The organism is Pseudomonas syringae pv. coryli str. NCPPB 4273 (assembly GCF_000972175.1).
In the GTDB taxonomy this organism is placed as follows: Bacteria; Pseudomonadota; Gammaproteobacteria; order Pseudomonadales; family Pseudomonadaceae; genus Aquipseudomonas; species Aquipseudomonas syringae.
On the sequence record NZ_AWQP01000008.1, the window covers coordinates 1 to 114,799 of the forward strand.

The following is a 114,799-nucleotide window of genomic DNA, read 5'->3' on the forward strand; positions in this document are numbered from 1 at the left end:
TGGACGCTCTGCGTCCTCCCTTGAAGAAGCGGTGCGGCCTGGAGATGTAACGCGCAGCGGCACGAAATGCATCCCCACGCTGGAGCGTGCGCAACGACAGGTGTCCGGCTGCTCCGCGTGGGCGCGACCGTCACACCCGGAAGTGGCTGACCATCATCTGCAGCTGGCCACCGAGGCGTGCCAGTTCGACGCTGGAGGCTGCGGTTTCTTCGCTGGCTTCGGCGGTCTGTTCGGAGACGTCGCGAACGTTGACGATGCTGCGGCTGATTTCGTCGGCCACCGAGCTTTGCTGTTCGGCGGCGGCGGCGATCTGCTGGTTCATCGCCTGGATGCTCGAGACGGTCCGGGTGATGCTCTCAAGCGACGTACCGGCCCTGCGCGTCAGTTCGACACTGCTGTCTGTCAGCGTGCGGCTGCCGAGCATGATGCCCGACACCTGACGCGTGCCATTCTGCAATGCCGACACCAGCCCTTCGATTTCTTCGGTGGACTGCTGGGTACGTTGCGCCAGACCGCGAACTTCGTCGGCCACCACGGCAAAACCCCGGCCGGCTTCCCCGGCGCGCGCGGCTTCGATGGCAGCATTCAGGGCCAGCAGGTTGGTCTGCTCGGCGACCGCCTTGATCACATCCATGACCTTGCCGATCTTGTCACTTTCCTGCTCAAGCACGTTCATTGCGTCAGATGAGCGAACCACCTCGGCGGCCAGTCGTTCGATCTGCTGGATCGCCTCGCCCACGACCTTGTCGCCTTCACGCGCCTGCTTGTCGGCATCGGAAGCCGCCACGGACGCCTGCTCGGCATTGCGCGCCACTTCGTGCACGGTCGCCGACATTTCATGCATGGCGGTGGCCACCTGGTCGGTCTCGACCTTCTGGCTGTTGACCCCTGCACTGGTCTGCTCGGTGACCGCCGACAGCTCTTCGGCCGCGCTGGCAATCTGTGTGACGCCATCGCGTATACCGGAGATCAGTTCGCGCAGGGTTGTCCCCATGCGCTGGATGCCTTGCTGCAAGACGCCCAGTTCATCGCGCCGGGTGACCGCTTCGGTATGGGTCAGGTCGCCGGAGGCAATACGTTCAACGATGGCCAGCGTATCGCGCAATGGGCGAGTGATCTGACGCGTGATGACCACAGCGGCGAGAATGCCCAGCAGCATGACCAACACCACACACCCCATCTGCAGGCTGCGCGCGTGAGCGGTGTCTTCCTTGCCCATCTGCATCTGCAGGCCGTACAACTCTTCGCCCAGCTTGACGATGGTGGCGCCTTGGGTGGTCAGATCCTTGCGCACGCTCGCCGCTGTCTGAGTGGTTGCCTTGAAGGCATCGACCGAGCTGCGGTAATTGCGCAGAGCGCTTTCAAACTGTGCGATCTGTTCGCGATTGGCTGAACCAAAAGCAGCCTTGAGCCTGTCCAGATGACTGATCGCGCTATCGAGCTGCTGGAAGGCTGCTGTCTCGGTCTTGTCGTTCGGATTGCCGGTATAACCGCGCACTTCATAACGCACCAGAACCAGGTCTTGCCGAGCGCTGTTTGCCAGCTGGGCCAGATCGAAGCGTGCCGGGTCAGAAGGATCGATCTGCATGACCGCATTATTCAAAGACTCGACGGCCTGCATCGCTGCTGTGCCATTGGCGGTCATCTCGTTGCGCACTTTGGCCCCGGCCTGGTACGCCGCGCGCATGCTGTTTAGGGATGCTTCATAGTCGCGAGTGACATCGGCCAGTTCGCGCAGCGGCTTGAGGTTGACCGGGTTGTTGAAGCTGACGAGCAGTGATTGCTGCTGCGCCTTGAACACATCCAGCTTGCTTTGCATGTTCTGTGCTGCGGTTTCATCGCCGTCCGTCAGCATGTATTGCAGACGCGCGACTCGCAGAGTGGTCAGGTTGTCACTCAGCCTGGTGATATCGCCGATTCGGTCGGTGCGATAGATGAGCTTGTCGAGGCTGGTCCAGCCAACAAGGGCGAGGACAGCCGTGAAAAAAAGAACGGTCCCAAAGCCCAATGCCAACTTCATGTTGACGCTGATATTCGCAAATCTGCTGCTCATAAAATCTCCTGAAAATGCTTTTTTGTGCGCAACGAAAGAGCTGAGATTTGTTTTTATGGACAGCAAACCCGCGCGCCAGAGCTATCGGCCGCAGAAGAGCAAAACTTGATCGGAAAAAGGCAATCCGCGCGAGCGCGCCGATTAGGGAGGGAAATCGGGGGCTGAGCAGCCCCCGATTCAATCAGGCAGTCAGTTTGAAACGCGCCACGACATTGCGCATGTCGCTGGCGACCCGCGCCAGCTCATCGGCGGTGACCGCATTGTTATCGATACCCAGCATCAACGTCCCGGAGCTGTTACGAATCTCCATGACATTGCGGTTGATGTCTTCGGAGACCGCATGCTGCTGTACGGCAGCACTGGCGATCTGCGTGTTCATCTCGACGATGCGCTCCACGCCCTGACTGATGCTCGACAGGCTGCCCGAAGCATCACTGGCGGCACTGATGCACGCATGAGCCTTCTGCTGGCCGGCCTGCATCTGTTGCACGGCAGCATCGGTCGCACCTTGCAGTTGCTGGATGATGCCGCGAATTTCTTCGGTCGACGCCTGAGTGCGCGAAGCCAGCGTGCGGACTTCATCAGCCACCACGGCAAACCCGCGACCCTGCTCGCCCGCCCGTGCAGCTTCGATGGCGGCATTGAGGGCCAACAGGTTGGTCTGATCGGCAATGGTGCTGATGACCTGGATAACGCCACCAATCGACTGACTGTGCAGGGCCAGCGCCTGGACTTTCTGGGCACTGACTTCCACTTCTTCGGCCAGCGCCTGAATGGTCGAGTGTGCCTGGTGCATGATGCGCAGACCGTTACGTGACGCAGTGTTCGCTTCATCGGCGGCCAGTGCGGCACCTTCGGTGTTCTGCGCCACGTCGGCGACGCTCGCGGTCATCTCGTTGATCGCGGTCGCCACTTGCTCCGTTTCAGCCTGCTGCGCGTTCATCGACTGCTTGGCCAGGCCGATGGATGCGCCCAGCCGGGACGCGACATCAGTCAGTTCGTAAGAGGTGCGGTCCATGTGCGAGATGGAACTGGCGAAGGCGTCGGCCATCAGGTTCAGGCCGTTGGCGATATCCGCCACTTCGTCCTTGCTGACGACCGCTACGCGTGCACTCAGATCGCCCTCGCCCAGACGGCGGGTTACGCCCAGCAGGCTGTCGATGGTCAGGCGCAAGGCGCGGTAGATGCTGCAGAACGCATAGAGCAGCAACAAACCCATAACCACGCACATGGCGATGACGATTTCGCGTTGCAGCACCAGGGCGTCGTAGCGCGTATTCAACTCATCCTGAAGCGCAGTCTGAATTTCGTCCTGAGCCTTGTAGAGGCCCGAGACAACGACGTTGCCGCGCGCACTCAGCGCCTGCCCCTGCTGCACCGAAAACTCTGTGCCTTTTACGTACGCGTGCAGGTCGCCGCGAAAGCTGTCCATCGCTGCAGTAGAGGCAGTGATCGGATCACTGATGCGCGCGGCCAGTTCTGGCGAACGGCGCTTGAGCAGTCGAATGCTTTGCTCCAGCTCCGCACGAAATTGCAGTTCGATCTTCAGCAGGCTCTCCAGCGAGCCAAGCATCGATACACTCAGCCCCTGACCGGTTATCAAACCTGCCGTAATACCGCGGATCTGACCGGCAACGTTGATTTCCCGGGGCATACGGATGGTGCTCAGGTCGATCAGAAACAGCGAGGCGTAATCTTCGTCCAGCACCATGCCCGAGGTAGCCGAGACGTAGTAGATAAAGTTGAGTGTCTGGGCCAGTTGCTCATTCCACTGGGCGAACACTTCATTCTGCGACAGGCCTGGCTTGATACTGTCCATCAGGGAGCGGGTGCTTTCACGCAGGCGCTGTACGCGGTTCTCGGTTTCCAGCTGCTGCCCTTGTCGCGCATCCATGTCGGCAAGGTTAGCAAGAGCAGTCTCGAGCTGAGCGCGGTTGCTGGTTATATCCTGAGCGGCAGAGGCATCGCCGGCCAGCAGACGGTTACTGGCAGCACGCTGGAGCATGGAAAGTCGCAGAACGGGCGTGGTCATTTGAAGGTACTCATGGCCAACGCGCTCTTGCGCGACCGTGTCGATGCTTGCATTCAGGCTGTTGAAAACCCGAAGACCGAGAACGATCAGCGGGATGACGATAATGATGGCTAAAACGGCAAACTTGGCAGGAAAACGCAGGCGGTTGGTCAGGTAGATACCAGGCGAAAGGATGTTCATAGTGTTCTCTTTTTAATTAGGGTGTCCGATCCGGGCGGAAAAGCTCCTTTCTTTGCATCACGGGTAGTACGGGGCAGCTGTGCCGTGCTGAACGAGGTCATCCATTCAGATAGAGGCACATTGACATCACTTGAGAGCAGTGGCCTATCAGGAAGTTCAATGGGTGCTATCGCCTGATACTGGAGCTATCGACCAAGCCACGGTTAACGTGAGGTCAGAATCATCGGGCGAATCGCGGGCGAGAGCGCTTTGCCGGTATGACGCTTGCGGCAGGCATGATTCGAATGAGGGTGTTAAGGTCGATCAGGCTGGAAACAGCCGTTCATCTGACAGTCGGGCGACCGTAGACTTTGCAAAAGGGTAATACCGTCGTGCGGCATCGTGACGCACGACGGTAAGCGTCGTATCGAGGTGATCGAGGGCTATTCAAGCCCTCGCCCACTCCACGTTCGACAGACCGAGCTTTTCAGCCTGAGGCTTGCTCAGCTTCGGCACCGGATCGGAACGGTACTTGGGGATCGCACCGAACCCGGCATCCACTGAAGCCCAGTGCCAGGCCTCTTTATTATCCATGGCGCCTGCCCTTATGTAGAACGTCTTGTAACTGCCATGCAGCAGGTAATCGATACGGTAGTGTTTTTCATCAGCCATTGTGGTGCTCCTGCTTTGTCGACTCGCAAAACAGATCGCAGCAGTTTCAAAAAATTCAAAATATTAATGCCATAATCTAAATGATGTCATGTGGCCACATGTTGATGTATCCTTATAACTGAACTCTAGGGTTTAGTGATTGATAGAGTTTGTTTATAACTGCACTTTTCAGTCTGTTTCCTGTGTAAAACAGTGCCGGCCGCCAGGCCGGTTCAAGCAGGCTTCTCCGCGACGATGAACGAATATTCAACCACGCAAGGGGAATAATAAAATTCTATTGAACTGCCGTTTAAGCACCGTCGGTCCTCTTTAAAAAAGTTAGCAGTAATGATCACGCTCCACAGTGCCTCATAACCTGTGAATGCGTTGAATCGAGCCCATGCACATGGGTTGACGCTTCCCGAGAGATCAAAGCCTGAGGATACGACATGTTCATGTATAACAAGCGACTTCAATATACCGTACGTGTAGCAAGACCCAATCCTGGACTGGCCAACCTTCTGCTTGAGCAGTTCGGCGGGGCTCAGGGTGAACTGGCTGCAGCCGGACGCTATTTCACTCAAGGGTTGAGCGAAGAAGATCCAGGCCGTAAAGACCTGCTGATGGATATCGCCACCGAAGAACTGAGCCACCTTGAAATTGTGGGTTCCATCATTGTCATGCTCAATAAGGGCGCCAAAGGTCAATTGGCTGAAGGCATCGAAGAAGAAGGCGAGTTGTATCGCTCTATCAACGGTAACGGCAATGACTCACATATCACCAGCCTGCTCTATGGCTCCGGTGCGCCATTGACCAACTCTGCCGGCGTGCCCTTTACAGCGGCTTATATCGATACGATCGGCGAGCCGACAGCGGACTTCCGTTCCAACATCGCCGCAGAATCCAGAGCCAAGATTGTTTACGAGCGATTGATGAACGTGACGGATGACCCGGGCGTTAAAGAAGCGCTGGGCTTTCTCATGACTCGCGAAATTGCACACCAGTTGTCTTTTGAAAAAGCCCTGCACGCCATCCAGCCCAACTTCCCGCAGGGCAAACTGCCGGGCATGCCGGAATTCACCAACAAGTACTTCAACATGTCCGGCGAACCCAATGTACGCGGCGCCTGGAATCAGGGCGGTGACTGGGAGTATGTGGAATCGCCACAAGCGGCTGTCGATGGCGGCGATGGTACGGCCTCGGTCACGCTGGATGAAAAAGATACAGAAGTGCTGGAAATGATGAAGGAACGGACCCAGTCCGACCCGGCCGCCAACCCGATTACCGGTGCCGACCTGGGCTCTGGTTTTGTCCAGGGCAAAGACGCCTGAAACGGCAACCCTTGTTTTGATCAGGAGAATGGAATCATGAAAAAACTCAGCTCCAGTCAACCTCTCACGCCCCGCGACCAGCTGGATAGCGCGTTGACCAACAGGGTGTTTGTAAAAGGACTTCGTGCCTTCGAGGCGCAGGCGCTGCTTGCACGCCGAGGCTTTCAAGTGGTGATGGCGACCAAGGGTTTCGGCGTTGGAACTCTGCTTGAAAACGACCTGCCACGTCGATGATCCAACGGATCATCAACGGCACGCGCCTCAACCAATCACTTTGAAAACGTAATGATGGTTTCTCAGCGTTACCCGCATGACGCTCAACAGCGTGTAGATCCCGTCATGCGGTGCAGAGGATTTACTTCTTGGCAGCATCACCGCCATGCGCAGCAGCGAGTTTTTTCGCATGCTCCAGATGCTTCTCCAGCGTAGGCAGCGTTGCCTTTGCAAACGCCTTCAGCTCTGGATCCTTGCCATTCTCGGCCTCTTCCTTGTACAGCTTGATCGCCTGTTCATGCGCGGAGACCTGATTGTTGGCATAAGCCTGGTCGAACGACTTCTCGCGCATCTCCAGAATCATTGCCTTGGCTTTGTCCATCAGCATAGGGTCTTCGGACACTTCAAGGTTCTTGCTTTTTGCGATCGCAGCCAGCTTCTCATTGGAAGCGGTGTGATCCGTGACCATCTGCTTTGCAAATTCCTTCACATCTGCAGAGACACCTTTCTCATCCTGTGCGAGCTTGCCAACCTGAACTTCGGCGATGCCTTTGGCAGAAGCATCTTCTACAAAATCATCAGCGTCCTGAGCAGCAACAGCCATTTGCGAACCTAGCGAAAGCACAACGGCAATGGCGCTCATGCGAAAATAATTGTTCATTTTCGGTCATCCTTTTATGGGCTGAATACGTCATCGTTATCGATGACATGAACGTTACGACCGGCTTCAAATACCTGCGTTCAGCCTTTTTGATCGGACACGGCATACGCCGATGCCGCAGTCACCTGTTGCGGATGTAAACCCGGACCGGCAATGAAATTTTTCCGCACGGCCATCGCCCCCCCTGGAATAGGCACGATCGCCACCTATCGGTACCCGGAAAATTACGCTGAATTTCCCTGTACTGAGGCACTCACTTATCTACGTTGCATAGAAAAACAGAAGCCCCGAATGACCGCGTCAACGTGATGTTCAACTGCCGAGGTACGATTTTCATGACGTCTCTTCAAGTGATGACCGGCGATGCCGTCGTCAAAACCGTCGTTGAAGAAGCCTGTTCAAAAACCGTCTATCAATCATGGATGAATGAACGTGCTCCTGAACATCAACACGATGCGGTCCTGTTTCTGAATCACTGCCTGGCCCTGGCCGAGCGCGAACACTGCGACCTTCCGGCACAGCCTGAAGCGCTTGAACAGTGGATGGAACAGAACGTAGGGGTTGTGGCTGATCAATACGCGCTCTATCTCGAGCAACGCCGCGCCGGAAAACCACGACGGTTTTTCAAGAGCAAAGCGCACGCCATGTATTTCATTCAGCAGGTCGCACCGACCAAAATAGTCGACGGCGCCTGGCTATACGGATTGCTGCCACGCTGGGCAGACTACCGCTTTCATGGCCTGATTCGTACGTACCTTGAGGAACTCGGTGACGGCGAACAGGCGCAGAATCACGTCTCTCTGTACCGGAAACTGCTGGCGGATCTGGACTGCGATACCAGCGCGCCACTGGCAGACGACGCCTACCTGCAAGGCGCCATTCAGCTCTCACTGGGGCAGCTGAGCGAGCAATACCTTCCCGAGGTCATCGGTTACAACCTAGGCTATGAACAGCTGCCGCTGCACTTGCTCATCACATCATTCGAGCTGAATGAACTGGGCATTGACCCTTACTACTTCACCCTGCATGTGACGATCGATAACGCCAGCACCGGTCATGCGCGCAAGGCTGCGCAGAGCGTCCTTGAACTGATGCCTGTCGGCCAGGAGCGCGACGAGTTTTATCGTCGTGTCGCCAGTGGTTATCGCCTCAATGAGCTGGGGATGGGTTCAACTCAGGTGATCCAATCGTTCGACCTGGAGCAGGAAGTGATCGCCATGCTTGAGCGCAAGCGCACGTTCGGTCAGCACATGCATTCCGACTACTGCCGTCTCGACGGCAAGACCGTCAACGAGTGGCTCGCCGAGCCCGATCAGGTCCCGGAATTTCTTGCCGTACTGGAGAATAGGGGCTGGATCAAACGTCACGAAGACCCTCTGCACAGCCGTTTCTGGAAGCTGTTCGAGGGTGCCGGTGCACCGATGTTCGGCGTCTTCAACGGTTATGAAAAGCAACTCGTGCACGATTGGATCGCCGGCGAGTGGCTGTCGGATGGCAGTGCACAACCCACGGTCGGCAAACGGCTTCCTGAAGCCTTTCGCGCGCGCTTTCGCAACCTGCAGGACGGCGCTCAGCCCTCCCCCGCGCTTGCGGTGCCTGCCTCGGCGGATGCTGATCCGGACGTGCGCGAACTGCACATGAAACTGGAATCTGCGCCCGCCTCGGAGAAGATGTCCACGTTGATCGAAAGCATGTCGCCAGCAAGACACGCGACCGCCGCCGGCCTGCACGCGACGCGTCTGTTTGTGAGCAGCATGGCCGAGCGTATGACAGGAGCCCACGCATGAGTCTTCCCCTCCCCGACAGCGCCGCGCTGATTGCCCTGGCGCAGCGCCTTGAGACCAGTGGCTATCGCTTTGTCACGCCCACACCCCTGACTCATCGACACGTCAATCAACGCCCGGAAAATCGTACTGCCGCTTCACTGCGCGATGTGTTCGGCTGGAGCCGGCTGATACCGGAGTCCATGCTGCCGGTCGAAGAGGCTCAAGGGCTGCTGGCGGCCGGTATTCTGGAACGCAAGGAAGACGGCCTGAAAAGCCGGGTGAGATTTTCCAGCCTGGATGATCTGCTGCTGGTGCATTCGGCGTTTCCTACCGCAGATGAAGACTCGGTATTTTTCGGTCCGGATACCTATCGCTTCGCGCAGTCCATCAATCGTTATCTGCAAGGCACGTCGCACCCGATCAACCGCGCCGTCGACATCGGCTGCGGTACGGGCGCCGGTGCCATGTTGATCGCGGTCGCCCGTCCGCAGGCTCAGGTGCATGCCGTCGACATCAACCCCAAGGCGCTGCATTTCGCGCAGACCAATGCCGCGGTCGCCGGGCTGAAGAATATGGAGTGCTGCCACAGCGATATTCTCTCGGGCCTGAGCGGGAATTTCGACCTGGTCGTCGCCAACCCGCCCTACATGAAAGACACCAAGCGCCGCGCCTATCGCCACGGTGGTGATGCATTGGGCGCGGACCTGTCCGTGCGCATCCTGCGCGAATCACTGGACCGCCTCACGCCGGGCGGCTCGCTGGTGCTTTACACCGGCGTGGCCATGGTGGGCGAGCACGATCCGTTTTTCGAGGCGGTGCGCGGCGATATCGATCATGCGGCCCTGGCATGGACCTACCGTGAACTGGACCCGGATGTCTTCGGCGAAGAGCTGCTTGAAGAGGGCTATGAGGACGTGGACCGTATTGCAGCGGTGGAGCTGGTGGTCACCCGACGTCCTGCATGATCGACTGAAATATCATCTTCAATAGTTCATGCTTATAGCGCGCATAAGAACCGAGCATTGGTCAGCCAGTCAGCATCCCGGTGACACTTGCTACGAGCCATCGATCAACACCTTGCTGTTGATCGATGCAGGCTCGTAGCGCACCGAAAAGGATGACGACACATGCCACGCCTGAACAGGATTATCGAAACAGCCCTCTACGTAGAAGATCTGGCGCACGCCAGGGAATTCTATTCCGGCACCCTTGAACTGGAAGTGATGTTCGAAAGCGCGACGCTGGTGGCCTTAAACGTCGGCGGTGTGAGCACCCTGCTGTTGTTCAAGCGCGGCGCGTCACTGCAGACGCAGTACCTGAGCGGCGGAGAGATACCACCCCACGATGCACAGGGCAGGATTCATGTGTGCTTCGCCATCAATGCCGACGAGATGCAACCCTGGGCTGATCGCCTTGCCAGGGCCAGCGTCGCCATCGAAGGCCGTACCGAATGGCCCAAAGGTGGATCGAGCATCTATTTCCGCGACCCTGACGAAAATCTCGTCGAACTCCTCACGCCAGGCTGCTGGGCGATTTACTGAATCGCCAAGGTCACACGTTATTCTGCAAAGGTGGGTCAATAAAGCGGGCAATCGAATGTTGATACGCGAGTGTGCCGTGCCTGAATTGTTATGTTATAACAATTGAGTGTTTTTAACTCAGCCTTCCCTAGCGATCTTCCCACGCCATGATCAAGCCTGTTTCCCAATCCTTTCCAGTCACCACAAAGCACGCCTTGCAGGTCGGTCAGCACGCTTGGCAATGGCTACCGGGTGAGCCGCCCTCGCGGCACGTCACTGTAGGCCCGCGTGTTTGATGCTGGCGCTGGAACGCCTCGCGTGGGCACCGGAACAGACGTCAGTCTGCACGCACGAACACTTTGCCTTGAAGGATATCGACCTGCAGATCGCCGCAGGCGAGTTCGTCGGCCTGATCGGGCCAAACGGCAGCGGCAAGACCAGTCTGCTGCGTTGCGCGTTCCGCTACAGCCGTCCGCACAGCGGCAAGGTCGCCATCAATGCCCGCGATATCTGGTCGTGCAGCCCGCGCTGGTGCGCCCGGCACGTGGCAGTGGTTGCCCAGGAGTTTCCCGATGCATTCGGCCTGACGCTGCTGGATGTGGCAAACATGGGTCGCGCGCCCCATCAAGGGTTCTTTGCCGCAGACAGTGACCACGACCGCGCAATTGTGCAAAACGCGCTGAACGCCGTCGGGCTGGCGGGCTATGAGCAGCATCGGTTCGACACGCTTTCCGGCGGCGAAAAGCAGCGTTGTCTGCTAGCGCGGGCGCTGGTGCAAGAACCCCGATTGATGGTGCTGGACGAGCCCACCAACCACCTCGACCCGCGCCATCAACTGGAATTGCTCGGGCTGGTCAAACAGCTCGGCATGGCCACGCTGGCCAGTATTCATGACCTGAACCTGGCGGCGGCATTCTGTGATCGCCTGTGTGTCATTCATCACGGCCGGCTCATTGCGCAAGGCACGCCCCGGGAGGTGCTGACCCCGGAAATGCTGCTCAACGTGTTCGGCGCCAAGGCGCTGGTCGACAGCCACCCTCTGCGTGACTACCCACGCATCACCTGGATACCCTGACATGAACTGCCTGTCCGCCCGCCTGGCTTTGGCCGCGTTGCTATGCAGCCCGATGGCGCATGCCGCCTACCCCGTCACCGTGCAAAGCTGCGACCGCTCGGTGACGTTCACGGCTGCGCCGCAGCGTGCCGTCAGCAACGATGTGAACCTCACCAAAATGATGGTTGCCCTGGGTTTGCAATCGCACATGGTCGGCTACAGCGGCATCACCGGCTGGAACAAGCCCGACCAGGCGCTGTTGCGCGACCTGGGCAAACTGCCCGAGCTGTCCAGTAAGTATCCGTCTCTGGAAACGCTGCTCAATGCCAACGCCGACTTCTATTTTGCCGGCTGGAACTATGGCATGCGCGTGGGTGGCGATGTCACGCCGCAAAGTCTGGCACCGCTGGGTATCCAGGCCTATGAACTGACCGAATCCTGCGCCCAGATAATGCCCCGCGCCGAGGCGACGCTGGAGGATGTCTACAACGACCTGCTCAATCTGGGTCGGATATTCGATGTGCAGACCCGGGCCGAAACGCTGGTTGCACAGATGCGCCGCAGCGTGAGCGACGTCGAGAAAAGCGTGGCAGGCAAATCGCCGCCGAGGGTGTTTCTGTATGACAGCGGTGAAGACCGGCCGATGACCGCCGGGCGCCTGGCCATTCCCCAGGCGCTGATCAGCGCTGCAGGCGGCCGCAATGTCATGGGCGACGTCGCGGCCAGCTGGACCCACGTCAATTGGGAGTCGGTCGTGCAAAGCAATCCCGAAGTGATCGTCATCGTTGACTACGGCGAAGTCAGCGCTGCGCAGAAACAGCACTTTCTTGAAAGCAATCCGGCACTGCAAGCCGTCGACGCGATCCGCAACCGGCGTTATGTCGTGCTGCCCTATGTGGCGGTGACGCCCGGCATCGACAATGTCACGGCCATCGAGACGCTTGCAGCGGCATTTCATGACGTGAAGCGATGACGCTGGCGCAGTGGCTGACCGAACGGCCGCGTCGTTACCTGGGCCTGTTGATCGCTCTGACGCTTTTGCTGCTGACGTCGTGCCTGGTGTGCATCACCTTCGGCGCGGCCCCCGTGCCCTTGAGCCGGGTGATGGGTATCCTGATGTTCAAGCTCTCCGGTACTGCCGAACACTCACCGCTCTGGACAGCGGGTCAGGAAACCATCGTCTGGCTGATACGCACGCCCCGCGTACTGCTGGGCGCGCTTGCAGGCGCAGGGCTGGCGCTGATTGGCTGTGTTCTGCAAGCCGCGACCCGCAATCCGCTGGCCGATCCGCATTTGCTGGGAGCGACCTCGGGCGCCACGCTTGGCGCAGTGATCGTGGTCATGCATGTGGGCGAAGTGTTCGGCATGCTGACATTGCCACTGGCCGCCTTTGTCGGCTCGCTGGTCAGCCTGTGCCTGGTGCTGTGGCTGGCCAGTCACCAAGGCCGCCTGGACAGCCAGCGCCTGCTGCTCGGCGGCGTGGCCGTGTCCTTCGTGATGATGGCAATCGCCAACCTGTCGTTGTTTCTGGGCGACCACCGCGCCAGTTCCTCGGTGCTGTTCTGGATGCTCGGCGGGCTGGGTCTGGCCCGTTGGGAATTGCTTGCGGTGCCGTTTATCACAGTGCTGTGCGGTTGGGTCCTGCTGCAAGGGCTGGGTCGTTCACTGAACGCGCTGATGGGCGGCGACCAGACCGCCGTGAGCCTTGGCCTGCAAGTGCGCAACGTGCGCCTGCTGGTTTTCCTGATCGCCTCACTGATGACCGGCGTACTGGTCGCCCTGTGCGGCTCCATCGGTTTTGTCGGCCTGATGGTGCCGCACATGGCCAGACGTCTGGTGGGCTCGGAGCATCGACGATTGTTGCCTGTCGCCACCCTTCTGGGCGCATTGTTGATGGTCTGGGTCGACGTCATCTCCCGCACGCTGATCGCCCCCGAAGACCTGCCGATAGGCATTACGACCGCCTTGTTAGGAGGGCTGTTTTTCATTTTCATGATGAAGCGCGGTCAGTAATTGGCAACGTGTTTGCTCCAGGCAAACAGGACTGACCGCGACCCTTCTGGCTACATGACAAACTCGTGTCATCGTTTCTTAACACCTTTATGACATTTATTTTGCGCTGGTTATTTCAGGCTGCCGAGGCACTTGAATACAAACTGGCTCATCCATTCATGTCATGAAGCGGAAGGAGCGGCACTTGAAAGTGACAGTGTTCGGAACCGGTTATGTGGGACTTACCCTTGCCGCCTGCCTGGCGGAAGTAGGCCATACCGTTTGTTGCATGGATGTCGACAGCAAGCGCATTGATGCGCTGCGCGAAGGCATATGTCCGATATTCGAGCCCGGTCTTGGCGAACTTCTGCGCAATGGTCTGGACTGCAAGAGACTAAGTTTCACGACCGATGAAGTACACGCCAGTCGCTTTGCAGAGTTGCTATTCATCGCCGTCGGTACGCCAGCGCAAGCCGACGGCAAGGCGGACCTGAGCCAGGTGCTTGCCGTACTGCATTCGGTGATCAGACACGCCGAGAGCGCCCGGATCATTGTCAACAAATCGACCTCGCCAGTGGGCACCGTCGACCGCCTGCTCGCTGAGATCGCTGCCAGTGCGCGACGCGATGACGGCTTTGAAGTCATCAGCAACCCCGAATTTTTCAAGGAAGGCTGTGCGGTCGGCGATTGCCTGCGCCCGGATCGCATTATCGTCGGCGGGGCCAGCCCGCGGGCGCTGGAGCAGATGCGCGAGTTGTATCAGCCCTTCAGTCGCAACCGCGAGAAGTTCGTGGTCATGGATGCGCGCAGCGCAGAGCTGTCCAAATACGCTGCCAACTGCCTGCTGGCGACCAAGATTTCGTTCATCAACGAGATCGCCAACCTCGCTGAACAAGTAGGTGCCGACATAGAACAGGTGCGGCTAGGCATCGGCTCCGACCCGCGTATTGGCTATGACTTCATTTACCCGGGCTGCGGCTTCGGCGGCTCATGCTTTCCCAAGGACTTGCAGGCGCTGATCGGCACAGCCAGCGAGCACGGCGTGGAAACGGCGTTGCTCAATGCTGTGGAACAAGTCAATCGCCGCCAGAAGCACCGCCTGTTTGAAAATATCCACACGCATTATCGTGGTGATCTCAGGGGCAAGGTCTTTGCCGTCTGGGGACTGGCCTTCAAGCCCAATACCGATGACATTCGCGAAGCCTCCAGCCATACCCTGCTCAAAGCACTCTGGGCAGCCGGTGCCAGGGTTCAAGCGCACGACCCTCAAGCAATAGAAGCGGTCAGGCATCATTACGGCGAGCGAAACGACCTGCAGCTGGTGCAGTGCAAGCAGGATGCTCTGGAAGGCGCAGACGCTCTGGTGGTGGTGACCGAATGGCAGGACTACCGCGTGCTGGATCTGGACGCGCTCGGCGAAAAGCTCGGTGATCGCGTGGTGTTCGATGGCCGCAACCTGTTCGACCCGTCGCAACTGCGTGAAGCGGGCTTTACCTACTACGGCATTGGTCGTGGCCGGGCGACTCCGCCATGACGGTACTGGTAACAGGTGCTGCGGGGTTCATCGGCTTTCATGTCGCCAGGCGTCTGTGCGAACTCGGTGTGGAGGTCGTCGGTATCGACAACCTCAACGATTACTACAGCGTCGAGCTCAAGCAATCGCGCCTTGCCATACTGCAGCGCCTGCCAGGTTTCACGTTCCACAGGCTGGACATCACCGATGCCGAAGGTCTGTCCGCGCTCTTCGCGCAAAATGGCTTCGAACAGGTCATTCATCTGGCGGCGCAGGCCGGTGTGCGTTATTCGCTTGAACAGCCGAATGTTTACGCCCAATCCAATCTGGTCGGCTTTATCAACGTGCTTGAGGCCTGTCGGCAGTATCGACCCGCGCACCTGATCTACGCGTCGAGCAGCTCGGTGTACGGCGCCAATACGCGCATGCCGTTTCAGGTAGAGGATGCCGTCGACCGGCCGCTGTCGCTGTATGCCGCCACCAAGCGCGCCAACGAACTCACCGCCTACAGCTATTGCCACTTGTACGGCCTGCGCGCCACAGGGCTGCGCTTTTTCACCGTCTACGGCCCCTGGGGCCGGCCGGACATGGCGCTGTTCAAGTTCACAAAAGCCATGCTCGCTGGGCAGCCTGTGGATATCTACAACCACGGCGAAATGGCGCGGGACTTCACCTACATCGACGACATTGTCGAAAGCATCCTGCGCCTGCGTCTGCTGCCGCCCGTTGCAGTTGGCAGCGAGCCGCCCCATCGACTCTTCAACATCGGCCGGGGTCAGCCCGTCAAGCTGCTGGAGTTCGTCGATTGCCTGGAGGCCGCGCTAGGCCTGCGCGCCGAGCGGCGCTACCTGCCCTTGCAAGCGGGCGACGTGCTGCAAACCTGGGCTGACGTCAGTGCGCTGAGCCAATGGATCGACTTTCAACCGCAGGTCTCGGTCGACACCGGCGTCAGGGCCTTCGTCGACTGGTATCGGGAGCACTATCAGGCCCGGATCTGTGCGCCACTTCAATAACAAGGACTTCCATGACCACGCCCACTTTTCTCTCCGTCGTGATCCCGGCCAAAAACGAAGCCGATAACCTGCCCAGCCTGATAAAAGAAATTTGCACAGCGCTGGACGGGGAACGCTACGAGATACTGGTCGTTGATGACGGCAGCACAGACGACACCTTGAAAGTGCTGACGCACCTCAAGGACAGCGGGCTGACCGTGTTGCGGATCCTGCGCCACGAGCGATCACTCGGGCAGAGCACCTCGGTCTATCACGCAGCACTGGCGGCCAACGGCACCTGGCTGGCGACCCTGGACGGTGACGGTCAGAACGACCCGGCGGACATTCCAGGTATGTTGGCGCTGGTACGCGCTCACGCAACAGGCTCCGGGGCGATTCAGCTGGTGGCCGGTCACCGGGTGAATCGGCGCGATACCGCCAGCAAACGCTGGGCCTCGCGCTTTGCCAACGGCTTGCGCAGCCGGCTTCTCAAAGACTCGACTCCAGACACCGGGTGCGGCCTGAAACTGATCGAGCGAGCCGCGTTTCTGCGCCTGCCGTACTTCGACCATATGCACCGGTTCATTCCAGCGCTGATTCAGCGACATAACGGCCGTATGGTCACGCACCCCGTCAACCACCGTCATCGCCAGGCCGGCGTGTCCAAGTACGGCAACCTGGACCGCGCGCTGGTCGGCATTCTTGATCTGGTCGGCGTCTGGTGGCTGATCCGCCGCACTCGGCTGGATGTTCAGGCACAGGAACTGCGGTCATGAAGCCGGACAACGAGACCTTCTGGCTGATCCTCGGCTTTGTCGGGCAGGCCGTATTTACCGGCCGCTTTGTCCTGCAATGGCTGTACAGCGAATTCAAGAAGCGCAGCATCATCCCGGTGGGCTTCTGGTACCTGAGCATGTTGGGCAGCACGATCCTGCTGGCCTACGCCATTTATCGACAGGACCCGGTCTTCATCGCCGGCCAGGCCTTTGGTCTGCTGGTGTACATGCGCAACCTGCAGCTGATCAGCCGACAGGCCAAGACACCTGAGGAGCAATGACGGTGCGAACTCACCTTTCGCCTCGCCTCGAGGGATGGCTACTGGTCGCGCTGGCCGTTTTACTGGTCGGGGGCGGCCTGGGCTTGCGTCTGCCGCAGAACGTGGATGAAGAGCGTTTTCTCGGCGTTGCCCTGGAAATGCTGCAGAACGGCTCATGGTTCGTCCCCCACCGGGCCGCGGAGATCTATGCCGACAAACCGCCGCTGTTCATGTGGGCGACGGCATTCTTCATTTGGCTAACGGGCAGCCCGAACATCGCGCTGTACCTGCCCGGGCTGCTCTCTGCAGGCGCAACCACAGCAGTCCTCTACGATCTGGGCACCCGCCTGTGGAACCGACGCATCGGTCGGTACGCCGCCTTGTTGTTCCTGGCGACCTATCAAACCTACAGCATCCTGCGCACCGGGCAGATCGACAGTTTTCTGTGCCTGTGGATTGCGCTGGGCTTCTACGGCCTGGTTCGCCACGTGTTGCTCGGGCCGGCCTGGGGCTGGTTCTATTTCAGCTGTGCGGCCATGGGCCTGGGCATTATCACCAAGGGCGTCGGTTTTGTTCCCGCGTTGATGTTGATCCCTTACGCCTATGCCGCGCGTAAAGATTGGCACGGTGTGGTGGCCATGCCTGGACAGGCCGCGCGCTGGGCGCTGGGTCTGCTGGTGTTATTGCTGGCCTGCTGTCTGTGGCTGGTGCCGATGATTATCTCGGTCGTGCGTGACGGCGGGCCGGAAGGGTTTGCCTATGTGCAGGAAATACTCTTGCGCCAGACGGCCAATCGCTACGCCAGCGCCTGGGACCACCGCGAGCCCTTCTGGTATTTCTTCGTCAAAGTCATCCCGCAGTACTGGCTGCCGCTGATGTTGGTGCTGCCCTGGCTGATCCCGGCCTGGCGCCGACAGTTGAGCAAGCACGACGGCCGGGTTCTGGTACTGCTCGGCTGGGTGTTGCTGGTACTGCTGTTCTTCAGCCTCTCCAGTGGCAAACGCAAGATCTACATCTTTCCGGCGCTGCCCGGCCTGGTGCTGGTAGCGGCCCCCTTGCTGCCCTGGCTGTTGAAACGCTGGTTCCATGACCGCGTCAGGGCTCGGCGAATCGTCCCGGTGGTGGTGGTTGTCTGGCTTGGTCTGTGGTTCGCCAGAGGGTTCGTCGAACCCGTAATAGAGGGCCAAAACCCACACAAGGAACTGATGGAACAGGCCGCCTACGTCACGCAAGGTGCCGATCTGGTGCTGGTCAACTGGCGCGAGGGGCACTGGCTCTATGCACGCCAACCCATTGTGCATTTCGGTTTTGCCAAACCGTCGGCAACCGAACAGGCCGCCCGCTGGCTAAGAGAACATCCCGGCACCTTTGCGCTGGTGCCAGGCGAGCAACTGGCCAATTGCTTCTTGCCGGAAAAAGCCCGGCCGCTGGGTCAGACCTCAAGAGCTGACTGGTTCATCGTCGATGCCGATGCCGACAACGGCCTGTGTAAACCGGAAAGTCCGATGCAGGCCTATCGCTTCGCCTGGCAGCAAAATGTTGATTAATCCCCCGCCCAGCCGCCCAACACGCGGGAGTGCCTGACGCCATGCAGCTGGAAACGATCAAGGCAAAGCGCCTGACGTGGTCGAACGTCGCACGAAGGCAGGTATCACTCGCACAACTCGTGCTGAGTGTAGGTGCTCTCGGGCTGCTGATCCTGGCCTATGCCGTGTCGACACATTTTCAGGTCCAACAACAGCTGTATCAGTACGGTCGCACCTGGTTAAAGGGCAATACGGCAGCCGACAAGAATATCTGGCTGCCGGATTTCCATGTGGTTATCGACGCCAAACCACTTGCCCCGGACGTCGCCAATATCTCCGGGATCACCTACGACTACGACAATGACCGACTGCTGGCAGTGACCAACAAAGGCCCCATGCAACTGCTGGCGCTGAACGCGAACGGCGACATAATCGACCGCTACCCATTGATCGGTTTCGACGACACAGAGGGTGTGGCTTATCTGGGCAACGGTCGCATCGTGCTGTGCGATGAAGATCTCCAGCAACTGGACATCATCACGTTGCCGACGCAAGCACGCCCCATCCACGTCGAAGAAGCTCAGTTCATTGCGCTACTGATCAACCCCAGTATTCATAACAAGGGATTCGAAGGCGTAACCTACGATCCCGCCAACGACCGCCTGTTCGCGATCAAGGAGCGCGATCCACGGCAGATGTTCGAGGTTTCCGGCGTCCTGCGCTCCATCGATCAGGGCCGCTTGCAGATCAAAATTGCCGACCGGCTGGACTGGATCACGAAAAGTGTCGCTGCACGCGACCTTTCAGACGGCTACTACGACCCGCGAACCGGCCATTTGCTGCTGCTCAGCGATCAGTCGCGCTCGATCACGGAACTGGACAGCAAGGGACGATTCGTCAGCATTCGATCACTGCTGGGTACCTTCTCCGACCTCAAGCACAGCGCCCCCCAACCCGAAGGCCTGACCATGGATCGTGCAGGCAACCTGTACGTCGTCAGTGAGCCGAATCTGTTTTACAAGTTTTCGAAAGTGCCGGAATAGGTAGTTAAGAAACCCGGTCTTGAGGGTGACTTTCGGGGAGTGGGGGCAGGGTCTGTTTTGGGAGTATCGCTGGTCGAGTTGATCAGCGAGTTGCGAGGGTTTATCCACAGGGTGTGGTTTTGAGTTTTGAAAAGCCAAAACCTCACCCCTGTGGATAACTCACTCCACCGTCACAGACTTCGCCAGATTCCGCGGTTGATCCACATCCGTCCCCTTCAACACAGCCACGTAATACGAAAGCAACTGCAGCGGGATGGTGTACAGAATCGGTGCCAGGGCATCGATGATGTGTGGCATGGCGATGACGTGGGTGCCTTCGCCGTTCTTCATGCCGGCCTGCTCGTCTGCGAATACGATCAACTCGCCACCGCGTGCGCGCACTTCCTGCAGGTTGGATTTGAGTTTCTCCAGCAGTTCGTTGTTTGGTGCGACGGTGACGACTGGCATGTCGGCATCGACTAGCGCCAGCGGGCCATGCTTGAGTTCGCCGGCCGGGTAGGCTTCGGCGTGGATGTAGGAGATCTCTTTGAGCTTGAGCGCGCCTTCCATTGCCACCGGAAACTGTGCGCCGCGCCCGAGGAACAGGGTGTGGTGCTTCTCGGCGAACAGTTCGGCGATTTTCTCGACCGTGCCATCCATTGCCAGCGCTTCGCCGAGGCGGGTTGGCAGGCGACGCAGTTCTTCGACGAGTTGCGCTTCGACGCCCTCCTCCAGAGATCCCTTGACCTGACCCAGCGACAGGGTCAGCAGCAACAAGGCGACCAGCTGGGTGGTGAAGGCTTTGGTCGATGCCACGCCGATTTCCGGACCGGCCTGGGTCAGCAGGGTCAGGTCGGACTCGCGCACCAGTGAGCTGATGCCCACGTTACAGATCGCCAGGCTGGCCAGAAAGCCCAGTTCCTTGGCGTTGCGCAGCGCTGCCAGGGTGTCGGCGGTTTCACCGGACTGCGAGATCGAGACGAACAGGGTGTCCGGCTGAACCACCACCTTGCGATAGCGGAACTCGCTGGCCACTTCGACCTGGCAAGGGATGCCGGCCAGGCCTTCAAGCCAGTAACGCGCGACCATGCCCGCGTGGTAACTGGTGCCACAGGCCACGATCTGAACGTTGCGTACTTTGGCGAACAGCTCGGCAGCCTGTGGACCGAATGCGTGGACCAGCACTTGCTGCTGCCCCAGACGGCCTTCGAGGGTGCGCTGTACGACCTTGGGCTGCTCATGAATTTCCTTGAGCATGAAGTGGCGGTACTCGCCCTTGTCGGCGGCTTCGGCGCCTTCGTGGTATTGCACCACTTCGCGCTCGACCGACACACCGTCGACGTTCCAGATCTGCACGCTGTCGCGACGGATCTCGGCGATGTCGCCCTCTTCCAGGTACATGAAACGGTCGGTGACCTGACGCAGCGCCAGTTGGTCGGAGGCCAGGAAGTTTTCACCCAGGCCTATGCCGACAACCAGCGGGCTGCCACTGCGGGCTGCCAGCAGGCGATCCGGCTGCGCGGCATTGATGACCGCAAGCCCATAAGCACCGTGAAGTTCTTTCACCGCAGCCTTCAGGGCAACCGCCAGATCGGCGGTGTCCTTGAGCTTGTGGTGCAGCAGATGGACGATGACTTCAGTGTCAGTATCGGATGCGAAGACGTAACCCAGGCCTTTCAGCTGTTCACGCAACGCTTCGTGATTCTCGATGATGCCGTTGTGGACAACTGCCAGCGTGTCGGCCGAGAAATGTGGGTGGGCGTTACGCTCACACGGGGCGCCGTGGGTTGCCCAACGCGTGTGGGCGATGCCCAGACGGCCGATCAGCGGCTCGCCGGCAAGTGCCTGTTCCAGCTCACTGACCTTGCCGGAGCGACGACGGCGCTCAAGGAAGCCCTCGTTGCTGAAGACTGCCACGCCCGCGCTGTCATAACCGCGGTATTCAAGGCGCTTGAGGCCTTCGAGCAAAATGGCCGTGATATTACGTTCAGCAACGGCGCCGACGATTCCACACATGGTTATCTCCTAGCTGACAGCAGCACAAATCAGATTGATGCCGCGGGCCTGTATCTGATCGCGTGCCTCACTGGACAGGCGATCATCAGTAATAAGGGTGTGGATACTGCTCCAGGGCAGTTCCAGATTGGGGATCTTGCGACCGACCTTGTCGGCTTCGACCATGACCACCACTTCCCGGGCGACTTCCGCCATGACCCGGCTCAAGCCCAGCAGCTCGTTGAAGGTGGTGGTGCCGCGCACCAGATCGATGCCGTCGGCACCGATGAACAGCTGATCAAAGTCGTAAGAGCGCAGTACCTGCTCCGCGACCTGCCCCTGAAAGGACTCCGAGTGCGGGTCCCACGTTCCGCCCGTCATCAACAGGACCGGTTCGTGTTCCAACTCGGTCAGGGCGCGCGCAACATGCAGGGAATTGGTCATGACCACCAGGCCGGGTTGCTGGCCAAGCTCAGGAATCAATGCCGCCGTGGTGCTACCGCTGTCGACGATGATTCTGGCGTGCTCGCGAATTCTGCAAACCGCAGCGCGGGCGATGGCCTGTTTGTAACGGGAAACCGGCTGACTGCCATCGCTTATAAGCTCATGGGGAAGCGACACTGCACCCCCGTAGCGGCGCAACAGCAGACCGTTGGTTTCAAGCGCAGCCAGGTCCTTTCGAATCGTAACTTCGGAAGTTTCAAAGCGTCTGGCCAAGTCGTCCACACTGACTTCACCTTGCTCGTTGAGCAGGGCGAGAATGTTGTGGCGACGTTGTGGTGTATTACGCTTCGACATGACTGCCTTAAGTTTCGTTTCGAAAGATAACGAAGGCAATCAAAACCTATTTTTGGGGTTTGGTCAAGGTTTCGGGATGAGGCGGCGCAATTTCTATCGGATACTCGTGACACCGGCTTTTGAGCCTGGGGTTTGACGCGGAGCGTCAAGAACGGCATTACAACGCTGGAGCGTGAGGAACGAGAGGTGTCTGACGGAACGCTCGTACCCATGCTCCGCGTGGGTATGCGGTTCTGGACGCTTTGCGTCCTGGCTTGATTGTCACGTGTGGATAGTTATGGACGCGTGCCAATGTTGAACATTGGCACGCGGGTGATCAGGGGCTGTAGATAACTCAGTCTTTCCTGATTTTCACCGGCCGCTTCCAGCCTTCGATGTTGCGTTGGCGGGCGCGGGCCACGCCGAGTTGTTCTGCAGGCACATTCTGGGTGATGGTCGAACCGGCTGCAGTCGTCGCTCCGTCCAGGATATCCACAGGCGCAACCAGAGAGTTGTTGGAACCAATGAACACGTCTGCACCCAACGTCGTCTTGTGCTTGTTGGCACCATCGTAGTTACAGGTGATGGTGCCGGCGCCGATATTAGTACGTGCGCCGACCTCGGCGTCACCCAGATACGTCAGGTGGCCGACCTTGGCACCCTCGCCCAGGTTCGCGTTCTTGAGCTCGACAAAATTACCCACATGCGCCTTGGCACCCAGCACGCTGCCTGGTCGCAGACGTGCAAACGGACCTGCATCACTGCCCTCACCCAGAATCGCGCCTTCGATGTGGCTGTTGGCTTTAACGACGACGCCCTTGCGCAGGGTGCTGTCCTTGATGACGCAGTTCGGGCCGATGACCACGTCATCCTCGATCACGACCTTGCCTTCGAGAATCACATTGATATCGATCAGCACGTCGCGCCCGACAATGACTTCACCGCGCACATCGAAGCGCGCAGGGTCGCGCAGGGTCACGCCAGCCGCCATCAGACGACGGGCTTCACGCATCTGGTAATGACGCTCCAGCTCGGAAAGCTGCTTGCGATCATTGGCGCCCTGCACTTCCATCGCGTCGTGGGGCTGCTCTGTGGCAACCACCAGGCCGTCATTAGCCGCCATGGCGATCACGTCGGTGAGGTAATACTCGCCCTGGGCATTGTTGTTGGACAGCCGCCCCAGCCAGTCAGCGAGATGAGCGGCAGGCACCGCGAGAATTCCGGTATTGCCTTCGGTGATAGCCTTCTGCGCGTCGCTCGCGTCCTTATGCTCGACGATGGCACAGACACGATTCTGATCGTCGCGAACGATACGGCCGTAACCGGTCGGGTCATCCAGCGTAACGGTCAGCAGACCCAGTTGCTGCGGATTGACCAGTTCGAGCAGGCGCGAAAGCGTTTCCACTTCGATCAACGGTACATCGCCATAAAGAATCAACACGGTGTCAGCCGTGAGCGCGGGCAGCGCCTGAGCAACCGCATGGCCGGTACCGAGTTGCTTGTCCTGCATCACGAAATTCAAGTCATCGGCTGCCAGCTGTTCACGCACGGCATCAGCGCCGTGCCCGATCACGACGTGTATTCCACTTGGGGATAACTGACGTGCGCTGTGGATAACATGACCCAGCATGGAATTGCCGGCCACGGGGTGCAGAACCTTCGGCAGCGCGGAACGCATCCGGGTACCTTGGCCAGCAGCGAGAATAACGATATCGAGAGACATGATAGGACTACCAACTGAGCGGCAACCGGACCGAAGACGGGCTGACTTGAAAGAGGAAATCTGAAAAAAGAAAAAGGGTAGCCGAGGCTACCCTTTTTCTCAATCGCGCATCGAGTGCAGCAGGGTTAGCCGCCGAACTTCTTGCGAATTTGCTGAACGGTGCGCAGCTGAGCTGCAGCCTCGGCCAGACGAGCAGTTGCAGATCCGTAATCGAAATCTGCGCCCTTCTCGTTCAGGGCCTTCTCTGCAGCCAGTACGGCCGCCTGAGCAGAAGCTTCATCCAGGTCGGCAGCACGTTGCACAGTATCGGCAAGCACCTTGACCATGTTCGGCTGAACTTCAAGGAAACCACCGGAGATGTAGAACACCTCGGCTTCCCCACCCTGCTTGATCAAGCGGATCGGGCCCGGCTTCAGATCAGTGATCAGCGGCGCGTGGCCTGGAGCGATACCGATATCACCCAGGTTGCCGTGCGCAATCACCATCTCGACCAGACCGGAGAAGATTTCCCCTTCCGCGCTGACGATGTCGCAATGGACTGTCATAGCCATTTGCTTGCCTCAACCTAATAGCGCCCGTTGCCGGGCGCCGGGATTACAGTTTCTTGGCTTTCTCGATCGCTTCTTCGATGCCGCCGACCATGTAGAACGCTTGTTCTGGCAGGTGGTCGTAGTCACCGTTGAGGATGCCTTTGAAGCCAGCAATGGTGTCTTTCAGGGAAACGTATTTACCCGAAGCACCGGTGAAGACTTCTGCCACGAAGAAAGGCTGGGACAGGAAGCGCTGGATCTTACGAGCACGGTTAACCAACTGCTTGTCGGTCTCCGACAGCTCGTCCATCCCCAGGATCGCGATGATGTCTTTCAGCTCTTTGTAGCGCTGCAACACGTACTGAACGCCGCGAGCGGTGTCGTAGTGTTCCTGGCCAATGACGTTCGGGTCCAGCTGGCGCGAAGTCGAGTCCAGTGGATCTACCGCCGGGTAGATACCCAGGGAGGCGATGTCACGGGACAGTACGACGGTGGCGTCCAAGTGGGCAAACGTGGTCGCTGGCGATGGGTCAGTCAAGTCATCCGCTGGTACGTATACGGCCTGGATCGAGGTGATCGAACCATTCTTGGTGGAAGTGATGCGCTCTTGCAGAGTGCCCATCTCTTCAGCCAGGGTCGGCTGGTAACCTACTGCGGAAGGCATACGGCCCAGCAGTGCGGATACTTCGGTACCGGCCAGGGTGTAACGATAGATGTTGTCGACGAACAGCAGAACGTCGTTACCTTCGTCACGGAACTTCTCGGCCATGGTCAGGCCGGTCAGTGCTACGCGCAGACGGTTACCCGGCGGCTCGTTCATCTGACCGTAGACCAGTGCCACTTTGTCCAGAACGTTAGAGTCCTTCATCTCGTGGTAGAAGTCGTTACCCTCACGAGTACGCTCACCCACACCGGCGAACACGGAATAACCGCTGTGCTCGATGGCGATGTTACGGATCAGTTCCATCATGTTTACGGTCTTGCCGACACCGGCACCACCGAACAGACCGACTTTACCGCCTTTGGCGAACGGGCAGACCAGGTCGATAACCTTGATGCCGGTTTCCAGAAGGTCGTTGCCGCCTGCCTGCTCAGCGAAGGACGGTGCAGGACGGTGAATGCCCCAGCGCTCTTCGGTGGCGATCGGGCCAGCTTCGTCGATCGGGTTGCCCAGCACGTCCATGATCCGGCCCAGCGTCGCTTTACCGACCGGTACGGAGATGGCTGCGCCAGAGTCTGTTACTTCCAGACCACGCTTCAAGCCCTCGGTGGAGCCCATCGCAATGGTACGAACCACGCCGTCGCCCAGCTGCTGCTGAACTTCCAGGGTGGTTCCTGCCGCGCTCTGAACTTCCAGCGCGTTGTAGATACTCGGTACGCTATCGCGTGGGAATTCCACGTCGATCACGGCGCCGATGATTTGAACGATACGTCCGCTACTCATTAGCTGGTTCCTCTAATATTTGAACCGTTAAACCGCGGCAGCGCCGCCGACGATTTCCGAGATCTCTTGGGTGATCGCTGCCTGACGCGCCTTGTTGTAGATCAGCTGCAAATCGCTGATCAAATCACCGGCGTTGTCTGTGGCGTTCTTCATCGCGATCATCCGCGCTGCTTGTTCAGCTGCGTTGTTCTCGACCACCGCCTGGTACACCTGCGATTCCACGTAGCGAACCATAAGGCCGTCTAGCAGCTCTTTGGCATCGGGTTCGTAGAGATAGTCCCAGTGGTGCTTGAGCCCTTGATCCGGGGTTGCCACCAGCGGAATCAATTGCTCCACTGTTGGTTGCTGGGTCATGGTGTTGATGAACTTGTTGGATACCACGGACAGGCGATCAATACGGCCATCCAGGTAGGCATCCAGCATCACCTTGACGCTGCCGATCAAGTCGTTGATCGACGGCTCTTCGCCCAGGTGGCTGATCGCAGCGACGACGTTACCGCCGAAGTTGCGGAAAAATGCCGCACCTTTGCTGCCGACCACGCACAGATCGATCTCTACACCGTTTTCACGGTTCACCGCCATGTCCTTGACCAGAGTCTTGAACAGGTTGGTATTCAAGCCACCACACAGACCACGGTCACTGCTCACTACGACATAACCGACGCGCTTAACAGGGCGCTCGATCATGAACGGGTGGCGGTACTCCGGGTTGGCGTTTGCCAGATGACCAATCACCTGACGAATGCGCTCCGCGTAAGGACGGCTAGCAGCCATGCGCATTTGAGCCTTGCGCATTTTGCTGACCGCCACTTTTTCCATGGCGCTGGTGATCTTTTGCGTGCTTTTGATGCTCGCAATCTTGCTGCGAATCTCTTTTGCGCCTGCCATGTAACACCTATCAGGTTAGCAAGCGGGAGCCTTGCGGCCCCCGCTGCGGCTTACCAGGTTTGGGTGGCCTTGAACTTCTCGATGCCGGCTTTCATGCCAGAATCGATTTCGTCATTGAAGTCACCCTTCACGTTGATCTTCGCCATCAAATCGGCGTGATCGCGGTTGAAGTAAGCAATCAGCGCTTGTTCAAAGCTGCCGATCTTGGTGATTTCGACGTCAGTCAGGAACCCACGCTCAGCGGCATACAGCGACAGCGCCATGTCAGCGATCGACATTGGTGCGTATTGCTTCTGCTTCATCAGCTCGGTAACGCGCTGACCATGCTCAAGTTGCTTGCGGGTCGCCTCGTCCAGGTCAGAAGCGAACTGGGCGAATGCCGCCAGTTCACGGTACTGAGCCAGAGCGGTACGGATACCACCGGAAAGCTTCTTGATGATCTTGGTCTGAGCGGCACCACCCACACGGGATACCGAAACACCGGCGTTCACAGCCGGACGGATGCCGGAGTTGAACATGGCCGATTCCAGGAAGATCTGACCGTCGGTGATGGAAATCACGTTGGTCGGAACGAACGCGGAAACGTCGCCAGCCTGGGTTTCAATGATCGGCAGTGCGGTCAGGGAACCGGTTTTGCCGGTCACTGCGCCGTTGGTGAACTTCTCTACGTACTCTTCGGAAACACGCGATGCGCGCTCCAGCAGACGGGAGTGGAGATAGAACACGTCGCCTGGGTAAGCTTCACGGCCTGGTGGACGGCGCAGCAGCAGGGAAATCTGGCGGTAAGCCACTGCTTGCTTGGACAGATCGTCATAAACGATCAGCGCGTCTTCACCGCGGTCGCGGAAGAACTCGCCCATGGTGCAACCCGAGTACGGTGCAAGGAACTGCAGCGCAGCGGATTCGGAAGCACTTGCAGCCACGACGATGGTGTTAGCCAGTGCGCCGTTTTCTTCGAGCTTGCGAACAACGTTGGCGATGGTCGATTGCTTCTGACCGATCGCTACGTAGACGCAGAAGATGCCGCTGTTCTTCTGGTTGATGATTGCGTCGATGGCCAGAGCGGTTTTACCGATCTGACGGTCACCGATGATCAGCTCACGCTGGCCACGGCCGACAGGAATCATGGCATCGACAGCCTTGTAGCCAGTCTGTACAGGCTGGTCTACCGACTTACGCCAGATCACGCCTGGAGCAACTTTCTCGACCGCATCGGTCTCGGTGTTGTTCAGCGGACCTTTGCCGTCAACTGGGTTACCCAGTGCATCGACAACGCGACCCAGCAGTTCCTTACCCACCGGAACCTCGAGGATGCGGCCAGTGCACTTGGCGCTCATGCCTTCAGCCAGAGTCGTGTAAGCGCCCAGTACAACGGCACCCACGGAGTCTTGCTCAAGGTTCAGCGCCATACCGTAGACGCCGCCCGGAAACTCGATCATTTCGCCGTACATTACGTCGGCCAGACCATGAATCCGCACGATACCGTCAGACACGCTGACGACTGTGCCTTCGTTACGGGCTTGGGAGGTTACATCGAGCTTGTCGATGCGACCCTTGATGATTTCACTTATTTCGGAAGGATTGAGTTGCTGCATTGCTCTGCTGCCCCTTCAAACTCAAGATTTCAATGCTTCGGCTAGTTTCGCGATCTTGCCACGAACTGAGCCATCGATAACCAGGTCGCCGGCGCGGATGACGACACCCCCTATAAGAGAGGCATCCTCCGCAGCATGCAGGCGCACTTCCCGGCCGAGCCGTGCACTGAGAACCTTGGCGAGTTTGTCTTGCTGTTCTTGGTTCAATGCGAAAGCACTGGTGACATCCACATCGACCGATTTTTCCTGCTCGGCCTTGTACAGGTCGAACAGTTCGGCGATCTCCGGCAAGAGCGGGAGGCGGTCGTTTTCAGCAACGACGTGAATGAAATTCTGTGCCTTGGCATCGAACTTTTCGCCACACACTTCAATAAAAGTGGTGGCCTTTTGTGCGCTCGTCAGTCGCGGGGCCTTGAGCATGCGCTGCATGGTGTCATCTTGTGACACCGCAGCAGCCAGGCCGAGCATGGCTGACCAATTGGCCAGCTGCTGGTGGGCCTGCGCATGCTCGAAGGCCGCCTTCGCGTAAGGTCGGGCCAACGTGGTCAGTTCTGCCATGATCGCCCTCGCTTAAATTTCAGCAGCCAGTTTGTTAACCAGCTCCGCGTGCGCGTTTTGATCGATTGTGGCACCCAGGATCTTCTCTGCGCCATTGACTGCCAGGCTACCCAACTGGGCGCGCAAGGCGTCTTTGACACCGTTCAGTTCCTGCTCGATCTCGGCATGAGCCTGAGCCTTCACACGGTCAGCTTCAACGCGTGCCGTTTCACGGGCTTCGTCGACAATCTGAGTACCGCGTTTCTTGGCTTGCTCAATGATCTCGGCTGCTTGAGCTTTAGCTTCGCGCAGTTGTTGACCCGCTTTTTCTTGGGCCAGCTCCAGGTCGCGAGCTGCTCGGGAAGCAGCGTCCAGTCCATCCGCGATCTTCTTCTGACGTTCGTGCAAAGCCGCGATGACCGGAGGCCACACGAACTTCATGCAGAAAATCACAAAAATGAAGAACGCAACGGACTGGCCAATCAGGGTTGCATTAATGTTCACGCCAACACCTCGCTCGTTCGTTGTCCATCACACCAATCAACTCGAAAATTCGAGTGATCAGCCAGCGAGTTGACCAACGAAGGGGTTCGCAAAGGTGAAGAACAGAGCGATACCAACACCGATCATGGTCACGGCGTCGAGCAAGCCCGCAACGATGAACATTTTAACTTGCAGCATTGGAACCATTTCCGGCTGACGCGCTGCGCCTTCCAGGAACTTGCCGCCCAACAGGCCGAAACCGATTGCAGTACCCAGTGCGCCCAGGCCGATCAACAGTGCAACAGCGATAGCGGTTAGACCAACTACAGTTTCCATCTTTCCTCCCGACTTTTACGTCGTATTGGTTAGGTTTTTTTAATTGAAGCGGTAAAACAAAATCGTTTCTACATCAGCCCTTGCGGGCACCGCCTCGCCAGTGGCGAGACGGTCATCAGACGCGTCCTGAGACGAATCTCAATGGTTATCTTCGTGAGCCATCGACAGGTAGACGATGGTCAGCATCATGAAGATGAACGCTTGCAGGGTGATGATCAGGATGTGGAACACAGCCCACGCCCACTGCAGCACTACACCCAGACCGCTGAGCCACAACAGACCGCTGCCGAACATCACGGCGATCAGAATGAAGACCAGCTCGCCAGCATACATGTTGCCGAACAGACGCAGAGCCAGGGAAATCGGCTTGGCGATGAGCGTCACGAATTCCAGCAGGAAGTTGACCGGGATCAACAGCGCCTGAACGAACAGGTTCTTGCTGCCAAACGGGTGAAGGGTCAGCTCGCCGATGAAACCGCCGATGCCCTTGACCTTGATGCTGTAGAAAATGATCAGTGCGAACACGGACAGGGCCATGCCCAGCGTGGCGTTCGGGTCAGTGGTCGACACGGCACGGAACGGAATGTGCGAGTCACCCGAGATCATCATCGCCAGCTGTGGAATCCAGTCCACCGGTACCAGGTCGACCGCGTTCATCAGGAAGACCCAGACGAAAATGGTCAACGCCAGTGGCGCGATGACCGCGCTGCGGCCGTGGAAGCTGTCTTTCACGCTGCCGTCGACGAACTCGACCAGAACTTCGACGAAGTTCTGCAGTGCGCCAGGCTGACCGGAAGTTGCCTTCTTGGCCGCCATGCGGAAGATCAGAACGAAAATCAGACCCAACGCAACCGACCAGCCGAGGGTATCGACGTGGAAGGCCCAGAAACCCATTTCCTTGGCTTCCGCTGCGGTGTGGGCAAAGCCCCATTCGCCATTGGGCAGGTGCCCGAATGTAAGGTTCTGCAAGTGGTGCTGGATATAGCCCGAAGCTGTTTGCTCTGCCATGGTTGCCTCAAACGCCCTAAGGTCTCGAAAGTCTTGTTCTCGTAAGCAGGGGAGCGAACCAGTTGACCACCTGGATCAACATGAACACGCCGAATACAGCCAGCGGCGCCAAAGGCTTCACACCTGCAAACGTCAATGCAAAAAGCACTGCCGTGAAAATCAGTTTGCCTGCCTCGCCGGCGTAGAACGACCGAACGATGGCTTGCGCTGCTCTGGCCCCGGAAAACCGGAATGCCTTGTGAGCAAAGTATAAATTGGGTAGCCAGGCTATCAGGCCTCCGCAGAGTCCCGAATATCCTGCAACGACTCCTTGCCACTGCCACAGCACCAATGCGGCCATGAGCAGCACGATCAATTGAGCCAGCAAAAGCGGGAAAACCGCCAGGCGATAGAACGGCAAGCGGTCTGGCATGCGGGATTCCATCGCAACTGCTCCTTTGATGTCGGTCGCCATAATCAATAACTTGGCATAATTTGTGCCGACAAAATGCGCGCAGAGTATAGGGGCGGTTAAGCCCCTATTCAACAGTCGGGTAGTGATTTCCGACTATACGCTACAGAGCAATTGTTTCAGCGGATGTGAGCGAGCACTCCCTGAAGCTCGTCCAGCGAGTTGTAACGGATGACCAATTGCCCTTTGCCCTTCTGACCGTGACGAATCTGCACTGCAGAGCCCAGACGCTCGGCCAGGCGCTGTTCAAGGCGGCTGATGTCCGGGTCGGTCTTCACCGGCTCGGCGGCCTCTGCCTTGCCACTCAGCCACTGCCTGACCAGTGCTTCGGTCTGGCGCACGGTAAGCCCGCGTGCGACAACATGTCGCGCACCTTCGACCTGCCGATCTTCACCCAATCCGAGCAAGGCACGCGCATGGCCCATTTCCAGATCGCCATGAGACAGCATGGTCTTGATGGCCTCCGGCAAGGCAATCAGCCGTAACAGGTTGGCGACACTGACTCGCGACTTGCCAACGGCATCGGCCACCTGCTGCTGGGTCAGTTGAAACTCCTGCTGCAAGCGCTGCAGCGCCATTGCCTCTTCGATCGGGTTGAGGTCCTCACGCTGGATGTTCTCGATCAGCGCCATCGCAATCGCGGTTTCGTCAGGTACATCGCGGACCATCGCCGGTATCGTCTCGACACCTGCCTGCTGGCTGGCACGCCAGCGACGCTCGCCCGCGATGATCTCGAAGCGGTTGTCACCGATAGGACGCACCACGATCGGCTGCATCACGCCCTGCGACTTGATCGACTGCGCAAGTTCTTCGAGTGCCTGCGGGTCCATGTCACGGCGCGGCTGGTACTTGCCGCGCTGGATCAGGTCCAGCGGCACATGCTGCAACTCACTTGGCGGGGCCTTGACGGCCTGTTCTTCCAGCGAACTGACGGTTGGACTGCTCAGAAGTGCGTCCAACCCACGTCCGAGACCTCGTTTCTTGACGGCCATGGGAATTCCTTAGGTTGGCTGAGCGGTTTTTGCGCCGCGACGTTGACGACGAACCAGTTCACTTGCCAGGGCCAGATAGGCCAGCGCACCGCGAGACGACTTGTCGTACGCCAGCACGGGCATGCCGAAACTCGGTGCCTCGGCCAGACGTATGTTTCTCGGGATCACGGTGTCGTACAGCTGCTCGCCGAAGTGTTCCTTGAGCTGCGCCGAAACGTCGTTGATCAGACTCAGCCGCGGATCATACATGGTGCGCAGCAGGCCTTCGATCTTCAACTGCGGGTTGAGCAGTTCAGCGATGCGCTTGATGTTATCCACAAGGTCACTGAGACCTTCGAGTGCAAAGTATTCGCACTGCATGGGGATAATTACGCCGTCTGCCGCGACCAGTGCGTTCAGGGTCAGCATCGACAGCGAAGGTGGGCAATCGATGAGAATGTAATCGTAATTTTCGCGGATAGGCGCCAGCGCATTGCGCAGACGACTCTCTTTCATCTGCATTTCCAGCAGAACCACTTCGCCCGCCGTCAGATCACGGTTGGCAGGAAGCAGTTGATAACCACCGTGCTCGGAAAACTGCATGGCCTCGCCCAGATCGCATTCGCCGATCAACAGGTCGTAGACGGAGTTTTCCAGGTTGTGTTTATCCACACCGCTGCCCATGGTCGCATTGCCCTGGGGATCGAGATCGATCAGCAGCACACGGCGCTTGGTCGCGACCAGCGACGCGGCGAGGTTGATGCATGTGGTGGTCTTGCCGACCCCACCTTTCTGGTTCGCTATCGCGAATACCTTAGCCATTCTTGCTTGTGTTCCCAGTCATGCCGTGCGGCGCAGTATCAGCAGATGGCGTTGGCCTTGGCAACCCGGAACGGTCAAGGCGTGTGCGCTATCGAGGTGAAAATCCGAGGGCAATGCTACCAGCTCATCGTCAGGATGCAGCCCTTTCATTGCCAGCCAGCGTGTATTGACGTCGCCCATGTGACGCGTCCAGCCGGTGAAGTCTTCCAGGCTGCTGAACGCACGGGAGATGATTCCGTCGAATGGCACTTCGGGCTGATAACTTTCTGCACGGCTGTGGATAACTTCAAGATTATCCAGTTTCAGCTCAAGTTTGACCTGGGTCTGAAACCGGGTTTTCTTGCCATTGCTGTCCAACAGCGCCACTTTGCGCTCCGGAAACAGGATAGCCATGGGAATGCCGGGCATCCCACCGCCGCTGCCGACGTCGATCCAGCGCGTACCTTCGATGAAGGGCACCACACTGAGACTGTCGAGCAGATGCCTCGATACCATTTCGTCCGGGTTACGTACCGCAGTCAGGTTGTAGGCCTTGTTCCACTTGATCAACAACGCCAGATACGCCAGCAATTGCTCGTGCTGTGCCGGGCTGAGGTCAATCCCCAATTCCCGGGCACCGGTGGATAACTCTTGGGCGTGTTGCGGGGTGACCATAGAACTCAAGCGCTTTGCTCCAACTGACGGCCCGCGCCGCGTTTTTTCAAATGGATCATCAACAGCGATATCGCTGCAGGCGTAACGCCGGGGATGCGCGATGCCTGTCCGAGTGTTTGCGGACGAGTTATCCCCAGCTTGCTCTGGATTTCTTTCGACAGGCCGGAGATCGCGGCGTAGTCGATGTCTTCCGGCAGACGGGTGTCTTCACTGGCGCGCAGACGGGCAATTTCGTCCTGTTGGCGGTCAATGTAACCGGCATATTTTGTCTTGATCTCGACCTGCTCGGCGACCTGGGGATCGATGCAGCCCTGGCCAGTGATTGAAATCAGGCTGGCGTAGTCGATTTCCGGACGAGTCAGCAGGTTGAGCAAATTGTATTCATGGGTCAGCGGCGTGCCGAAGTGTGCAGCAATCGCATCGCCCTGCTCGGTACCGGGACGCACCCAGGTACTTTTCAAACGCTGTTCTTCCAGCTCGATGCTTTCACGCTTGGTGCAGAACGCAGCCCAGCGGGCGTCGTCGACCAGGCCCAGTTCGCGGCCCTTTTCGGTAAGTCGCAGGTCAGCGTTGTCTTCGCGCAGGATCAAACGGTATTCGGCCCTGGAGGTGAACATCCGGTAAGGCTCTTGCGTACCAAGGGTGATCAGGTCGTCGACCAGAACGCCGATGTACGCTTCATCGCGACGCGGGCACCAGCTGTCTCGGCCCTGTGCGCGCAGCGCGGCATTGGTCCCAGCCAGCAAACCCTGGGCGCCGGCCTCTTCGTAACCGGTCGTGCCGTTGATCTGGCCAGCGAAGAACAGACCGCCGATGACCTTGGTTTCCAGGCTGTATTTCAGATCACGCGGGTCGAAATAGTCGTATTCGATGGCGTAACCAGGGCGAACGATGTGTGCGTTCTCCATGCCGCGAATCGACTGGACGATCTGCAATTGCACGTCGAATGGCAACGACGTGGAAATACCGTTCGGGTACAGCTCGTGCGTGGTCAACCCTTCCGGCTCGATGAAGACCTGATGGCTTTCCTTGTCGGCAAACCGGTGGATCTTGTCTTCGATCGACGGGCAGTAACGTGGACCAATACCTTCGATCACGCCTGAATACATCGGCGAGCGATCGAGGTTGGACGCAATGATTTCGTGAGTCCGCGCGTTGGTGTGCGTAATCCAGCAGCTGACCTGCGGCGGATGCTGTTCCTTGTTGCCCAGGAACGACATGACCGGGATCGGTGTGTCACCTGGTTGCTCGGTCATCACCGAGAAATCCACAGAACGCCCGTCAATGCGTGGCGGGGTCCCGGTTTTCAGGCGGCCGACGCGCAGCGGCAGTTCACGCAGTCGTTGTGCCAGTGCTATCGAAGGAGGATCACCTGCCCGACCGCCCGAGTAATTTTGCATACCAATGTGGATAAGTCCGCCAAGGAACGTACCTGTGGTCAACACCACGGACTCGGCAAATATGCGCATACCCATCTGGGTCACGACGCCGCGCACTTGATCCTGTTCGACGATCAGGTCATCGCAGGCTTGCTGAAATATCCACAGATTCGGCTGGTTTTCCAGGGTTTCGCGGATGGCTGCCTTGTACAGCACGCGATCAGCCTGTGCACGGGTGGCTCGTACTGCCGGCCCCTTGCGGCTGTTCAGCACGCGGAACTGGATACCGCCCTTGTCAGTAGCCATGGCCATGGCACCGCCCAAGGCGTCGATTTCCTTGACCAGATGGCTTTTACCGATACCACCGATGGCCGGGTTGCAACTCATCTGGCCGAGTGTTTCCACGTTATGGGTCAGCAACAGGGTTTTGACACCCATACGTGCCGACGCCAGTGCGGCCTCGGTACCGGCATGACCGCCACCGATGACGATCACTTCAAAACGGGAAGGGAAATCCACCACGCACCTCGTGCCTGTTGTCGATGAGAAATTGGGATAGCTGACAAGTATAGGGACTTACCCCACCTGAATGAAACCCGTTGGACAAAATTTAACCAGCTGTGGAAAACTCGCGGATAAAGAAAATAAAAAGGAAAGAAAGTTTATAAAGCCTTGTTTTTATGTTTATTCTTACTGAGCCACCTTTCTGTGGATAGATCTCTACAGGCCTTTATTTTCAATGTGTACAGAGATTCAAAAGTCTGTGTTCATGTGGGGATGAGGGGTTTGGATAACCGCCCTGAGCCTGTTGATAAGATAGCTACTTGTCCACAGGGGGATTTATCTTCAGGTTTGCACCCTGCTTACCCACCGAGCTGAAGGGCAGTTATTCACAGGGCTTAATCCACAAAAAAGCGGCTATTCATCAAAAATCAGGCACAGAAAATCCCTCCCTCGGGCATGTCTGCTCGTCGAATTCAGGTGTCGAGGCAAAATTAAAGGAGGAAATGGCCGAGTATGTGGATAACGCTGCCGCTGAAAGAGGCGTCTTGTGGTGCTTGAAGGCATGACCCAGGGCGGGCCATGCCAGGAGGTTTACTTACCAATGCAGAAGCTGGAGAAGATTCTGCCAAGCAGGTCGTCGGAACTGAATGCGCCGGTAATTTCGCCAAGCGCTTGCTGTGCCTGACGCAGGTCTTCGGCCAGCAGCTCTCCAGCGCCCGCCAGGGTGAGTTGAGCCCTGCCGTGTTCCAGCGAGTCATTGGCATGGCGCAGCGCCTCAAGGTGGCGTCGACGCGCGCTGAAGCTGCTTTCCGAGGTTTGTTCATAGCCCATGCAGGCCTTGAGATGCTCGCGCAGCAGTTCAAGCCCTTCGCCACCAGACCTGGCGCTCAGGCTGATGGTGACGTGGCCATCAACGCTGGTCTGCAGATCGACGGGGTCTCCACTCAGATCTGCCTTGTTGCGTATCAGCGTGACTTTCGACGGGTCCGGGCGCTGCTTGAGGAATTCGGGCCACAGTGCAAACGGGTCTGCTGCCTCCGGCGCGGTCGCATCCACCACCAGCAGAATCCGGTCAGCTTCGCCGATGGCCTTGAGTGCGCGCTGCACGCCGATCATTTCCACCTGGTCTTGAGTATCCCGCAGCCCTGCAGTGTCGACGACGTGCAAAGGCATTCCATCTATGTGGATATGTTCACGCAGTACATCGCGGGTTGTGCCGGCGATCTCGGTGACAATTGCCGCCTCCCTGCCCGCCAGAGCGTTCAGCAGACTGGATTTGCCCGCATTGGGGCGTCCGGCAATCACCACGGTCATGCCGTCGCGTAACAAGGCACCCTGCCCGGCTTCACGCAGCACTGTGGATAACTCGGCACGCACGTCATCGAGCATGTTCAGAACGTGGCCATCGGCAAGAAAGTCGATTTCCTCTTCGGGGAAGTCGATTGCAGCCTCTACGTAGATACGCAGACTGATCAATTTCTCGGTCAAGTTATCCACACGCCGCGAGAAAGCGCCCTGCAGCGAGCGCAGTGCATTGCGCGCTGCCTGTGCAGAACTCGCCTCGATCAGGTCGGCAATCGCTTCTGCCTGGGCAAGATCGAGTTTGTCATTGAGAAAGGCGCGCTCACTGAACTCGCCCGGACGAGCCAGTCGGCTGCCCAGTTGCAGGCAGCGTTGCAGCAGCATGTCCAGAACGATGGGACCACCGTGACCCTGAAGTTCCAGCACGTCTTCGCCGGTGAATGAGTTAGGTCCCGGAAAATACAGCGCGATGCCTTCGTCGAGTACCTGCCCTGCATCGTCGACAAAGGGGCCGTAGTGGGCAAATCGGGGCTTGAGGGTCCGGCCGATAATGGCTTCGGCGGCCTTGCCCGCCAGAGGACCTGACACCCGGACGATACCGACACCGCCACGCCCTTGGGCTGTGGCGATGGCGGCAATGGTTTCACGAGGAACGTTCATGCTCCGGCTCCCGGGCAAATGACGGATAGCAAAACGCCCCACTAGGGGGCGTCTTGTAGAACTTATTCACAGGTTAGATCAGGCAGCTGCTTTCTTGGTAGCCGCTTCGATCTTGCGAGTGATGTAAGCCTGCTGAGCGATCGACAGGGTGTTGTTCACAACCCAGTACAGAACCAGACCGGCAGGGAACCACAGGAAGAAGAACGTGAAAATGATCGGCATCATTTTCATGACCTTGGCCTGCATCGGATCCGGCGGAGTCGGGTTCAGACGCTGCTGAATGAACATGGTCGCGCCCATGATGATCGGCAGGATAAAGAACGGGTCCTTGATCGACAGGTCGGTTATCCACAGGATCCATGGTGCCTGACGCATTTCCACGCTTTCCAGGAGTACCCAGTACAGCGAAAGGAAAACCGGCATTTGCACAAGAATCGGCAAGCATCCACCCAACGGGTTGATCTTCTCTTTCTTGTACAGCTCCATCATTGCCTGGGACATCTTCTGACGATCATCGCCATGCTGCTCTTTCAGCAATGCAAGCTTCGGAGCCACGGCGCGCATACGTGCCATCGACTTGTAGCTGGCTGCGGAGAGCGGGAAGAACAGGCCTTTGATCAGCATGGTCAGAACAATGATCGACCAGCCCCAGTTACCGAGAATGGCGTGGATATGTTGCAGCAGCCAGAAGATAGGCTGGGCAATGAACCACAGGAAACCATAATCGACGGTCAGCTCCAGGCCTGGGGATAACTCTTTGAGTACCGCCTGGCTTTTCGGACCTGCGTACAGGGTGGCACTGGTTTCACCTTGTGCACCAGGTGCAACCGACAGAGTCGGACTGGTGAAGCCGATGATGTAGTTGCCCTGGCTGTCTTTGCGGGTCTGAACGGCGTTGGTTGCGTTGTGATCCGGAATCCACGCAGTCACGAAGTAGTGCTGCAACCATGCAACCCAACCGCCCTGGACAGTTTCCTTGACCTGGCCCTTGTCGATATCTTTCATCGACACTTTCTTGTACGGCTCGGCCGCAGTCCACAGGGCAGCGCCCAGATAGGTAGCGGTGCCGGTAGCAGTCGTCGAAGAAGGATCGGAGCTGGCATCGCGCTTCAATTGCGCGAACAGATTACCGGACCAGGGTTGTGCGCTCTGGTTATCCACAACGTAAGTCATGACCAGATCGTACAGACCCCGCTTGAAGGTGAAGCGCTTGATGTAATTGACGCCGTTTTCCGAGAATTTCAGATCCACGACCATCGTGTCCTGGCCATCAGCCAGTTGATAAGTCTTTTGTGTGGAGGTGTAAACCGGACGACCGGCAGCGCGTGCATCAGGACCATTGGTCCCGGTCAGGCCGCTTTGTGCCAGAAAAGTACGCTCGCCGCCGTTGTCGAACAACTGGAACGGAACGTCAGGACGATCCTGACGACGCGGGTACAGAGGCAAACGAAGCTGAACGACGTCGCCACCCACCGGATCGATCGCCAGATCGAGCACATCGGTCTTGACGTGGATAAGGTCTTTGCTGGCTACGGCCGGAGTTTCAAGAGGTGCTGCAGCCGTATTGGCCGTAGCGTTTGCGCTTGGAACATCGGCACTTGCAGAACCATTAGTACCAGCGGCCGTATCCGGAATACCCGGTGCGGTGGTGCTGGCTGCAACATTCTGGGTCGGCATGGCAGCCTGGCCATAGTCTTGGTTCCATTTCAGAACCCCGACGTAGGTCACGATTGCCAGGGCGACGATCAGGATCGTGCGTTTAATATCCATGATTACTCGGCCATCGAAGAAGAACGGGAGGTGGGGACAGCTGGAACCGGGTCATAACCACCGGGATTCCATGGGTGACAGCGACCAAGACGACGAATTGACAGCCAGCCACCGCGCAAAAGGCCATGATTTTCGATGGCTTCATACGCGTAGCAGGAGCAACTGGGGTAGAAACGACAGTGACTGGCCATCAGCGGGCTAATGGCATAGCGATAGAACTGGATCGGAACGAGTGCCAGTTTACGCATCTGGACTGTCTACCCCTGCAGGTTCGGATTTTTCTTCCGGAATGGGTCGGCTACGCGCCAGACGTTTCCAGAGCTTGCCGAAATGCTGAATCAGTTCAGGGTTTTCTACGTCACCCAAGCCTTTACGCGCGACGATCACGATATCCCAACCGACCAAACTGTCTTGGTGTTGGCGAAATGATTCGCGCATCAGGCGTTTCAAACGATTGCGCTCGACGGAGAGCTTCACGCTCTTTTTACCTATCACAAGCCCCAGGCGGGGATGATCGAGGTCGTTGTTGCGCGCAAGGAGCAGGAGATTTTTCCCCGGAACCTTGCCGGTAGGGGAGTCAAAGACTGCCTTGAAATGCCGGGGAGTGAGCAAACGCTTTTCCCGACTGAAGTCTCGACTCACCTCCTGTGCCGATTTATCAAACTGCCAGACGCTTACGGCCTTTGGCACGACGACGCGAAAGAACTGCGCGGCCGTTTTTGGTGGCCATACGTGCACGGAAACCGTGGGTGCGGGCGCGCTTGATAGTGCTGGGTTGGAAAGTACGTTTCATGGCGTGTTACCTGGTTCGTCCACTACGGGCCGGAATGGCCCCCGTTTTAAGAGACCGGGGATTCTAGAGAAAGCGGGCCCGCAGGTCAATTTCCAACCAGCTTTTCTTCATAGGCGTCTTTTTATAGCTGAACGTCCTCTTCCTCTCATTCACCGCTACCCTAATCCGCTCCGGTTATAGAAATAAAAAGAAGAGAGTATTTAAAGCTTCTTTATAAAGCTTATAACTCTTATGCAGATATTTTCTGTGGATAACAGCTCACAGCCCTTGTTATTCAATGTGTACAGAGGTCAGAAAGGTTGTCGAGAAACGGTGCCCTGCCTGTGTCGGACCTTCGGAAAAGCTGTGCATGGAACGCTGTTTTATCCACAGGCGAGTTATGCACAGAGTTCAAGCCTGACTTATGCAATGGGCTGAAGATGGGTTATCCACAGAGCTTACGCGTTGACCGTTTGTCGTGTGGTTCATGCATAAATCGTTGATTTATAGCTCTCTGTGAGCAACCTACATGTGGATAAGTCGCCTCTGGGTCGTTACAATGGCGGCTGTTTTTGCCTCACCGGCTTTCAACTCAGGGGATATCCGTGTCAGTGGAACTTTGGCAGCAGTGCGTGGAGCTTTTGCGCGACGAGCTGCCTGCCCAACAATTCAACACTTGGATCCGTCCGCTACAGGTCGAAGCCGAAGGCGACGAGTTGCGTGTGTATGCACCCAATCGTTTTGTTCTCGACTGGGTCAACGAAAAGTACCTTGGTCGTTTGCTCGAGCTTCTTGGCGAACACGGTCAAGGCATGGCCCCTGCTCTTTCCTTATTAATAGGAAGCAAGCGCAGCTCAGCACCCCGTGCCGCTCCGAATGCGCCATTGGCCGCTGCAGCCTCCCAGGCGCTGTCTGCCAATTCGGTGAGCAGCGTCTCGGCACCGGCTCCTGCCACGGCGGCGCCAGCTGCTGCCGTAGCGACGCCGGCACCGGTCCAGAACGTTGCAGCACACAACGAGCCGTCGCGTGACAGCTTTGATCCGATGGCGGGTGCCAGCTCGCAACAAGCGCCCGCTCGCGCAGAACAGCGCACCGTCCAGGTAGAAGGTGCGCTCAAGCACACCAGTTACCTGAACCGTACGTTCACGTTCGAGAATTTCGTTGAGGGTAAGTCCAACCAGCTGGCACGTGCTGCCGCCTGGCAGGTTGCCGACAACCCCAAGCATGGCTACAACCCGTTGTTCCTTTATGGCGGTGTCGGTCTTGGTAAAACTCACTTGATGCATGCTGTGGGTAACCACCTGCTGAAGAAGAATCCGAACGCCAAGGTCGTGTACCTGCATTCGGAGCGCTTCGTTGCGGATATGGTCAAGGCCTTGCAGCTCAATGCAATCAACGAGTTCAAGCGCTTCTACCGCTCAGTCGATGCGCTGCTGATCGATGACATCCAGTTTTTTGCTCGCAAGGAACGCTCGCAGGAAGAGTTTTTCCACACGTTCAACGCGCTGCTGGAAGGCGGGCAACAGGTCATTCTGACCAGCGACCGCTATCCCAAGGAAATCGAAGGTCTTGAAGAGCGACTCAAGTCGCGTTTCGGCTGGGGCCTGACAGTTGCCGTCGAGCCTCCGGAGCTGGAAACCCGCGTCGCGATCCTCATGAAGAAAGCAGATCAGGCGAAGGTTGATCTGCCTCATGACGCAGCGTTCTTCATTGCCCAGCGAATCCGCTCCAACGTCCGTGAGCTGGAAGGTGCGCTCAAGCGCGTCATCGCTCACTCGCACTTCATGGGCCGCGACATCACCATCGAGCTGATTCGCGAGTCGCTGAAGGACTTGCTGGCGTTGCAGGACAAGCTGGTCAGTGTGGATAACATTCAGCGCACCGTCGCCGAGTACTACAAGATCAAGATCTCCGATCTGTTGTCCAAGCGTCGTTCCCGCTCTGTCGCCCGGCCTCGCCAGGTCGCGATGGCGCTCTCCAAGGAACTCACCAACCACAGTCTTCCGGAAATCGGTGACGTGTTTGGTGGCCGTGACCACACGACCGTCTTGCACGCATGCCGAAAGATCAACGAGCTCAAGGAATCCGATGCGGATATCCGCGAGGACTACAAGAACCTGCTGCGCACTCTGACTACGTGATAACGCCAGTGCAGCTCATCAAGGCAAGGGACTAGACCATGCATTTCACCATTCAACGCGAAGCCCTGTTGAAACCCCTGCAATTGGTCGCCGGCGTCGTCGAACGCCGCCAGACCTTGCCGGTTCTTTCCAATGTTCTCCTGGTTGTCGAAGGTCAGCAACTTTCGCTGACCGGTACGGATCTGGAAGTCGAACTGGTTGGCCGCGTCCAGCTGGAAGAGCCTGCCGAACCTGGAGAGATCACGGTTCCTGCGCGCAAGCTCATGGACATTTGCAAGAGCCTGTCGAACGACGCGCTGATCGACATCAAGCTCGACGACTCGAAACTGATCGTCAAGGCCGGTCGTAGCCGCTTCACCCTGTCGACCTTGCCTGCCAATGACTTCCCTACTGTTGAGGAAGGTCCGGGCTCGCTGACGTTCACTCTGGTGCAGAGCAAACTGCGCCGCTTGATCGAGCGCACCAGCTTTGCGATGGCCCAGCAGGACGTTCGTTACTACCTCAATGGCATGTTGCTGGAAGTAAGCGCCGGTATCTTGCGCGCAGTGGCTACCGACGGCCACCGCCTGGCCATGTGCTCGATGTCTGCCGATATCGAACATGCCGATCGCCATCAGGTGATCGTTCCACGTAAAGGTATTCTTGAAATGGCGCGCCTGCTGACCGAACAGGACGGCACGGTCAGTATCGTTCTGGGTCAGCATCACATCCGTGCGACCACTGGCGAATTCACCTTCACCTCTAAACTGGTGGATGGCAAGTTCCCGGACTACGAGCGCGTGCTGCCTAAAGGTGGTGACAAGCTGGTGCTCGGTGACCGTCAGGCACTGCGTGAGGCGTTCAGCCGTACGGCGATTCTGTCCAACGAAAAGTACCGCGGCATCCGTCTGCAACTGGCCAGCGGTCAATTGAAGATTCAGGCCAACAACCCTGAGCAGGAAGAAGCAGAAGAAGAAATCAGCGTCGAGTACAACGGTGACTCGCTGGAGATCGGTTTCAACGTGAGCTACCTGCTCGACGTGCTGGGCGTCATGACCACCGAGCAGGTGCGCCTGATTCTGTCTGACTCCAATAGCAGCGCTCTGGTGCAAGAGTCCGATAACGACGACTCCGCCTACGTTGTCATGCCGATGCGTCTGTAACTTCATGTCCAGCGCAACCTAGATGTCTCTTAGTCGCGTCTCGGTCACCGGGGTGCGCAATCTGCACCCGGTGACCCTCTCCCCCTCCCCGCGTATCAATATCCTCTACGGCGCAAACGGCAGTGGCAAAACCAGCGTGCTGGAAGCTATCCATCTGCTGGGCATTGCCCGCTCGTTTCGTAGCAGTCGCCTGCTTCCGGTCATTCAGTACGAACAGCCGTCATGTACGGTTTTCGGGCAGGTCGATCTTGCGCAAGGTGGACACAGCAATCTGGGTGTTTCACGTGACCGCCAAGGCGAGTTCCAGATTCGTATCGACGGGCAGAACGCCAGAAGCGCCGCGCAGCTTGCAGAAATTCTGCCGCTGCAGCTCATCAACCCCGACAGCTTCCGATTGCTCGAAGGTGCACCGAAGATACGCAGGCAGTTTCTGGATTGGGGAGTGTTCCACGTGGAACCTCGCTTTATGGCCACGTGGCAGCGCCTGCAGAAGGCCCTCAAGCAGCGAAACTCGTGGCTTCGGCATGGTACACTTGACGCCGCTTCACAGGCGGCATGGGACCGTGAGCTGTGCTCGGCAAGTGACGAGATCGACGAGTTCCGCCGGGCTTATATCAAGGCATTGAAGCCAGTCTTTGAACAGACTTTGAGCGAACTTGTTGAGCTTGAAGGTTTGACCCTGAGCTACTACCGGGGATGGGACAAGGAAAAAGAGCTAAGTACAGTGCTTGCCTCTTCCCTCCACCGCGACCAGCAAATGGGCCACACCCAGGCCGGACCACAGCGAGCTGACCTGCGCCTTAGATTAGGCGCGCACAATGCGGCAGATATTCTGTCTCGCGGTCAGCAAAAGCTGGTGGTCTGCGCACTGCGTATTGCTCAGGGACATCTGGTCAGCCAGGTACGTCGAGGCCAGTGTATTTACCTGGTAGATGATTTGCCCTCCGAACTGGATGACAACCATCGACGCGCGCTTTGCCGCTTGCTGGAAGAATTACGCTGCCAGGTGTTTATCACCTGTGTAGATCAAGAATTTTTGAGGGAAGGCTGGCAGACGGAAACGCCAGTCGCTTTGTTCCACGTGGAACAAGGCCGTATCACCCAGACCCACGACCATCGGGAGTGATTGCATGAGCGAAAACCAAACGTACGACTCGTCCAGCATTAAGGTGCTGAAAGGACTTGATGCCGTACGCAAGCGTCCCGGAATGTACATCGGTGATACAGACGATGGCAGCGGTCTGCACCACATGGTGTTCGAGGTGGTTGATAACTCGATCGACGAAGCATTGGCAGGCCATTGCGACGACATCAGCATCATCATCCATCCAGACGAATCTATCACCGTGCGCGACAACGGCCGCGGTATTCCGGTAGACGTGCATAAAGAAGAAGGCGTGTCGGCAGCCGAGGTCATCATGACCGTGCTCCACGCTGGCGGTAAGTTTGATGACAACTCCTACAAAGTATCCGGTGGTTTGCACGGTGTAGGTGTCTCTGTAGTTAACGCCCTTTCAGAGCTTCTGTTGCTGACGGTTCGCCGTAGCGGCAAGATCTGGGAACAGACCTATGTTCATGGTGTTCCACAGGAACCGATGAAGATCGTCGGTGAAAGTGACAGCACAGGCACTCAGATCCACTTCAAGCCTTCCGCTGAAACGTTCAAGAACATCCACTTCAGCTGGGACATCCTGGCCAAGCGGATTCGTGAGCTGTCCTTCCTGAACTCCGGTGTCGGCATTGTCCTCAAGGATGAGCGCAGCGGTAAGGAAGAATTGTTCAAATACGAAGGCGGTCTGCGCGCGTTCGTTGAGTACCTGAACACCAACAAAACACCGGTTAACGAAGTGTTCCACTTCAACATCCAGCGTGATGACGGTATCGGTGTCGAGATTGCTTTGCAGTGGAACGACAGCTTCAACGAGAACCTGCTGTGCTTCACCAACAACATTCCGCAGCGTGATGGCGGTACTCACCTTGTGGGTTTCCGTTCTGCGCTGACGCGTAACCTGAACAACTACATCGAGCAGGAAGGTCTGGCTAAGAAGCACAAGGTCGCGACCACTGGCGATGATGCGCGTGAAGGTCTGACTGCGATCATTTCGGTCAAGGTGCCTGATCCAAAGTTCAGCTCGCAGACCAAGGACAAGCTGGTTTCGTCCGAAGTCAAAACGGCTGTCGAACAGGAAATGGGCAAGTACTTCTCCGACTTCCTGTTGGAAAATCCGAACGAAGCCAAAGCGGTTGTCGGCAAGATGATCGACGCAGCCCGTGCCCGTGAAGCTGCGCGCAAGGCGCGTGAGATGACCCGTCGTAAAGGCGCACTGGATATCGCTGGCTTGCCGGGCAAACTGGCGGACTGCCAAGAGAAAGACCCTGCCCTCTCCGAACTGTACCTGGTGGAAGGGGACTCTGCTGGCGGATCAGCCAAGCAGGGGCGTAATCGTAGAACCCAGGCCATCCTGCCGCTCAAGGGCAAGATCCTGAACGTTGAAAAAGCGCGTTTCGACAAGATGATCTCTTCGCAGGAAGTGGGCACCTTGATCACTGCGCTGGGCTGCGGTATTGGCCGTGAAGAGTACAACATCGACAAGTTGCGTTATCACAACATCATCATCATGACCGATGCTGACGTCGACGGCTCGCACATCCGTACCCTGCTGCTGACGTTCTTCTTCCGTCAGTTACCCGAGCTGATCGAGCGTGGCTACATCTATATCGCTCAGCCGCCGCTGTACAAGGTCAAGAAAGGCAAGCAGGAGCAGTACATCAAGGACGACGAGGCCATGGAAGAATACATGACCCAGTCGGCCCTTGAAGACGCCAGCCTGCACCTCAGCGAATCGGCACCGGGTATCTCCGGTACTGCGCTGGAGAAGCTGGTCAACGACTTCCGCATGGTCATGAAGACCCTCAAGCGCCTGTCGCGTCTGTACCCACAGGAACTGACCGAGCACTTCGTCTACCTGCCGCCGATCACCCTCGAGCAACTGTCGGATCACGAGGGCATGCAAGCCTGGCTGGCACTGTTCGACGCGCGTCTGCGCACCGGCGAGAAGTCTGGTCTGGTCTACAAGGCCAGCCTGCGTGAAGACCGTGAACGTAATGTCTGGCTTCCAGAGGTCGAACTGATCTCCCACGGCCTGTCGAACTACGTCACCTTCAACCGCGACTTCTTCGGCAGCAACGACTACAAGACCGTTACCGCCCTGGGCGCGCAGATCAGCACGCTTCTGGAAGAAGGTGCCTACGTGCAACGTGGCGAGCGCAAGAAGCCCGTCAACGAGTTCAAGGAAGCCCTCGCCTGGCTGATGGCGGAAAGCACCAAGCGCCACACCATCCAGCGCTACAAAGGTCTGGGTGAAATGAACCCGGACCAGCTGTGGGAAACCACCATGGACCCGAGTGTGCGCCGCATGCTGAAGGTCACCATCGAAGACGCCATCGGCGCTGACCAGATCTTCAACACCCTCATGGGTGATGCGGTCGAGCCACGCCGTGACTTCATCGAGAGCAATGCGCTGGCAGTGTCCAACCTGGACTTCTGATCAGTTGTCGACGGGCGCTTTAAGTGTCGCAAGTGGGCAGACTATTGTCGCCTGTTCAGAAAAAACCCCAGCCTCAAAGGCTGGGGTTTTTGTTATATGAACTAATCATGGGTGATACTATTTCTAGAAAGGGAACGTCTATGAAATCTCTGCATGAGGAATTGCCTCTCCTATGCTGAAAAAAATCAGCGTCAAGAACTTCACAGTTTTTCGTGATTTAGATCTGAATTGCTGCGCAGGCCTGAACATCATCGTCGGCGAAAATGGCATGGGGAAGACGCATTTGTTGAAAGCAGCGTATGCCCTCATTGCAACTTCTGCTGAAGCTGCCAAAAAGCCAACCTCAGTTGATCCTACCAAAACGCACTTACAAAAAGCCTATGCCGAAAAGTTGATGGGGGTCTTTAGGCCTGAATCAGTAGGTCGGCTTGCTCGACGAAAACAAGGCCGAGATCGCTGTGAGATTTCGCTTTCGTTCGATGAAGTGTCTTTTGACACCTCGATTAGCTTTGCTACCAGCGCCAAAACCGATGTTCAAATCGAGAAGCTGCCTTCCCGTTGGGACAAGCAAAGCCCGCTGTATATCCCTACTAGGGAGCTACTCACGATTTTTCCTGGTTTTGTTTCGGTTTATGAAGGGCACTATCTAGAGTTTGAAGAAACGTGGCGTGATACGTGTATTCACTTAGGTGCTCCGACACTAAAAGGCCCTAGAGAAAAGCGCGCAAGCGAGCTACTGAAGCCCATTGAGCAGGCCATGGGTGGGAAGGTCATTTTAGATACAAACGGGCGTTTCTATCTGAAAATCCCAGGTAGCGGCACTATGGAGATGCCTCTGGTAGCCGAGGGACTAAGGAAACTGGCAATGCTCGCCCGCCTGATCGCAACAGGCTCAGTCCTCGATAAAGGATATCTATTTTGGGATGAGCCTGAGGCCAACCTCAATCCACGCTTAATTCGTTTGGTTGCCACAGTAATCCACACGCTTGCTAAACAAGGGGTACAGGTTTTCATTGCTACCCACAGCTTCTTTTTACTCAAAGAGCTAGACCTGTTGGCGTGCCAGGACCCCTACCCCCTCCGCTTTTGGGGGCTGCAATGCGAAGACGCTTCAGAGGGAGTTTTTGTTGAAGAGGTCGATTCCTTGAAGGAGCTGACGAATCTCGTTGCCCTTGATGAAGAGCTTGCTCAGTATGACCGCGAACTGAGCATCGCCAATGGGTGATATCGTAGAAGGAGAGCTGACTTTTTCATTTGGGGCTGGCTGGCAGGCAATCAAATATGATGACACGGCTTGGTATGCAAATCAGATAAGGAGCGGGGTTAGCGGGCTAAAGGCAATGGATATTCTGGCCTGCAAGGAAAATAGTCATTGGTGGATAGAGGTAAAAGACTGCGATGGGCATGAGACAGCCAGTACCACTAGGATTTCTCCTGCTGAACCAGTCGGATTAGAACAGACAAGGGCCTGGATCAATACCCAGAACTTTGCAGGTTCAGTCAAAGCTCAACGAAAGAAGCTGTTTATCATCGATGAGGTGATGCAAAAATTCCGGGATACCCTGACCAGCGCCGTTGTGGCTCAAAGACTTCGGAGTGCCGAGTTGCTTCCGTTTATTGGGCCCTCTCACAGCAATGAATCGCTTGTTATTGTCCTTATTCTGACTTGGGGCCTCCCCGATTACGCTCGCCTAGCTTCGCGATTGCAGCAAAAGCTGAACACAGCGCTTGTGCCCTACGGCATGACCGGATTTGTGGTGAATCAAAAATGCCAAGTACCTGGGCTCGATCCTGCGATAACCCGAAGGGTTTGACTCTTGTGCACCAACGGCACCGGTAGTGGATTTGACCTGAACCCAGCTGGGTTCTCATTAGGGCCCCTGTATTTAGGGGGTTTTTTTGTGTGGCTGATTCAGACGAGCAAATCTGAGGACACATTATTGTCCTGATGCGTCTGCATATAGGGCTCTAGCTGAAGGCATTGTTATGGACATAGCAAGATGTACCGTGGACGGCGCTGAATATCCCGCAGTAAAGTTCGCCAAACTTCCCCCTTCTGAGCTAGCGAATAAGCGGCGACACCTCGTGTGTATCAAGTGTGGTACTCGAGCAATTTTTGTCAAAGAGTCGCGAAGCGGACAAGGGCCGCATTTTCGGGCTCGTCCTCATCTGAATTGCACGTTCGCTACGCCTGAGTCTGAACGTGGTGAGGGCGGCGGCGATGATCAGGACATGTTGCGTAACCCTGGTGATCGCATCGTTCTAGACCTCCGTTACGGTGCTGCGGAGAACGTGAACGGTGACCCAGTGTTGAATGGGGCAGGCGGTGGCTCCGGTGGCAGGTACGTTGGCCTTGGGGGGAGTAAGCGAGCAATATCTAGGCGCCGACTCCGACCAATTTTAAAGAATTTAGTATATTCCGAAGCGTTCAGACATTCAGATCAAACCATTGAGTTGCCCGAAGTCGGTGAGTTTAGAGTGCGTGATTTGTTCGTGAATTTTTCTGACATCACGGAAGAGCATGTGGGTCAGCTCAGAGGCTTTTGGGGTGATATTCAGGATACCCGCGAGTCCAAGGATGGATCTCGATGGATCAATACCGGAGATAAAGAAAACGTCAGCGTGATCGTCGGCAAGGAGGTCTGCAAGGCTTTTCTAGACTATCACCGTGCCAAGTGGACGGAGCTTGAGGGCATACATTTCTTGGTTTTTGGACGGTTGAACCGGGGGCGGACAAATAACAAATTGTGGATCAAGCCGAAGGGTACTGAATACACGGCTATTTATGATGAGTCTTAACGTCAGTCGTGTCTCATAACTTGTGTGTCACTACTTGCTTCAGCGAATATGGATTCTGCCGTAATTTTAAAGCCAATCACCATGCAGCCTGAGGTTCTTAATGACCGAACCTCAGTCGTTCGATAGTCTTGATATTTTTCTGATGGGCTGAGGATTGTAGCGTTAGGCTATAGTCTTCCCCTGAGATGTAGAGGCTGAAAGCGGGTGATGGACCCAAATCTGGTGGCGAAGCTACAGACTGAAAATGCACGGCTGATTGCCTTGTTGGATGCTCATGGCATCGAATGGCGGCTGCCTAATGAGCTGGTCAAGCTACCAGCGGCTCCACTTGAGCGCTCGCAACAACTCGATACTGATGGAAAGCTTGCCCTATTCCGAAGCTTGTTTCGTGGTAGGACGGACGTCTACCCCATCCGCTGGGAAAGCAAGGCGGGCAAATCAGGATACGCACCCGCCTGCGCAAATGAATGGAGGCCTGGCGTTTGTGAGAAGCCCCGAATTAAATGTGGCGACTGCGGTAACCGCCAACTGCTTCCGCTGACCGATGAGGTAGTCTATCGCCATCTGGCGGGCGAAGTGGTCGTTGGTATCTACCCCCTACTGTCTGATGACACTTGTTATTTTTTGGCGGTCGACTTCGATGAAGCCGCATGGCGTGATGATTCCAAAGCTTTTGTGCAGTCATGCCATGAGCTGAACGTCCCGGTTGCGCTGGAAATATCGCGCTCAGGCCAAGGGGCTCATGGCTGGATTTTCTTTGAGCGTAATGTTCCTGCCTGCGATGCGCGCCGCCTCGGTGCCGCAATCATCAGTCATGCCTGTGAGCGCACCCGACAGTTGGCGCTCAGCTCCTATGATCGACTGTTTCCAAATCAGGACTATATGCCCAAAGGGGGCTTTGGAAATCTCATCGCGCTCCCTTTACAAAAGCGGGCCAGAGCCCAAAACAATAGCGTTTTTGTAGACGGCTCGCTTGAGCCTCATCCTGATCAATGGGCCTTCCTGGCATCGATTCAGCGCATGAGCCCAGAAGATATCCAGCCCGTTATTATCCAGGCGATGGGTAATCGGGACCCGCTAGGGGTCGCCTATGTCGATGACGAAGGTGATGCAGAACCTTGGAAAGATCGTGAATCGAGATCACGTAAATTGACATGCTCGTTGCCTGATGCTGTCAACATCACGCTGGCTAACCTAATTTACTTTGAAAAGTCAGAATTGCCACAGCCATTGGCAAACCAGCTTGTCCGGCTCGCAGCCTTTCAAAATCCTGAGTTCTATAAAGCTCAGGCCATGCGCATGTCGGTGTGGAACAAACCGAGGATTATCGGTTGTGCCCAGAACTTCCCCAAACATATTGCGTTACCACGTGGCTGTTTGGATGCTGCGCTGGAGCTTTTAGAGGAAAGCGGGGTTACCCCTATTCTTAAAGACGAACGCTTCGGGGGCGCCCTCATCGACGTGAGCTTTATCGGGACCCTGCGTTCTGACCAAAAGGCTGCTGTCAGCGCAATGCTAAGTCATGACACGGGTATCCTCTGCGCACCGACAGCTTTCGGTAAAACGGTGAGTGCTGCTGCGTTGATTGCCGCACGTGGCATTAACACATTGGTGCTTGTGCATCGAACGGAACTGTTAAGGCAGTGGCAAGAGCGCTTGCAGGCGTTCTTGAGAGTCGGGAATGGTGTCGTTGGTACTCTTGGGGGCGGAAAAGCGAAGCTTACAGGCAACGTCGACATTGCCGTAATGCAATCGCTATCGCGAAAAGGCGAGATCAGCGATCAGGTAAAAAACTACGGCCAAATCATCGTTGATGAGTGTCATCACCTATCAGCAGTATCATTCGAGGCACTTCTGAGAAGCGCGACCGCGCGGTACGTACTGGGACTTACAGCAACCCCCGTGCGTCGAGATGGGCAGCAGCCTATTATTTTCATGCAGTGCGGGCCGATCCGACATTCTGCTGCTCGACCAACGAGTGCGCCCCATGACTTATCTGTCGTGCCTCGATTGCTGCCCAAACCAATAGTGGTCCCCGAGGGCTTTGATATTCAGGACGTCTTTCGGCGTCTGGCCGACGATTCTGAGCGGACAGCCAAAATCGTCTCGGAGATTGAGCTGGCGTACAACGAGGGGCGAAAAATTCTAGTGCTAACGGAGCGGACGGAACATGTGGATGCCCTTGAATTAGAATTGAAGCAGCGCGTGCATAACCTTTTCACGCTTCATGGGCGAGTGCCTAAGAAACAGCGTATTTCCCGTATGCATGAGCTTGAGTCCCTTCCCCCTGATGCTCCACGAGTACTGCTGGCAACAGGAAAATTAGTAGGTGAAGGCTTCGATCATCCTCCGTTGGACACGCTGGTGCTGGCAATGCCCATCTCATGGAAGGGTATACTTCAGCAATATGCGGGGCGGTTGCATCGATCACACGCCGATAAGGTCGATGTACGAGTGATCGACTTCGTTGACGCGGGCAATGCTGCATTGATGAGGATGTGGGATAAGCGGCAGGCGGGGTACAAAGCGATGGGTTACCGAATGTCTGACTCCCTAGCCACGATGGACTTGCTCTAGCATAATGGTTCCTTTTTGGGATGCCCATGTTCCACGTGGAACCCTGATCCCACTTGGGGTGCGCATGACACTTAATATGCCCATCGACATGAGTATATGAGCAACCATCACCCCGGCGAAAGCTGGTGTTTTTCTTTGTGTTCTAAAACATTTTCGCCAGTTGCAGATTCAACCGAGCCTTGTATTCCGCCGGCGCTTCGCAGTGTCTGCACAGACATGTCGGCCTGAGACTTCACCACCAACCCCCCACGCATAAAAAAACCGACCTTTTCCAGGTCGGTTTCTGATCCATCATAAAAACTTATGCACGTTTTTCCGGTTTTTATAGCCTGAAAAAATATGTATACGAATGAACAGGTTAAACAGTCTTTTTCAGCGATTTCAGAAAAACCGTACACAGGTTATCCACAAAATCACGCCGGGACTTTTTCGGGGGTTGCTGCAGGCTTGACAGGCGAACCCATCGCGCGTTGTGTGTCTTCATTCCAGGTCTGCACACGGTCATTCAACGCAGCAATGGCGCGTGGGCCTGTGCCTTCTGCATACATCGGCTCGCCGATTACCAATTGAATGGTGCCTGGTTTTTTTGCCCAGCCGTCGCGAGGCCAATACTTGCCTGCGTTGTGCGCAACAGGCAGCACAGGCAGATCAGCGTTCACTGCCAGTGCAGTACCGCCGCGAGAGAATTTGCCGACCTGGCCGTAAGGCACGCGTGTGCCCTCCGGGAAGATCAATACCCAGACGCCATCCTTGAGCAGCTCGTCGCCCTTCTTGGCAATTTCCCTGAGTGCGGCTTTCGGGTTTTCGCGGTCGATGGCGATCGGGCGCAGCATTGCCATCGCCCAGCCAAAGAACGGCACATACAGCAGTTCACGCTTGAGGACCTGACTCATCGGCTCGAAATACGCCGACAGAAAGAAGGTCTCCCAGGTGCTCTGATGATTGGAGATGATCACGCAAGGGGTTTTCGGGACGTTTTCAGCGCCAGTCACTTCGACCTTGATGTTCAGGAACACCTTGGTCAGCCAGATGGCGCAGCGGCACCAGTAGACGTTAATGAAGCGATAGCGGGCTTTGAACGGCAGAAAAGGCGCAATGAAAAAACTCAACGTGCACCACAACAGCGAGCTGGTGCCCAGCAACAGGTAAAAGAAGAAGGTCCTGATTGCCTGCATGATCGACATAGTTACGTTTACCGTACGGGCAGGTGCCCGCTCCTTGAGCGTCCTGAACCTGAAGAGCTGACTGTTCAGTGAGCGCTGTTGTGGATAAGTTCTGCGGCAACTGCCGCCAGATCGTCAAAAATCAATGTGCCTGCCGGCATTCCGCCTTCCATCGTCTTGCGTCCTTTGCCGGTCATCACCAGCACAGGCTGAGAATCGACGGCCAATGCGGCCTGCAGGTCACCCTTGCTGTCACCCACGAACCAGAGACCTTTGAGGTCCGCTGCGTAATGACGGGCGATGGCCTGCAGCATGCCGGGTTTTGGCTTGCGGCAGGTACAGCCATCGTCTGGCCCATGCGGGCAGTAGACGATCAAACCGAGCTCGCCGCCCTGCTCTGCCACCAGCTTGCGCAAGCGCACGTGCATGGCATCCAGAGTGGCCAGATCGTAATAACCTCGGGCAATGCCCGACTGGTTGGTGGCGACGGCCACCGTCCAGCCAGCCTTGCTCAGCGCTGCGATAGCTTCGATCGAGCCAGGAATGGGCAGCCACTCCGCCACCGACTTTATGTAAGTGTCGGAGTCATGATTGATCACGCCATCCCGATCGAGTATCAGCAGTTTCACAGCGACTCCTTGTCAGCCCAGCAGCGAGATGTCGGCGACGCCGAGGAACAGGCCGCGCAAGCGCGACAACAGGGCATAACGGTTGGCACGCACGTTGGCGTCTTCCGCGTTGACCATGACGGCTTCGAAGAACGCATCGACCGGCTCACGCAACATCGCCAGACGCGCCAGCGATTCGCTGTACTGACGCTCGGCAGCCATAGGCTGGATCGCGTGATCGGCCTGCTGGATGGCCGAGTACAGCGAGAACTCGTTGGCGTTGTCGAAATACTTGGGCTCGACGGTCTGGGCAATGCTGCCCTCGGCCTTGCTCAAGAGATTCGATACACGCTTGTTCACTGCGGCCAGTGCAGCGGCCTGTGGCAGTTTGCGGAAGGCCTGGACCGCCTGGACGCGCTGATCGAAATCCAGCGCCGAAGCGGGTTGCAGGGCGCGTACCGAGAGGTACACCGCCACGTCGACGCCTTCGTCTTCATAACGCGCACGCAGACGATCGAAGATGAAGTCGAGCACCTGCTCCGCCAGACCGGCCTGCTTGATCTTCGCGCCGAACTGCGTGACAGCGAATTTCACCGTTTCGACCAGGTTCAGGTCGAGCTTCTTCTCGATCAGGATACGCAGGATGCCCAGTGCTGCACGACGCAGGGCGTACGGGTCCTTGCTGCCGGTGGGCAGCATGCCGATACCGAAGATCCCGACCAGTGTGTCGAGCTTGTCGGCAATGGCCACCGCAGCACCGGTCAGCGTGGTCGGCAGTTCGGCACCTGCGCCGCGCGGCATGTACTGCTCGTTGAGCGCCAGTGCGACGTCTTCAGGTTCGCCGTCGGCCTTGGCGTAGTAGTAACCGGCAATGCCCTGCATTTCCGGAAACTCGCCGACCATCTCGCTCGACAGGTCGCACTTGGACAGCAGACCGGCCCGCGCAGCACGCTGGGCGTCGCCGCCGATGCGTGGTGCGATGTAAGCGGCCAGTTTCGACACACGCTCGGCCTTGTCGAACACGCTGCCCAACTGCGCCTGGAACACGACGTTCTTCAGGCGATCGTTGAAGGTTTCCAGCTTCTGCTTCTTGTCCTGCTTGAAGAAGAACTCGGCGTCGGTCAGGCGTGGACGAACCACCTTCTCGTTACCGGCGATGATCTGTGCCGGGTCCTTGCTCTCGATGTTGGCCACGGTGATGAAGCGCGGCAGCAGCTTGCCGTCGACATCCAGCAGGCAGAAATATTTCTGGTTGTCCTGCATGGTGGTAATCAAGGCTTCCTGAGGCACTTCCAGAAAGCGCTCTTCGAACGAGCACACCAGCGGAACCGGCCACTCGACCAGACCGGCCACTTCGTCCAGCAGGCTTGGCGGCACGATGGCGGTGCCTTCCTGTTGGGTGGCCAGTTCGTCGACGCGCTTGCTGATGATGTGGCGACGTTCGTTGAAGTCGGCCAGTACATGAGCGGCGCGCAGGTCACTGAGGTAACCGGCAGGCGAGGAAATGCGCACGTCTTGCGGATGATGGAAGCGATGACCGCGCGAATGACGACCTGCGCTCTGGGCGAGGATCGTGCAATCGACGACCTGATCACCGAACAGCATCACCAGCCACTGGGTCGGCCGCACGAACTCTTCCTTGCGAGCACCCCAGCGCATGCGCTTGGCAATCGGCAGGTCGTTCAGCGAGTCTTCGACGATGGTTGGCAACAGCGACGTCGTCGGCTTGCCGAGGATGGTCTGGCTGTAGCGCAGTTTCGGGCCGCTCTGATCGATTTCGCTCAGGTCGACGCCGCACTTCTTGGCGAAGCCCAGGGCGGCCTGAGTCGGGTTACCGTCGGCGTCGAACGCTGCCTGACGCGGTGGGCCGTCGAGGTTGACGCTGCGATCCGGTTGTTGCGTGGCCAGTGCGGTAATCAGCACGGCCAGACGGCGCGGTGCGGCGTAGACCTGTTTGGCGCTGTAGGTCAGACCTGCGCCTGTGAGGCCTTTTTCAATACCGGCGAGAAACGCATCGGCCAGAGAGACGAGGGTCTTGGGTGGCAGTTCTTCGGTGCCCAGCTCGACCAGAAAATCTTGAGCACTCATTGCGCTGCCTCCAGCTTGGCCAACACTTCATCGCGTAGATCGGGCGGCGCCATCGGGAAGCCGAGACGGGCCCGGGCCTGCAGGTAGGCTTGAGCCACCGAACGGGCCAGCGTGCGTACGCGCAGGATGTATTGCTGACGCGCCGTCACGGAAATCGCGCGACGGGCATCCAGCAGGTTGAAGGTGTGCGAGGCCTTGAGGACCATTTCGTAGCCGGGCAATGGCAGCTCCAGCTCGATCAGGCGTGCGGCTTCGCTTTCGTAGAAGTCGAACAGCTCGAACAGCTTGTCGACGTTGGCGTGTTCGAAGTTGTAGGTCGACTGCTCGACCTCGTTCTGGTGGAACACGTCGCCGTAGGTCACTTTGCCGAACGGGCCGTCAGCCCAGACCAGATCGTAGACCGAGTCCACGCCCTGCTGGTACATCGCCAGACGCTCGAGGCCGTAGGTTATTTCGCCGGTGACCGGGTAGCACTCCAGACCACCGACCTGCTGGAAGTAGGTGAACTGCGAGACTTCCATGCCGTTGAGCCAGATCTCCCAGCCCAGACCCCAGGCGCCCAGCGTCGGCGATTCCCAGTTGTCTTCGACGAAGCGCACGTCGTGCACCAGCGGATCGAGGCCGATGTGCTTGAGCGAGCCCAGGTACAGTTCCTGGAAGTTGTCCGGGTTCGGCTTGAGAATCACCTGAAACTGGTAATAGTGCTGCAGGCGGTTCGGGTTTTCGCCGTAGCGGCCGTCAGTCGGGCGACGGCTTGGCTGTACGTAAGCGGCGTTCCAGGTTTCCGGGCCTACGGCGCGCAGAAACGTGGCAGTGTGGAACGTGCCGGCGCCTACTTCCATATCGTAGGGCTGAAGTACCACGCAACCTTGTTCTGCCCAGTATTGCTGGAGGGCGAGGATCAAGTCTTGGAAGGTACGCACGGCTGGCGTAGGCTGGCTCACAAATTTCACCTGTGCTGGGCTGCGATTCAAAGAGCGGGAGTATACCCGATTCGGCCGCACGTCCACTCGTTGGGAGCCCTATGACACGCTGCTTTTGGTGCAACGAAGACCCCCTGTACATCGCATATCACGATCAGGAGTGGGGAGTGCCGCTGCGCGATGCGCAGAAGCTCTTCGAGTTGCTTTTGCTCGAAGGGTTCCAGGCCGGGCTGTCGTGGATCACGATTCTCAAGCGGCGGGCGCGTTATCGCGAAGTGCTGCACGGTTTCGACGTCGAGCGCCTGGCGCAGTTGAGCGATGCTGAAATAGAGGCGTTGATGCTTGATCCGAGCATCATCCGCAACCGCCTCAAGCTCAAGGCGGTGCGCACCAATGCGCAGGCTTGGCTGGCACTGGAAGACCCGGTCGCGCTGCTCTGGTCGTTTGTTGGCGGTATCCCGAAGATCAATCACTTCAAGGACCGCAGCGAAGTCCCGGCGATTACCGCCGAGGCCGAAGCGATGAGCAAGGCACTGAAAAAGGCCGGTTTCACCTTTGTCGGCCCGACCATCTGTTACGCCTACATGCAGGCCAGCGGCATGGTCATGGACCACACCGTCGATTGCGATCGGTATGCGATCCTGAGCCGCTGACGGTTACACTACCCGCCTCGAGAATCTGGGAGTCATCTGTGGATAAGTTCAAAGGCGCCGTAATGGTCGGGGCGTTGCGATTGTTTGCGCTGTTGCCGTGGCGCGCGGTGCAGTGGACAGGCACCGCGATTGGCTGGCTGATGTGGAAGCTGCCCAACCGTTCGCGGGAAGTGGCGCGGATCAATCTGTCCAAGTGCTTTCCCGAGTTGAGCGAGCCGGAGCTGGAAAAGCTCGTCGGCCGCAGCCTCATGGACATCGGCAAGACCCTGACCGAAAGCGCCTGTGCGTGGATCTGGCCGGCACAGAAATCGATCGACCTGGTGCGTGAAGTCGAAGGGCTCGATGTGCTCAAGGACGCGCTGGCGTCCGGCAAGGGCGTGGTCGGCATCACCAGTCATCTGGGCAACTGGGAAGTGCTCAATCACTTCTACTGCAGCCAGTGCAAGCCGATCATTTTCTATCGTCCACCCAAGCTGAAAGCCGTGGACGACCTGTTGCGCAAGCAGCGTGTGCAGTTGGGCAACCGCGTTGCGGCGTCGACCAAGGAAGGCATTCTCAGTGTCATCAAGGAAGTGCGCAAAGGCGGCTCGGTGGGTATTCCGGCCGATCCGGAGCCGGCCGAATCAGCCGGCATCTTCGTGCCCTTCTGCGGTACCATGGCCCTGACCAGCAAGTTCGTGCCGAACATGCTGGCCGGTGGCAAGGCAGTCGGCGTATTCCTGCACGCCATGCGCCTGCCGGACGGCTCGGGTTACAAAGTGGTACTCGAAGCGGCTCCGGAAGCCATGTACAGCACCGACACCGAAACCTCGGCAGCGGCGATGAGCAAAGTGGTCGAGAAATACGTGCGGGCGTACCCGAGCCAGTACATGTGGACCATGAAGCGCTTCAAGAAACGCCCGCCAGGCGAAGCGCGCTGGTACTAGAAAGGACTGGACGCGGAGCGTCCGGAACGCCATGCCCACGCCGGAGCATGGGCACGACAGTGTTCCTGAAGACGCCTATCGTTCCTCACGCTCCGCGTGGGAATGCCTTGCGTGAAGCTCTGCGTCACAGTTCTCAGGATAGGACGCAGAGCGTCCGGAACGGCATGCCCACGCTGGAGCATTGGCACGATAGTGTTCCTGAAGACACCTATCGTTCCTCACGCTCCGCGTGGGAATGCCGTGCGTGACGCTCTGCGTCACAAATCTGCGCCGCGCCACAGTTCTCAGGATAGGTCGCAGAGCATCCGGAACGGCGTGCCCACGCTGGAGCATGGGCACGATAGTGTTTCCCTCAACTGGCCGCCGCAATCAATCCGCGTCGCTCCAGCGCCACCTGAGTCCCTTCCGGACTCATTCGTATCAGGTTCACCGGGATGGATTTGGCTGCAGGGGTGTTGCCGTGTTTATCCCGGTTGGCCAGTGGCAGCAGGCCGTTGGTTTCCGGGTAGTACGCTGCGCAGCAACCCTGTGGCACATCGTAGGGTATGACCTTGAAACCCGCTGCGCGCCGCGCCGCGCCGTGGTCGGGTCGAGCGCCGTCTGAAACTCGATGTAGTCCCCGGCCTTCAGTCCCAGGCGTTCGATGTCCTGCGGGTTGAGCATCACCACCATGCGGTCGCCAAAGATGTCCCGATAACGGTCATCGTTGGAATACACCGTGGTGTTGAACTGGTCATGGCTGCGGATCGTCATCAACTGCAGATGCTCGGCGCCCGGCGGCGTGTCGTCTTCGTCGTAGATGCCTTCGGGAAAGAGGAAGTTGGCCTTGCCCGACTCGGTGTCCCACCTGCGCTCACTGGCGGCATTGGGCAAACGGAAACCTCCGGGTTCGAGGATGCGCTGATTGAAATCGTAAAACTGCTCAGGCAGTACTTCTTCGATCTTGTCGCGAATCCTTGAGTAGTCGCCCACATAGCTGTCCCAGTCCACCTTGGGATTGGGCGCAAGCGTCGCTTTGGCGATACCGGCAATGATCGCCACTTCGGAAATCAGATGTTTCGACGCAGGCTCGAGCATGCCGGTCGAGCCGTGCACCATCGACATTGAGTCCTCCACCGTAATGGTTTGCGCCACGCCGTTCTGCAGGTCGCGCTCCGAACGCGCCACGCACGGCAGCAGAAAGGCCTTCTGCCCATGTACCGTCGCACTGCGGTTGAGCTTGGTGTTCACCAGCACCGTCATTTTCAGACGGCTGACGGTCGGGCAGATCACATCGGTGTCTGGAATGGCACGGAAGAAATTGCCGCCCATGGAAATGAGCGCTTCCACCTCGCCACGCAACAGGGCTTCGCAGGTCTCGGCCACGGCATGGCCTTTTTTTCGGGACGCTTCAAAACCGAACACCTTGCTCATGCTGGCCAGAAAAGGTTCGCCGGCCTTTTCATAGATGCCCATCGTTCTGTCGCCCTGTACGTTGGAGTGTCCACGTACCGGGCAAGCGCCCGCACCGAGCTTGCCGATGTTGCCGCGCAACAGCAGCAGGTTGATGATCTGCTGCATGGCATCACCGCCACGCTTGTGCTGAGTGACGCCCATCCCCCAGCAGCAGATGACCCCCTTCGAGCGCTTATAGACCGTCGCCACCTCTTCGATGGCCTGACGCGTCAGACCCGAATGGCGCTCGATGATGTCCCAGGGCAACTGTCGGCAATAATCGGCGTACTGCTCAAAACCATGGGTGTGTTCTTCAATGAACGCCACATCGAGTACACGCGGCAGGTTTTCACGCTGCGCCACGTCATCGGCTTCGATCACGGCCTTGCAAACGCCTTGCAGGGCGATCATGTCGCCGCCGATCCTGACCTGATGGTACTGCGAGCTGATTTCCACCCCATGCAGACTGAGCATATCGCGCGGGTCCTGCGGCGCCGCAAAACGTACCAGCGCCCTCTCCCGCAGCGGGTTGAAGGAAATGATGCTCGCGCCCCGGCGTGCGGCGGCGTGCAGCTCGGACATCATGCGCGGGCTGTTGGTCCCGGGGTTCTGGCCGATGATGAAAATCGCGTCGGCGTTCTCGAAATCTTCCAGCGTCGTGGTGCCTTTGCCGACCCCGATCGACTCGGGCAGCGCCGCGGTGGTGGTTTCATGGCACATGTTCGAGCAGTCAGGGAAGTTGGCCATGCCGTACAGGCGACCGAACAGCTGATACAGAAAGGCGGCTTCGTTCGACGTGCGCCCGGAGGTGTACAGCTCCAGCTTCCACGGGTCGCTCAGGCCGCGCAGCTCTTCGCCGATCTCGGCGAACGCCTCGTCCCAGGTGACGGGCAGGTATTTGTCACTGGCGGCGTCGTAGCGCATCGGCTCGGTGATACGGCCTTCTGCTTCCAGCTGGTGATCGCTCCAGGTCGCCAGTTCGCTGACCGTATGCCGGGCGAAGAACTCAGGGGTCACGCGTTTCTTGGTCGATTCCCAGGCCAGTGCCTTGGCACCGTTCTCGCAGTATTCAAAGGTGTGCGGCTTCTTTGGGTCCGGCCAGGAGCAACTGGGGCAGTCGAAGCCGCCAGGCTTGTTCATGGACATCAGCGTGCGGTTGCCCTTGATCAGCACATGCTGGTGCAACAGGTGCTTGTTGACCGCACTGAGCGCGGGCCAGCCACCCGCCGGCGTGCCGTCGGTCTGTGATCCCTGAAGCGGGGCCTGGGAGTTTTCCGATTCGGACATGGGGTGTGTTCTCTCTCATAAAGCCCGTGAAGGCATGAAGCTCGTGTGTCTGAGATACACGGGCTCAGAGAGAATTCGCCCGAGTCGACGAGCGTTGCCGACAGGGCGCGTCGGCAAGAGGTTCAGTCAGGGTCATACCCTGTTCAGGAGCGGTTCAGAAAAAGCTCAGGCCGACCTGAAACAGCCGCTCGACATCGCGAATGCACTTCTTGTCCACAAGGAACATGATCACATGGTCACCGGACTCGATCACGGTGATGTCATGGGCGATAAGCACCTGTTCGTCGCGGATCACTGCGCCGATTGCCGTGCCGGTCGGCAGGTTGATGTCCTTGATGGCGCGGCCGACGACCTTGCTGGATTTCGAGTCGCCGTGAGCGACGATCTCGATGGCTTCGGCTGCACCGCGTCGCAGCGAATGCACGCTGACGATATCGCCGCGGCGCACGTGGGCCAGCAGCGTGCCGATGGTTGCCAGTTGCGGGCTGACCGCAACGTCGATTTCGCCACCCTGCACCAGATCGACGTACGCCGGGTTATTGATCAGCGTCATCACCTTGCGTGCGCCCAGACGCTTGGCCAGCAGCGACGACATGATGTTGGCTTCATCGTCGTTGGTCAGCGCCAGGAACAGGTCGGTGTTGCCGATGTTTTCTTCCAGCAGCAGATCGCGGTCCGATGAGCTGCCCTGCAGCACCACTGTGCTGTCCAGGTGCTCCGACAGATAGCGGCAGCGCGCCGGGCTCACTTCGATGATCTTCACCTGATAGCGGCTTTCGATGGCCTCAGCCAGGCGCTCGCCGATGTTGCCGCCACCAGCGATGACGATACGTTTGTAGTTCTCGTCCAGGCGCCTCAGCTCGCCCATCACGGCGCGAATATCAGCCTTGGCGGCGATGAAGAACACCTCGTCGTCGGCCTCGATGACCGTGTCGCCATTCGGCAGTATCGCCCGGTCGCGGCGGTAGATCGCCGCGATGCGCGTTTCGACATTCGGCATGTGCGCTCTTAGCTGGCGCAGCGGTTGACCGACCAGCGCGCCGCCGTAGTAGGCTTTGACCGCGACCAGTTGCGCTTTGCCTTCGGCGAAGTCGATCACCTGCAGCGCACCGGGGTACTCGATCAGACGCTTGATGTAGTTGGTGACGACCTGCTCCGGACTGATCAGCACGTCGACCGGGATCGCGTTTTTATCGAACAGGCCTGCGCGTGTCAGGTACGCCGCTTCACGGATGCGCGCAATCTTGGTCGGCGTGTGGAACAGCGTATGGGCCACCTGACAGGCAATCATGTTGGCTTCGTCGCTGCTGGTCACCGCGACCAGCATGTCGGCGTCGTCCGCGCCGGCCTGACGCAACACCGCCGGGTAGGAACCTTTGCCCTGCACGGTGCGGATGTCCAGGCGGTCGCCCAGATCGCGCAACCGGTCGCCGTCAGTGTCGACCACGGTGATGTCGTTGGCTTCGCCCGCCAGATGCTCGGCCAGCGTACCGCCTACCTGCCCTGCACCCAGAATGATGATTTTCACGCGCTTACTCCCGCGCCGCCGCGATCTTGATCAGTTTGGCGTAGTAGAAACCGTCGTGGCCGCCTTGCTGGGCCAGCAGCTGGCGACCATGGGCTTGCTTGATACCCGCGGGCGGCTGTCCGGCCTGCCCGGCGATGTCCAGCTCTCTGGCCCCGGAGGTGCGCGCCAGAAACGCCTCGATGACGTCGGTGTTTTCGGTCGGCAGTGTCGAGCAGGTCGCGTACACCAGCATGCCGCCTACCTGCAGCGTAGGCCACAACGCATCGAGCAGCTCGCCCTGCAAGGCCGCCAGCGCGGCGATGTCATCTGCCTGACGAGTCAGTTTGATGTCCGGATGACGACGAATCACACCGGTCGCCGAGCACGGTGCGTCGAGCAGGATGCGCTGGAACGGTTTGCCGTCCCACCACTGCGCTGTCTCGCGTGCATCGGCTGCAATCAGCTCGGCATCCAGACCCAGGCGATCGAGGTTTTCACGCACGCGCACCAGACGCTTGGCTTCCAGATCCACCGCCACCACGCCGCTCAGTTGCGGCTGCACTTCCAGCAAATGGCAGGTCTTGCCGCCCGGTGCGCAGCAGGCATCGAGTACTCGTTGCCCGGGGGCCAGCTCCAGCAGGTCGGCGGCCAGTTGCGCGGCTTCGTCCTGCACGCTGATCCAGCCTTCGGCAAAACCGGGCAGCGAGCGCACATCGCACGGCTCGGCGAGGACGATGCCGTCCTGACTGAAGGTGCACGCGCTGGCTTGCAGGCCGGCAGTGTTGAGCAGTTCGAGGTATTGATCGCGACGGTTATGGCGTCGGTTGACGCGCAAGATCATCGGCGGGTGCGCATTGTTGGCCGCGCAGATGGCTTCCCACTGTTCCGGCCAGGCGGCTTTCAGGGCTTTCTGCAGCCAGCGCGGGTGGGCCGTACGCACCACCGGGTCGTGTTCCAGCTCGATCAGCAGCGCCTCGCCATCACGTTGCGCATTGCGCAGCACGGCGTTGAGCAAACCTTTGGCCCACGGCTTTTTCAACTTGTCGGCGCAACCCACGGTTTCACCGATGGCGGCGTGGGCCGGAATGCGGCTGTAGAACAGCTGATAAAGGCCGACCAGCAACAAGGCTTCAACGTCTGCGTCGGCGGCCTTGAAGGGCTTCTGCAGCAGCTTGGCCGCCAGTGCCGACAGGCGTGGCTGCCAGCGCGCGGTGCCGAATGCCAGGTCCTGCGTCAGGCCACGATCACGCACCTCGACCTTGTCCAGTTGAGTGGGCAGCGAGCTGTTCAGCGAGGCCTTGCCGCTGAGCACGGCAGCCAGTGCCTTGGCGGCGGCCAGACGCGGGTTCATTGGCCCAGCACCGTGCCGATGGCAAACTTCTCGCGGCGGCTGTTGAACAGGTCGGTGAAGTTCAGTGGCTTGCCGCCCGGCAATTGCAGACGGGTCAGGCGCAGCGTGTTCTGCCCGCAGGCGACGATCAGGCCATCCTTGCTGGCGCCGAGAATCGTCCCCGGCGCGCCCTGCCCTTCGGCCACATCGGCGGCCAGGACTTTCAGGGTTTCTTCGTTCAGCGTGCTGTGGCAGATCGGCCAGGGGTTGAAGGCGCGGACCAGGCGCTCGAGCTCATCGGCCGGGAGAGTCCAGTCCAGACGCGCTTCGTCCTTGTTCAGTTTGTGCGCGTAGTTGGCCAGGCTGTCATCCTGAACCTCGCCGACCAGCGAACCGTCTGCCAGACCGCCAATGGCCTGCAACACAGCAGGCGGACCGAGTTCGGCCAGGCGATCATGCAGCGTGCCGCCCGTGTCCTGCGCGGTAATCGGGGTGACGGCCTTGAGCAGCATCGGCCCGGTGTCCAGGCCCGCTTCCATGCGCATCACGGTCACGCCGCTCTCGGCATCACCGGCCTGCACCGCGCGCTGAATCGGCGCCGCACCGCGCCAGCGCGGCAGCAGCGACGCATGGCTGTTGATGCAGCCCAGGCGCGGAATATCCAGCACCACTTGCGGCAGGATCAGGCCGTAGGCGACGACCACCATCAAATCCGGTTGCAGCGCTGCCAGTTCAGCCTGCGCAGCAGGATCGCGCAGTGTGGGCGGCTGCATGACCGGTACGTCGTGTTGCAGCGCCAGTAGCTTGACCGGGCTGGGCATCAGCTTTTGTCCACGACCGGCCGGGCGATCGGGCTGGGTGTACACGGCGACGATCTGGTGAGGGCTGTCGAGCAGGGCCTTGAGGTGTTCGGCGGCGAATTCCGGGGTGCCGGCGAAGACGATGCGCAGTGGCTCAGTCATGGAGTTCTCATTATAAAAAAAGGCCTGTTCAGGCCTTTTGGGGTAACGACGGATCAGGCGTTGAGCTTGTGCTGCTTTTCGAGCTTCTTCTTGATCCGGTCACGCTTGAGGTTGGACAGGTAATCGACGAACAGCTTGCCGTTCAGGTGATCACATTCATGCTGGATACAGATGGCGAGCAGGCCCTCGGCAACCAGTTCATAAGGCTTGCCGTCACGGTCCAGCGCCTTGACTCGGACCTTTTGCGGACGGTCGACGTTCTCGTAGAAACCGGGAACCGACAGGCAGCCTTCCTGATACTGATCCATTTCATCGGTCAGTTTTTCGATTTCAGGATTGATGAGGACCATCGGTTCGCTGCGGTCTTCGCTCAGGTCCATGACGACCACGCGCTTGTGGACATTGACCTGAGTCGCGGCCAGGCCGATACCTGGCGCTTCGTACATGGTTTCAAACATGTCGTCGACCAACTGGCGAATGCCTTCGTCTACCATCGCCACAGGTTTGGCGATGGTGCGCAGGCGCGAATCGGGAAATTCGAGGATGTTTAGAATGGCCATATACGTAAGAGCTGCACTGTTAAGGTAAAGTCAATGTTGGGTGCCGGGCCCGGGAGTTCAAGGCAGGCAGCCCAGGACAGGACTCTAGGGTTCGCGTGAGGCAACATGATAAAGGGATTCACCGCATGAGGAAATCACTACTCGCCCTGCTGCTCCTGACTGCCAGCGGTCTTGCGCAGGCGCAAGTGCAACTCAGGGAAGGCTATCCGCAGAGCTACACCGTTGTCGCCGGGGACACACTCTGGGACATTTCCGGCAAGTTCTTGCGTGAACCTTGGAAATGGCGCGAGATCTGGCGGGCCAATCCGCAAGTCCATGATCCCGACCTGATCTACCCCGGTGACACCCTCGCGCTGACCTGGGTCGATGGTCAGCCGCGTGTGACGCTCAATCGCGGCGAGTCGCGCGGCACCATCAAATTGTCACCGCGTGTGCGCAGTACGCCGATGGTCGAAGCCATTCCGAGCATTCCGTTGGGCGCGATCAACGCATTCCTGATCAACAATCGGATTGTCGACAGCGTCGAGCAGTTCGAAAAAGCGCCCTACATCGTTGCGGGCAATGCCGAGCGCGTGCTCAGTGGCAACGGTGATCGCGCCTACGCACGGGGCGCGCTGGACCCGGCACACAGCGTCTACGGCATCTTCCGTCAGGGCAAGACCTACACAGATCCAGAGACCAAGGAAGTACTGGGTATCAACGCCGATGATGTCGGCAGCGCCGAGGTGGTTGCCACCGAAGGTGACGTCTCGACCCTGATTCTGCAGCGCTCTACGCAGGAAGTACGTCTGGGCGATCGTTTGTTCAGCAGCGAAGAGCGGGCTATCAACTCGACGTTTTTGCCCAGCGCTCCGCAGGCGCCGATAGAAGGTTTGATTCTGGATGTGCCACGCGGCGTCACTCAGGTCAGCGTGCTGGATGTGGTCACGCTCGACAAGGGCAAACGCGACGGCCTGACCGAGGGCAACGTGCTGGCGATCTACAAGACCAGCGAAACCGTGCGCGACCGAATCACCGGAGAGCTGGTAAAAATCCCCGACGAACGGGCCGGCCTGCTGATGGTTTTCCGTACCTACGACAAGCTTAGTTACGCCTTGGTCCTGCAAGCCAACCGATCTTTGGCCATCATGGACAAGGTTCGCAACCCGTAGACGCATGTTTCAGATCTGACACGGATTTGTGTGACGAACCAGACACTTATCAAATTGTTGTCAACAGAGTTATCCACAGGTTTGTGCATCATTCGGGATGCACGATGGATCAGGGACGATCTCATGCCATTGTTCGAAAATGCCCCCTCTTCGCCCGCAGAGCTGGAAGCGCGTTTGCGCATGCACCGCTTGCCCGAGATAGGGCCGAAACGCTTTTCCAGGCTGATCGAAGCCTTCGGTTCGGCCTCGTCGGCGCTCAGTGCGCCGGCCAGCGCATGGCGTGCGCTGGGCATTCCTGGTGCCTGTGCCGAGGCGCGTCGTGACCCTTTAGTACGTGATGGCGCCAGTGCCGCACTGGCCTGGCTGGAGCGTCCGGGCCAGCATTTGCTGATGTGGGACCACCCTGGCTACCCCGCATTGCTGGCGCAGATCGCTGATCCACCGCCGCTGATCTTCATTGCCGGCGACCCTTCGATCCTCGAGCGTCCGCAGTTGGGAATGGTCGGCAGTCGTCGCGCCTCCCGACCCGGGCTGGACACCGCCAGCGCTTTTGCGCGCAGCCTTGCGGCTGCCGGTTTTGTGATCACCAGCGGTCTGGCGCGAGGTATTGACGGCGCCGCGCATCAGGGCGCATTGGATGTCGGTGGGCTTACAATCGGCGTGCTTGGCACCGGGCTCGAAAAACTTTATCCACAGCAGCATCGCGCGCTCGCCGCGCAGATGGCGGCCCAGGGCGGCGCGGTGATTTCCGAGTTCCCGCTGGACGCCGGACCGCAGGCCAGCAACTTCCCTCGGCGTAACCGAATCATCAGCGGCCTGTCGCTGGGCATACTGGTGGTCGAGGCCAGTGTCGCCAGCGGCTCGTTGATTACCGCGCGACTGGCCGCCGAGCATGGACGAGAGGTGTACGCGATACCCGGCTCGATTCATCACCCTGGCGCCAAGGGCTGTCATCAGTTGATACGTGACGGCGCGACACTGGTCGAGACCGTCGAGCACATTCTTGAAGGCCTGCAGCACTGGAAACGTGTTGCGCCCAGCGTCGATCCCGTCACGCCGGCGAAGCCTGCCCCTTGCGATCATCCACTGTTGGCGCTGCTGCACGCCGCACCGCACACCAGCGAGGGCCTGTCGGCGTCATGCGGCTGGCCGTTGCCCAAGGTATTGGCAGGCCTGACCGAGCTGGAACTGGACGGACGCATAAGCTGTGAAGCAGGACGATGGTTCGCCAGAGCGCCCTGAGGTTAAACTGCCGCCAGGATTCAGTGGAGAGACAAACAATGGTCAGCAGTTGGCGAGTGCAACAAGCCGCTCAGGATATTCGAGCCGGTGCGGTGATTGCCTACCCGACCGAGGCAGTCTGGGGGCTGGGGTGCGATCCATGGGATGAAGAAGCGGTCTATCGTCTGCTGGCGATCAAGTCACGGCCGGTGGAAAAAGGCCTGATCCTGATTGCCGACAACATTCGCCAGTTCGACTTCCTGTTCGAAGACTTCCCCGAATTGTGGCTCGACCGCATGGCCAGCACCTGGCCTGGGCCCAACACCTGGCTGGTACCGCATCAGAACCTGCTGCCCGAGTGGATCACCGGCATTCACGAAACCGTGGCGCTGCGTGTTACCGATCACCCTACGGTGCGTGAACTGTGCGCGCTGGTCGGTCCGTTGATCTCCACCTCCGCCAACCCGGCGGGTCGCCCTGCCGCGCGTTCGAGATTGCGCGTCGAGCAGTACTTCCGCGGGCAGATCGACGGGGTTCTCGGCGGCAGCCTGGGCGGCCGTCGAAACCCCAGCGTGATACGCGATATCGCAACCGCGCAGATCGTGCGCGCCGGCTGACGCTGGCGCACACAGCGCGGGTTCAGTGGTAGACGATCAAGGGATCAGAATGGTCGAGCCCGTGGTGCGCCGGGCCGACAGCTCGGTCTGCGCCTTGGCGGCGTCCTTCAGGGCGTACTGCTGAATGCCGTCGACCTTGAGCTTGCCGCTGGCGAGCATGTCGAACAGCTCGTCAGCCATGGCCTGCAGGTTCTGCGCATTGTTGGCGTAAGAGCCCAGCGTCGGGCGGGTGACATACACCGAACCCTTTTGCGCCAGAATCCCGAGATTCACGCCCGAGACCGGCCCGGACGCATTGCCGAAGCTCACCACCAGCCCGCGTGGCGCCACGCAGTCGAGCGACGTCAGCCAGGTGTCCTGGCCCACCCCGTCGTAGACCACCGGGCATTTCTTGCCGTCAGTCAGCTCCAGCACGCGCCTGGCGACGTCTTCGTGACTGTAATCGATGGTTTCCCAGGCACCCAGCGCCTTGGCGTGAGCGGCCTTCTCCGGCGAACTGACCGTGCCGATCAGTTTGGCGCCCAGCGCCTTGACCCATTGGCAGGCCAGCGAGCCCACGCCGCCCGCAGCGGCGTGAAACAGAATGATCTCGCCCGGCTTTACCTGATACGTCTGACGCAGCAGATACTGCACCGTCAGGCCCTTGAGCATCAGGGCTGCGGCCTGCTCGAAACTGATCGAGTCAGCCAGCTTCACCAGATTCGCTTCAGGCAGCACGTGCACTTCGCTATAAGCCCCCAGCGGCCCGGTGCCGTAAGCGACACGATCACCGACCTTGAAGCGCGTTACCTCGGCCCCCACCGCCTCGACCACCCCCGCCCCTTCGGCACCGAGGCCGGAAGGCAGCGGCGTCGGATACAGCCCGCTGCGGTAATAGGTATCGATGAAATTCAGGCCAATGGCCTTGTTACGCACCACCACCGCCTGCGGCCCCGGAGCCTCCGGCTCGAAATCGACATATTCAAGAACCTCGGGTCCTCCGACAGCGCTGAACTGGATACGCTTTGCCATGTGCTCTCTCCTTGATGGTTAAAACAAGCCACGAAAGCCCCCATCGGACTCCATCCCCGGACCTTCGTCAACTGCCAGCCCGCGCCGCCGATGGTATGCTACGCGCCAATTTGCCTGCGCCTCTTTTGCTGCGGGGGCTCAGCCGTTTGACGTCAGCCGTAAGGGATCCTCATGAGTACCCGTACCGAGGCCGTAAAAGCCTACCTGCTCGACCTGCAAGACCGTATCTGCACTGCGCTTGAACAGGAAGATGGCAGCGCACACTTCATGGAAGATGCCTGGACGCGTCCGGCGGGCGGCGGTGGTCGCACGCGGGTGATCGAGAATGGCACGGTCATCGAGAAAGGCGGTGTCAATTTTTCCCATGTTTTCGGCAGCAATCTGCCGCCGTCTGCCAGCGCTCATCGGCCTGAACTGGCCGGGCGTGGTTTCGAGGCGCTGGGCGTTTCGCTGGTGATACATCCGCACAACCCGCATGTGCCGACGTCCCACGCCAACGTACGCTTCTTCATTGCCGAGAAGGAAGGTGAAGAGGCCGTCTGGTGGTTCGGTGGCGGTTTCGACCTGACGCCTTATTACGGCGTCGAGGAAGACTGCGTGCACTGGCACCGGGTTGCCGAGCGCGCCTGTGCGCCCTTCGGTGAGGATGTCTACCCGCGCTACAAGGCCTGGTGCGACAGTTACTTCCACCTCAAACATCGCGATGAACCGCGCGGTATCGGTGGTCTGTTTTTCGATGACGTGAACCAGTGGGATTTCGACACCAGCTTCGCCTTCATCCGCGCCATCGGTGATGCGTTCATCAATGCGTATCTGCCGATCGTCCGGCGGCGCAAGGCAGCGGCCTATACGGTGCAGCAGCGTGAGTTTCAGGAATTTCGTCGTGGGCGCTATGTCGAGTTCAACCTGGTGTACGACCGCGGCACGTTGTTCGGTCTGCAATCGGGTGGGCGTACCGAGTCGATCCTCATGTCGCTGCCGCCGCAAGTGCGCTGGGGTTACGACTGGAAGGCCGCGCCGGGCAGCGAAGAGGCGCGCCTGACCGAGTATTTCCTGACCGATCGCGACTGGCTGGCGGAAAACTGATGGACCAGTACGTCGTCTTCGGTAATCCCATCGGCCATAGCAAGTCGCCGTTGATTCATCGCCTGTTTGCCGAGCAAACCGGGCAAACGCTGGATTACCAAACCTTGCTGGCACCGCTGGATGATTTCACCGCGTTCGCTCAGGCGTTTTTCCTGGTCGGGCGTGGCGCCAACGTCACCGTACCGTTCAAGGAAGAAGCCTGGCGCCTGGCCGACAGCCTCACCCAACGTGCGCAGCGCGCCGGGGCGGTCAACACCCTGAGCAAGCTCGTCGACGGTACTCTGCTGGGTGATAACACTGACGGTGCGGGGCTGGTACGTGATCTGACGGTCAACTGCGCGCGCAGCCTGCGTGGTCAGCGCATTCTGTTGCTGGGCGCAGGCGGTGCGGTGCGTGGCGCGCTGGAGCCGTTGCTTGCGCAACAGCCCGCTGCGTTGGTGATCGCCAATCGTACGGTCGAGAAAGCCGAGCGACTGGCGCAGGAGTTCGCCGACCTCGGGCCGGTATTCGCCAGCAGCTTCGACTGGCTTGAAGAGTCGGTGGACGTGATCATCAACGCCACCTCTGCCAGCCTGGCCGGAGAGCTGCCGCCCATTGCGCCCAGCCTGATCCAGCCGGGAGTGACCTTCTGCTACGACATGATGTACAGCAACGAGCCCACTGCTTTTTGCCGTTGGGCCACCGAGCACGGCGCGGCGCAGGCGGTGGATGGTCTGGGCATGCTGGTCGAGCAGGCGGCAGAAGCCTTCCTGTTGTGGCGCGGCGTGCGCCCGGATTCAGCGCCTGTATTGGCGGAGTTGCGCAGATTGCTGGCTGCGGGTTGATCGGCTATCTGCGGACTATCGTGCCAATGCTCCGAGTTATACACAAGTCCGCTTTTGATTCTGCCCGGAGGGCGTGGGAGCGAACTTGTTCGCTCCCACGCCCTCCGGGCAGAAGCCAAATCTACGGGCTTATCGGGACCTTTGTAGAACGCAGAGCGTCGCGGCGATGAGTTACAACTCAATCCTCAAACAGAATCGGGCACTTCTCCGCCCCTTCCAGCTTGTGCAGTTCTTCGATTACCTGCGGCCTGGCATTGCGCAGGACCAGCACTCTGCCCTGGCGGCCCAGACGTCTGGCTTCCTGATGAAGCATCTCCACGCCTGAGTAATCGATGAAGTTGATCTGCTGCGCATCGATCACCACTCGCACACCTTCGGTACGTTGCAGGCGGGTCTGCAGGTAGTGGCTGGCGCCGAAGAAGATCGATCCGCCGACCCGCAGGACCTCCTCGTCGCCCTCGCGCCACTGCTGGACGCGCGGTTGCGAGGTGCGCTTGAGGTAGAAGAACAGCGAGGCCAGTACACCGGCGTAGATCGCGGTTTGCAGCTCCAGCAACAAGGTGGCCAGACAGGTCAGCGCCATCACGAAAAACTCGGCGCGGCTGACGCGGAACAGCGCACGAATGCCTCGACGATCCACCAGCCCCCAACAGATCAGCAGAATTGAGGCGGCCATGGCCGGGATCGGAATGTGCGATATCAACGAGGCACCGGCGACCGCAAACAACGCCACCCACAACGCAGAAAACACCCCCGCCAACGGCGAGCGCGCACCTGCCTCGTAACTCAATGCCGCACGGGTAAAAGACCCGGCTGACAGGTAGCCGGAGAACAGCGAGCCGACCATGTTCGACAGCCCCTGGGCACGCACTTCCTGATTGGCATTGAGCATCTGCTGCGAACGAGCCGACAGCGAGCGGGCAATCGACAGGCTGTTGACCAGCCCGAGCATGCCCACCGCCACGGCGGTCGGCAGCAGCTTGAGGATCAGCTCGAGGTCCAGCGGCAACGGGCTGAAGGGCGGCAAATGGCCGACGAAGGCGCTGACCACACGGACATGGCCGAACATCGCCGGCCACAGCCACACCAGCAGGCTGCTCGACACCAGTGCGATCAATAGCGTCGGCCAGCGAGGCACCAGAAGCTTGAGTCCGATGCCCAGTGCCAGGGTCAACAGACCGAGCATCAGCGAAGACAGATCGACTTCATGCCGATGCTCGAGCACGGCGCTCAGGCTTTTGAGGGCGGTGGTCTGACTCGGCAGATCGATGCCCAGCAGATTGGGCATCTGCCCCAGCGCAATCACCACCGCAGCGCCCAGCGTGAAACCCAGCACCACCGAATGCGAAACGAAATTTACCAGCGCACCGAAGCGCATCATCCCCAGCAACAACTGAAACACACCGGCGATGAAGGTCAGCAGCAGGATCAACATGATGTAGTCCTGACTGGCCGGGACGGCGAGCGGACTGACACTGGCATACAGCACGATGGATATAGCCGCAGTCGGCCCGCAGATCAGGTGCCAGGAAGATCCCCACAGACAGGCCACGAGGACTGGAACAATCGCAGCGTACAGACCGTACTCAGGCGGCAGCCCGGCGATCAGTGCGTAAGCGATGGATTGCGGCAGCGCCAGAATGGCGCCACTCAGGCCCACCAGCGCATCACGCCCGACGCTGGCGCGATTCTGCTGCGGCAGCCAGGCGAGAAAGGGTAGAAATTTATGGCGATTGAGCCAGCGCATCGGTCCCTCGGGTGAATTGAACGTAGAGGACGCAAAGCGTCCAGAACGGCACGCGGAGCATGGGCACGATAGTTGGATGGCTATCGTTCCTCACGCTCCAGCGTAGGAATGCCTTGGGTGACGCTCTGCGTCACAGACCTTCGCCACGCAGCGCACTCAAGGCTTTACGCCTACAACCTGGCCTTCACCGTCGCCAGACCGTCCTTGCCGTCAACGGTCTGTACACCCTCCAGCCACTTGTCCAGCACCGCCGGGTTGGCCTTGATCCAGGCCTTCGCCGCCTCGCTGTTGCTGACCTTCTTGTTGACCACCTCGGCCATGATGCTGTTTTCCATGTCCAGGGTGAAGCTCAGATTGGTCAGCAGCTTGCCGACGTTCGGGCAGGCTTGAGCATAACCCTTGCGGGTCAGTGTAAAGACCGAGCCGGTGTCGCCGAAATATTTCTCGCCGCCCTTGAGGTAGTGCATGCCCTCGATCTGCACGTTCATCGGGTGCGGCGTCCAGCCGAGGAACACCACAAAGGCCTTTTTCTTCACGTTGCGATTGACCTCGGCAAGCATCGCGGTCTCGCTGGACTCCACCAGCTTCCATTTGCCCAGATCGAATTCGTTCTTCTTGATGATCTCCTGCAACGACAGGTTGGCAGGTGCGCCGGAACCGATGCCGTAGATCTTCTTGTCGAACTTGTCAGCGAATTTATTCAGGTCGGCAAAGTTATGCACACCCGCTTCCCAGACGTAATCCGGCACGGCCAGGGTGAATTCGGTGCCCTCCAGGTTTTTCGCCAGTTGCGTCACGTCTCCAGTGGCCACGAACTTGTCGTAAAAGCCCTGCTGCGCCGGCATCCAGTTACCCAGAAACACATCCAGCTTGCCGTCTTTCAAACCGCCATAGGCAATCGGCACGGCCAGGGTATCGACCTTGGGCTTGTAGCCCAGACCCTCGAGTACCACGCTGGTAATGGCGTTGGTGGCCGCAATGTCACTCCAGCCGGGATCGGCCATCTTCACGGTACTGCAACTGGCGTCCTCTGCCTGCGCTGCAAGGCTGCCGAGGGTCATGACCGCGACCGCAACGGCTGTGGATAACTTCTTCATTGATGTACCCCTTTGGTTTTTTTGGTGTGGGCAGGGTCAAGGTTGCGGAAAACGTGCCTTGCGCTCCAGATCGTCCAGATCAATGTGGTTGCGCATGTACTGCTGACTGGCGTCGACCAGTGGCTGGTGATCCCAACTCTTCAGCTTGCCGGTTGCCAGCGATTTGGCGACGAAGCGCCTTCTGCGCTGACTGGCGAGCACCTGTTGGTGTATCGCCGGGATGTCCCACTTGGCCCGAGCTTCGGCCAGGAAGTCAGTGAACAGCTTTTCATGGGTGGGTGACTGGCTCAGGTCCTTCTGCTCTTTCGGGTCCTTCTTCACATCGAACAGCAGGCACGGGTCCTGTTCCGAATAGATGAATTTGTACGCGCCACGACGGATCATCATCAGCGGGCTGGTGGTGCCTTCGGCCATGTACTCGCCGAAGACCTCATCGTGCCCGCCCTTGCGTTTCAAATGCGGCATCAGCGAGCGTCCGTCCAATGGCAAACCGGCGTCCAGTTTGCCTTTGGCCATTTCGACGAAGGTCGGCAGCAAGTCGGCAGTCGACACCGACGCACTGACCCGTCCCGGCTTGAATTGCCCCGGCGCGTACACCACCAGCGGCACGCGGGCGGCCATTTCGAACCAGTGCATTTTGTACCAGAGGCCCTTCTCGCCGAGCATGTCGCCGTGATCGCCGGAGAACACCACGATGGTGTCTTCCGCCAACCCGACTTCATCGAGGGTCTGCATCAGTTTGCCGACGTTGAGGTCAATGTAGCTGCACGCACCGAAGTAGGCGCGGCGAGCATCACGAATCTTGTCGGTCGGCATGGGCTTGTCCCACAGGTCGTAGACCTTGAGCAGCCGCTGCGAATGCGGGTCCAGCGCGGCCTGATTGGCGTGCGGCGGCGGCATCGGGATCTCTTCATCGGCGTACAGGTCCCAGAACGGCATGGGAATGGTGTACGGATCATGAGGATGAGTCATGGAAACGGTCAGGCAGAACGGCGCATCACCGTCCTGGCGCACGTGGTCGTACAGATACTGCTGGGACTTGAACAGCACCTCTTCATCGAAGTCCAGCTGGTTGGTACGAATGCACGGACCGGCCTGCAATACCGAAGACATGTTGTGATACCAGCTTGGCCGCACGTCCGGCTCGTCCCAGTTGACCGACCAGCCGTAGTCGGCCGGGTAGATGTCACTGGTCAGGCGTTCTTCGTAGCCGTGCAGTTGATCCGGTCCGCAGAAATGCATTTTGCCTGCCAGGGCGGTCTTGTAGCCCAGCGCACGCAGGTAATGGGCATAGGTGGGGATGTCGGCCGGGAAGTCGGCTGCGTTGTCGTACGCGCCGATCCTGCTCGGCAGCTGGCCGCTGACCAGGGTGAAGCGCGACGGTGCGCATAGCGGGCTGTTGCAATACGCCTAGTCGAACACTACGCCGTTGGCAGCCATGCGGCTCAGGTTCGGCATCAGAATCGGGGACCGGGCGTAAAACGGCAACATTGGCGCGGCCATTTGATCGGCCATGATGAACAGAATATTTTTGCGCTTCATGTAATCGCTGCGTCCCATTGTGAAAAGTTATGCGAAAGTGCCGGGTATGAGGATGGAGTCCATACGTTTCAGGGTAAAGCCCATACACAGCAATGCCTAGGATAAGCTCAGCTAATGTTTGAATCTTTCGGCGATGTGTCACTCGACCTGCTGCGTGCCTTTGAGGTCGCGGCGCGCTTGCGCAGCTTCACCGCGGCAGCCCTCGAACTGGGCACGACACAGCCCGCTGTCAGCCAGCAGATCAAGCGCCTCGAAGAGCAACTCGCTACACGCCTGTTCGACCGCATCTACCGTGGCATCGAATTGACCGACGCCGGTGAAGTGCTGTTCAGCCATGTGCAGGCCGGACTGCAATCCATCGACAGCGGATTGATAGCGATCACCGAACACCATCAGCACGAAGTGCTTCAAGTGGCGACCGACTTCGCCTTCGCCGCCTACTGGCTGATGCCGCGTCTGCACCGTTTCCACAAGGTCAACCCGGACGTAGACGTCAGCCTGGTCACCAGCGAGCGTACCCACAGCATGTTACGCGCCGACATCGACGTTGCCGTGCTGTTCGGTGACGGGCGCTTCAAACAGGGCGAAAGCCACTGGCTGTTCAGCGAAGAGGTCTTCCCGGTGTGCAGCCCGCAATTGCTCGCCGGGCGCCAGACGCCGCTGCCCAACGATGCGCTGCGCGACTTTCCACTCCTGCACCTGCGTGGCGAAAGCATCAACCACTGGTTCGACTGGGCGGGCGTATTCCGCGCGCTGGACATCCCCCAGGTCCCCGCGCCCGGCCAGTTGCGCTTCGACAACTACACCCTGCTGATCCAGGCGGCCATCGGCGGACAAGGCATCGCCATCGGCTGGCGTCACCTGGTCGACGACCTTCTCGACCAAGGCCTGCTCTGCCGCCCTATCGCCGGCGCGGCGATTTCCGGCCAGGGCTATTACGTGGTCCTGCCCCAGCGCAAACGCCGCGTGCAGATCGTTCAGCAGTTCGTGGACTGGCTGGCCAGCGAGCAGGCGTTGAGCGGTGTTTCGCTGGCGGGTAGGCCATTGCCGTCGATTGCGGTGTAATATTGCCGCGCTGAAAAGTGACCACTCGGTCCATCACCGCGCGCATATCAACAAAATGGTCACGCATACGCTTCAACCTCATGAGCTGCCTGCCATGGGCGATTGAATCGAATGCTGAAAGACCAGAATAGAGGATCATCAGAAATGCCGGATCTACTCATCGACGGTAAGACACTTCACTATTCCGACCAAGGCACCGGTCCGGTGGTATTGCTCGGTCACAGCTATCTCTGGGACAAGGCGATGTGGAGTGCACAGATTGATACGCTGGCCAGCCAGTATCGGGTGATCGTGCCGGATCTGTGGGGTCATGGCGATTCCAGCGGGTTTCCTGAGGGCACGCGCAATCTCGATGACCTGGCGCGGCATGCGCTGGCGCTGCTGGATCATTTGAATATCGAGCGTTGCAGCATCGTCGGGCTGTCGGTCGGCGGCATGTGGGGCGCAATCGCTGCGCTGCTCGCGCCAGAGCGCATCACCGGTCTGGTGCTGATGGATACCTATCTGGGCAAAGAAACCGAGGCCAAGAAAGACTACTATTTCTCGTTGCTCGACAAGCTGGAAGACGTCGGGAGCTTTCCTGAGCCGCTGCTGGATATCGTCGTACCGATCTTCTTCCGTCCCGGGATTGATCCGCAGTCGCCTGTGTACACGTCGTTTCGTGCAGCACTTGCTGGCATGAATGCCGAGCAGTTGCGTCAGTCCGTGGTACCGCTGGGAAGGATGATTTTCGGTCGTGATGACCGGCTCGGGTTGATCGAGCAACTGAATGCCGACACCACGCTGGTGATGTGTGGCGATGCAGACATCCCGCGCCCGCCCGAGGAGACGCGTGAAATGGCGAACCTGATCGGCTGCCCTTACGTGCTGGTGCCAGAGGCGGGGCATATCGCCAATCTGGAAAATCCGGATTTTGTGTCAGGGGCGCTGATGACGTTTTTGGCGCGGGTTAACCAGAAGCAGGGTTGAGCTGAGCCGCGCCTTCAGGGACGGATGCAGACCCTCCGGAGCGGCGCTACCATGCTGTAGTGCTCACTTTTATACACAGAGCCGGGAATGCAGCGCTTTCAGGCTTCTGCCCGAAGGGCGTGGGAGCGAAGCGTCGCCCGGTTCGCTTCCACAGCTTCGGCCAGAATCAAAAGCGGACTTGTGTATAACGATGAGGAATGCCTTGCGTGACGCTCCGTGTCACACGTTTGCGCGTCGCCGCGCATTCAAGGACGTCAGCACCCCATCAATTCAACACACCATCCAGAATCGCGTACACAATCCCCGAGCCCACGGCGATCAGCACGACGTCGGTGCCCAGGCGGCGCCATTCGTAGCCGTCATAATGTGGCAGGTATTGCAGCGAGCGGCTGTCCAGGCGTTTGCCGTAACCAGGTGGCAACGGACGGCCCTTGGCGATGTGTACGCCCGGCGGCAGTGGCTGGCCCCGGCCGATGACGTCGCGGTGTTGCTGGAAGGTTTCGCGTACCGGGCCGAAATCCTGCGGTGGGCGGTTGCCGCCGCGGTTGTCCTGATGCGCCTGTCTGCCTGGCTGGCTGGCCGGGCCTTTGTCGGGACCCCTGCCATTGTCATTGCCCGGTCCACGGTCATTGCCACGCTCGTTATGCCCGCCATTGTTCTGCGGCCCCGGCTGTTGAACGCCACGGTTGTCGTCCGGGCCATCACCGCGCTGATCAGGTGGTGCAGCTTGCAGCAGCGGACTGGCGCTGATCATCAAGATACCCAGTCCGGTTATAAAACGGTTTGGCAGTTTCATGGTGCTTCCTCGGCTTCACGCGATGCAGCAAAAAGGGGTTCATGACGTTGGTCATGAACCCCTTGTGTCTTGCTACATAGAGCCGCCGCTCAGGCTTTGATTCCTCTGTATCAGAAACTTTACCCTCAGCGACGAGCGCTACGTACGCCCTCGGCCAGTGCCGCGCACAGCGTCAGTACGCCGTCGATGGCGTGCTCCGGCGACTCGGCGCTGGCGATCTTGTCGACGAAGGCCGAGCCCACGACCACGCCGTCGGCCAGACGCGCAATCGCCGCGGCCTGCTCGGGTGTGCGGATACCGAAACCGACGCTGATCGGCAGATCGGTGTGGCGGCGCAAGCGAGCGATGGCCTCAGTGACGTGCTCGGTGGTGGCCGAGCCAGCACCGGTCACACCGGCAACCGACACGTAGTAGACGAACCCGGAGCTGCGCTCCAGCACGCGCGGCAGACGCGCATCGTCGGTGGTCGGCGTGGTCAGACGGATGAAGTCGATGCCGGACGCCTGTGCAGGCGTCGCCAGCTCGGCGTCGTGCTCGGGTGGCAGGTCAACGATGATCAGACCGTCAACGCCTGCTTCTTTTGCCTGCGCCACGAAGGCTTCGACGCCAAAGCGGTGGATAGGGTTGTAGTAACCCATCAGCACAATCGGCGTGGTCTGATCGTCGACACGGAATTCGCTGACCATCTGGAGGGTTTTCTGCAGGGTCTGGCCAGCGTCGAGAGCACGCAGGGTCGCCAGCTGAATCGCCACACCGTCAGCCATCGGATCGGTGAACGGCATACCCAGTTCGATCACGTCAGCACCCGCAGCAGGCAGGCCCTTCAGAACTTTAAGCGAAGTGTCGTAGCCAGGGTCACCGGCGGTGATGAAGGTGACCAGCGCCGCACGACCTTCGGTTTTAAGCTGGGCGAAACGATGTTCTAGACGGCTCATACCAGCTGCTCCTGAGTGTGTTCGGCGGCGGCCATGTGGTTCATGACGGTTTGCATGTCTTTATCACCGCGCCCGGACAGGCACACGACCATCAGGTGATCGTCGCGCAGGTTGGTCGCGCGCTTCATGGCTTCGGCCAGGGCGTGAGCGGTTTCCAGCGCCGGGATGATGCCTTCGAGCAGGCAGCACTGATGGAAAGCGTCCAGCGCTTCATCATCGGTAATGCTGACGTATTCGACGCGCTTCACTTCGTGCAGGAATGCGTGTTCCGGGCCGATGCCTGGATAGTCCAGGCCGGCAGAGATCGAGTGCGCATCAGTGATTTGTCCGTCGCCGTCCTGCAGCAGGTAGGTACGGTTGCCGTGCAGCACGCCCGGTACGCCGCCGTTCAGGCTGGCCGCGTGCTTGTCGGTGCTGACGCCGTGACCGCCCGCTTCAACGCCGATGATTTCCACGCTGGCGTCATCCAGGAACGGATGGAACAGGCCCATGGCGTTGGAACCGCCGCCGACACAGGCGACCAGGCTGTCCGGCAGACGACCTTCCTTCTCCAGCATCTGCTCTTTGGTTTCCTTGCCGATGATGGCCTGGAAATCACGGACCATCGCCGGGTAAGGGTGCGGGCCTGCCACGGTGCCGATCAGGTAGAAGGTGTCTTCAACGTTGGTCACCCAGTCACGCAGCGCTTCGTTCATCGCATCTTTCAGGGTGCCGGTGCCGGAAGTGACCGGAACGATTTCAGCGCCCAGCAGCCTCATGCGGAACACGTTGGCCTGCTGACGCTCGATGTCGGTAGCACCCATGTAGATCACACAAGGCAGGCCGAAACGTGCAGCAACGGTAGCAGTGGCAACGCCGTGCATGCCGGCGCCGGTTTCCGCGATCAGGCGTTTTTTGCCCATGCGCTTGGCCAGCAGCACTTGGCCGATGCAGTTGTTGATCTTGTGCGCGCCGGTGTGATTGAGCTCTTCGCGCTTGAAGTAGATCTTCGCGCCGCCGCAGAACTCGGTCAGGCGCTCGGCGAAGTACAGCGGGTTCGGACGGCCCACGTAATCGCGCTGAAAGTAGGCCATTTCTTTGATGAATTCCGGGTCGACCTTGGCCGCTTCGTACTCGCGGTTGAGGTCGAGCACCAGCGGCATCAGGGTTTCAGCCACGTAGCGGCCGCCGAATGAGCCGAACAGGCCGTTGGCGTCGGGGCCGCTGCGGAAATTGGTCTGGGTCATGAAGTGCTCCAGTTGCAGTATTGGGCGAATGGGTTGAGCCGTATTGGCAATGGGTCCACTTTAACCAGCGCAAGGCCGGATGAAAACCGATAAGATTGCTGCAACCTGTCAGGAAAACTCACAGATCATGAGCCGCGACCTCCCTCCCCTCAATGCATTGCGCGCCTTTGAAAGCACTGCCCGGCTTGGCAGTGTCAGTCAGGCGGCGGAACAGCTGAACGTCACACATGGCGCTGTCAGTCGCCAATTGAAAGTGCTTGAAGAGCACCTGGGTGTAAGCCTGTTCAGCAAGGACGGACGAGGCTTGAAACTCACAGATGCAGGTATTCGTCTACGCGATGTCAGCGGCGACGCGTTCGACCGGCTGCGCGGCGTGTGCGCAGAGTTGAGCAAGGGCAGCGCAGATGCGCCGTTCGTGTTGGGGTGCTCGGGCAGCCTGCTGGCGCGCTGGTTCATACCGCGCTTGAGCCGCCTGAATGCCGAGCTGCCGGACCTGCGTCTGCACCTGTCGGCGGGCGAAGGTGATCTTGATCCGCGTCGGCCAGGGCTTGATGCCCTGCTGATCTTTGCCGAGCCGCCGTGGCCTGCAGACATGCAGGTATTCGAACTGGCAAGCGAGCGGATCGGACCGGTGTTGAGCCCACGCTTCGCGCGATTCGAGCGTCTGTGCGATGCACCTGTCGAGGCGTTGCTGGAAGAATCATTGCTGCAAACCACATCGCGTCCGCAGGCGTGGCCAAGCTGGGCGCAGCAGAACGGTATCGACCCGCAGTCATTGCATTACGGGCAGGGTTTCGAGCATTTGTATTATTTGCTGGAGGCGGCCGTGGCGGGCCTTGGCATCGCGATTGCGCCGGAACCTCTGGTCATCGATGACCTGAAAGCCGGTCGCCTGGCTGCGCCTTGGGGGTTCAGTGAAACCCCGGCGCAGCTGGCGCTTTGGGTACCCAGACGTGCGGCCGATGGACGGGCGCAGCAGCTTGCTCAGTGGTTAAAAAATGAGCTGAAGCGGTCCGGGGAACCGATCAGAAACTGATCAGTTACCGCGCTTGAACAGCATGTAGGCAGCGATCAGGCCGATGGCACCTACCGCAACGCCGGCGGTGGTCCAAGGATGTTCCTGAGCGTAGTCACGAGTTGCCAGTGCGTTTTCGCGGGTTTTCTCTTTGACGTCTTCGTAGACATCGCTGAGCAGGCTGCGCGAATGGCTCAGCGCGCTTTCAGCGTTGGCTTTCAGATTCTTCAGAGTCTTGCGCGACTCGTCGGTAGCATCGGCTTTCAGGCCCTCGAGGGACTTCAGGAGGCTCTCGATTTCAGCTTCCATACTCTGCAACGAGGCTTTGCGAAGTGACGTAGTAGCCATGGTGTTTCTCCTGCAATGATGAGTGAGCGTGTTGTTTCGGACTCCGGGCTTTTTGGAAAGTGCGATGGGATTTTTGCAAAGGTCTGAACTTTTGCGCGCCTTCCCCTGACAGAAGCAGGGAGCGCGCTCTATATCGCGTCTTTTTCAGACCTCAGGAGAACTGCCATGTCGGATCATCACACGTACAAGAAAGTTGAAATCGTAGGCTCTTCCACGACCACCATCGAAGACGCCATCAACAATGCCCTGGCCGAAGCCAGCAAAAGCCTCGACCTGATGGAATGGTTCGAAGTGACTGAAACCCGCGGCCATATCGAAAACGGCAAAGTCGCGCACTTCCAGGTGACGTTGAAAGTGGGCTTCCGCATCACCAACAGCTGAGGGTGATCTGAACCTTTCGGCTGGCCGATTGCCATAACTTGCGCTACACGCAGATGTGGCCACGCGTTCGCTGTGTGAGCGTGGGGATTTCAATGGGCGCCTGTTCCGATGGCGTCTTCATTTGGCCGGACGAGAGGGATTACCCATGAAGAAGTTTTTGTTGGCTGTAGGCTTGCTGAGCATTGCAGGCACTGCCCTCGCGGCAGGCAAGCCATGTGAAGAGTTGAAAAGTGAACTCGACGCAAGACTCCAGGCGAAGGGCGTAACGTCCTACACGCTGGAAGTGGTCGAGAAAGGCAGCGCAGAGGCCGGCAAAGAAGTGGTCGGCACCTGCGAAGGCGGCACCAAGGAAATCGTTTACCAGCGCGGTTGATTGCCAACCGGGCCCGGCTCAGGCCGGTTTGCCCGGTTAATCCCGTTTGCAGGTTTCACGAACAGAATCGCCCCGGACTGTCATCCAGTCCGGGGCGATTCTGTGTGTGGCTGGTTTTTTCCGATTCGGAAAATCGCTTAGCCGTGTGCGACCTGCGCGAGGATCTCGTATGAGCGCAGTCGATCCTCATGCTCGTACATGTCGCAGGTGAAGATCAACTCATCAGCGTCTGTTTGCTCAAGCAGCACATCCAGCTTGGCGCGGATCTTGTCCGGGCCACCCACCATCGCCAGCCCGAGGAAGCTTGCTACGGCCTCACGCTCGTGCGGCAGCCACAGGCCGTCCATCGATTCGACAGGCGGACGCTGCATCAGGCTGTGCCCACGCATCAGCGCCAGAATGCGCTGATAGACCGATGTCGCCAGGTATTCGGCACGCTCGTCCGTGTCGGCTGCCGACAGGGGCACGCCGAGCATCACGTAAGGCTTGTCGAGCACTTCCGATGGCTGGAAGTGATTGCGATACACGCGAATCGCCTCGTGCATGTAACGCGGTGCAAAGTGCGAGGCGAAGGCATACGGCAAGCCGCGCATGCCTGCCAGCTGGGCGCTGAACAGGCTCGAGCCGAGCAGCCAGATCGGCACGTTGGTATTTGAACCGGGTACGGCGATCACTTTTTGATCAGGCGTGCGCGGGCCCAAGTATTCCATCAGCTCGGTGACATCATCCGGAAAGTCATCGGCACTGCCGGAGCGCTCGCGGCGCAAGGCACGCGCAGTCATCTGGTCAGAGCCCGGTGCGCGGCCCAGTCCCAGGTCGATGCGGCCGGGATACAGGCTGGCCAGGGTGCCGAACTGCTCGGCAATCACCAGCGGTGCGTGGTTAGGCAGCATGATCCCGCCCGACCCGACACGAATGGTCGACGTGCCGCCTGCCAGGTAGGCGAGCAGCACCGCGGTCGCTGAACTGGCGATGCCGTCCATGTTGTGGTGCTCGGCCACCCAGAAGCGGTTGTAACCGAGCTTTTCGACATGCTGGGCGAGGTTGAGCGAGTTGCGCAGCGATTCGGCGGGCCCTTTGTCATGGCGCACCGGCACCAGATCAAGGGTGGAAATTTTTACATCTGCCAGACGTTTCATAGGCCGGGGTAGCTCCTCGAATTGTGATGGGCCGGCTGCTGGAGCTGCCCACGATGAAACAGCAGTGCGGGCGCAAGTCCGGCTTTTCAATGGGGCAGTGTAGAAAAACCTACTGAAATGGTAGGTCTTTCCGACGGTTGAACTTTCCAGAGCCGTCTATCCTCAGAATGCTGTAACAGCAACGATCCAAATTCATTCCAAAAGGAGCCACCATGAGCATCGTCAAGAAAGCATCCGCCCACTGGGAAGGTGATCTGAAAAGCGGTATCGGCAGCATCTCCACGGAAACCGGCGTGTTGCGCGAAGCACCTTACGGCTTCAAGGCACGTTTTGAAGGCGGCAAAGGCACCAACCCGGAAGAACTGATCGGTGCAGCCCACGCAGGCTGTTTCTCCATGGCCTTGTCCATGATCCTCGGAGACGCAGGCCTCAAGGCTGAAAGCATCGATACTCAGGCTGAGGTGTCGCTGGATCAGGTAGAAGGCGGTTTCGCGATCAGCGCTGTGCATTTGACCCTCAAGGCCAAAGTGCCAGGCGCCACCCAGGATCAGTTCGACGAACTGACCAAAAAGGCCAAAGAAGGCTGCCCTGTTTCCAAGGTACTGAACGCCAAGATCACCCTGGACGCGACATTGCTGAGCTGATTCACAGCCAGCCTTGCGGGGGCGCCTTGTGCGCTCCTGTATCTGCTGTATAAAGCTGGCTTGCTTCATCGGTCATGCGTTGGTTGACGCATGGTTTGATTATGATCAGGAGTCGAGCATGAAACGTTTTATTCTGGCAGCGACCTGCACCCTGCTGGCAACCAGCGCCCTGGCGGCACCGAAGTCCTGCGAAGAGCTCAAGGCTGAAATCGAAGCCAAGATCCAGGCCAACAACGTCACGTCCTACACGCTGGAAATCGTGAGCAACGAAGAAGCCACCGATCCAAGCATGATCGTCGGCAGTTGCGACAACGGTACGAAAAAGATCATCTATCAGCTCAACGGACGCTGATCAGATGCAGTGCACCCCGCCCTCTTCTTCCTCCTCGGCCACCACCTTGTGCTCTGCATCGTAAAGCCAGGCATCGACACTGTTCGCCAGTGAGCGTACCTCCAGCACATAACGCTGCCCGGCAGCGAAGTGGTCGTAACGAACACTGACGTAACAGGTGATCTCGGTGTACTCGTCGCCGATCATCCCCATGCCGCCCGAGCGGTACTCATAGTCATAACGCACCTGCAACTCATGGCTGCCCGGCGTGACCTGAAAGTAGCGCCCGTCGTAAGTGTTCTTGCCATCGAGCTTGTCGCCCATGATCAACTGGCCGGTGATGGTGCGCATGTCGACCCACGCCATGTCCGGATTGACGGCAGGCAAGGGACCGGCGCATCCGGCGAGGGTGGCTAGAGTGAATGCGGTTATCAGTATCAAAAGACGGTTTGGCACCGAGGTGTACCTCTGTTTAAAAAGGTTTAGTGGCAACCGTTGACATGACCTGCTGTTGGCCATTCATCCAGTTTGCAGAAACTGCGCAGCGTGTTTCGGTCAAGCGTTGGATAACGGCAAAATCGCTTCTCAGGTTTCGTGAAAAGATTGGCTCATGATGAGCAATTCGATTTCGAAGCAACCGGATTTGTTCGAGATCAGCCGCGATCTTTGCTCGGTGGGCAGATACAGTGAAGCACTTTTCGAGGTTTGGAAAAAAGCGGTACAGATAAGGAGCCCAGATACGGCCTTCAAACCGTTTTGTGAACATTTTTTCCCAAAAGACGAATTTCAACTCTGCGATAACTGCGCCGGTTGTGCCACATTTCTGTCGGGCTCTTGCAAGCTCTTGTTTTGGCTTGAAAATCGGACCTGTAACATTGGGCAAGCTCTGCTCGAAGCCGGGACTCCAAGGCCACTCGGGGCCGTAAACCGAAGCGATTGCGTCTGCAACACCGTTACGAACGATCACCTCGCACAGGTGTAGAGGTGTAAGGAACGCTGCAGAGACGAGGGCGTTCCAGGCATACAAGGTGATGGCCTCATCAAGACCCCGGCCCACAGCGCGCGCTGCGTTTTCATACGTCGAAATCCGGGCAGAGGAAATGGATAATCTGATTGCCTTTGCGACCTCTAAAGCTGACATTGACGACAACTGCAAATCTCCCTATAGTCTGCCCACTTGCCGAGGGTCTAGCTGGCTTATGCCTCCCCCCACGGACAGATGATATAGCAATACCTAAAGCCCACCTGCACGGTGGGTTTTCTGTTTGTGTCTAATGAAAATAGCTTTTTACACGGGCGCACAGCCTGGTACGTTCCGGCTCGTCCGTGGTTTGAGTCTCCATACCCTTCAATCCTCATAACAGTTGCACATCCCCACTCCCCTCCTGCATAACATCACCGTACCCAAGCCACCAAAGTCCTTCCCTTCATGGCCACATTCTCCCTGCCACGCCTTCGCCACCTGCTAGCGCTGACGGCCGCCACGCTGCTTGCCGGCTGCTCCAGCGTTTCCTACTACGGCCAGTTGGCGCAGGGGCAGTGGCAGTTGCTGCAGGCGCGCGAGCCGGTGGAGAAGATCGTGGCTGATCCGACTCGGGATGCGGGTTTGCGCGAGCATCTGGCCCGGTCTCAGTTGGCGCGGGCGTTTGCCAGTGAGCATTTGCATCTGCCGGACAACAAGAGTTACCGCCTGTATGCGGATCTGGGCCGCCCTTATGTGGTGTGGAATGTGTTCGCGACGGATGAGTTCTCGCTGGACCCGGTCACGCATTGTTTTCCGATTGCCGGGTGTGTCGCGTATCGCGGTTATTACAGCCCTGGCGGGGCGCGTGGCGAGGCGGCGTTGCAGCGGCAAGCGGGCAAGGATGTGTATTTGAGTGGCGTGGAAGCCTATTCGACGTTGGGTTGGTTCAATGATCCGATTCTCAGTTCGATGATGGGCTGGGGTGACGAGCGTCTGGCCACGCTGATTTTTCATGAATTGGCGCATCAGCGTTTTTACGTGAAGGACGACACGGAGTTCAACGAGTCCTACGCCAGTTTCGTCGAGCAGGAAGGTACGCGGCAATGGCGTGCGGCGCGGGGATTACCGCCGGAGAGTGTTTCGCAGTCGGCGCGGCGTGATCAGTTTACCCGGTTGGTGCTCGACACCCGGGAGCGACTCAAGGCGCTTTATCGTCAGCCGCTGTCGGCCGAGGTGATGCGCGCGCGCAAGGCTGAAGCATTCGAGCGGATGCGCCGTGACTACCGCGCGTTGCGGGATGAGCAGTGGGCTGGCGACAAGCGTTTCGATGCCTGGATCAACAGCCCGATGAACAACGCCAAGCTGCTGCCTTTTGGTCTTTACGATCAATGGGTGCCAGCGTTCGAGGCGTTGTTCAGGCAGGTGAATGGCGACTGGCAGGCGTTTTATCGCGCTGTGGAGACGTTGGGCGCGATGCCGGTCGAGGCGCGCAAGGCGGCGCTGCGGGCGTTGATGCCTTGAAGCTCCTGTGGGAGCGAGCTTGCTCGCGAAGAGGTCGGTACAGCGCCCACACAAAGGGCGTTTGAACCGCGGTCTGCGCGAACAAGCGAAGCGTCGCCCCGGCTCGCTCCTACGGCCTTCGGCCAGAATTGAAGGCCGACTGAGTGCAGAGCGCAGTATTAATAGCGGGCCTCAACCCTTATCAAACCCCTCAGCCAGGTGCTGATCCTTGAGCTTCACGTAATTAGTCGCGCTGTACGGGAAGAAGGCGATTTCCTTTTCGGTGAGTGCGCGCACCTGTTTGACCGGGCGACCGACGTACAGAAAGCCGCTTTCCAGCACTTTGCCCGGCGGCACCAGGCTGCCGGCGCCGATGATCACCTGGTCTTCGACAACCGCGCCATCCATGATGGTGGTGCCCATGCCGACCAAGATGCGGTTGCCGATTGTGCAGCCGTGCAGCATGGCCTTGTGACCGATGGTCACTTCATCGCCGATCAGCAGTGGAAAACCGTCCGGGTTGAAGGGGCCGGCGTGGGTGATGTGCAGCACGCTGCCGTCCTGCACGCTGGTGCGGGCGCCGATACGGATGCGGTGCATGTCGCCGCGCACCACGGTCAGCGGCCAGACGGAGCTGTCGGCGCCGATTTCGACGTCACCGATTACCACCGCTGAATGATCGACAAAGGCCCGTTCGCCGAGGGCTGGGGTGTGCTCCTGAAACTTGCGAATGGCCACGATAGGCTCCTTCTTTGGCAGTGATAGGCGTGTAGAGCGGGTTTGGTTGCTGCGGTCGGCGTCGATTGTAATTAAGATGGCTGAGTGTTTCTTCAAGGCAAGGTGCAAAACCGTGAGCGCGAACAACCCTCTTCTGCAATCGTACGACCTGCCACCCTTTTCGGCGATTCGTGCCGAGCATGTCAAACCTGCTATCGAACAGATCCTGGCGGATAACCGTGCCGCGATTGCCGACATCCTCGCCAAACAGGGTTCGACACCGACCTGGGCCGGGCTGGTGCTGACCATGGACGAGCTGAACGACCGTCTGGGCGCTGCCTGGAGCCCCGTCAGCCACCTCAATGCCGTGTGCAACAGCGCCGAGCTGCGCGAAGCGTATGAATCGTGCCTGCCGGCCTTGAGCGCCTACTCCACCGAGATGGGCCAGAACCGCGCACTGTTCCAGGCCTATGAAGCTCTGGCCAATGGCCCGGAAGCCGCCGGTTTCGACGTTGGCCAGAAGACCATTCTGGAGCAGTCGCTGCGTGACTTCCGCCTGTCCGGTATCGATCTGCCGCCCGAGCAGCAGAAGCTTTACGCCGAGGTGCAGAGCAAACTGTCAGAGCTGGGCAGCCAGTTTTCCAACCAGCTGCTCGATGCCACTCAGGCCTGGACCAAGCTGGTCGCCGATGAGTCCGCCCTCGCCGGCCTGACCGATTCTGCCAAACAGCAGATGGCCGCCGCGGCCAAGGCCAAGGATCTGGAAGGCTATCTGATCACACTGGAGTTCCCGAGCTACTACGCGGTGATGACCTACGCCGAAGACCGCGCACTGCGCGAAGAAGTCTATGCGGCGTATGCCACCCGCGCGTCGGATCAAGGCCCGAACGCGGGCAAGAACGACAACACGCCGGTCATGGAGCAGATACTCGACCTGCGTCAGGAACTCGCGCAATTGCTCGGCTATGCCAACTACGCCGAGCTGAGCCTGGCGACCAAGATGGCCGAGTCCAGCGATCAGGTGCTGAGCTTCCTGCGTGACCTGGCCAAGCGCAGCAAGCCTTTTGCTGCCCAGGATCTGGAGCAGCTCAAGGCTTATGCCGCCGAACAGGGCTGCCCGGATCTGCAAAGCTGGGACAGCGGTTTCTACGGCGAGAAGCTGCGTGAGCAGCGCTACAGCGTTTCCCAGGAAATCCTGCGTGCCTACTTCCCTGTCGATAAGGTGCTCGGCGGTCTGTTCACCATCGTTCAGCGCCTGTACGGCATCGAGATTGCCGAGCAGAAAGGCTTCGACACCTGGCATCCGGATGTTCGTCTGTTCGAGATCAAGGAAAACGGCCAGCACGTCGGGCGCTTCTTCTTCGATCTGTACGCCCGCGCCAACAAGCGTGGTGGTGCCTGGATGGACGGCGCGCGTGACCGTCGCCGTACGGCGCAAGGCACGTTGCAGAGCCCGGTGGCCAATCTGGTGTGCAACTTCACACCCGCTGTTGCCGGCAAGCCTGCGCTGCTGACCCACGACGAAGTGACCACGCTGTTCCACGAATTCGGTCACGGCCTGCATCACCTGCTGACCCGCGTCGAGCATGCCGGTGTATCCGGTATCAATGGCGTGGCCTGGGACGCCGTCGAGTTGCCGAGCCAGTTCATGGAAAACTGGTGCTGGGAGCCTGAAGGCCTGGCGCTGATTTCCGGTCATTACGAAACCGGCGAGCCACTGCCGCAGGATCTGCAGGAAAAGATGCTCGCTGCCAAGAATTTCCAGTCCGGCCTGATGATGGTGCGTCAGCTGGAGTTCTCGCTGTTCGATTTCGAACTGCATGCCACGCATGGCGACGGCCGCAGCGTGCTGGACGTGCTGGAAGGCATTCGCGACGAAGTGTCAGTGATGCGTCCGCCTGCCTATAACCGTTTCCCGAACAGCTTCGCGCACATCTTCGCAGGCGGTTACGCAGCCGGTTATTACAGCTACAAGTGGGCTGAAGTGCTGTCCGCCGATGCGTTCTCGAAATTCGAGGAAGACGGCGTGCTCAACGCTGAAACCGGACGCGCCTTCCGCGAAGCCATTCTGGCACGTGGCGGTTCGCAGGCACCGATGGTGCTGTTCGTCGACTTCCGCGGACGCGAGCCGTCGATTGACGCATTGTTGCGTCACAGTGGCTTGAGTGAGGACGCGGCAGCATGACCGATACACCGGTAGTCATTACCAAGAAACGCTTTATCGCCGGGGCGGTGTGCCCGGCGTGCAGCGAGCCTGACAAACTGATGATGTGGAACGAAAACGACGTGCCGCATCGCGAGTGCGTCAGTTGCGGCTACAGCGATACGCTCAACGAGCAGGGTATTTCGATACCGAAGGAGTTGGGTACGCGGGTCAACAAGGCGGTGGTCAAACCGGCTGATCCCAAGGTTCAGGGTGTGCAGTTCTTCCCGAATCCGAAGTTGAAGAAGCCGGTTGATCTGGGGTGAATTGAGATTCATAACACTCAAAAAGACGCTCCTTTCGAGCGTCTTTTTGGCTAAGCTGTGAGTCAGTTCGTCAGAAGAATAAATGTTTTTGCCAGCTCACTCATCAACTCGACATCTCTCTTATCATGATCTCCGTCCCCGTCGGTATCGAGTTGGCCTGAAACCTTATCAAAACTTCCGTCTTTATTCGGGTCACTCACAAAAGCTGAATAATCCAGATTTCCATCTTTATAAATTTCAACAACTACCTCAAGAATACCGTCACCCTCGGTAACTTTTCCGTCAGCATCAAGGACCTTAAAGTCTTCCGCTGAAATATTGACTACTCTTTTGCTCATTGTTAGATCCTCAGTCAGTAAGATAAGTGCTAAGTAGTTCGTCAGTGTTTAAGTCGATGCGGACAGCGCTAGATTCGACGCTGCTTTACCAGTCAGCCAGTTCAGCCACCTTCTTCCTGAAGGCCAGCGCCAGCGCCGTCAGCACTTCCTCATCCCTGCCCAGTTCGCCGCGAATCTTGTGTTTTCCCTGCGGGTGCAGCCTGACCCAGGCGTGTTCCTGCAGGTCATCGTTTTCGTAAAATTCAATGGCTATTTCAGGATGGTCATGTTCCTCAATGTCTTCAGCCCACAACCGAATCTCATACTTGGCCATCACCCACCCCGTCGTCAGGTAAATGCGCCAGTACCCGATAGCCGAGTTGGCGTTTCGCTACACTAGGCCTGAAGAAAAAGGGCGTCTACTGGCAGAAGTAACAGGTGGTTTTTTGTACAGGGCGGGAAGGTAAGACGCAGAATCGCAACAACGCTGCGGGGGAAGCAGGGACAAGCGGTGAGCACCACTTGCCCCTGGCAGGCAAAACGTCAGTCTGCCGTCTGCAGCCTGCGCTTCTCGGTCAGACGACTTCTGCCGTACAGCACTGCAATTGCGATCAGGGCGATCGCCTGTGCGCCGAGCGAGTACAGGTCGGCGTGAATGCCCAGCCAGTCGAACTCGAAGAACGGCACCGGCCGTGTGCCGAATATGCCCGCCTCCTGCAGCGCCTTGACGCCGTGACCGGCAAACACCACGGACAGTGCGCAGAGCAGCGCAGCGTTGATACCGAAGAACAGCGACAGCGGCAGCTTCGCCGAACCGCGCAGGATGACCCACGCCAGGCCCACGAGCAGCACCAGCGCCGTGGCACCGCCCGCCAGCACGGCATCGTGCCCGGCAGGGCCTGCCTGCAGCCACAGGGTTTCGTAGAACAGGATGACTTCGAACAACTCGCGATACACCGAGAAGAACGCCAGCAGCGCGAAGCCGAAACGACCGCCGCCGCCGACCAGGCTGCTTTTGACGTAGTCCTGCCACGCAGCAGCGTGACGACGGTCGTGCATCCACACCCCCAGCCAGAGCACCATCACACTGGCGAACAGCGCGGTGGCGCCTTCCAGCAATTCCCGTTGTGCGCCGCTGACGTCGATGACATACGCCGCGAGCGCCCAGGTGGCCAGCCCGGCCAGCAGTGCCAGGCCCCAGCCGATGTTGACGCTGCGGACGGCAGACTGCTGGCCGGTGTTGCGCAGAAACGCCAGAATCGCCGCCAGTACCAAAATCGCTTCCAGCCCTTCACGCAGCAGGATCAGCAGGCCCGAAATATAGCTCAGTGACAGGCTCAGGCCGTCGCTGCCCAACAGGTCCGCCGACTCCTTGAGCTTGCCCTTGGCTGCTTCCAGCTTCTGCGCAACCTGAGGTAGCGGCATGCTGTCCTGCAAGGACTGCCGGTAAGCCATGAGGCTCTTTTCAGTGTCCTTGCGCACATCGGCGTCGACGTTATCCAGCGAGCTTTCGACCAGCTCGAAACCCTCCAGATACGCCGCGACCGACAAATCGTAGGCCTGTTCGCGATCACCAGCCTTGTAGGCTGCCAGGCTCTTGTCCAGCGTTACACTGGTGTAATCCAGCAGTTGCGCCGGGCCGCGCTGCACCTGAGGTGGCTGCGCGCGCTGAGCCCGGAAGGTGGCGGTAGCGTCCGGACCTTCGGCAGCCTGGACCTCGGCCGGTGTCTGGCGAGCCAGATCGGCGAGGTTGAAGGTCTTGGCTGGCTGGGCGACAGGTTGTGCGCTGAAGCTGGCGATATAGGTCGCGATGTCCCAGCGCTGGCGATCGTCCAGCTGATCGGCGAACGCGGGCATATCGGTGCCGGCAATACCCAGCCCGGTCGCGTTGTAGAGATCGTAGAGACTCAGGCGATCCAGCCGCGCGGTATCCCGCAGGTTCGAGGGGGGCGGTTCCAGGCCGATGCCTGCCGGTCCATCCCCTGCACCGCTGTCGCCATGGCACACCGAACAATTCTGAGCGTAAAGGGGCGCGCCACGGGCGGGGTCGGGCGTAATGGCCGGGGCCTGACTGATCTCATAGGCAAGCGCGAGCTTCGCACTCAACTGCCGCGCGTGACGCGTGACCTGCGCAGCGTCCTGTCGACCCGCCACAGCGCTTTTCAGCTGGGTTACCGCCTGCTCCAGAGCCTCACGCTCGGCGCGCTGTGGCAAGGCAACGACCAAGCCCTGCAACGCAGCCAGGTTATCGACCTGTTGCTGATATTTGGCGGTGTCCACAACCTTGCCGTCCGCCACGGTCGCCGGATAATCGGCCCCCAGGTAATCGAGCAGATGCAGCGCCTGGGCTGCACCCTCGACCGGGTCGGCCAGCGCAATGCAACTGCCCAACGCCAGGAGCGGCAACAGTAACCAGGCAAGAAAACGAGAATGGACGGGCATTGCAGAATCTCGACGGGAATGCGAAGCGTTGCATTGTTAACGCCGCAACGGCACTACTCAATAGTCGAGGTCCATTTTTGTTACAGAATCTTACATTCAGCCTTCAGTTGCCCTGAGCAAAACGAGTGTCTGCTCAGGGCTCGAGACCGACACGTTTCAGGTCGTACTGCGATGCAACGTCGCGAGGAAACCTGCCGCGCCCACGAACAGGCTGGCGAAGGTGCGATTCATGCGACGTTGCTGGCGAGGCGTCTTGAGCAGGCGCAGCACTTTGGATGCCAGCCCGGTGTAGCCCGCCATCACGATCAGATCGACCACCACCATGGTCGCCGCGATGATCGCGTACTGGATGAGCAGCGGAGCGGCCGGGTCGATGAACTGTGGCAGGATCGCCAGAATGAAGATCAGCGCCTTGGGGTTGCTGATATTCACCAGAAAACCACGCAATACCAGCGTCATCGGTTTGCCCACCGGGCGCACGGCAGATTCATCGGCCAGGTCGGCTGGCAGGGCGCGCCATTGCTTGATGCCGAGATAGACCAGATACGCGACGCCAAACCATTTGATCAGCGTGAACGCCATATCGGAGGCCGCCAGCACTGCACCCAGACCTGCCGCGACAATGGCGATCTGTGCCACCAACGCAATCTGCAAGCCCAGGGCATTCCAGTAGCCACGCAAGAAGCCGTATTGCAGGCCGCAGGACATCGAAGCGATGGCGCCCGCGCCGGGAGACAGACTGATAATCCAGCAGGCCGCAAAAAAGCCCAGCCACGTTTCAAGCGCCATCGTGCACCTCAAGCAAAGTCGAATGCGCAATAAATTAGTGCTTAATGCTTTGCAAGGCTAACGATTTCTAATCCTGCTCATCCGGCTGCTTTGCAACCACCATCTGCGGAAACAGATCGCTGCCACGCCAGCGGCGCACCGACTTCTGGAAAAACTGGCTGTTGGGCACCTGAACCAGCGCGCCACCGGCCTCTGGCGTCTCGATCAGCGTGGTGAACATCAGATTGATGGCGACCACCCGCCCCTTCACGCCCGGCTTGTCCAGCGTATCGACCAGCTCGACCATGTCACCGATGCGGAACGGGCCGATGGTGAAGATCAGAATGGCGCAGAGCAGGTTCGACAGCACGCTCCACATGGCGAAGAACGCCACCGCCGCAACGGCGACGAAGCCGGACAGTGCCGTCCACAGCACCGTGGCCGACACCCCGAGTCGGCCCAGGACGAGGACAAAGGCGCTGCCCATAATGAACCAGCGCAGGCCGCCGCGAACCGGCACCAGCAATTCTGGCGGCAACGGATAACGCTCGCCCAGACCGGTCAGAAAACCACCGACGATGCGTTGCAGTACGTAACCGGCCAACAGGATCAGCAGAATCTGCGCCCCCACCAGCAGCGGTTCAAGCCAGTATGCGGATACTGGCAAGCCCAACATGTCCATCACTTGCCTGCCTCGCTCACGACAATGCTTCCAGTTCGGCCTGCATTGATTCCAACAGTTCCAGCGCTTGCATCCAGGCGTCTTCCAGCTCGGATTCACGCACTTTCAGCTTCGCCTGTTCGGCCAGCAGATCGCGCAGCTTGTCCTTGTTGGCCGCCTCGTAGTTGGTGCTGTCAGCCAGTGCTTCTTCGACCTTGGCGAGTTTCTCATTCACCAGCCCGAGATCACGCTCCAGCTTGTCGGCTTCGCGCTTGTGCGGCGCCAGTTGCTGACGCAAGGCCGCTGCCTGCTGGCGCTGGGCTTTCTTGTCGGTCTTGTCGGCGTTGACGGGCGTGTTGCTGACCGGCGCGTTGCGCAGCCGGTAATCGGCCAGCCAGCGCGTGTAGTCATCCAGATCGCCGTCGAACTCCTGCACGCGGCCGTCGGCCACCAGCAGGAAGTCATCAGTCGTGCTCTTGAGCAGGTGCCGATCGTGAGACACCACCAGAACCGCGCCACCGAACTCCTGCAAGGCCATGGTCAGCGCCAGGCGCATCTCCAGGTCGAGGTGGTTGGTCGGTTCGTCGAGCAGCAACAGGTTGGGCTTTTCCCAGGCGATCAGTGCCAGCGCCAGACGGGCTTTCTCGCCACCGGAAAAATTCAGCACCGGCTCATCCAGGCGCGCACCACGGAAGTCGAAACCGCCAAGGAAATCGCGCAGCGTCTGTTCACGCTCGGTCGGTGCCAGGCGCTGCAAGTGCAGCAACGGCGTCGCCTTGGCGTCCAGTGAGTCGAGCTGATGCTGGGCAAAGTAGCCCACGGTGAGGTTTTCGCCACGCACCAGCCGACCGCTTTGCGGCTCAAGCTCGCCGGCGAGGTTTTTGATCAGCGTCGACTTGCCTGCGCCGTTCGGACCCAGCAGGCCGATGCGTGCGCCCGGCGTGAGTTGCAGCTTGACCTTCTCGAGGATGGTCTTGTCGCCATAACCCAGACGCGCGTCGGACAGATCCAGCAATGGGCTGGAGATCTTGTCGGACTCACGGAAAACGAAGTTGAACGGCGAGTCGACATGCGCGGCGGACAGCTCTTCCATGCGCTCCAGCGCCTTGATCCGGCTTTGTGCCTGACGGGCCTTGGTGGCCTGGGCCTTGAAGCGCGCGATGTACTTTTCCATGTGCGCACGTTGCGCCTGTTGCTTCTCGTAGGCCTGTTGCTGCTGGGCCAGACGTTCGGCACGGGCGCGCTCGAAGGCGCTGTAGCCGCCGCGATAGAGAGTGATCTTGCGTTGCTCGACATGGGCGATGTGATCGACCACGGCATCCAGAAAATCCCGGTCGTGGGAAATCAGCAGCAAGGTGCCGGGGTAACTCTTGAGCCAGTCTTCAAGCCACAGAATGGCGTCGAGGTCCAAGTGGTTGGTCGGTTCGTCGAGCAGCAGCAGGTCCGAGGGGCACATCAATGCCTGCGCCAGGTTCAGGCGCATGCGCCAGCCACCGGAGAAACTGCCGACCTGACGCTCCATCTGCTCGTTGGTGAAGCCCAGCCCGGCCAGCAGCTTGCGAGCGCGTGCGTCGGCGGTATAACCGTCGGCGCTGTCGAGCTCCGAATGCAGACGTGCCTGAGCGGCGCCGTCCTGCGCGGCTTCGGCCTCGGCCAGCGAGCTCTGCACTTCCCGCAGGCGCTCGTCGCCATCGAGCACGTAATCCACGGCCAGGCGTTCGAGCGTGTCGACCTCCTGGCGCATGTGCGCGATACGCCAGTCGGCGGGCAGCAGGCAGTCGCCGGCATCCGGCGTCAGCTCTCCACGCAGCAGGGCAAACAGGCTGGATTTACCGGCGCCATTGGCACCGATCAGACCGGCTTTATGGCCGGCGTGCAGAGTCAGCTCGGCGTCTTCTAGCAGACGTTGCGGACCACGCTGTAAGGTAAGGCTTTGAAGTCGAATCATAATGGCGGCGGAGTCTACCAGCTTCGTCCTGAACAGGTGGATCACTATGCCTTCAGCGCTCTGGAGTTTCACCCTCGATTTCTACGCCCGGCCGGGTGTGGAACAGGCTTGTCTGACGCTGCAAGCCAACGGGGCCAACGTGTGCATGGTGCTTTGCGGGGTGTGGCTGGGCACGCGCGACGTGGCGTGTGACGTTCAGCGAGTGGCGCAAATAAAGCAGTTGGCGACACCCTGGCATGACGATGTGGTGCGTCCGCTGCGGGATTTGCGTAACCAATGGCGCAACGCGGCGCTTGAAGATGCGTTGCTCACCCCATTACGAATGAAGGTCAAGGCACTGGAACTGGAGGCCGAACAGGGCCTGATGATGAAGCTTGAGGCCCTGACCGGGGATTGGCCGGCAGGTGAGGCGAGGAATGCAGAGGAGTGGCTGCTCGAGCTTGCCGAAGGGGACGCAGAAAAAAACCGCGATGCGCTGCATGTGCTGCGCATCGCGGTTGGACTTGCCGTCGACCAGACTTAGGAAGCGCTGGTTGGCGTTGCGCCGTTGGCAGGTGTTGCCGGTGCGGCGGCTGGCGCAGCAGGTGCAGGCGTTGTCGGCTTGGCTGCAGCAGGTGCTGGCGTGGCCGGTTTGGCGGCGGCTGGCTTCGCTGCTGGCTTGACCGCAGGTTTGGCGACAGGCTTGGCCGCTGCTTTCACAGGTGCCTTGGCAGGTGCTTTGGCCGGGGCCTTGACGGGCGCTTTTGCCGCAGGTTTGGCGGTCGCCGCTTTAGTTGCTGCTGGTTTGGCAGCGCTGCTGGCGGTGGTCTTGGCAACCGGCGCCTTGGTGGCAGCCGGCTTGGCCGCAGCCGGTTTGGCGGCAGTTGTCTTCGCTGCGACAGGCTTGGCTGCTGCAGTCGTGCGAGCGGCCGGTTTGGCAGCGGCTTTTGCCGGAGCCTTGGCAGCAGCGGTTTTGACCGCTGGCTTGGCAACTGCGGAAGGCTTGGCTGCGGCTTTGGCGACTGGCTTGGCGGCGGCCGCTTTAACCGGCGCTTTCGCTGCGGTTTTTGCGGGAGCTTTGGCAGTGGGTGTCTTGGCAGCGGCTTTAGGCGCGACAGGCTTGGCGTCGCGAGTGGTCAGGATCTTGCCGACCGCCTCTTTCACGCGGCCAATACCCTGGGCCAGTTTCAGGCTTTCCTGGGCATCACGCTTGAGGTGCAGGATGTAAGTGCGGGTTTCGGTCTGACGATCCTTGAGAGCGTCCAGCAACTCTTCCAGCTCGGACACGGCACCTTTGGCCTTGGCCTGCGCCTTGGATTTTCCGGCGGTGGCAGCATCCTGCAGCTTGATGCGGGAGTTGTGCAGTTTTTCCTGCGCCTTGCCGCGTTGTTTCTCGAGCTTGGCGAGCAGTTTCTCGGCATCAGCCAAGGCTTGGGAACAGGCGTCTTCCAGATGTTCAAGCAAGCTGCCCGATAATTGTTGGAGCAAATGCAACGGAGTATTTACTGGCTTCTTTTTGGCCGACATGACTTACCTCCTGGGTGACGAAATTGCGGCTCATACTAGGCTTCTGCGCGCATCGCCGCTAGGGCATCTTGACAGCATCCATGGGTCCCTGTTGCATACTGAGAGAAATGATTGCTCGACACGATGCAAAGGCATTGTGAAATTCACGTCACAAGACTCGTCACTACTCGCGCTGGCGCAGGCATAATCGCTGCCTTCCCAGGCCGGAGAGCATTAATGTCGCGCTACCTGTTAACGTCGTTGTTCCTCTTGCTACCCCTGGCTCAAGCCGCCGAGTCGCCACCTGCGTCCAGTGACGGCCATGACCTTGCCTACAGCCTGGGTGCAAGCCTTGGCGAGCGGTTGCATCAGGAAGTCCCTGACCTGGACCTCAAGGCGTTGGTAGAAGGCCTGCAGCAGGCTTATCAGGGCAAGCCGCTGGCGCTCAAGCAGGACCGCATCGACCAGATTCTGCGTGAGCATGACGCCGCTATCGCCCAGGCCGAGACTGCCGGTACGGACGCGCCGACCGAGGCGGCCCTCAAGGCCGAGCGCACGTTCATGGACAGCGAGAAGGCCAAACCGGGTGTGAAGGTGCTGGCTGACGGCATTCTCATGACCGAGCTGACCCCGGGTACCGGCCCCAAGCCCAGTGCCGATGGCCGGGTTGAAGTGCGTTATGTCGGTCGTTTGCCAGACGGCACGATCTTCGATCAGAGCACCCAGCCCCAGTGGTTCCGACTCGACAGTGTGATCAGCGGCTGGACCAGCGCCTTGCAGAACATGCCGACCGGCGCGAAGTGGCGGCTGGTGATCCCTTCGGATCAAGCCTATGGTGCCGAGGGTGCTGGCGATCTGATCGATCCGTTTACCCCGCTGGTATTTGAAATCGAGCTGGTTGCGGTTTCACAGTAAGCGGGCGTAAAACCGGCGTTCAGACATGCGAAAGGGTGCGATAAGCACCCTTGGCGTGTAGCGCTGTCACCGACACGGTCACGCCTGAGCGGCGATCTCTTCCTTGTGCGAGTTGTGCAGCACTTCGATCAGGCAGTCTTCCAGCTCGAAACGCTCGTGCAGCAGTTGACCCAGCTGATTGAATTCCCGGGCTACCACCGCCGCATCCGAGCAATCGCCCTTTTCGCAGCGATCATTGAACGTCAGGGCAAACTTGGTGATGACGTCCAGACGTGGATAGATCGTGTCTGCCAGTTCGAGCCCACGCTCGTCATTAAACGCCCGGGCTTCATCACCCAGTTGTTCGTAGACTTCAAAGTGCCCGGCAGAGACGTAATCCACAAGAATCCCGCAGAAGTTCTGCAGGCCTTCGAGGTCGGCTGCCAGCGCTTCGGGCGTGTCGCCCAGCGCATCGTAGGCTTCGACCAGTTCGAGACGGCTTTGAAGCCAGCGATCGATCAGCTTGTTCACTCCGCCCCAGCGTTCCTGAGCATTCTGACAACTTTCCAGCATGGTCTTCTCTCTTCCCTTCAGGGGCATGCAGTCCTGTGCCGGTCCGGGTGATTGGCCGGGACCTGGCCTGATAGATGCGTCAGGACAGCATATTTCCAGTGACGCGTGCGGCCCAGATTATGCCCGCTCGACAAGGCCATCAAGGTACGCAGGAGATAAAGTTCATACAAGCGTTTAATAGCCGCCCCGATCTCTGGTCGCCAGCCAGTGGCTGAATTCGCTGAAAAGAGGATACAGCGGCAACAGCGCCAGACCCGTAAATCCCAGCAGACTCCACTCCGGCAGGCTGATACCGAACAGTGTCCAGGTGATTTCGGCGCAAAACAGCGCGTCGCTTCGCAGCCGGTCGATGCACATGTCCAGAGAGAGCAGGCTCAATACATGCTCCAGTCTGGTAATAACAGGTATCAATTGATCGGCCGAAGCGGTTTGCAACCACACTTGTATGCCTGCTGTGGCAAGCCCGGCCAGGGCGACCAGCAGAAGCGCCAGACTGTAGCGCCGCGTGCCAACCGGGCCAGGGGCGTGGCAGGCAGCACAGAGCGCCAGCACGCCACAGACGATGAATGCAGCCCGTTGCACCATGCACAGGGCGCAAGGGTCGAGACCGACAGTTTGTTGCAGGTAAAAGGCGACGCCAATGATTGATGCACAGGCCAGCGATGCCAGGAAAAACAGGAAGCGTGTGCGAGCCAGATACATGGCAAATCCGTAACAAAGGACGAGACGATTACGGTAGAGGAAAGGGTGCGGCGCATTCAAGGTGGCGGCGTACGGATACGTCGCTGTTTACCGAGGAAAAAGAACACACCGCTGCGTGGTTCTTTTACACATGTATGTAGGACGATTCTCACGCATTGATCTGACGGGCTGGCGAGGCAGCACGGAGAGCCCTCACCGAGGACTCTCCGCTGGATTCACGTCTTGGTCAGCACCGGCAAGGGCCGCGACAGGAGTCGCTCGTCGAGCAGGCCCAGGCCTTCCTGAAACAGCTGATTGCTGCGATCCGTCTCACCCAGTTGGCCCAGCAGACGAGCCAGCTCGGCGCACGTTTCGGGATTGCGTTCCATGCGCAGACTGCTCTCCAGATAATCCCGCGCCTTGCCCCACAGGCGGCCTTGCAGACAGATACGTCCCAGGCTCAGCAACAGGCTTGGATCAGCAGGATGGTGCTTGAGCCAGCCTTCCGCCGTTTGCAGCTGCTTCAGCGGGTCACTGCCGCGAACCAGCCCGTACAGGCGCGCCAGATGGCTGTTGTACTCGCGCTTGAGGGCGCTACGAAGCACCTCTTCAGCCTGAGCTTCGGCACCCAGACGGCGCAATTGATCGGCATACGCCAGCACCAGTTGCGGCTCCTGGCGTTGCGCGGAACCCAGTCCCTGCCAGGCGCTTTCCAGGGAAGGCAGACCGGTCGGTGCGCCTTCGATCCCTTCGCGGTACGCCGCCAGGCTCAGGTTCTCGCCCCAGGCGCGGCGTTCCAGCTCGGCCAGCTCCTTGGGTGGCAGGACCTTGTCCTTGCGCAGCTCCGGCATCAGGCGCACCACATCGGACCAGTCACCACGCTGCTGATAGAGGCGTTGCAGCTGACGAAGCACCTGTGGGTTGTGCGGATGACGCTCTTTCATGGCCAGCAGTGTGGTCAGCGCACCTTCGGTGTCGCCACGGTCCTGCTGCAGTTGAGCGTGATTCAGTGCAATCGCCAGCTCGGCTTGTGGCTGACGCTCGAGCGCGCGCTCCAGCAAGGCGTCGCAATCTTCGTAACGACCCTGCTCGTTGGCAGCACGTGCAGCGCCGATGTAGTAGAGCAGCGGATGAGTGTCGGCTTCGGCCGCGCGTTGCAGATGACGCTGGGCGCTGGACCAGCGGCCTTCGGCAAGATCCATCTGGCCTTGCTCGATAGCTATTTGCACGCGACGGCGGCGGTTGCGGCGCGACCATGGGTTGACCACGCGGCCTGAGGTCGTCAACAGGGTGATCAGCAGCCTCAGCAGCGCGATCACCAGCAGTGCAACGACCAGCAACGCCAGGGTTGCCCACAGGCTCGATTCATAGCGGAAGTTCTGGTAGGCGATAAGGACATAGCCGGAATGCTCGGCGATGGCGACCCCGATCAGCGCCGCAGCGGCGATCGCGATGAATAACAGCACATAGAAGCGCTTCATCGGCTGGTCCCCTGTTGCGCCTCGGCTGGCTGGCCGGCAGCGTGACGGCGTTCAAGGTAGGCCTGCACGGCGCTCAGGGTCGGTGCCAGATCCGGTGTCTTCACCGATACCGGCTGGCTGGCAACGGCATCAAGCCCTTGGCCGAGCGCCTTGCCCTGTGGGTCGTCCTGATCGAAGTTGGCTTTCAGAACGCTTTGCGCTTCGGTGATGGCCTTGGAGTAAACCTCGGGCTCGCCGTTAAGCGCTGCCCACTGCGCCTGCTCCAACGCCAGGCTCAGGGCCAGACGCACCTGCGAAAGGCTCTGGCCGGCGAGTACCGGGCGGATGTCCTTGTCGGCGTTGAAATCGATGCGGAAGTAATGGGAGATCTCGTCCCACCACTGTGACCAGCGGCTGGTTTCGGTCTTGTCGGCGGTCAGCCCCAACAGTGACTCGCCTTTGTCTTCGTATTCGGGAGCCAGCTTGTTGAGCTGCACAGCCTGCTCACGCAGAGCAGCCAGTTGCAGAAACAGCCCGGTACGGTCCGGCTGCTCGACGCTGCGCAGGGCGGCAAGGCTCTTGGCCAGTTGCTCGCGGGCCGCGAAGGAGCCCGGATCGTCCTGCTCGCGCAGAATTTCGTCGGCACCCTGAACCAGCGCCTGCGCGCTGTTGATGTCCTGCAGCGCTGAAAGGCGCAGGCTGGCCAGACGCAGCAGATGCTCGGCCTCGGCCAGACGCCAGTCCTTGCGGCTCGCCCCCAGTACGGTTTCGAGTCGCTGGCTGAGGCGTTGCTGATCGCCTTGCAGTTGCGCGACCAGACGTTGACTGTCTTCCAGCTGATTGGCGGGCGGGAATTGCGCGATGCGTGCGCTCAGTTGCTGGTCATTCTGCGCCAGCACCAGAGTCTGTTCGGCGATGTCCTCGACCTGTCCGCGCTGTTGCTGGTGCCCGGCCTGCAACATGCGCAGTTGCCAGACTCCCCAGCCGGCGACGGCGATACCGGCAATTGCCAGCAGCAAGGCCAGGAACACCAGGCCACTGTTACGGCTGCCGGTGCGCTCGGTGCGGACTGGCTCAGGCTTGGATGCAGGCGTTTTCAACACCGATTCTTCGTCTTTAGGCAAGGCTGTTTCGCTCACGTATCCCATCCTTTGCATTTTGGCGTAATAGCGTAAACGACAGGTGTCGATCATTACGCCTTGACGGCAGGCTGAGGTTGTTCCCGCAACGCTGCCAGCAATGCCGTGGCGCTGGCGCCACGACAATCAATAACGGTCCTTGCTCCGGCTGCCCGCGCAATGCTGGCAACCCTGGGGCTCGGTACAAAAAGCGGCAGATCGGCCAGGTCCGGCCATGAATCCCCCGCCAACTGAAGCAAATGTTCAAAACCCTGCCCACTGCTGACCACCAGCCCGTTCAAGCGTTCCACCGCGACACGTTGCGCCAGGGCGCCGGGCGCATGCTGCGGCAGGTAGCGACGATACAGCGGCAGGTAATCAACGCCCACCCCCAGCGCGCGCAGTTGCTCGGCCAACAGCTCGCGCCCCTCGTCGCCGCGCATGATCAACACACGGCTTCCCGGTACGGCAATCGCCTGTTTGAGGCGCGGCAGTTCAAGCAAGGCTTCGCTGTCGTCGCCCTGCTCCGGCCAGCTCGCATCAAGCCCGTAATCGAGCAGTATCTGCCCGGTTGCTGAACCCACACTGAACCAGGGTTGCAAGGGCGGTTGCGGCCATACTTCGTCGATCAGTTCGATGGCCAGTCGCGCGGCAGGTTTGCTGACCACGATCACTGCACAATAATTGAGCAGCTCGAAAATGATCGAACGCTGTGCAGGCGTCAAGGGCAACGGCTCGGTTTCAAGCAGGGGCAGGCTGCTGCTGAAGATACCGTCCTCGGCCAGCACCCTGGCCAGCGCTGCCGACTCTTCGGCCGGGCGGGTCAGCAGCAGACGCCAGCCATTCATTCGTTATTGGCCTCGCCGTAGACCGCTTTCAGGATGTCGGCGGCGCCCTGCTCCAGCAGCGCTTCGGCCACCTGCACACCCAGTGCCTGGGCGGATGTCTGGGGTGCCCGAGCGTCCGCGTGCAGCAACACGCTGCCGGACGGATCGCCCACCAGGCCGCGCAACCAGACGTCATCGCCTTCCAGCACGGCGTAGCAGGCAATCGGCACCTGACAGCCACCGTTGAGGTGCTTGTTCAGCGAACGCTCGGCAATCACGCGCACGGCGGTGTCTTCGTGATGCAGAGGGGCAAGCAGTGCATGAATTTCGGCGTCGACGCTGCGGCATTCGATACCCACCGCGCCCTGGCCACCGGCTGGCAGGCTGTCATCGACGCTGATCGCCGAGGTGATGCGGTCTTCGAAACCCAGGCGGATCAGGCCAGCGGCAGCGAGGATGATGGCGTCGTATTCGCCGGCATCCAGCTTGGCCAGACGGGTATTGACGTTGCCGCGCAGGAAACGGATCTGCAGATCGGGTCGACGCGCGAGCAACTGGGCCTGACGGCGCAGGCTGGAGGTGCCGACAATGCTGCCCGCCGGCAACTGGTCCAGGCTGGCGAAGGTGTTGGAGACGAATGCATCGCGCGGGTCTTCACGCTCGCAGATGCAGAACAGGCCCAGGCCTTGTGGAAAATCCATCGGCACGTCTTTCATCGAATGCACGGCGATGTCGGCGTTGTTTTCCAGGAGCGCGGTTTCCAGCTCCTTGACGAACAGCCCTTTGCCACCGATTTTCGACAGCGGGGAGTCGAGCAGTTTGTCGCCACGGCTGACCATGGGCACCAGCGTCACGAGCAGGCCGGGGTGGGCCTGTTCCAGGCGGGCCTTGACGTATTCTGCCTGCCAGAGTGCCAGCGCGCTTTTGCGAGTGGCGATGCGGATTTCGCGAGAGGACATTGAACAATCCGTACTGAGTGAATGCGACGGATAATAACAGCTCAATCCTGGTCAGGGCGGCTTCAGCGCTGATTGGAACTTGCGTCAGACACCAAGCCGATCAATCAATCGGCAGTGCCTGAGGGGCGCATGGGAAAGGCTGCCCGCAGGCCAGCCGAAAAACACATGCATCCGGGATTCTCCCCGCTCCATGCATCGGCCTGGGCGCAGAGGCTCCAGCGCGATGAAGCGCTAGAGCTGCTGCATCATTTTGCGGACACCGGCGACGTGGCGGCGGCTGACGATCAACGCATCGCCATTGAGCCCTCTGAGGAACAGCTGGAAATGCCCCAGCGGGGTGCGCTGCAACCGTTCTATTCGCTCGCGGGCCACCAGCGCATTGCGGTGAATGCGCACGAAGCGGTCGCCGAATTCGTCTTCCAGCGCCTTGAGCGGTTCGTCCAGCAGCACTTCGCCGCCCTCGTGGCGCAAGGTCACGTACTTGTGATCGGCGATAAAGTAGATCACCTGATCCAGGGGAATCAGCTCGATGCCTTTGCGGGTACGCGCGCTGATATGGCTGCGTGGGCCTGATCCGCTTTCGGCAGCCGGGCGGGTCAACGCCGCCAGTTGCACACGGTTGGGCCGCTCGGCTTTGCGCAACGCTTCGACAAGGTGCTCGGAACGCACAGGCTTGACCAGATAGCCCACCGCACTGACCTGGAAAGCTTCCAGGGCGAACTCATCATGGGCGGTGCAAAAGACCACTGCAGGCGGTGCTTCCCGCTCGCACAGCCGCGCTGCGACCTGGAGGCCATCGAGACCCGGCATGCGGATATCGAGCAGCACTACGTCCGGTTTGTGGGTTTCGATCAGCGCCAAGGCTTCTTCGCCATTGGAAGCGCTGGGTTCCAGTACTCGATAACCCTCGATTTCATTGACCATGCGGCTCAATCGCTCGCGGGCCAGGGGTTCGTCATCAACGATCAGGACATTCATATAGCTCTGGCTTCCTGCGTGAGTCTCGCACAAGGATAGCGTAGACAGGTGTAGTGACGACCGTCACGGCGCTCCACGCTCAGACTGGCGTGCGGGCCAAAAAGTGCCGCAATTCGTGCGCCTATATTCGTCAAAGCCTGCTGAGTACCGTTGGAAGTCTGCCGATTGGCAACTTCTTCATAGGGATTGCTGACGCTCAATATGAACTCTCCCCCTTCATAGTTCGCTTCGACTGTTACAACGCCCCCTTCGACCCGCGGAGCAATGCCATAAATCAAAGCGTTTTCAAGTAATGGCTGCAAGGTTAGCTGGGGGATTGGCAAGTCATCGGGAATTGCGCTCACCCTCCAGTCCAACTGTAGACGCTCGCCAAGACGATATTGCTCAATCGATAAATATCGTTTTGCCAATGCCAGCTCTTCACCCCATGTCACCAGGCTGCCCGGCTTGGCCAGACTGGCACGAAAAAGGTCCGAAAGATCCAGCACCGCCTGCTCGGCCTTGACCGGGTTGCTGGCCACCAGACTGGCGATACTGTTGAGTGTGTTGAAGAGGAAGTGCGGGCGGATGCGCGCCTGCAGCGATTCGATCCTGGCGCGCAGTTCGCCCTGTTGCTGCTTGCGCCACTGACTCTGCAGATAGAAATAGCGCAGCATCAGGGCGGACATGATCAGGGCAATCGTCGAGTAGCGCAGATAACGCTCGACCATACCGCTGACCGAAATTCGCCCGGTAAGCTGACAGACATCGGTGACGGCTGTGCACAACAGCGTCAGGCCGACCACCAAAAGGCAACTGAGCATACCCGCCAGGCCCGGCGTCAATCGCGCCAGCCAGGGCCGCAACCCGCACAGCAGCGCTGCGGACAGTAGCACGATCCATTGCACGAACAGCGACATCAACGCCAGGCGTACCCAGTCGAAGCCGCTGCGCATCGGTTCTACCAGCACCAGAACCAGCACCAGCAGCTCCGCCAGCACGACGAGCACCAGCAATGCCTGCGGCAGGCACAGTTCAGGGAGGAAAAAGTCTTTGCCGGGCGCGGGCCGGGCATCGTGTTTCACAGGTTCGATTCGCATGGCTCCAGTCTCTGCCCTGGCCTTGTCAGCGGCAAGCTGTCCGGGGATAAAAATGCATCAACCCTGTTATCATCGCGTTCGTTCTTGTGCCAGGTATCGGGCACGTCACTTTCAGTCAGCAACGAGCGAATCCATGAGCACCGACAAGACCAACCAGTCCTGGGGCGGCCGCTTCAGTGAACCCGTCGACGCGTTTGTCGCGCGTTTCACTGCCTCCGTCACCTTCGATCAACGCCTGTATCGCCATGACATCATGGGCTCCATCGCCCACGCTACGATGCTGGCCAAGGTGGGCGTACTGACCGACGCCGAGCGCGATACCATCGTTGACGGCCTGAACACCATCCAGGCCGAGATCGAGGCTGGCCAGTTCGACTGGCGCGTCGATCTGGAAGACGTGCACATGAACATTGAAGCACGCCTGACCGACCGCATCGGTATCACCGGCAAGAAGCTGCACACCGGTCGCAGCCGCAACGATCAGGTCGCCACCGATATCCGTCTGTGGCTGCGCGACGAAATCGACCTGATCCTCAGCGAAATCACCCGTCTGCAGCAAGGCCTGCTGGGCCAGGCCGAGCGTGAAGCTGAAACCATCATGCCCGGTTTCACCCACTTGCAGACGGCCCAGCCGGTAACATTCGGTCACCATATGCTGGCCTGGTTCGAAATGCTCAGCCGCGACTACGAGCGTCTGGTCGACTGCCGCAAGCGTCTCAACCGCATGCCGTTGGGCAGTGCGGCGCTGGCGGGCACCACCTATCCGATCGACCGCGAGCTGACCTGCACGCTGCTGGGCTTCGACGTAGTGGGCGGCAACTCGCTGGACGGCGTATCGGATCGCGACTTCGCCATCGAATTCTGCTCGGCTGCGTCCATCGCGATGATGCACCTGTCGCGCTTTTCGGAAGAACTGGTGCTCTGGACCAGTGCGCAGTTCCAGTTCATCGACCTGCCAGACCGCTTCTGCACCGGCAGCTCGATCATGCCGCAAAAGAAAAACCCTGATGTCCCTGAGCTGGTTCGCGGCAAGAGCGGCCGTGTGTTCGGTGCCTTGATGGGCCTGCTGACCCTGATGAAAGGCCAGCCGCTGGCTTACAACAAGGACAATCAGGAAGACAAGGAACCGCTGTTCGACGCCGCCGACACCCTGCGTGATTCGTTGCGTGCGTTCGCCGACATGATCCCTGCGATCAAGCCCAAGCACGCAATGATGCGTGAAGCGGCGCTGCGCGGCTTCTCGACCGCGACCGATCTGGCCGACTACCTGGTCCGCCGTGGTCTGCCGTTCCGTGACTGCCATGAAATCGTTGGTCACGCGGTGAAATACGGTGTGGAAACCGGCAAGGACCTGGCAGAGATGAGCCTGGAAGAGCTGCGTCAGTTCAGCAACCAGATCGAACAGGACGTCTTCGCCGTGCTGACCCTGGAAGGCTCGGTGAATGCCCGTAACCACATCGGCGGCACCGCCCCCGAACAGGTCCGCGCTGCCGTGGTTCGCGGCCAGGAACTGCTGGCCGGGCGCTGAACATACCCCGCACAGCCCCTGATGACGCGGAGCATTGTCACGATAGAAATCTCAAGGTTTTCATCGTTCCCATGCTCCGCGTTGGAATGCCGTTCTGGACGCTCCGCGTCCTATCCTGAGCGTGCGTAGCGCAACGGATATGTGACGCAGAGCGTCACGACCTGCATGCCAACGCAGAGCATTGGCACTATAGTGATCTCAAGGTTTCATCGTTCCCATGCTCCGCGTGGGAATGCTGTTCTGGACGCTCCGCGTCCTGTCCTGTCCTGAGCGTGCGTAGCGCAACGGATATGTGACGCAGAGCGTCACGACCTGCATGCCAACGCAGAGCATTTGCACGATAGTGATCTCAAGGTTTCATCGTTCCCATGCTCCGCGTGGGAATGCTGTTCTGGACGCTCTGCGTCCTGTCCTGAGCGTGCGTAGCGCAACGGATATGTGACGCAGAGCGTCACGACCTGCATGCCAACGCAGGGCATTGGCACGATAGTGATCTCAAGGTTTCATCGTTCCCATGCTCCGCGTGGGAATGCTGTTCTGGACGCTCTGCGTCCTATCCTGAATGTGCGCCGCAGAGCGTCACAAAACGACCGTGTTCTCGTGCACCTATCGTTCCTACAACTCTTTCAGCACCTGCCGATTTCCCTCCAGCGCACCCCGCCGCTATCATCCCCGCTTCTTGTGGGGGACTTATCCGATGCTCAATGGCCTGTGGCTTGGTTTTTTTGTCGTGGCGACGATTTCCGCGCTGGTGCAGTGGCTGGTAGGCGGCAACGCCGGCATTTTTGCCGCGATGGTCGAAAGTATCTTTGCCATGGCCAAGCTGTCGGTCGAGGTTATGGTGCTGCTGTTCGGCACACTGACCCTATGGCTGGGCTTTTTGCGCATCGCCGAGAAGGCCGGCATCGTCGACTGGCTGGCCAAGGTCCTCGGGCCGCTGTTTCTGCGCTTGATGCCCGAAGTGCCGCCCGGCCACCCTGCGCTGGGGCTGATCACCCTCAACTTCGCCGCCAATGCGCTGGGGCTCGACAACGCCGCCACGCCGATCGGCCTGAAGGCCATGCGTTCGCTGCAGGAACTCAACCCCAGCAAGACCGCCGCCAGTAACGCGCAGATCCTGTTTCTGGTGCTTAACGCCTCATCCCTGACCCTGCTGCCGGTGACGATCTTCATGTACCGCGCCCAGCAAGGTGCGCCTGACCCGACCCTGGTATTCCTGCCGATCCTGCTGGCCACCAGTGTCTCGACCATCGTCGGCCTTCTGTCGGTCGCATTCATGCAGCGTCTGCGTCTGTGGGACCCGGTGGTGCTCGCCTACCTCATCCCCGGCGCCCTGCTGCTGGGCACCTTCATGGCCTTTCTCGGCACGCTGTCGGCGGCTGCGCTGGCGGGTCTGTCGTCGATTCTGGGCAACCTCACGCTGTTCGGCCTGATCATGATGTTTCTGATCATCGGCACGCTACGCAAGGTGCTGGTCTACGAGGCCTTTGTCGAAGGTGCGAAGGAAGGTTTCGACGTCGCCAAGAGCCTGTTGCCTTATCTGGTCGCCATGCTCTGTGCGGTGGGCGTGCTGCGCGCATCCGGCGCGCTGGACTTCGGTCTGGAAGGCATTCGCCATCTGGTGCAGTGGCTGGGGCTGGACACGCGCTTCGTCGATGCGTTGCCGACTGCGATGGTCAAACCCTTCTCGGGCAGCGCCGCCCGTGCCCTGTTGATCGAAACCATGCAGACCCAAGGCGTGGACAGCTTCGCTGCATTGGCCGCTGCCACGATTCAGGGCAGCACCGAGACCACGTTCTACGTGCTTGCCGTGTACTTCGGCGCCGTGGGCATTCAGCGCGCTCGCCATGCGGTGGGCTGCGCGCTGCTGGCCGAGTTTTCCGGCGTCGTGGCCGCGATCTTCGTCTGCTACTGGTTCTTCGGCGCGACCGCCTCCTAAAACATTACTGCGCCGGAGCCTGAGGCGCAGACTCTGCGGGGGCTGCTTCGGCAGGCGCAGCCTCCTGCTTCTCCTGTTTCGGCTCATCAGCCGGCGCGGATTCAGGTGTGGTCTGGTCGGCCGAGTCGCCGCCCGGCTTGAGCTTGATTATCCGCCCGGTAGGTCGCTTCACTGCCGGTTGATCATCGTCGGTGACGACAAAACGCAGCACGCCGATCATCTGGCCGTCCTCGGTCAGCACCCTCACCTGCCAGCGTCCTGTCACGTCCTCCGGGAAGTTCTGCTTGCGTGTCCAGGCGCGATAGCCTTCCTTGCGGCCGCCGTGGATATCCAGCGCGATGCGGTCCATCTCTTCGCCTTCATGCCACCACACATGGTAGATACGCTCATCCAGGCCACGCGGCGCGTTGATGGCGGTGTACGCATACAGGCCGCCGTTGCGCAGCTGCTTGGCGCTGATCAGCGAAATACTGTCGCCCGGCGTACGGTTCTTGTTATCGAAGTCCGGGCTCACCGCCACTTCGGTCAACCACAGCGTCGCAGGCGGCACCCAGGAGCGCAGCAACCAGCCCGCCGCGCCGATGGCCAGGATGATGCTGATCACGGCCAGTGCGCTGCGCCAGGTGTTGAGCGGAAAGTTCGACATCAGGCTGGGCGCCGACAGCAGCATCGCCACGCCCAGGGCCAGTTTGTAACTCTCGGCGGTGGTCAGGTGCAGGATGATCGGCAGCGCCGTCAGCAGTGCGGCGAACAGCGTCAGGGTGTGCAGCGTCATGAACAGCCAGCGCCTGGGCGCCAGCCATTTGTAGTAGAGGGGATCGATGATCGAAATCAGCCCGGCAGCCCCGAGCACCGCAGTGAACACTGCCTGACCACTGTTCCAGGTGGTGGTGATGAAAAAGAACGGCAGCACGAAGAACAGGCTTTCCTGGTGGATCATCTGCGTGCCGTAGCGCAGCAAACCCTGCGGGATCTCGCGCCCCAGTGCCTTGTTGAGTAACCCGACCATGGTGTTTTCGACCATCAGCCACAGCCAGCTGATCAGCATCACCACCGCGATCCAGGTGGCCAGCCCTGCCTGGCGATCGACCAGAATGAAACTGGCGATACCGGAAACGAAACCAAACGCTGCAATGAGCCCCGGATAGCGCTGCATCAAGTTGAGCACGGGCGTCACATAGCGATTCACGTCAAGCATCGGAGGGGTCACTCGGTTCTGTTCATACAAAATAACGCGCAGCGTAACAACGCGGCGCGGAGCCTGCACCCTGGGTGCAGTTCGGCGTCAGGATCTATTTGCTGCGCGCACGCCAGCGCCACAGGGCCAGCAATGCGATGAAACCCAGTACCCCGCCAATCAGCCAATACAGACCGTCATAACTGAACAGCGGCTTTTCAATGCGCATGTAACCCGGCTGGGCAAGCAACTGGCGCATCGCCTGATTGGCGGTTTCCAGCTTCACCGCCTTGATCCGTTTGGCCGGATCCTCGAAGCGCCCGTTTTCATAATCGTTGAGCGCGCTCCAATAGTAGTCGGCCAGCGCACTGTTGCCTTGAGTGGCCCATGATTGCCGGTCTATGGCGAGCTGTTGCAGCCGCGCAAACGTAGCGGGCTGCATGCCGTCTTTTTGCAGGCGCTCGACCAAGCCGCGAATGTCGCGCTCGGCTTCATCGGCATCATCACGCTCGACATCGGCGTTCAGGCTCAGAAAACCGACATCGCCGAACACTTCGCGCTCTGCGGAGGGGCCGTAGGACAGACTGTGTTTCAGGCGCAGCTCAGTGTAGAGCGTCCAGTCCAGATAGGCTTTGACCAGATCCCAGGTTTCGTCGTGCTGGTCGTCGAGCTGCGGCTCGGGGTAGATCAGGTGCAGCTTGGCACTCTCGCCCAGCCCGCCGCGTTCAAGCTCGCGGCGTGGTTCGGCCGAGCCGTTGCCTTGCGCCAGTGGCGGGTGGTCGATGGGGTCGGTGGGTGCGAGCTTGCCGTAGGTGCGCTCCAGATAGGCTGGCAGCAGCTTGTCCAGATCACCCACCACGATCAGCGTCATGTTGTTGGGTGCGTACCAGTTGGCGAAGATGTCTTCGATGTGCTCCAGCTTGATGCCGTCCACCTCGGGACGCTCGGCGCATTTGAGGCCCATTTCCACCGCCAGCTGGCTGCTGGCGCTGCGCCCGGAATCACGCCGGTCAAGCAGGCGCTGCAAGTGCGAAAAGTGCCCGCCATCTTCACGCTCGACCACGCGTTTGACGCCGTCCAGCCGCGCTTGGCTCAGCTCGGTTTTGGTCATGATCTCCAGCAGCAGGTCGAGCACCTTGCGCTGGTTGCGCGCAGGCGCTTCGATCACGAAGGTGGTGTCGGCGTTGCTGGTGAAAGCATTCCACTCGCCGCCCAGTGCCTGCATACGCTCTTCCAGCCCCCCTTCACCGCTGTCATCCACGCCGCTGAACAGCAAGTGTTCCAGCAGATGCGGCAGTTCCTTGTCCTGGCACGGGAAGTCATCGAAGCCGATACCCACCACCAGGCGGATGGCGACGTGACCCTTGTCGTAACCGGGTTTGAGAATGACTTGCAAACCATTGGGCAGCAGGTAGCCCTCGACCTGAAGACGATCAAGGGCGAATGAGGGGAGTGAACCGAGGAGCAGACAAGCGAACAGCAGGCAACGCATAAAACAGCTTTCCTGGCGGGCCGGTATGTTTAACAGACTTCACCTCGGCCCTTACGTTCATAGTGATCGGTCGGCCTCGACCTCGCTCGACAAGGCACCTGTGTCAGCGGTTTCCAGCACCACGTAGGCGCTGCTGCAAAACAGCGAGTTCAGACGCTTCATGTCGGCAATCAGTTCCAGGTGCAGCGAACTGGTTTCGATGCTCTGGACCACCTTGTTGCGCAGGCGGCTGACGTGGGCGTGCGCCAGGCGTCGCTCCTCGGCCCTGAACTGGCGCTTCTCGCGCAATAACTGACGTGCGCTTTCGTGGTCGCCGCTGAGGAACACCGAGAGGCCCAGGCGCAGGTTCGACTGTAACTGGATCTGCAGATCGGCAAGTTCTTCAAGACCGACTTCAGAGAACGACCGGCGATGCGCCGTCTTCTGCTGCTGGATCTTGCGCAGCATGCGTTCGATCAGGCCGCTGGCCAGTTCCAGGTTGATGGTCAGCTCGATGATTTCGGCCCAGCGCCGGTTATCGTGCTCGCCGAGGTCTTCACGCGGCATCTGCGCCAGGTACAGCTTGATCGCGCTGTACAGCGCTTCGACGTCGTCGTTGAGGCGGCGCACTTCCTGGGTCACCGCCGTTTGCGTGCCACGCAGCACCGCCAGCATCGAGGCGAGCATGCTTTCGATCAGATCGCCCATGCGCAGGGTTTCACGCACCGCGTTGGCCAGCGCAAGGCTGGGTGTCGACAGCGCGGTCAGGTCCAGATGGCGCGGCTTGGCCAGGCCGCCGACTTCGTTCTGCTGCGGCAGCAGATACGAGCACAACCGCGCCATCGGGGCCACGGTTGGCAGCATGATCAGGCAGCGCACCGTGTTGTAGAGCAGGTGAAAGCCGATGACCAGTTCCTGCGGGCGATAGCCCAGCGTGTCGATCCAGGCAACCAGCGGGTCGAGCACCGGAAAGATCAGCAGCAGGCCGAACAGCTTGTACAGCAGACTGCCCAGCGCCACCTGCCGACCGGCAACGTTCTGCATGCTGGTACTGAGGAAGGCCAGCAGACCGCTGCCGATGTTGGCGCCGATCACCAGGCCGATCGCCACCGGTAAGCCAATGACTTCGGTGCCCGCCAGTGTCGCCGTCAGCAGCACTGCCGCCAGACTGGAATAGGAGATCAGCGCGAACATGGCGCCCACCAGCGCATCCAGCAGCAGGTCGCCGGTCAGCGAGGCGAACAGCACCTTGACTCCTGCGGCCTGGGTGATCGGTGCGGCTGCCTCGACGATCAGCTGCAAGGCCAGCACGATCAGGCCCAGGCCGATACCGACCCGCCCCAGTTGACCGGCACGGGTCTGCTTGCGCGACAGGAAAAACACTACGCCAAGGAAGATCAGCAACGGCGACAGCCATGACAGATCGAAGGTCAGCACGCGAGACATCAAGGCGGTGCCGACATCGGCGCCAAGCATGATCACCAGCGCAGGCGTCAGCGTCATCAGCCCCTGGCCGACAAACGATGTCACCAGCATGGCGGTGGCGTTACTGCTCT

At 59.2% G+C, this 114,799-nt stretch carries 106 protein-coding genes and 3 pseudogenes (1 of these 109 cut by a window edge); 43 read left to right on the forward strand and 66 right to left on the reverse strand.

Going from position 1 to position 114,799, the window contains the following annotated elements:
- Positions 1-130: 130 nt before the first annotated feature.
- From P406_RS30120 to P406_RS05780, 4 genes and pseudogenes are all read right to left on the reverse strand, one after another.
- Positions 131-994: a methyl-accepting chemotaxis protein gene (locus P406_RS30120; protein ID WP_370737590.1), complete on the reverse strand. Its 864-nt coding sequence runs from the start codon at positions 992-994 to the stop codon at positions 131-133.
- Between the two features lie 39 nt (positions 995-1,033).
- Positions 1,034-2,053 (reverse strand): annotated as a pseudogene (locus tag P406_RS30125) (methyl-accepting chemotaxis protein); the annotation flags it as partial.
- A 181-nt stretch (positions 2,054-2,234) separates the two neighbouring features.
- Positions 2,235-4,265 (reverse strand): methyl-accepting chemotaxis protein, encoded by a 2,031-nt coding sequence (locus P406_RS05775; RefSeq protein WP_046235636.1) that lies wholly within the window; start codon positions 4,263-4,265, stop codon positions 2,235-2,237.
- Between the two features lie 426 nt (positions 4,266-4,691).
- Entirely contained in the window at positions 4,692-4,916 is a 225-nt protein-coding gene (locus P406_RS05780; RefSeq protein ID WP_003316018.1) for a DUF6555 family protein, read from the reverse strand.
- Positions 4,917-5,344: 428 nt separating this feature from the next.
- Here P406_RS05780 and P406_RS05785 point away from each other — a divergent pair, with 428 nt between their 5' ends.
- Complete coding sequence (locus P406_RS05785; protein ID WP_003340229.1) at positions 5,345-6,226, forward strand: manganese catalase family protein; 882 nt, start codon at positions 5,345-5,347, stop codon at positions 6,224-6,226.
- 36 nt (positions 6,227-6,262) lie between these two features.
- The gene (locus P406_RS05790; RefSeq protein WP_046235637.1) at positions 6,263-6,460 is read left to right on the forward strand and encodes a hypothetical protein; all 198 of its coding nucleotides are present in this window, start codon (positions 6,263-6,265) and stop codon (positions 6,458-6,460) included.
- A gap of 121 nt (positions 6,461-6,581) precedes the next feature.
- Here the strand turns inward: P406_RS05790 and P406_RS05795 are convergent, their stop codons facing one another.
- On the reverse strand, positions 6,582-7,100 hold the full coding sequence (locus P406_RS05795; protein WP_046235638.1) for a DUF4142 domain-containing protein: 519 nt from the start codon (positions 7,098-7,100) through the stop codon (positions 6,582-6,584).
- Between the two features lie 335 nt (positions 7,101-7,435).
- Between P406_RS05795 and P406_RS05800 the strand changes: the two genes are divergently transcribed.
- The 12 genes from P406_RS05800 (at position 7,436) to P406_RS05855 (ending at position 19,542) form a co-directional block, all read left to right on the forward strand.
- A complete protein-coding gene (locus P406_RS05800; protein ID WP_046235729.1) occupies positions 7,436-8,887 on the forward strand; it encodes an iron-containing redox enzyme family protein in 1,452 nt (483 codons plus the stop codon).
- Positions 8,884-9,831, forward strand: coding sequence for a N5-glutamine methyltransferase family protein (locus P406_RS05805; protein WP_046235639.1), 948 nt, complete (start codon positions 8,884-8,886; stop codon positions 9,829-9,831). The genes P406_RS05800 and P406_RS05805 overlap by 4 nt, the downstream gene beginning before the upstream one ends.
- 162 nt (positions 9,832-9,993) lie before the next feature.
- Positions 9,994-10,407 (forward strand): VOC family protein, encoded by a 414-nt coding sequence (locus P406_RS05810; protein WP_046235640.1) that lies wholly within the window; start codon positions 9,994-9,996, stop codon positions 10,405-10,407.
- 274 nt (positions 10,408-10,681) lie between these two features.
- The gene (locus tag P406_RS05815; RefSeq protein ID WP_032697422.1) at positions 10,682-11,461 is read left to right on the forward strand and encodes an ABC transporter ATP-binding protein; all 780 of its coding nucleotides are present in this window, start codon (positions 10,682-10,684) and stop codon (positions 11,459-11,461) included.
- A gap of 1 nt (position 11,462) precedes the next feature.
- Positions 11,463-12,413: an ABC transporter substrate-binding protein gene (locus P406_RS05820; protein ID WP_046235641.1), complete on the forward strand. Its 951-nt coding sequence runs from the start codon at positions 11,463-11,465 to the stop codon at positions 12,411-12,413.
- On the forward strand, positions 12,410-13,453 hold the full coding sequence (locus P406_RS05825) for a FecCD family ABC transporter permease (protein WP_003408238.1): 1,044 nt from the start codon (positions 12,410-12,412) through the stop codon (positions 13,451-13,453). Before P406_RS05820 ends, P406_RS05825 begins: the two co-directional genes overlap by 4 nt.
- Positions 13,454-13,637: 184 nt before the next feature.
- Entirely contained in the window at positions 13,638-14,966 is a 1,329-nt protein-coding gene (locus P406_RS05830; RefSeq protein WP_046235642.1) for a UDP-glucose dehydrogenase family protein, read from the forward strand.
- Positions 14,963-15,958 carry an NAD-dependent epimerase gene (locus P406_RS05835; protein ID WP_046235643.1) on the forward strand — a complete coding sequence of 332 codons (996 nt, stop codon included), beginning with the start codon at positions 14,963-14,965 and terminating at the stop codon, positions 15,956-15,958. The genes P406_RS05830 and P406_RS05835 overlap by 4 nt, the downstream gene beginning before the upstream one ends.
- 11 nt (positions 15,959-15,969) lie before the next feature.
- Positions 15,970-16,713, forward strand: a complete 744-nt coding sequence (locus P406_RS05840) for a glycosyltransferase family 2 protein (protein WP_046235644.1) — start codon at positions 15,970-15,972, stop codon at positions 16,711-16,713.
- On the forward strand, positions 16,710-16,994 hold the full coding sequence (locus tag P406_RS05845) for a lipid-A-disaccharide synthase N-terminal domain-containing protein (protein ID WP_003367870.1): 285 nt from the start codon (positions 16,710-16,712) through the stop codon (positions 16,992-16,994). Before P406_RS05840 ends, P406_RS05845 begins: the two co-directional genes overlap by 4 nt.
- A complete protein-coding gene (locus P406_RS05850; protein WP_046235645.1) occupies positions 16,991-18,520 on the forward strand; it encodes an ArnT family glycosyltransferase in 1,530 nt (509 codons plus the stop codon). Before P406_RS05845 ends, P406_RS05850 begins: the two co-directional genes overlap by 4 nt.
- Positions 18,521-18,561: 41 nt before the next feature.
- The gene (locus tag P406_RS05855) at positions 18,562-19,542 is read left to right on the forward strand and encodes an SdiA-regulated domain-containing protein (RefSeq protein WP_046235646.1); all 981 of its coding nucleotides are present in this window, start codon (positions 18,562-18,564) and stop codon (positions 19,540-19,542) included.
- A 159-nt stretch (positions 19,543-19,701) separates the two neighbouring features.
- Here P406_RS05855 and glmS read toward each other — a convergent pair whose 3' ends face one another.
- The 21 genes from glmS to rpmH form a co-directional block, all read right to left on the reverse strand.
- Positions 19,702-21,537: a glutamine--fructose-6-phosphate transaminase (isomerizing) gene (gene glmS / locus P406_RS05860; RefSeq protein WP_046235647.1), complete on the reverse strand. Its 1,836-nt coding sequence runs from the start codon at positions 21,535-21,537 to the stop codon at positions 19,702-19,704.
- 9 nt (positions 21,538-21,546) lie between these two features.
- The gene (locus tag P406_RS05865) at positions 21,547-22,314 is read right to left on the reverse strand and encodes a DeoR/GlpR family DNA-binding transcription regulator (RefSeq protein ID WP_003315962.1); all 768 of its coding nucleotides are present in this window, start codon (positions 22,312-22,314) and stop codon (positions 21,547-21,549) included.
- A gap of 334 nt (positions 22,315-22,648) precedes the next feature.
- The gene (gene glmU / locus P406_RS05870; RefSeq protein WP_016569378.1) at positions 22,649-24,016 is read right to left on the reverse strand and encodes a bifunctional UDP-N-acetylglucosamine diphosphorylase/glucosamine-1-phosphate N-acetyltransferase GlmU; all 1,368 of its coding nucleotides are present in this window, start codon (positions 24,014-24,016) and stop codon (positions 22,649-22,651) included.
- A 125-nt stretch (positions 24,017-24,141) separates the two neighbouring features.
- Positions 24,142-24,567, reverse strand: coding sequence for a F0F1 ATP synthase subunit epsilon (locus tag P406_RS05875; protein WP_003413751.1), 426 nt, complete (start codon positions 24,565-24,567; stop codon positions 24,142-24,144).
- Between the two features lie 43 nt (positions 24,568-24,610).
- Positions 24,611-25,990 carry a F0F1 ATP synthase subunit beta gene (gene atpD / locus P406_RS05880; protein ID WP_002555982.1) on the reverse strand — a complete coding sequence of 460 codons (1,380 nt, stop codon included), beginning with the start codon at positions 25,988-25,990 and terminating at the stop codon, positions 24,611-24,613.
- Between the two features lie 27 nt (positions 25,991-26,017).
- Positions 26,018-26,878: a F0F1 ATP synthase subunit gamma gene (atpG, locus tag P406_RS05885; protein WP_003367855.1), complete on the reverse strand. Its 861-nt coding sequence runs from the start codon at positions 26,876-26,878 to the stop codon at positions 26,018-26,020.
- 50 nt (positions 26,879-26,928) lie between these two features.
- A complete protein-coding gene (gene atpA / locus P406_RS05890; RefSeq protein ID WP_003315957.1) occupies positions 26,929-28,473 on the reverse strand; it encodes a F0F1 ATP synthase subunit alpha in 1,545 nt (514 codons plus the stop codon).
- A 21-nt stretch (positions 28,474-28,494) separates the two neighbouring features.
- Entirely contained in the window at positions 28,495-29,031 is a 537-nt protein-coding gene (locus tag P406_RS05895) for a F0F1 ATP synthase subunit delta (protein ID WP_003315956.1), read from the reverse strand.
- Between the two features lie 12 nt (positions 29,032-29,043).
- Positions 29,044-29,514, reverse strand: coding sequence for a F0F1 ATP synthase subunit B (locus P406_RS05900; protein WP_003315955.1), 471 nt, complete (start codon positions 29,512-29,514; stop codon positions 29,044-29,046).
- 57 nt (positions 29,515-29,571) lie between these two features.
- Positions 29,572-29,829 (reverse strand): F0F1 ATP synthase subunit C, encoded by a 258-nt coding sequence (gene atpE, locus P406_RS05905; RefSeq protein ID WP_002555987.1) that lies wholly within the window; start codon positions 29,827-29,829, stop codon positions 29,572-29,574.
- A gap of 138 nt (positions 29,830-29,967) precedes the next feature.
- Positions 29,968-30,837 (reverse strand): F0F1 ATP synthase subunit A, encoded by an 870-nt coding sequence (gene atpB, locus P406_RS05910; protein WP_003315954.1) that lies wholly within the window; start codon positions 30,835-30,837, stop codon positions 29,968-29,970.
- A gap of 16 nt (positions 30,838-30,853) precedes the next feature.
- The gene (locus tag P406_RS05915; protein WP_002555989.1) at positions 30,854-31,261 is read right to left on the reverse strand and encodes a F0F1 ATP synthase subunit I; all 408 of its coding nucleotides are present in this window, start codon (positions 31,259-31,261) and stop codon (positions 30,854-30,856) included.
- A gap of 146 nt (positions 31,262-31,407) precedes the next feature.
- A complete protein-coding gene (locus P406_RS05920) occupies positions 31,408-32,280 on the reverse strand; it encodes a ParB/RepB/Spo0J family partition protein (RefSeq protein WP_003315951.1) in 873 nt (290 codons plus the stop codon).
- A gap of 9 nt (positions 32,281-32,289) precedes the next feature.
- A complete protein-coding gene (locus P406_RS05925; RefSeq protein ID WP_002555991.1) occupies positions 32,290-33,081 on the reverse strand; it encodes a ParA family protein in 792 nt (263 codons plus the stop codon).
- 18 nt (positions 33,082-33,099) lie between these two features.
- A complete protein-coding gene (gene rsmG / locus P406_RS05930; RefSeq protein WP_003367844.1) occupies positions 33,100-33,744 on the reverse strand; it encodes a 16S rRNA (guanine(527)-N(7))-methyltransferase RsmG in 645 nt (214 codons plus the stop codon).
- Positions 33,741-35,633 carry a tRNA uridine-5-carboxymethylaminomethyl(34) synthesis enzyme MnmG gene (gene mnmG / locus P406_RS05935; protein ID WP_046235730.1) on the reverse strand — a complete coding sequence of 631 codons (1,893 nt, stop codon included), beginning with the start codon at positions 35,631-35,633 and terminating at the stop codon, positions 33,741-33,743. Before mnmG ends, rsmG begins: the two co-directional genes overlap by 4 nt.
- A gap of 576 nt (positions 35,634-36,209) precedes the next feature.
- Entirely contained in the window at positions 36,210-37,580 is a 1,371-nt protein-coding gene (gene mnmE, locus P406_RS05940; RefSeq protein WP_046235648.1) for a tRNA uridine-5-carboxymethylaminomethyl(34) synthesis GTPase MnmE, read from the reverse strand.
- A 78-nt stretch (positions 37,581-37,658) separates the two neighbouring features.
- Positions 37,659-39,350 carry a membrane protein insertase YidC gene (gene yidC / locus P406_RS05945; RefSeq protein WP_003315945.1) on the reverse strand — a complete coding sequence of 564 codons (1,692 nt, stop codon included), beginning with the start codon at positions 39,348-39,350 and terminating at the stop codon, positions 37,659-37,661.
- A gap of 2 nt (positions 39,351-39,352) precedes the next feature.
- The gene (gene yidD, locus P406_RS26755) at positions 39,353-39,598 is read right to left on the reverse strand and encodes a membrane protein insertion efficiency factor YidD (protein ID WP_002551313.1); all 246 of its coding nucleotides are present in this window, start codon (positions 39,596-39,598) and stop codon (positions 39,353-39,355) included.
- The gene (gene rnpA / locus P406_RS05950) at positions 39,591-39,992 is read right to left on the reverse strand and encodes a ribonuclease P protein component (protein ID WP_002551314.1); all 402 of its coding nucleotides are present in this window, start codon (positions 39,990-39,992) and stop codon (positions 39,591-39,593) included. Before rnpA ends, yidD begins: the two co-directional genes overlap by 8 nt.
- A 16-nt stretch (positions 39,993-40,008) precedes the next feature.
- Positions 40,009-40,143: a 50S ribosomal protein L34 gene (rpmH, locus tag P406_RS05955; protein WP_002551315.1), complete on the reverse strand. Its 135-nt coding sequence runs from the start codon at positions 40,141-40,143 to the stop codon at positions 40,009-40,011.
- Positions 40,144-40,727: 584 nt separating this feature from the next.
- On the opposite strand from rpmH, the gene dnaA reads away from it, so the two are divergent.
- The 8 genes from dnaA (at position 40,728) to P406_RS05995 (ending at position 52,329) form a co-directional block, all read left to right on the forward strand.
- Positions 40,728-42,263, forward strand: coding sequence for a chromosomal replication initiator protein DnaA (gene dnaA / locus P406_RS05960; RefSeq protein WP_003437057.1), 1,536 nt, complete (start codon positions 40,728-40,730; stop codon positions 42,261-42,263).
- Between the two features lie 38 nt (positions 42,264-42,301).
- Positions 42,302-43,405 (forward strand): DNA polymerase III subunit beta, encoded by a 1,104-nt coding sequence (dnaN, locus tag P406_RS05965; RefSeq protein WP_003421522.1) that lies wholly within the window; start codon positions 42,302-42,304, stop codon positions 43,403-43,405.
- A gap of 22 nt (positions 43,406-43,427) precedes the next feature.
- Positions 43,428-44,531, forward strand: a complete 1,104-nt coding sequence (gene recF / locus P406_RS05970; protein WP_003340176.1) for a DNA replication/repair protein RecF — start codon at positions 43,428-43,430, stop codon at positions 44,529-44,531.
- A 4-nt stretch (positions 44,532-44,535) separates the two neighbouring features.
- The gene (gene gyrB, locus P406_RS05975) at positions 44,536-46,953 is read left to right on the forward strand and encodes a DNA topoisomerase (ATP-hydrolyzing) subunit B (protein ID WP_003340175.1); all 2,418 of its coding nucleotides are present in this window, start codon (positions 44,536-44,538) and stop codon (positions 46,951-46,953) included.
- Positions 46,954-47,125: 172 nt separating this feature from the next.
- Positions 47,126-48,178, forward strand: coding sequence for an AAA family ATPase (locus P406_RS05980; protein ID WP_046235649.1), 1,053 nt, complete (start codon positions 47,126-47,128; stop codon positions 48,176-48,178).
- Positions 48,171-48,767, forward strand: coding sequence for a hypothetical protein (locus P406_RS05985; protein ID WP_046235650.1), 597 nt, complete (start codon positions 48,171-48,173; stop codon positions 48,765-48,767). The genes P406_RS05980 and P406_RS05985 overlap by 8 nt, the downstream gene beginning before the upstream one ends.
- 418 nt (positions 48,768-49,185) lie before the next feature.
- A complete protein-coding gene (locus P406_RS05990) occupies positions 49,186-49,752 on the forward strand; it encodes a hypothetical protein (RefSeq protein ID WP_052739317.1) in 567 nt (188 codons plus the stop codon).
- 204 nt (positions 49,753-49,956) lie between these two features.
- Positions 49,957-52,329, forward strand: a complete 2,373-nt coding sequence (locus P406_RS05995) for a TOTE conflict system archaeo-eukaryotic primase domain-containing protein (protein ID WP_082100719.1) — start codon at positions 49,957-49,959, stop codon at positions 52,327-52,329.
- 107 nt (positions 52,330-52,436) lie between these two features.
- On the opposite strand, the gene P406_RS28640 is transcribed toward P406_RS05995, so the two are convergent.
- From P406_RS28640 to glyQ, 5 genes are all read right to left on the reverse strand, one after another.
- On the reverse strand, positions 52,437-52,727 hold the full coding sequence (locus tag P406_RS28640; RefSeq protein ID WP_144431050.1) for a hypothetical protein: 291 nt from the start codon (positions 52,725-52,727) through the stop codon (positions 52,437-52,439).
- A 15-nt stretch (positions 52,728-52,742) separates the two neighbouring features.
- Positions 52,743-53,513 (reverse strand): lysophospholipid acyltransferase family protein, encoded by a 771-nt coding sequence (locus P406_RS06000; protein ID WP_046235653.1) that lies wholly within the window; start codon positions 53,511-53,513, stop codon positions 52,743-52,745.
- Positions 53,514-53,578: 65 nt separating this feature from the next.
- Positions 53,579-54,121, reverse strand: coding sequence for a D-glycero-beta-D-manno-heptose 1,7-bisphosphate 7-phosphatase (gene gmhB, locus P406_RS06005; protein ID WP_046235654.1), 543 nt, complete (start codon positions 54,119-54,121; stop codon positions 53,579-53,581).
- A 12-nt stretch (positions 54,122-54,133) separates the two neighbouring features.
- Positions 54,134-56,188 (reverse strand): glycine--tRNA ligase subunit beta, encoded by a 2,055-nt coding sequence (gene glyS, locus P406_RS06010; protein WP_046235655.1) that lies wholly within the window; start codon positions 56,186-56,188, stop codon positions 54,134-54,136.
- Complete coding sequence (gene glyQ, locus P406_RS06015) at positions 56,185-57,132, reverse strand: glycine--tRNA ligase subunit alpha (protein ID WP_002551326.1); 948 nt, start codon at positions 57,130-57,132, stop codon at positions 56,185-56,187. Before glyQ ends, glyS begins: the two co-directional genes overlap by 4 nt.
- 80 nt (positions 57,133-57,212) lie before the next feature.
- Between glyQ and P406_RS06020 the strand changes: the two genes are divergently transcribed.
- Complete coding sequence (locus P406_RS06020; protein ID WP_046235656.1) at positions 57,213-57,764, forward strand: DNA-3-methyladenine glycosylase I; 552 nt, start codon at positions 57,213-57,215, stop codon at positions 57,762-57,764.
- 38 nt (positions 57,765-57,802) lie between these two features.
- Positions 57,803-58,690, forward strand: coding sequence for a lysophospholipid acyltransferase (locus tag P406_RS06025; RefSeq protein ID WP_003401447.1), 888 nt, complete (start codon positions 57,803-57,805; stop codon positions 58,688-58,690).
- Positions 58,691-59,042: 352 nt separating this feature from the next.
- Here P406_RS06025 and P406_RS06030 read toward each other — a convergent pair.
- The 5 genes and pseudogenes from P406_RS06030 to def form a co-directional block, all read right to left on the reverse strand.
- Positions 59,043-61,411 (reverse strand): annotated as a pseudogene (locus P406_RS06030) (FdhF/YdeP family oxidoreductase).
- A gap of 154 nt (positions 61,412-61,565) precedes the next feature.
- Positions 61,566-62,939 carry a Trk system potassium transporter TrkA gene (gene trkA, locus P406_RS06035; protein WP_003413782.1) on the reverse strand — a complete coding sequence of 458 codons (1,374 nt, stop codon included), beginning with the start codon at positions 62,937-62,939 and terminating at the stop codon, positions 61,566-61,568.
- 4 nt (positions 62,940-62,943) lie between these two features.
- Complete coding sequence (gene rsmB, locus P406_RS06040) at positions 62,944-64,269, reverse strand: 16S rRNA (cytosine(967)-C(5))-methyltransferase RsmB (RefSeq protein ID WP_003413784.1); 1,326 nt, start codon at positions 64,267-64,269, stop codon at positions 62,944-62,946.
- Positions 64,266-65,210, reverse strand: coding sequence for a methionyl-tRNA formyltransferase (gene fmt, locus P406_RS06045; RefSeq protein WP_046235657.1), 945 nt, complete (start codon positions 65,208-65,210; stop codon positions 64,266-64,268). The genes rsmB and fmt overlap by 4 nt, the downstream gene beginning before the upstream one ends.
- Before the next feature lie 53 nt (positions 65,211-65,263).
- Positions 65,264-65,770, reverse strand: coding sequence for a peptide deformylase (gene def, locus P406_RS06050; RefSeq protein ID WP_003318474.1), 507 nt, complete (start codon positions 65,768-65,770; stop codon positions 65,264-65,266).
- A gap of 125 nt (positions 65,771-65,895) precedes the next feature.
- On the opposite strand from def, the gene P406_RS06055 reads away from it, so the two are divergent.
- The 3 genes from P406_RS06055 to tsaC all read left to right on the forward strand — a co-directional run bounded on the left by P406_RS06055 (position 65,896) and on the right by tsaC (position 68,759).
- Positions 65,896-66,921 (forward strand): LysM peptidoglycan-binding domain-containing protein, encoded by a 1,026-nt coding sequence (locus P406_RS06055; RefSeq protein WP_046235658.1) that lies wholly within the window; start codon positions 65,896-65,898, stop codon positions 66,919-66,921.
- Positions 66,922-67,044: 123 nt separating this feature from the next.
- A complete protein-coding gene (gene dprA, locus P406_RS06060; RefSeq protein ID WP_046235659.1) occupies positions 67,045-68,163 on the forward strand; it encodes a DNA-processing protein DprA in 1,119 nt (372 codons plus the stop codon).
- Between the two features lie 38 nt (positions 68,164-68,201).
- Positions 68,202-68,759, forward strand: coding sequence for an L-threonylcarbamoyladenylate synthase type 1 TsaC (tsaC, locus tag P406_RS06065; RefSeq protein WP_003340101.1), 558 nt, complete (start codon positions 68,202-68,204; stop codon positions 68,757-68,759).
- A 36-nt stretch (positions 68,760-68,795) separates the two neighbouring features.
- Here tsaC and P406_RS06070 read toward each other — a convergent pair whose 3' ends face one another.
- The gene (locus tag P406_RS06070) at positions 68,796-69,770 is read right to left on the reverse strand and encodes an NADPH:quinone reductase (protein WP_046235660.1); all 975 of its coding nucleotides are present in this window, start codon (positions 69,768-69,770) and stop codon (positions 68,796-68,798) included.
- A gap of 171 nt (positions 69,771-69,941) precedes the next feature.
- Here P406_RS06070 and hemF point away from each other — a divergent pair, with 171 nt between their 5' ends.
- Together hemF and aroE are read left to right on the forward strand one after the other, a co-directional pair.
- Positions 69,942-70,856 (forward strand): oxygen-dependent coproporphyrinogen oxidase, encoded by a 915-nt coding sequence (gene hemF, locus P406_RS06075; protein WP_003401477.1) that lies wholly within the window; start codon positions 69,942-69,944, stop codon positions 70,854-70,856.
- Positions 70,856-71,680, forward strand: a complete 825-nt coding sequence (gene aroE, locus P406_RS06080) for a shikimate dehydrogenase (RefSeq protein ID WP_046235661.1) — start codon at positions 70,856-70,858, stop codon at positions 71,678-71,680. Before hemF ends, aroE begins: the two co-directional genes overlap by 1 nt.
- 178 nt (positions 71,681-71,858) lie before the next feature.
- Here the strand turns inward: aroE and P406_RS06085 are convergent, their stop codons facing one another.
- The 3 genes and pseudogenes from P406_RS06085 to betC all read right to left on the reverse strand — a co-directional run bounded on the left by P406_RS06085 (position 71,859) and on the right by betC (position 76,066).
- On the reverse strand, positions 71,859-73,427 hold the full coding sequence (locus P406_RS06085; protein ID WP_046235662.1) for a SulP family inorganic anion transporter: 1,569 nt from the start codon (positions 73,425-73,427) through the stop codon (positions 71,859-71,861).
- 170 nt (positions 73,428-73,597) lie between these two features.
- A complete protein-coding gene (locus P406_RS06090) occupies positions 73,598-74,524 on the reverse strand; it encodes a choline ABC transporter substrate-binding protein (protein WP_046235663.1) in 927 nt (308 codons plus the stop codon).
- 36 nt (positions 74,525-74,560) lie between these two features.
- Positions 74,561-76,066: pseudogene (betC, locus tag P406_RS06095) on the reverse strand (choline-sulfatase).
- A gap of 114 nt (positions 76,067-76,180) precedes the next feature.
- On the opposite strand from betC, the gene P406_RS06100 reads away from it, so the two are divergent.
- Positions 76,181-77,131, forward strand: a complete 951-nt coding sequence (locus P406_RS06100; protein WP_046235664.1) for a choline sulfate utilization transcriptional regulator — start codon at positions 76,181-76,183, stop codon at positions 77,129-77,131.
- A 144-nt stretch (positions 77,132-77,275) separates the two neighbouring features.
- On the forward strand, positions 77,276-78,100 hold the full coding sequence (locus P406_RS06105) for an alpha/beta fold hydrolase (protein ID WP_046235665.1): 825 nt from the start codon (positions 77,276-77,278) through the stop codon (positions 78,098-78,100).
- 265 nt (positions 78,101-78,365) lie between these two features.
- On the opposite strand, the gene P406_RS06110 is transcribed toward P406_RS06105, so the two are convergent.
- The 3 genes from P406_RS06110 to trpB all read right to left on the reverse strand — a co-directional run bounded on the left by P406_RS06110 (position 78,366) and on the right by trpB (position 81,057).
- A complete protein-coding gene (locus tag P406_RS06110) occupies positions 78,366-78,896 on the reverse strand; it encodes an anti-virulence regulator CigR family protein (protein WP_003432716.1) in 531 nt (176 codons plus the stop codon).
- A gap of 125 nt (positions 78,897-79,021) precedes the next feature.
- Positions 79,022-79,831 (reverse strand): tryptophan synthase subunit alpha, encoded by an 810-nt coding sequence (trpA, locus tag P406_RS06115; protein WP_003318459.1) that lies wholly within the window; start codon positions 79,829-79,831, stop codon positions 79,022-79,024.
- Positions 79,828-81,057: a tryptophan synthase subunit beta gene (trpB, locus tag P406_RS06120; RefSeq protein WP_003318458.1), complete on the reverse strand. Its 1,230-nt coding sequence runs from the start codon at positions 81,055-81,057 to the stop codon at positions 79,828-79,830. The genes trpA and trpB overlap by 4 nt, the downstream gene beginning before the upstream one ends.
- 79 nt (positions 81,058-81,136) lie before the next feature.
- Here trpB and P406_RS06125 point away from each other — a divergent pair, with 79 nt between their 5' ends.
- A complete protein-coding gene (locus tag P406_RS06125) occupies positions 81,137-82,093 on the forward strand; it encodes a LysR family transcriptional regulator (protein WP_046235666.1) in 957 nt (318 codons plus the stop codon).
- Here P406_RS06125 and P406_RS06130 read toward each other — a convergent pair whose 3' ends face one another.
- A complete protein-coding gene (locus P406_RS06130; protein ID WP_003318456.1) occupies positions 82,094-82,420 on the reverse strand; it encodes an ElaB/YgaM/YqjD family protein in 327 nt (108 codons plus the stop codon).
- A gap of 165 nt (positions 82,421-82,585) precedes the next feature.
- On the opposite strand from P406_RS06130, the gene P406_RS06135 reads away from it, so the two are divergent.
- The gene (locus P406_RS06135) at positions 82,586-82,801 is read left to right on the forward strand and encodes a dodecin (protein ID WP_003318455.1); all 216 of its coding nucleotides are present in this window, start codon (positions 82,586-82,588) and stop codon (positions 82,799-82,801) included.
- A 145-nt stretch (positions 82,802-82,946) separates the two neighbouring features.
- Positions 82,947-83,174: a DUF1161 domain-containing protein gene (locus P406_RS06140; RefSeq protein WP_046235667.1), complete on the forward strand. Its 228-nt coding sequence runs from the start codon at positions 82,947-82,949 to the stop codon at positions 83,172-83,174.
- 137 nt (positions 83,175-83,311) lie between these two features.
- On the opposite strand, the gene P406_RS06145 is transcribed toward P406_RS06140, so the two are convergent.
- Complete coding sequence (locus P406_RS06145; RefSeq protein ID WP_046235668.1) at positions 83,312-84,313, reverse strand: LLM class flavin-dependent oxidoreductase; 1,002 nt, start codon at positions 84,311-84,313, stop codon at positions 83,312-83,314.
- Between the two features lie 212 nt (positions 84,314-84,525).
- Between P406_RS06145 and P406_RS06150 the strand changes: the two genes are divergently transcribed.
- A complete protein-coding gene (locus tag P406_RS06150; RefSeq protein ID WP_029571825.1) occupies positions 84,526-84,957 on the forward strand; it encodes an OsmC family protein in 432 nt (143 codons plus the stop codon).
- Between the two features lie 118 nt (positions 84,958-85,075).
- Positions 85,076-85,309, forward strand: coding sequence for a DUF1161 domain-containing protein (locus tag P406_RS06155; protein ID WP_003318449.1), 234 nt, complete (start codon positions 85,076-85,078; stop codon positions 85,307-85,309).
- Here the strand turns inward: P406_RS06155 and P406_RS06160 are convergent, their stop codons facing one another.
- Both P406_RS06160 and P406_RS06165 read right to left on the reverse strand, forming a co-directional pair.
- Positions 85,310-85,744, reverse strand: coding sequence for a PA0061/PA0062 family lipoprotein (locus P406_RS06160; RefSeq protein WP_082100720.1), 435 nt, complete (start codon positions 85,742-85,744; stop codon positions 85,310-85,312).
- Positions 85,745-85,760: 16 nt separating this feature from the next.
- Positions 85,761-86,429 (reverse strand): hypothetical protein, encoded by a 669-nt coding sequence (locus tag P406_RS06165; RefSeq protein WP_046235670.1) that lies wholly within the window; start codon positions 86,427-86,429, stop codon positions 85,761-85,763.
- A gap of 288 nt (positions 86,430-86,717) precedes the next feature.
- Here P406_RS06165 and P406_RS06170 point away from each other — a divergent pair, with 288 nt between their 5' ends.
- Complete coding sequence (locus P406_RS06170) at positions 86,718-87,773, forward strand: aminopeptidase (RefSeq protein ID WP_046235671.1); 1,056 nt, start codon at positions 86,718-86,720, stop codon at positions 87,771-87,773.
- Positions 87,774-87,944: 171 nt separating this feature from the next.
- Here P406_RS06170 and P406_RS06175 read toward each other — a convergent pair whose 3' ends face one another.
- A complete protein-coding gene (locus tag P406_RS06175; RefSeq protein ID WP_003413811.1) occupies positions 87,945-88,490 on the reverse strand; it encodes a gamma carbonic anhydrase family protein in 546 nt (181 codons plus the stop codon).
- Positions 88,491-88,566: 76 nt separating this feature from the next.
- Here P406_RS06175 and prlC point away from each other — a divergent pair, with 76 nt between their 5' ends.
- Positions 88,567-90,654 (forward strand): oligopeptidase A, encoded by a 2,088-nt coding sequence (gene prlC, locus P406_RS06180; RefSeq protein ID WP_162234420.1) that lies wholly within the window; start codon positions 88,567-88,569, stop codon positions 90,652-90,654.
- Positions 90,651-90,938, forward strand: a complete 288-nt coding sequence (locus tag P406_RS06185) for a YheV family putative zinc ribbon protein (RefSeq protein WP_003340062.1) — start codon at positions 90,651-90,653, stop codon at positions 90,936-90,938. The genes prlC and P406_RS06185 overlap by 4 nt, the downstream gene beginning before the upstream one ends.
- A gap of 62 nt (positions 90,939-91,000) precedes the next feature.
- Here P406_RS06185 and P406_RS06190 read toward each other — a convergent pair whose 3' ends face one another.
- From P406_RS06190 to P406_RS06215, 6 genes are all read right to left on the reverse strand, one after another.
- Positions 91,001-91,276: a hypothetical protein gene (locus tag P406_RS06190; protein ID WP_046235673.1), complete on the reverse strand. Its 276-nt coding sequence runs from the start codon at positions 91,274-91,276 to the stop codon at positions 91,001-91,003.
- 85 nt (positions 91,277-91,361) lie between these two features.
- Positions 91,362-91,589: a hypothetical protein gene (locus tag P406_RS06195; protein WP_003367743.1), complete on the reverse strand. Its 228-nt coding sequence runs from the start codon at positions 91,587-91,589 to the stop codon at positions 91,362-91,364.
- 209 nt (positions 91,590-91,798) lie between these two features.
- Positions 91,799-93,697, reverse strand: coding sequence for a cytochrome c/FTR1 family iron permease (locus P406_RS06200; protein ID WP_046235674.1), 1,899 nt, complete (start codon positions 93,695-93,697; stop codon positions 91,799-91,801).
- A 156-nt stretch (positions 93,698-93,853) separates the two neighbouring features.
- A complete protein-coding gene (locus P406_RS06205) occupies positions 93,854-94,486 on the reverse strand; it encodes a LysE family transporter (protein ID WP_046235675.1) in 633 nt (210 codons plus the stop codon).
- Positions 94,487-94,553: 67 nt separating this feature from the next.
- The gene (locus tag P406_RS06210) at positions 94,554-95,147 is read right to left on the reverse strand and encodes a mechanosensitive ion channel family protein (protein ID WP_003421571.1); all 594 of its coding nucleotides are present in this window, start codon (positions 95,145-95,147) and stop codon (positions 94,554-94,556) included.
- Positions 95,148-95,163: 16 nt separating this feature from the next.
- Positions 95,164-97,074 carry an ATP-binding cassette domain-containing protein gene (locus P406_RS06215; protein ID WP_024663565.1) on the reverse strand — a complete coding sequence of 637 codons (1,911 nt, stop codon included), beginning with the start codon at positions 97,072-97,074 and terminating at the stop codon, positions 95,164-95,166.
- Between the two features lie 46 nt (positions 97,075-97,120).
- On the opposite strand from P406_RS06215, the gene P406_RS06220 reads away from it, so the two are divergent.
- A complete protein-coding gene (locus P406_RS06220) occupies positions 97,121-97,597 on the forward strand; it encodes a TIGR02444 family protein (RefSeq protein WP_046235731.1) in 477 nt (158 codons plus the stop codon).
- Here P406_RS06220 and P406_RS06225 read toward each other — a convergent pair.
- Entirely contained in the window at positions 97,594-98,580 is a 987-nt protein-coding gene (locus tag P406_RS06225) for an AlgP family protein (protein ID WP_046235676.1), read from the reverse strand. The genes P406_RS06220 and P406_RS06225 overlap by 4 nt on opposite strands.
- A 216-nt stretch (positions 98,581-98,796) precedes the next feature.
- Between P406_RS06225 and P406_RS06230 the strand changes: the two genes are divergently transcribed.
- Complete coding sequence (locus tag P406_RS06230; protein WP_003413829.1) at positions 98,797-99,474, forward strand: FKBP-type peptidyl-prolyl cis-trans isomerase; 678 nt, start codon at positions 98,797-98,799, stop codon at positions 99,472-99,474.
- A gap of 78 nt (positions 99,475-99,552) precedes the next feature.
- On the opposite strand, the gene P406_RS06235 is transcribed toward P406_RS06230, so the two are convergent.
- From P406_RS06235 to P406_RS06270, 8 genes are all read right to left on the reverse strand, one after another.
- Positions 99,553-100,026 (reverse strand): Rsd/AlgQ family anti-sigma factor, encoded by a 474-nt coding sequence (locus P406_RS06235; RefSeq protein WP_003340038.1) that lies wholly within the window; start codon positions 100,024-100,026, stop codon positions 99,553-99,555.
- Positions 100,027-100,200: 174 nt separating this feature from the next.
- Complete coding sequence (locus P406_RS06240; protein ID WP_046235677.1) at positions 100,201-100,728, reverse strand: disulfide bond formation protein B; 528 nt, start codon at positions 100,726-100,728, stop codon at positions 100,201-100,203.
- Positions 100,729-100,943: 215 nt separating this feature from the next.
- Positions 100,944-102,188, reverse strand: coding sequence for a heme biosynthesis protein HemY (locus tag P406_RS06245; protein WP_046235678.1), 1,245 nt, complete (start codon positions 102,186-102,188; stop codon positions 100,944-100,946).
- Positions 102,185-103,306, reverse strand: coding sequence for a uroporphyrinogen-III C-methyltransferase (locus P406_RS06250; protein WP_046235732.1), 1,122 nt, complete (start codon positions 103,304-103,306; stop codon positions 102,185-102,187). The genes P406_RS06245 and P406_RS06250 overlap by 4 nt, the downstream gene beginning before the upstream one ends.
- A gap of 53 nt (positions 103,307-103,359) precedes the next feature.
- Positions 103,360-104,133, reverse strand: coding sequence for a uroporphyrinogen-III synthase (locus P406_RS06255; RefSeq protein WP_046235679.1), 774 nt, complete (start codon positions 104,131-104,133; stop codon positions 103,360-103,362).
- Positions 104,130-105,071 (reverse strand): hydroxymethylbilane synthase, encoded by a 942-nt coding sequence (hemC, locus tag P406_RS06260; RefSeq protein ID WP_003318426.1) that lies wholly within the window; start codon positions 105,069-105,071, stop codon positions 104,130-104,132. The genes P406_RS06255 and hemC overlap by 4 nt, the downstream gene beginning before the upstream one ends.
- 231 nt (positions 105,072-105,302) lie before the next feature.
- Entirely contained in the window at positions 105,303-106,049 is a 747-nt protein-coding gene (locus tag P406_RS06265; RefSeq protein ID WP_002551374.1) for a LytR/AlgR family response regulator transcription factor, read from the reverse strand.
- Positions 106,046-107,128 carry a sensor histidine kinase gene (locus P406_RS06270; RefSeq protein ID WP_003318424.1) on the reverse strand — a complete coding sequence of 361 codons (1,083 nt, stop codon included), beginning with the start codon at positions 107,126-107,128 and terminating at the stop codon, positions 106,046-106,048. Before P406_RS06270 ends, P406_RS06265 begins: the two co-directional genes overlap by 4 nt.
- 133 nt (positions 107,129-107,261) lie before the next feature.
- Between P406_RS06270 and argH the strand changes: the two genes are divergently transcribed.
- Positions 107,262-108,656 (forward strand): argininosuccinate lyase, encoded by a 1,395-nt coding sequence (argH, locus tag P406_RS06275; RefSeq protein WP_003421581.1) that lies wholly within the window; start codon positions 107,262-107,264, stop codon positions 108,654-108,656.
- A 697-nt stretch (positions 108,657-109,353) separates the two neighbouring features.
- Positions 109,354-110,595, forward strand: coding sequence for a spore maturation protein (locus tag P406_RS06280; RefSeq protein WP_011266161.1), 1,242 nt, complete (start codon positions 109,354-109,356; stop codon positions 110,593-110,595).
- A gap of 4 nt (positions 110,596-110,599) precedes the next feature.
- Here the strand turns inward: P406_RS06280 and P406_RS06285 are convergent, their stop codons facing one another.
- The 3 genes from P406_RS06285 to P406_RS06295 all read right to left on the reverse strand — a co-directional run.
- Entirely contained in the window at positions 110,600-111,793 is a 1,194-nt protein-coding gene (locus P406_RS06285) for a DUF5924 family protein (RefSeq protein ID WP_046235680.1), read from the reverse strand.
- 94 nt (positions 111,794-111,887) lie between these two features.
- Complete coding sequence (locus P406_RS06290) at positions 111,888-113,264, reverse strand: M16 family metallopeptidase (RefSeq protein ID WP_046235681.1); 1,377 nt, start codon at positions 113,262-113,264, stop codon at positions 111,888-111,890.
- 57 nt (positions 113,265-113,321) lie between these two features.
- Positions 113,322-114,799 carry the 3' portion of a Na/Pi cotransporter family protein gene (locus tag P406_RS06295; protein WP_046235682.1) on the reverse strand. Its footprint extends 175 nt past the window's final position, so the window shows 1,478 of its 1,653 coding nt (coding positions 176-1,653); its start codon lies beyond the right edge, outside the window; its stop codon occupies positions 113,322-113,324.

Excerpts from the sequence above, each read along its gene's own strand:
- P406_RS30120 (WP_370737590.1), bottom strand. The coding sequence starts at position 994 with ATGGGGACAACCCTGCGCGAACTGATCTCCGGTATACGCGATGGCGTC.
- P406_RS05775 (WP_046235636.1), bottom strand. The coding sequence starts at position 4,265 with ATGAACATCCTTTCGCCTGGTATCTACCTGACCAACCGCCTGCGTTTT.
- P406_RS05780 (WP_003316018.1), bottom strand. The coding sequence starts at position 4,916 with ATGGCTGATGAAAAACACTACCGTATCGATTACCTGCTGCATGGCAGT.
- P406_RS05785 (WP_003340229.1), top strand. The coding sequence starts at position 5,345 with ATGTTCATGTATAACAAGCGACTTCAATATACCGTACGTGTAGCAAGA.
- P406_RS05790 (WP_046235637.1), top strand. The coding sequence starts at position 6,263 with ATGAAAAAACTCAGCTCCAGTCAACCTCTCACGCCCCGCGACCAGCTG.
- P406_RS05795 (WP_046235638.1), bottom strand. The coding sequence starts at position 7,100 with ATGAACAATTATTTTCGCATGAGCGCCATTGCCGTTGTGCTTTCGCTA.
- P406_RS05800 (WP_046235729.1), top strand. The coding sequence starts at position 7,436 with ATGACGTCTCTTCAAGTGATGACCGGCGATGCCGTCGTCAAAACCGTC.
- P406_RS05805 (WP_046235639.1), top strand. The coding sequence starts at position 8,884 with ATGAGTCTTCCCCTCCCCGACAGCGCCGCGCTGATTGCCCTGGCGCAG.
- P406_RS05810 (WP_046235640.1), top strand. The coding sequence starts at position 9,994 with ATGCCACGCCTGAACAGGATTATCGAAACAGCCCTCTACGTAGAAGAT.
- P406_RS05815 (WP_032697422.1), top strand. The coding sequence starts at position 10,682 with ATGCTGGCGCTGGAACGCCTCGCGTGGGCACCGGAACAGACGTCAGTC.
- P406_RS05820 (WP_046235641.1), top strand. The coding sequence starts at position 11,463 with ATGAACTGCCTGTCCGCCCGCCTGGCTTTGGCCGCGTTGCTATGCAGC.
- P406_RS05825 (WP_003408238.1), top strand. The coding sequence starts at position 12,410 with ATGACGCTGGCGCAGTGGCTGACCGAACGGCCGCGTCGTTACCTGGGC.
- P406_RS05835 (WP_046235643.1), top strand. The coding sequence starts at position 14,963 with ATGACGGTACTGGTAACAGGTGCTGCGGGGTTCATCGGCTTTCATGTC.
- P406_RS05840 (WP_046235644.1), top strand. The coding sequence starts at position 15,970 with ATGACCACGCCCACTTTTCTCTCCGTCGTGATCCCGGCCAAAAACGAA.
- P406_RS05845 (WP_003367870.1), top strand. The coding sequence starts at position 16,710 with ATGAAGCCGGACAACGAGACCTTCTGGCTGATCCTCGGCTTTGTCGGG.
- P406_RS05850 (WP_046235645.1), top strand. The coding sequence starts at position 16,991 with ATGACGGTGCGAACTCACCTTTCGCCTCGCCTCGAGGGATGGCTACTG.
- P406_RS05855 (WP_046235646.1), top strand. The coding sequence starts at position 18,562 with ATGCAGCTGGAAACGATCAAGGCAAAGCGCCTGACGTGGTCGAACGTC.
- glmS (WP_046235647.1), bottom strand. The coding sequence starts at position 21,537 with ATGTGTGGAATCGTCGGCGCCGTTGCTGAACGTAATATCACGGCCATT.
- P406_RS05865 (WP_003315962.1), bottom strand. The coding sequence starts at position 22,314 with ATGTCGAAGCGTAATACACCACAACGTCGCCACAACATTCTCGCCCTG.
- glmU (WP_016569378.1), bottom strand. The coding sequence starts at position 24,016 with ATGTCTCTCGATATCGTTATTCTCGCTGCTGGCCAAGGTACCCGGATG.
- P406_RS05875 (WP_003413751.1), bottom strand. The coding sequence starts at position 24,567 with ATGGCTATGACAGTCCATTGCGACATCGTCAGCGCGGAAGGGGAAATC.
- atpD (WP_002555982.1), bottom strand. The coding sequence starts at position 25,990 with ATGAGTAGCGGACGTATCGTTCAAATCATCGGCGCCGTGATCGACGTG.
- atpG (WP_003367855.1), bottom strand. The coding sequence starts at position 26,878 with ATGGCAGGCGCAAAAGAGATTCGCAGCAAGATTGCGAGCATCAAAAGC.
- atpA (WP_003315957.1), bottom strand. The coding sequence starts at position 28,473 with ATGCAGCAACTCAATCCTTCCGAAATAAGTGAAATCATCAAGGGTCGC.
- P406_RS05895 (WP_003315956.1), bottom strand. The coding sequence starts at position 29,031 with ATGGCAGAACTGACCACGTTGGCCCGACCTTACGCGAAGGCGGCCTTC.
- atpE (WP_002555987.1), bottom strand. The coding sequence starts at position 29,829 with ATGGAAACTGTAGTTGGTCTAACCGCTATCGCTGTTGCACTGTTGATC.
- atpB (WP_003315954.1), bottom strand. The coding sequence starts at position 30,837 with ATGGCAGAGCAAACAGCTTCGGGCTATATCCAGCACCACTTGCAGAAC.
- P406_RS05915 (WP_002555989.1), bottom strand. The coding sequence starts at position 31,261 with ATGGAATCCCGCATGCCAGACCGCTTGCCGTTCTATCGCCTGGCGGTT.
- P406_RS05920 (WP_003315951.1), bottom strand. The coding sequence starts at position 32,280 with ATGGCCGTCAAGAAACGAGGTCTCGGACGTGGGTTGGACGCACTTCTG.
- P406_RS05925 (WP_002555991.1), bottom strand. The coding sequence starts at position 33,081 with ATGGCTAAGGTATTCGCGATAGCGAACCAGAAAGGTGGGGTCGGCAAG.
- mnmE (WP_046235648.1), bottom strand. The coding sequence starts at position 37,580 with ATGAACGTTCCTCGTGAAACCATTGCCGCCATCGCCACAGCCCAAGGG.
- yidC (WP_003315945.1), bottom strand. The coding sequence starts at position 39,350 with ATGGATATTAAACGCACGATCCTGATCGTCGCCCTGGCAATCGTGACC.
- yidD (WP_002551313.1), bottom strand. The coding sequence starts at position 39,598 with ATGCGTAAACTGGCACTCGTTCCGATCCAGTTCTATCGCTATGCCATT.
- rpmH (WP_002551315.1), bottom strand. The coding sequence starts at position 40,143 with ATGAAACGTACTTTCCAACCCAGCACTATCAAGCGCGCCCGCACCCAC.
- dnaN (WP_003421522.1), top strand. The coding sequence starts at position 42,302 with ATGCATTTCACCATTCAACGCGAAGCCCTGTTGAAACCCCTGCAATTG.
- recF (WP_003340176.1), top strand. The coding sequence starts at position 43,428 with ATGTCTCTTAGTCGCGTCTCGGTCACCGGGGTGCGCAATCTGCACCCG.
- gyrB (WP_003340175.1), top strand. The coding sequence starts at position 44,536 with ATGAGCGAAAACCAAACGTACGACTCGTCCAGCATTAAGGTGCTGAAA.
- P406_RS05980 (WP_046235649.1), top strand. The coding sequence starts at position 47,126 with ATGCTGAAAAAAATCAGCGTCAAGAACTTCACAGTTTTTCGTGATTTA.
- P406_RS05985 (WP_046235650.1), top strand. The coding sequence starts at position 48,171 with ATGGGTGATATCGTAGAAGGAGAGCTGACTTTTTCATTTGGGGCTGGC.
- P406_RS05990 (WP_052739317.1), top strand. The coding sequence starts at position 49,186 with ATGTTGCGTAACCCTGGTGATCGCATCGTTCTAGACCTCCGTTACGGT.
- P406_RS06000 (WP_046235653.1), bottom strand. The coding sequence starts at position 53,513 with ATGTCGATCATGCAGGCAATCAGGACCTTCTTCTTTTACCTGTTGCTG.
- glyS (WP_046235655.1), bottom strand. The coding sequence starts at position 56,188 with ATGAGTGCTCAAGATTTTCTGGTCGAGCTGGGCACCGAAGAACTGCCA.
- P406_RS06020 (WP_046235656.1), top strand. The coding sequence starts at position 57,213 with ATGACACGCTGCTTTTGGTGCAACGAAGACCCCCTGTACATCGCATAT.
- rsmB (WP_003413784.1), bottom strand. The coding sequence starts at position 64,269 with ATGAACCCGCGTCTGGCCGCCGCCAAGGCACTGGCTGCCGTGCTCAGC.
- fmt (WP_046235657.1), bottom strand. The coding sequence starts at position 65,210 with ATGACTGAGCCACTGCGCATCGTCTTCGCCGGCACCCCGGAATTCGCC.
- def (WP_003318474.1), bottom strand. The coding sequence starts at position 65,770 with ATGGCCATTCTAAACATCCTCGAATTTCCCGATTCGCGCCTGCGCACC.
- P406_RS06055 (WP_046235658.1), top strand. The coding sequence starts at position 65,896 with ATGAGGAAATCACTACTCGCCCTGCTGCTCCTGACTGCCAGCGGTCTT.
- dprA (WP_046235659.1), top strand. The coding sequence starts at position 67,045 with ATGCCATTGTTCGAAAATGCCCCCTCTTCGCCCGCAGAGCTGGAAGCG.
- tsaC (WP_003340101.1), top strand. The coding sequence starts at position 68,202 with ATGGTCAGCAGTTGGCGAGTGCAACAAGCCGCTCAGGATATTCGAGCC.
- P406_RS06070 (WP_046235660.1), bottom strand. The coding sequence starts at position 69,770 with ATGGCAAAGCGTATCCAGTTCAGCGCTGTCGGAGGACCCGAGGTTCTT.
- hemF (WP_003401477.1), top strand. The coding sequence starts at position 69,942 with ATGAGTACCCGTACCGAGGCCGTAAAAGCCTACCTGCTCGACCTGCAA.
- aroE (WP_046235661.1), top strand. The coding sequence starts at position 70,856 with ATGGACCAGTACGTCGTCTTCGGTAATCCCATCGGCCATAGCAAGTCG.
- P406_RS06085 (WP_046235662.1), bottom strand. The coding sequence starts at position 73,427 with ATGCGCTGGCTCAATCGCCATAAATTTCTACCCTTTCTCGCCTGGCTG.
- P406_RS06090 (WP_046235663.1), bottom strand. The coding sequence starts at position 74,524 with ATGAAGAAGTTATCCACAGCCGTTGCGGTCGCGGTCATGACCCTCGGC.
- P406_RS06100 (WP_046235664.1), top strand. The coding sequence starts at position 76,181 with ATGTTTGAATCTTTCGGCGATGTGTCACTCGACCTGCTGCGTGCCTTT.
- P406_RS06105 (WP_046235665.1), top strand. The coding sequence starts at position 77,276 with ATGCCGGATCTACTCATCGACGGTAAGACACTTCACTATTCCGACCAA.
- P406_RS06110 (WP_003432716.1), bottom strand. The coding sequence starts at position 78,896 with ATGAAACTGCCAAACCGTTTTATAACCGGACTGGGTATCTTGATGATC.
- trpA (WP_003318459.1), bottom strand. The coding sequence starts at position 79,831 with ATGAGCCGTCTAGAACATCGTTTCGCCCAGCTTAAAACCGAAGGTCGT.
- trpB (WP_003318458.1), bottom strand. The coding sequence starts at position 81,057 with ATGACCCAGACCAATTTCCGCAGCGGCCCCGACGCCAACGGCCTGTTC.
- P406_RS06125 (WP_046235666.1), top strand. The coding sequence starts at position 81,137 with ATGAAAACCGATAAGATTGCTGCAACCTGTCAGGAAAACTCACAGATC.
- P406_RS06130 (WP_003318456.1), bottom strand. The coding sequence starts at position 82,420 with ATGGCTACTACGTCACTTCGCAAAGCCTCGTTGCAGAGTATGGAAGCT.
- P406_RS06135 (WP_003318455.1), top strand. The coding sequence starts at position 82,586 with ATGTCGGATCATCACACGTACAAGAAAGTTGAAATCGTAGGCTCTTCC.
- P406_RS06140 (WP_046235667.1), top strand. The coding sequence starts at position 82,947 with ATGAAGAAGTTTTTGTTGGCTGTAGGCTTGCTGAGCATTGCAGGCACT.
- P406_RS06145 (WP_046235668.1), bottom strand. The coding sequence starts at position 84,313 with ATGAAACGTCTGGCAGATGTAAAAATTTCCACCCTTGATCTGGTGCCG.
- P406_RS06150 (WP_029571825.1), top strand. The coding sequence starts at position 84,526 with ATGAGCATCGTCAAGAAAGCATCCGCCCACTGGGAAGGTGATCTGAAA.
- P406_RS06155 (WP_003318449.1), top strand. The coding sequence starts at position 85,076 with ATGAAACGTTTTATTCTGGCAGCGACCTGCACCCTGCTGGCAACCAGC.
- P406_RS06165 (WP_046235670.1), bottom strand. The coding sequence starts at position 86,429 with ATGTCAGCTTTAGAGGTCGCAAAGGCAATCAGATTATCCATTTCCTCT.
- P406_RS06170 (WP_046235671.1), top strand. The coding sequence starts at position 86,718 with ATGGCCACATTCTCCCTGCCACGCCTTCGCCACCTGCTAGCGCTGACG.
- prlC (WP_162234420.1), top strand. The coding sequence starts at position 88,567 with ATGGCTGAGTGTTTCTTCAAGGCAAGGTGCAAAACCGTGAGCGCGAAC.
- P406_RS06185 (WP_003340062.1), top strand. The coding sequence starts at position 90,651 with ATGACCGATACACCGGTAGTCATTACCAAGAAACGCTTTATCGCCGGG.
- P406_RS06190 (WP_046235673.1), bottom strand. The coding sequence starts at position 91,276 with ATGAGCAAAAGAGTAGTCAATATTTCAGCGGAAGACTTTAAGGTCCTT.
- P406_RS06195 (WP_003367743.1), bottom strand. The coding sequence starts at position 91,589 with ATGGCCAAGTATGAGATTCGGTTGTGGGCTGAAGACATTGAGGAACAT.
- P406_RS06200 (WP_046235674.1), bottom strand. The coding sequence starts at position 93,697 with ATGCCCGTCCATTCTCGTTTTCTTGCCTGGTTACTGTTGCCGCTCCTG.
- P406_RS06205 (WP_046235675.1), bottom strand. The coding sequence starts at position 94,486 with ATGGCGCTTGAAACGTGGCTGGGCTTTTTTGCGGCCTGCTGGATTATC.
- P406_RS06210 (WP_003421571.1), bottom strand. The coding sequence starts at position 95,147 with ATGGACATGTTGGGCTTGCCAGTATCCGCATACTGGCTTGAACCGCTG.
- P406_RS06215 (WP_024663565.1), bottom strand. The coding sequence starts at position 97,074 with ATGATTCGACTTCAAAGCCTTACCTTACAGCGTGGTCCGCAACGTCTG.
- P406_RS06220 (WP_046235731.1), top strand. The coding sequence starts at position 97,121 with ATGCCTTCAGCGCTCTGGAGTTTCACCCTCGATTTCTACGCCCGGCCG.
- P406_RS06225 (WP_046235676.1), bottom strand. The coding sequence starts at position 98,580 with ATGTCGGCCAAAAAGAAGCCAGTAAATACTCCGTTGCATTTGCTCCAA.
- P406_RS06230 (WP_003413829.1), top strand. The coding sequence starts at position 98,797 with ATGTCGCGCTACCTGTTAACGTCGTTGTTCCTCTTGCTACCCCTGGCT.
- P406_RS06235 (WP_003340038.1), bottom strand. The coding sequence starts at position 100,026 with ATGCTGGAAAGTTGTCAGAATGCTCAGGAACGCTGGGGCGGAGTGAAC.
- P406_RS06240 (WP_046235677.1), bottom strand. The coding sequence starts at position 100,728 with ATGTATCTGGCTCGCACACGCTTCCTGTTTTTCCTGGCATCGCTGGCC.
- P406_RS06245 (WP_046235678.1), bottom strand. The coding sequence starts at position 102,188 with ATGAAGCGCTTCTATGTGCTGTTATTCATCGCGATCGCCGCTGCGGCG.
- P406_RS06255 (WP_046235679.1), bottom strand. The coding sequence starts at position 104,133 with ATGAATGGCTGGCGTCTGCTGCTGACCCGCCCGGCCGAAGAGTCGGCA.
- hemC (WP_003318426.1), bottom strand. The coding sequence starts at position 105,071 with ATGTCCTCTCGCGAAATCCGCATCGCCACTCGCAAAAGCGCGCTGGCA.
- P406_RS06265 (WP_002551374.1), bottom strand. The coding sequence starts at position 106,049 with ATGAATGTCCTGATCGTTGATGACGAACCCCTGGCCCGCGAGCGATTG.
- P406_RS06270 (WP_003318424.1), bottom strand. The coding sequence starts at position 107,128 with ATGCGAATCGAACCTGTGAAACACGATGCCCGGCCCGCGCCCGGCAAA.
- argH (WP_003421581.1), top strand. The coding sequence starts at position 107,262 with ATGAGCACCGACAAGACCAACCAGTCCTGGGGCGGCCGCTTCAGTGAA.
- P406_RS06280 (WP_011266161.1), top strand. The coding sequence starts at position 109,354 with ATGCTCAATGGCCTGTGGCTTGGTTTTTTTGTCGTGGCGACGATTTCC.
- P406_RS06285 (WP_046235680.1), bottom strand. The coding sequence starts at position 111,793 with ATGCTTGACGTGAATCGCTATGTGACGCCCGTGCTCAACTTGATGCAG.
- P406_RS06290 (WP_046235681.1), bottom strand. The coding sequence starts at position 113,264 with ATGCGTTGCCTGCTGTTCGCTTGTCTGCTCCTCGGTTCACTCCCCTCA.